At 62.3% G+C, this 89,238-nt stretch carries 94 protein-coding genes and 2 pseudogenes; 55 read left to right on the forward strand and 41 right to left on the reverse strand.

The window, feature by feature from the left end:
• Positions 1–103: 103 nt before the first annotated feature.
• Together GA566_RS27045 and GA566_RS27050 are read right to left on the reverse strand one after the other, a co-directional pair.
• Positions 104–1,105, reverse strand: coding sequence for a tripartite tricarboxylate transporter substrate binding protein (locus GA566_RS27045; RefSeq protein ID WP_137926383.1), 1,002 nt, complete (start codon positions 1,103–1,105; stop codon positions 104–106).
• A 13-nt stretch (positions 1,106–1,118) separates the two neighbouring features.
• A complete protein-coding gene (locus tag GA566_RS27050) occupies positions 1,119–2,216 on the reverse strand; it encodes a porin (protein ID WP_160474552.1) in 1,098 nt (365 codons plus the stop codon).
• Positions 2,217–2,721: 505 nt separating this feature from the next.
• Here GA566_RS27050 and GA566_RS27055 point away from each other — a divergent pair.
• The 14 genes from GA566_RS27055 (at position 2,722) to GA566_RS27120 (ending at position 16,651) form a co-directional block, all read left to right on the forward strand.
• Positions 2,722–3,615 (forward strand): alpha/beta fold hydrolase, encoded by an 894-nt coding sequence (locus GA566_RS27055; protein ID WP_160474553.1) that lies wholly within the window; start codon positions 2,722–2,724, stop codon positions 3,613–3,615.
• A 223-nt stretch (positions 3,616–3,838) separates the two neighbouring features.
• On the forward strand, positions 3,839–4,144 hold the full coding sequence (locus tag GA566_RS27060) for a recombinase-like helix-turn-helix domain-containing protein (RefSeq protein WP_370459359.1): 306 nt from the start codon (positions 3,839–3,841) through the stop codon (positions 4,142–4,144).
• Between the two features lie 42 nt (positions 4,145–4,186).
• A complete protein-coding gene (locus GA566_RS27065) occupies positions 4,187–5,242 on the forward strand; it encodes an aromatic ring-hydroxylating dioxygenase subunit alpha (RefSeq protein ID WP_160474554.1) in 1,056 nt (351 codons plus the stop codon).
• Positions 5,235–6,014: an SDR family oxidoreductase gene (locus tag GA566_RS27070; RefSeq protein WP_160474555.1), complete on the forward strand. Its 780-nt coding sequence runs from the start codon at positions 5,235–5,237 to the stop codon at positions 6,012–6,014. The genes GA566_RS27065 and GA566_RS27070 overlap by 8 nt, the downstream gene beginning before the upstream one ends.
• Before the next feature lie 24 nt (positions 6,015–6,038).
• Entirely contained in the window at positions 6,039–6,575 is a 537-nt protein-coding gene (locus GA566_RS27075) for a cupin domain-containing protein (RefSeq protein WP_137926389.1), read from the forward strand.
• A gap of 45 nt (positions 6,576–6,620) precedes the next feature.
• Positions 6,621–7,499, forward strand: coding sequence for an IclR family transcriptional regulator (locus GA566_RS27080; RefSeq protein ID WP_160474556.1), 879 nt, complete (start codon positions 6,621–6,623; stop codon positions 7,497–7,499).
• Positions 7,500–7,515: 16 nt separating this feature from the next.
• Entirely contained in the window at positions 7,516–8,319 is an 804-nt protein-coding gene (locus tag GA566_RS27085; RefSeq protein ID WP_160474557.1) for an SDR family oxidoreductase, read from the forward strand.
• On the forward strand, positions 8,312–10,006 hold the full coding sequence (locus GA566_RS27090; protein WP_160474558.1) for a thiamine pyrophosphate-binding protein: 1,695 nt from the start codon (positions 8,312–8,314) through the stop codon (positions 10,004–10,006). Before GA566_RS27085 ends, GA566_RS27090 begins: the two co-directional genes overlap by 8 nt.
• 12 nt (positions 10,007–10,018) lie before the next feature.
• Positions 10,019–10,822, forward strand: a complete 804-nt coding sequence (locus GA566_RS27095; protein ID WP_160474559.1) for an aspartate dehydrogenase — start codon at positions 10,019–10,021, stop codon at positions 10,820–10,822.
• Between the two features lie 30 nt (positions 10,823–10,852).
• Positions 10,853–12,331, forward strand: a complete 1,479-nt coding sequence (locus tag GA566_RS27100) for an aldehyde dehydrogenase (RefSeq protein WP_160474560.1) — start codon at positions 10,853–10,855, stop codon at positions 12,329–12,331.
• A 25-nt stretch (positions 12,332–12,356) separates the two neighbouring features.
• Positions 12,357–13,322, forward strand: coding sequence for a VOC family protein (locus GA566_RS27105; protein WP_160474561.1), 966 nt, complete (start codon positions 12,357–12,359; stop codon positions 13,320–13,322).
• 48 nt (positions 13,323–13,370) lie between these two features.
• Complete coding sequence (locus GA566_RS27110; RefSeq protein ID WP_160474562.1) at positions 13,371–14,327, forward strand: PDR/VanB family oxidoreductase; 957 nt, start codon at positions 13,371–13,373, stop codon at positions 14,325–14,327.
• A gap of 164 nt (positions 14,328–14,491) precedes the next feature.
• Positions 14,492–15,934, forward strand: a complete 1,443-nt coding sequence (locus GA566_RS27115) for an MFS transporter (protein ID WP_370459374.1) — start codon at positions 14,492–14,494, stop codon at positions 15,932–15,934.
• Between the two features lie 237 nt (positions 15,935–16,171).
• Positions 16,172–16,651, forward strand: a complete 480-nt coding sequence (locus tag GA566_RS27120; protein WP_160474564.1) for a hypothetical protein — start codon at positions 16,172–16,174, stop codon at positions 16,649–16,651.
• 13 nt (positions 16,652–16,664) lie between these two features.
• Here GA566_RS27120 and GA566_RS27125 read toward each other — a convergent pair whose 3' ends face one another.
• Complete coding sequence (locus tag GA566_RS27125) at positions 16,665–17,189, reverse strand: MarR family winged helix-turn-helix transcriptional regulator (protein ID WP_137926399.1); 525 nt, start codon at positions 17,187–17,189, stop codon at positions 16,665–16,667.
• Positions 17,190–17,536: 347 nt separating this feature from the next.
• Between GA566_RS27125 and GA566_RS27130 the strand changes: the two genes are divergently transcribed.
• The 4 genes from GA566_RS27130 (at position 17,537) to GA566_RS27145 (ending at position 22,162) form a co-directional block, all read left to right on the forward strand.
• Complete coding sequence (locus GA566_RS27130; protein WP_137926400.1) at positions 17,537–18,367, forward strand: IclR family transcriptional regulator; 831 nt, start codon at positions 17,537–17,539, stop codon at positions 18,365–18,367.
• A 34-nt stretch (positions 18,368–18,401) separates the two neighbouring features.
• Positions 18,402–19,427: a tripartite tricarboxylate transporter substrate binding protein gene (locus tag GA566_RS27135; RefSeq protein WP_160474565.1), complete on the forward strand. Its 1,026-nt coding sequence runs from the start codon at positions 18,402–18,404 to the stop codon at positions 19,425–19,427.
• 124 nt (positions 19,428–19,551) lie between these two features.
• Positions 19,552–19,992 (forward strand): (2Fe-2S)-binding protein, encoded by a 441-nt coding sequence (locus GA566_RS27140; protein ID WP_137926402.1) that lies wholly within the window; start codon positions 19,552–19,554, stop codon positions 19,990–19,992.
• A complete protein-coding gene (locus GA566_RS27145) occupies positions 19,976–22,162 on the forward strand; it encodes a molybdopterin cofactor-binding domain-containing protein (protein ID WP_160474566.1) in 2,187 nt (728 codons plus the stop codon). Before GA566_RS27140 ends, GA566_RS27145 begins: the two co-directional genes overlap by 17 nt.
• A 176-nt stretch (positions 22,163–22,338) precedes the next feature.
• Here GA566_RS27145 and GA566_RS27150 read toward each other — a convergent pair whose 3' ends face one another.
• On the reverse strand, positions 22,339–23,079 hold the full coding sequence (locus tag GA566_RS27150; RefSeq protein ID WP_160474567.1) for an SDR family oxidoreductase: 741 nt from the start codon (positions 23,077–23,079) through the stop codon (positions 22,339–22,341).
• Between the two features lie 123 nt (positions 23,080–23,202).
• Between GA566_RS27150 and GA566_RS27155 the strand changes: the two genes are divergently transcribed.
• The gene (locus tag GA566_RS27155) at positions 23,203–24,126 is read left to right on the forward strand and encodes a LysR family transcriptional regulator (RefSeq protein WP_160474568.1); all 924 of its coding nucleotides are present in this window, start codon (positions 23,203–23,205) and stop codon (positions 24,124–24,126) included.
• A 10-nt stretch (positions 24,127–24,136) separates the two neighbouring features.
• Here the strand turns inward: GA566_RS27155 and GA566_RS27160 are convergent, their stop codons facing one another.
• Positions 24,137–25,090, reverse strand: a complete 954-nt coding sequence (locus tag GA566_RS27160) for a LysR family transcriptional regulator (RefSeq protein ID WP_160474569.1) — start codon at positions 25,088–25,090, stop codon at positions 24,137–24,139.
• Positions 25,091–25,183: 93 nt separating this feature from the next.
• Here GA566_RS27160 and GA566_RS27165 point away from each other — a divergent pair, with 93 nt between their 5' ends.
• The 3 genes from GA566_RS27165 to GA566_RS27175 are packed head-to-tail and all read left to right on the forward strand — an operon-like array spanning position 25,184 to position 29,123.
• A complete protein-coding gene (locus tag GA566_RS27165; RefSeq protein ID WP_160474570.1) occupies positions 25,184–26,512 on the forward strand; it encodes a D-serine ammonia-lyase in 1,329 nt (442 codons plus the stop codon).
• Between the two features lie 60 nt (positions 26,513–26,572).
• Entirely contained in the window at positions 26,573–27,562 is a 990-nt protein-coding gene (locus GA566_RS27170; protein ID WP_137928342.1) for a tripartite tricarboxylate transporter substrate binding protein, read from the forward strand.
• A gap of 34 nt (positions 27,563–27,596) precedes the next feature.
• Positions 27,597–29,123, forward strand: coding sequence for an amidase (locus tag GA566_RS27175; protein WP_160474571.1), 1,527 nt, complete (start codon positions 27,597–27,599; stop codon positions 29,121–29,123).
• 168 nt (positions 29,124–29,291) lie between these two features.
• Here GA566_RS27175 and mdcH read toward each other — a convergent pair whose 3' ends face one another.
• The 12 genes from mdcH to GA566_RS27235 all read right to left on the reverse strand — a co-directional run bounded on the left by mdcH (position 29,292) and on the right by GA566_RS27235 (position 40,305).
• Positions 29,292–30,215, reverse strand: coding sequence for a malonate decarboxylase subunit epsilon (gene mdcH / locus GA566_RS27180; RefSeq protein WP_160474572.1), 924 nt, complete (start codon positions 30,213–30,215; stop codon positions 29,292–29,294).
• Positions 30,200–30,841 carry a malonate decarboxylase holo-ACP synthase gene (locus tag GA566_RS27185; RefSeq protein WP_160474573.1) on the reverse strand — a complete coding sequence of 214 codons (642 nt, stop codon included), beginning with the start codon at positions 30,839–30,841 and terminating at the stop codon, positions 30,200–30,202. The genes mdcH and GA566_RS27185 overlap by 16 nt, the downstream gene beginning before the upstream one ends.
• Before the next feature lie 18 nt (positions 30,842–30,859).
• On the reverse strand, positions 30,860–31,678 hold the full coding sequence (gene mdcE / locus GA566_RS27190) for a biotin-independent malonate decarboxylase subunit gamma (RefSeq protein ID WP_160474574.1): 819 nt from the start codon (positions 31,676–31,678) through the stop codon (positions 30,860–30,862).
• Positions 31,675–32,529, reverse strand: coding sequence for a biotin-independent malonate decarboxylase subunit beta (locus GA566_RS27195; RefSeq protein ID WP_160474575.1), 855 nt, complete (start codon positions 32,527–32,529; stop codon positions 31,675–31,677). The genes mdcE and GA566_RS27195 overlap by 4 nt, the downstream gene beginning before the upstream one ends.
• On the reverse strand, positions 32,526–32,843 hold the full coding sequence (locus GA566_RS27200) for a malonate decarboxylase subunit delta (protein WP_137928348.1): 318 nt from the start codon (positions 32,841–32,843) through the stop codon (positions 32,526–32,528). The genes GA566_RS27195 and GA566_RS27200 overlap by 4 nt, the downstream gene beginning before the upstream one ends.
• Positions 32,843–33,718 carry a triphosphoribosyl-dephospho-CoA synthase gene (locus tag GA566_RS27205; protein ID WP_137928349.1) on the reverse strand — a complete coding sequence of 292 codons (876 nt, stop codon included), beginning with the start codon at positions 33,716–33,718 and terminating at the stop codon, positions 32,843–32,845. The genes GA566_RS27200 and GA566_RS27205 overlap by 1 nt, the downstream gene beginning before the upstream one ends.
• Entirely contained in the window at positions 33,718–35,376 is a 1,659-nt protein-coding gene (mdcA, locus tag GA566_RS27210) for a malonate decarboxylase subunit alpha (protein ID WP_137928350.1), read from the reverse strand. Before mdcA ends, GA566_RS27205 begins: the two co-directional genes overlap by 1 nt.
• A gap of 166 nt (positions 35,377–35,542) precedes the next feature.
• Positions 35,543–36,442 carry an oxygenase MpaB family protein gene (locus tag GA566_RS27215; protein ID WP_160474576.1) on the reverse strand — a complete coding sequence of 300 codons (900 nt, stop codon included), beginning with the start codon at positions 36,440–36,442 and terminating at the stop codon, positions 35,543–35,545.
• A 275-nt stretch (positions 36,443–36,717) separates the two neighbouring features.
• Entirely contained in the window at positions 36,718–37,755 is a 1,038-nt protein-coding gene (locus GA566_RS27220) for a cytochrome d ubiquinol oxidase subunit II (protein ID WP_137927973.1), read from the reverse strand.
• Positions 37,752–39,131, reverse strand: a complete 1,380-nt coding sequence (locus GA566_RS27225) for a cytochrome ubiquinol oxidase subunit I (RefSeq protein WP_160474577.1) — start codon at positions 39,129–39,131, stop codon at positions 37,752–37,754. Before GA566_RS27225 ends, GA566_RS27220 begins: the two co-directional genes overlap by 4 nt.
• Positions 39,132–39,134: 3 nt before the next feature.
• A complete protein-coding gene (locus GA566_RS27230) occupies positions 39,135–39,800 on the reverse strand; it encodes a GbsR/MarR family transcriptional regulator (protein WP_160474578.1) in 666 nt (221 codons plus the stop codon).
• Between the two features lie 106 nt (positions 39,801–39,906).
• A complete protein-coding gene (locus GA566_RS27235; RefSeq protein WP_160474579.1) occupies positions 39,907–40,305 on the reverse strand; it encodes an aldolase/citrate lyase family protein in 399 nt (132 codons plus the stop codon).
• A 91-nt stretch (positions 40,306–40,396) separates the two neighbouring features.
• On the opposite strand from GA566_RS27235, the gene GA566_RS27240 reads away from it, so the two are divergent.
• The 3 genes from GA566_RS27240 (at position 40,397) to GA566_RS27250 (ending at position 42,673) form a co-directional block, all read left to right on the forward strand.
• A complete protein-coding gene (locus GA566_RS27240) occupies positions 40,397–41,059 on the forward strand; it encodes a LysR substrate-binding domain-containing protein (RefSeq protein ID WP_160474580.1) in 663 nt (220 codons plus the stop codon).
• The gene (locus GA566_RS33400) at positions 41,060–41,803 is read left to right on the forward strand and encodes an AraC family transcriptional regulator (RefSeq protein ID WP_160474581.1); all 744 of its coding nucleotides are present in this window, start codon (positions 41,060–41,062) and stop codon (positions 41,801–41,803) included.
• A 105-nt stretch (positions 41,804–41,908) separates the two neighbouring features.
• Positions 41,909–42,673 (forward strand): sulfite exporter TauE/SafE family protein, encoded by a 765-nt coding sequence (locus GA566_RS27250; protein ID WP_160474582.1) that lies wholly within the window; start codon positions 41,909–41,911, stop codon positions 42,671–42,673.
• Positions 42,674–42,724: 51 nt separating this feature from the next.
• Here GA566_RS27250 and GA566_RS27255 read toward each other — a convergent pair whose 3' ends face one another.
• Positions 42,725–43,666 (reverse strand): AraC family transcriptional regulator, encoded by a 942-nt coding sequence (locus GA566_RS27255; RefSeq protein ID WP_160474583.1) that lies wholly within the window; start codon positions 43,664–43,666, stop codon positions 42,725–42,727.
• Between the two features lie 102 nt (positions 43,667–43,768).
• Here GA566_RS27255 and GA566_RS27260 point away from each other — a divergent pair, with 102 nt between their 5' ends.
• Positions 43,769–44,848, forward strand: coding sequence for a zinc-binding dehydrogenase (locus GA566_RS27260; RefSeq protein ID WP_160474584.1), 1,080 nt, complete (start codon positions 43,769–43,771; stop codon positions 44,846–44,848).
• A 4-nt stretch (positions 44,849–44,852) separates the two neighbouring features.
• Complete coding sequence (locus GA566_RS27265) at positions 44,853–45,230, forward strand: VOC family protein (RefSeq protein ID WP_160474585.1); 378 nt, start codon at positions 44,853–44,855, stop codon at positions 45,228–45,230.
• A gap of 105 nt (positions 45,231–45,335) precedes the next feature.
• On the opposite strand, the gene GA566_RS27270 is transcribed toward GA566_RS27265, so the two are convergent.
• Complete coding sequence (locus GA566_RS27270) at positions 45,336–46,238, reverse strand: LysR family transcriptional regulator (RefSeq protein WP_137927983.1); 903 nt, start codon at positions 46,236–46,238, stop codon at positions 45,336–45,338.
• 101 nt (positions 46,239–46,339) lie between these two features.
• On the opposite strand from GA566_RS27270, the gene GA566_RS27275 reads away from it, so the two are divergent.
• The 3 genes from GA566_RS27275 to GA566_RS27285 are packed head-to-tail and all read left to right on the forward strand — an operon-like array spanning position 46,340 to position 48,147.
• Entirely contained in the window at positions 46,340–46,771 is a 432-nt protein-coding gene (locus GA566_RS27275; RefSeq protein ID WP_160474586.1) for a DoxX family protein, read from the forward strand.
• Positions 46,772–46,792: 21 nt separating this feature from the next.
• Positions 46,793–47,221: a nuclear transport factor 2 family protein gene (locus GA566_RS27280; RefSeq protein ID WP_160474587.1), complete on the forward strand. Its 429-nt coding sequence runs from the start codon at positions 46,793–46,795 to the stop codon at positions 47,219–47,221.
• Complete coding sequence (locus GA566_RS27285) at positions 47,221–48,147, forward strand: NADP-dependent oxidoreductase (RefSeq protein WP_160474588.1); 927 nt, start codon at positions 47,221–47,223, stop codon at positions 48,145–48,147. Before GA566_RS27280 ends, GA566_RS27285 begins: the two co-directional genes overlap by 1 nt.
• Positions 48,148–48,154: 7 nt before the next feature.
• Here GA566_RS27285 and GA566_RS27290 read toward each other — a convergent pair whose 3' ends face one another.
• Positions 48,155–49,048, reverse strand: coding sequence for an AraC family transcriptional regulator (locus tag GA566_RS27290; protein WP_137927996.1), 894 nt, complete (start codon positions 49,046–49,048; stop codon positions 48,155–48,157).
• 283 nt (positions 49,049–49,331) lie between these two features.
• On the opposite strand from GA566_RS27290, the gene GA566_RS27295 reads away from it, so the two are divergent.
• The 3 genes from GA566_RS27295 to GA566_RS27305 are packed head-to-tail and all read left to right on the forward strand — an operon-like array spanning position 49,332 to position 51,765.
• Entirely contained in the window at positions 49,332–50,072 is a 741-nt protein-coding gene (locus tag GA566_RS27295; RefSeq protein ID WP_137927987.1) for an SDR family oxidoreductase, read from the forward strand.
• A 41-nt stretch (positions 50,073–50,113) separates the two neighbouring features.
• Positions 50,114–50,875 (forward strand): SDR family NAD(P)-dependent oxidoreductase, encoded by a 762-nt coding sequence (locus GA566_RS27300; RefSeq protein ID WP_137927988.1) that lies wholly within the window; start codon positions 50,114–50,116, stop codon positions 50,873–50,875.
• A 41-nt stretch (positions 50,876–50,916) separates the two neighbouring features.
• Positions 50,917–51,765 (forward strand): SDR family oxidoreductase, encoded by an 849-nt coding sequence (locus GA566_RS27305; protein ID WP_160474589.1) that lies wholly within the window; start codon positions 50,917–50,919, stop codon positions 51,763–51,765.
• A gap of 729 nt (positions 51,766–52,494) precedes the next feature.
• Here the strand turns inward: GA566_RS27305 and GA566_RS27310 are convergent.
• Positions 52,495–53,013 carry a DUF1269 domain-containing protein gene (locus tag GA566_RS27310; RefSeq protein ID WP_137927990.1) on the reverse strand — a complete coding sequence of 173 codons (519 nt, stop codon included), beginning with the start codon at positions 53,011–53,013 and terminating at the stop codon, positions 52,495–52,497.
• 279 nt (positions 53,014–53,292) lie between these two features.
• On the opposite strand from GA566_RS27310, the pseudogene GA566_RS33405 reads away from it, so the two are divergent.
• A pseudogene (locus GA566_RS33405) lies at positions 53,293–53,394 on the forward strand (SDR family NAD(P)-dependent oxidoreductase); the annotation flags it as partial.
• Between the two features lie 86 nt (positions 53,395–53,480).
• The gene (locus GA566_RS27320) at positions 53,481–54,374 is read left to right on the forward strand and encodes an alpha/beta hydrolase (protein WP_137927992.1); all 894 of its coding nucleotides are present in this window, start codon (positions 53,481–53,483) and stop codon (positions 54,372–54,374) included.
• A 35-nt stretch (positions 54,375–54,409) separates the two neighbouring features.
• On the opposite strand, the gene GA566_RS27325 is transcribed toward GA566_RS27320, so the two are convergent.
• The 8 genes from GA566_RS27325 to GA566_RS27365 all read right to left on the reverse strand — a co-directional run bounded on the left by GA566_RS27325 (position 54,410) and on the right by GA566_RS27365 (position 61,096).
• Entirely contained in the window at positions 54,410–54,823 is a 414-nt protein-coding gene (locus GA566_RS27325; protein WP_160474590.1) for a putative quinol monooxygenase, read from the reverse strand.
• A gap of 19 nt (positions 54,824–54,842) precedes the next feature.
• The gene (locus tag GA566_RS33035; RefSeq protein WP_202126876.1) at positions 54,843–55,805 is read right to left on the reverse strand and encodes a VOC family protein; all 963 of its coding nucleotides are present in this window, start codon (positions 55,803–55,805) and stop codon (positions 54,843–54,845) included.
• Between the two features lie 497 nt (positions 55,806–56,302).
• Positions 56,303–57,097, reverse strand: a complete 795-nt coding sequence (locus GA566_RS27340; protein WP_137927994.1) for an anti-sigma factor — start codon at positions 57,095–57,097, stop codon at positions 56,303–56,305.
• Entirely contained in the window at positions 57,094–57,612 is a 519-nt protein-coding gene (locus tag GA566_RS27345) for an RNA polymerase sigma factor (RefSeq protein WP_237380860.1), read from the reverse strand. Before GA566_RS27345 ends, GA566_RS27340 begins: the two co-directional genes overlap by 4 nt.
• Positions 57,613–57,683: 71 nt before the next feature.
• Entirely contained in the window at positions 57,684–59,150 is a 1,467-nt protein-coding gene (locus tag GA566_RS27350) for a YncE family protein (protein WP_202126877.1), read from the reverse strand.
• 20 nt (positions 59,151–59,170) lie between these two features.
• On the reverse strand, positions 59,171–59,629 hold the full coding sequence (locus tag GA566_RS27355) for a DUF305 domain-containing protein (RefSeq protein WP_160474782.1): 459 nt from the start codon (positions 59,627–59,629) through the stop codon (positions 59,171–59,173).
• A 242-nt stretch (positions 59,630–59,871) separates the two neighbouring features.
• Positions 59,872–60,624: an SDR family NAD(P)-dependent oxidoreductase gene (locus tag GA566_RS27360; RefSeq protein WP_160474591.1), complete on the reverse strand. Its 753-nt coding sequence runs from the start codon at positions 60,622–60,624 to the stop codon at positions 59,872–59,874.
• Between the two features lie 208 nt (positions 60,625–60,832).
• Complete coding sequence (locus GA566_RS27365) at positions 60,833–61,096, reverse strand: DUF4148 domain-containing protein (RefSeq protein ID WP_160474592.1); 264 nt, start codon at positions 61,094–61,096, stop codon at positions 60,833–60,835.
• Between the two features lie 799 nt (positions 61,097–61,895).
• On the opposite strand from GA566_RS27365, the gene GA566_RS27370 reads away from it, so the two are divergent.
• The 4 genes from GA566_RS27370 (at position 61,896) to GA566_RS27385 (ending at position 66,297) form a co-directional block, all read left to right on the forward strand.
• Positions 61,896–62,285, forward strand: a complete 390-nt coding sequence (locus tag GA566_RS27370) for a response regulator transcription factor (protein WP_249359628.1) — start codon at positions 61,896–61,898, stop codon at positions 62,283–62,285.
• Positions 62,286–62,303: 18 nt separating this feature from the next.
• Positions 62,304–64,178 (forward strand): ATP-binding protein, encoded by a 1,875-nt coding sequence (locus GA566_RS27375; protein ID WP_160474593.1) that lies wholly within the window; start codon positions 62,304–62,306, stop codon positions 64,176–64,178.
• Positions 64,175–64,825 carry a response regulator transcription factor gene (locus tag GA566_RS27380; protein ID WP_137927400.1) on the forward strand — a complete coding sequence of 217 codons (651 nt, stop codon included), beginning with the start codon at positions 64,175–64,177 and terminating at the stop codon, positions 64,823–64,825. The genes GA566_RS27375 and GA566_RS27380 overlap by 4 nt, the downstream gene beginning before the upstream one ends.
• A gap of 275 nt (positions 64,826–65,100) precedes the next feature.
• Positions 65,101–66,297, forward strand: coding sequence for a sensor histidine kinase (locus GA566_RS27385; RefSeq protein WP_137927401.1), 1,197 nt, complete (start codon positions 65,101–65,103; stop codon positions 66,295–66,297).
• A gap of 60 nt (positions 66,298–66,357) precedes the next feature.
• Here GA566_RS27385 and GA566_RS27390 read toward each other — a convergent pair whose 3' ends face one another.
• Positions 66,358–67,101, reverse strand: coding sequence for an SDR family oxidoreductase (locus tag GA566_RS27390; protein ID WP_160474594.1), 744 nt, complete (start codon positions 67,099–67,101; stop codon positions 66,358–66,360).
• A 111-nt stretch (positions 67,102–67,212) separates the two neighbouring features.
• Between GA566_RS27390 and GA566_RS27395 the strand changes: the two genes are divergently transcribed.
• Positions 67,213–68,106, forward strand: a complete 894-nt coding sequence (locus GA566_RS27395) for a LysR family transcriptional regulator (protein WP_160474595.1) — start codon at positions 67,213–67,215, stop codon at positions 68,104–68,106.
• Between the two features lie 238 nt (positions 68,107–68,344).
• Here GA566_RS27395 and GA566_RS27400 read toward each other — a convergent pair whose 3' ends face one another.
• Positions 68,345–69,091, reverse strand: coding sequence for a hypothetical protein (locus GA566_RS27400; RefSeq protein WP_160474596.1), 747 nt, complete (start codon positions 69,089–69,091; stop codon positions 68,345–68,347).
• Positions 69,092–69,403: 312 nt separating this feature from the next.
• Here GA566_RS27400 and GA566_RS27405 point away from each other — a divergent pair, with 312 nt between their 5' ends.
• The gene (locus tag GA566_RS27405; RefSeq protein ID WP_137927431.1) at positions 69,404–70,444 is read left to right on the forward strand and encodes a DUF1254 domain-containing protein; all 1,041 of its coding nucleotides are present in this window, start codon (positions 69,404–69,406) and stop codon (positions 70,442–70,444) included.
• Positions 70,445–70,591: 147 nt separating this feature from the next.
• On the opposite strand, the pseudogene GA566_RS27410 reads toward GA566_RS27405, so the two are convergent.
• Positions 70,592–71,626: pseudogene (locus GA566_RS27410) on the reverse strand (thymidine phosphorylase); the annotation flags it as partial.
• 253 nt (positions 71,627–71,879) lie between these two features.
• Here GA566_RS27410 and GA566_RS27415 point away from each other — a divergent pair.
• Positions 71,880–73,238 (forward strand): MBL fold metallo-hydrolase RNA specificity domain-containing protein, encoded by a 1,359-nt coding sequence (locus GA566_RS27415; RefSeq protein WP_160474597.1) that lies wholly within the window; start codon positions 71,880–71,882, stop codon positions 73,236–73,238.
• Between the two features lie 238 nt (positions 73,239–73,476).
• On the opposite strand, the gene GA566_RS27420 is transcribed toward GA566_RS27415, so the two are convergent.
• Complete coding sequence (locus GA566_RS27420) at positions 73,477–74,241, reverse strand: helix-turn-helix domain-containing protein (protein ID WP_160474598.1); 765 nt, start codon at positions 74,239–74,241, stop codon at positions 73,477–73,479.
• 280 nt (positions 74,242–74,521) lie between these two features.
• Between GA566_RS27420 and GA566_RS27425 the strand changes: the two genes are divergently transcribed.
• Positions 74,522–75,178 (forward strand): BON domain-containing protein, encoded by a 657-nt coding sequence (locus tag GA566_RS27425; protein ID WP_160474599.1) that lies wholly within the window; start codon positions 74,522–74,524, stop codon positions 75,176–75,178.
• A 35-nt stretch (positions 75,179–75,213) separates the two neighbouring features.
• On the opposite strand, the gene GA566_RS27430 is transcribed toward GA566_RS27425, so the two are convergent.
• Positions 75,214–76,203 carry a zinc-dependent alcohol dehydrogenase family protein gene (locus GA566_RS27430; RefSeq protein ID WP_160474600.1) on the reverse strand — a complete coding sequence of 330 codons (990 nt, stop codon included), beginning with the start codon at positions 76,201–76,203 and terminating at the stop codon, positions 75,214–75,216.
• Positions 76,204–76,355: 152 nt separating this feature from the next.
• On the opposite strand from GA566_RS27430, the gene GA566_RS27435 reads away from it, so the two are divergent.
• Both GA566_RS27435 and GA566_RS27440 read left to right on the forward strand, forming a co-directional pair.
• Positions 76,356–77,180, forward strand: coding sequence for a universal stress protein (locus tag GA566_RS27435; protein WP_160474601.1), 825 nt, complete (start codon positions 76,356–76,358; stop codon positions 77,178–77,180).
• A 33-nt stretch (positions 77,181–77,213) separates the two neighbouring features.
• Positions 77,214–78,053: a universal stress protein gene (locus tag GA566_RS27440; protein ID WP_137927409.1), complete on the forward strand. Its 840-nt coding sequence runs from the start codon at positions 77,214–77,216 to the stop codon at positions 78,051–78,053.
• Positions 78,054–78,131: 78 nt separating this feature from the next.
• Here GA566_RS27440 and GA566_RS27445 read toward each other — a convergent pair whose 3' ends face one another.
• Positions 78,132–78,935 carry a universal stress protein gene (locus tag GA566_RS27445; RefSeq protein WP_137927410.1) on the reverse strand — a complete coding sequence of 268 codons (804 nt, stop codon included), beginning with the start codon at positions 78,933–78,935 and terminating at the stop codon, positions 78,132–78,134.
• A gap of 187 nt (positions 78,936–79,122) precedes the next feature.
• On the opposite strand from GA566_RS27445, the gene GA566_RS27450 reads away from it, so the two are divergent.
• Complete coding sequence (locus GA566_RS27450; protein ID WP_160474602.1) at positions 79,123–79,617, forward strand: universal stress protein; 495 nt, start codon at positions 79,123–79,125, stop codon at positions 79,615–79,617.
• Here the strand turns inward: GA566_RS27450 and GA566_RS27455 are convergent.
• Together GA566_RS27455 and GA566_RS27460 are read right to left on the reverse strand one after the other, a co-directional pair.
• Positions 79,614–80,258 carry a response regulator transcription factor gene (locus tag GA566_RS27455; protein ID WP_160474603.1) on the reverse strand — a complete coding sequence of 215 codons (645 nt, stop codon included), beginning with the start codon at positions 80,256–80,258 and terminating at the stop codon, positions 79,614–79,616. The genes GA566_RS27450 and GA566_RS27455 overlap by 4 nt on opposite strands.
• A 4-nt stretch (positions 80,259–80,262) precedes the next feature.
• Positions 80,263–81,387, reverse strand: a complete 1,125-nt coding sequence (locus GA566_RS27460) for a PAS domain-containing sensor histidine kinase (RefSeq protein WP_160474604.1) — start codon at positions 81,385–81,387, stop codon at positions 80,263–80,265.
• 407 nt (positions 81,388–81,794) lie between these two features.
• Here GA566_RS27460 and GA566_RS27465 point away from each other — a divergent pair, with 407 nt between their 5' ends.
• On the forward strand, positions 81,795–82,238 hold the full coding sequence (locus GA566_RS27465) for an Hsp20/alpha crystallin family protein (protein WP_160474605.1): 444 nt from the start codon (positions 81,795–81,797) through the stop codon (positions 82,236–82,238).
• A 107-nt stretch (positions 82,239–82,345) separates the two neighbouring features.
• Here the strand turns inward: GA566_RS27465 and GA566_RS27470 are convergent, their stop codons facing one another.
• The 4 genes from GA566_RS27470 to GA566_RS27485 all read right to left on the reverse strand — a co-directional run bounded on the left by GA566_RS27470 (position 82,346) and on the right by GA566_RS27485 (position 84,210).
• Positions 82,346–82,624, reverse strand: coding sequence for a hypothetical protein (locus GA566_RS27470; RefSeq protein ID WP_160474606.1), 279 nt, complete (start codon positions 82,622–82,624; stop codon positions 82,346–82,348).
• Complete coding sequence (locus GA566_RS27475; protein WP_160474607.1) at positions 82,621–83,127, reverse strand: lecithin retinol acyltransferase family protein; 507 nt, start codon at positions 83,125–83,127, stop codon at positions 82,621–82,623. The genes GA566_RS27470 and GA566_RS27475 overlap by 4 nt, the downstream gene beginning before the upstream one ends.
• Before the next feature lie 253 nt (positions 83,128–83,380).
• Positions 83,381–83,605 carry a hypothetical protein gene (locus GA566_RS27480; protein WP_160474608.1) on the reverse strand — a complete coding sequence of 75 codons (225 nt, stop codon included), beginning with the start codon at positions 83,603–83,605 and terminating at the stop codon, positions 83,381–83,383.
• A 110-nt stretch (positions 83,606–83,715) separates the two neighbouring features.
• Positions 83,716–84,210 (reverse strand): hypothetical protein, encoded by a 495-nt coding sequence (locus GA566_RS27485; RefSeq protein ID WP_160474609.1) that lies wholly within the window; start codon positions 84,208–84,210, stop codon positions 83,716–83,718.
• Positions 84,211–84,440: 230 nt separating this feature from the next.
• Here GA566_RS27485 and GA566_RS27490 point away from each other — a divergent pair, with 230 nt between their 5' ends.
• The 8 genes from GA566_RS27490 to GA566_RS27525 all read left to right on the forward strand — a co-directional run.
• Complete coding sequence (locus tag GA566_RS27490; protein WP_160474610.1) at positions 84,441–84,719, forward strand: DUF1488 domain-containing protein; 279 nt, start codon at positions 84,441–84,443, stop codon at positions 84,717–84,719.
• An 87-nt stretch (positions 84,720–84,806) separates the two neighbouring features.
• Complete coding sequence (locus tag GA566_RS27495) at positions 84,807–85,157, forward strand: hypothetical protein (protein ID WP_237380699.1); 351 nt, start codon at positions 84,807–84,809, stop codon at positions 85,155–85,157.
• A 251-nt stretch (positions 85,158–85,408) separates the two neighbouring features.
• Positions 85,409–85,852, forward strand: coding sequence for a universal stress protein (locus GA566_RS27500; RefSeq protein WP_160474611.1), 444 nt, complete (start codon positions 85,409–85,411; stop codon positions 85,850–85,852).
• Positions 85,853–86,044: 192 nt separating this feature from the next.
• Positions 86,045–86,479, forward strand: coding sequence for a YeeE/YedE family protein (locus GA566_RS27505; RefSeq protein ID WP_137927433.1), 435 nt, complete (start codon positions 86,045–86,047; stop codon positions 86,477–86,479).
• 1 nt (position 86,480) lies between these two features.
• Positions 86,481–86,912, forward strand: a complete 432-nt coding sequence (locus GA566_RS27510; protein ID WP_160474612.1) for a YeeE/YedE family protein — start codon at positions 86,481–86,483, stop codon at positions 86,910–86,912.
• A gap of 189 nt (positions 86,913–87,101) precedes the next feature.
• The gene (locus GA566_RS27515; RefSeq protein WP_160474613.1) at positions 87,102–88,010 is read left to right on the forward strand and encodes a sulfurtransferase; all 909 of its coding nucleotides are present in this window, start codon (positions 87,102–87,104) and stop codon (positions 88,008–88,010) included.
• Between the two features lie 8 nt (positions 88,011–88,018).
• A complete protein-coding gene (locus GA566_RS27520; RefSeq protein ID WP_137927423.1) occupies positions 88,019–88,567 on the forward strand; it encodes a Spy/CpxP family protein refolding chaperone in 549 nt (182 codons plus the stop codon).
• Between the two features lie 225 nt (positions 88,568–88,792).
• A partial coding sequence (locus tag GA566_RS27525; protein ID WP_160474614.1) for a universal stress protein occupies positions 88,793–89,238 on the forward strand: 446 nt, incomplete at its 3' end.

Genomic DNA, 89,238 nt, shown 5'->3' on the forward strand with positions numbered 1-89,238 from the left:
GGGTCAGGGCATGATTGCCCGCGAGGCAGCGCCATAAAAAAGCCCGGCAAAACGCCGGGCTGCAGTACTACCAGATGTGTTCAGGTCGAATGTTGAAATCGCATCAATCGGCCTGGATGCCAAACTCCTTCACCAGCTTTGCATAGCGCGCGTAGTCCGTGGCGATCAGCTTTTGCAGCACGGCGGGCTCACCACCGACTGGCGTCACGGCGATGGTTGCCATGCGGGCCACCACGTCGGGCTGCTTGAGAATCTCGTTCACGTGAGTGTTCAGCGTGCGAACGATGTCCTGCGGCAGATTCTTGGGGCCCAGCAGCGCCTGCCACGCGCCGATTTCCACATCCTTGTAGCCGAGTTCCGCCAGCGTAGGCACGTTCGGTGCGAACGGCGAGCGCTTGGTGTCCGCCACGGCCAGCGGCAGCAGCGTGCCGTTGCCGACGTATTGCGCCACGGCGCCGTATGTGACGTAGGTCATCGGCACCTGTCCGCCGAGCACGTCGACGATGGCGGGTGCGGTGCCTCGGTAGGGCACCTGCGACAGCTTGACGTTGGCGGACTTGTTGAACAGTTCACCCATGATGTGCATGGGTGATCCGTTGCCCGGCGTGGCGTAGGTTTCCACCTTGCCAGCCTTGGCGCGCGCCACGAGGTCGCTCATCTTGGCGATGCCGCTGTTCTTGTTCACCACGACGAACAGCGATTGCGTGCCGAGTTCGGCGATGGGCGTGAGGTCGTTCATCACGTCGTAGGTGGCGCCGGTGCCGGCCTTCAGCACGAGCGGTGCAATCGACACGGTGTTCGGTGCCAGCAGCAGCGTGTAGCCATCGGCGGCGGCGCGGGCCACGTAGGCGCTGCCGATGGTGCCGGCTGCGCCCGTGCGGTTTTCTACAACGACGGATTGCTTGAGACGGGACGAGAGTTTCTCGGCCATCAAGCGGGCCAGTACATCGGTATCGCCGCCGGCCGGGTAGGCCACGACGATGGTGATCGGCTTGTTCGGATAGCCGTTCTGCGCCATGGCGGGCGCAGTGCCGAGCAGGGCAGCGGTGCCGACGGCAGCGCCGATGGCGGCGATGACGATGCGGCGGAGCGTAAATCGGTTCATGTGGCTCTCCTGCTTAGAAAACGTGCTTGACGCCGACCATGGCGCCAAACTGCTGGCCGCCCGGCTTGGTGTTGGCACCGGCCGATGCACCGCTGACGGACAGCGTCAGGTTGCCATCGTTGTTGATGTAGCCAGCGGTGGCGTACACGGCGGTGCGCTTGCTGAAGTTGTACATGCCGCGGACGGCGTACAGCATCGATTTGTTGTCGCTGTTCTGGTAGTTCAGGTAATAGACCTGGCCGGACAGCGTGAAGGCGGGCGTGAGATCGTGGGCCACACCTACGTAGTAAAGCTCGGAGAGCGGCGTGGCGCTGGCCTGATTCTCGCGGCGGATCACGCCGGCACCGATCTTGGTCTTGTCGAGCAGCACATAACCGGACAGCGAGGCGCGATCGTCGCGCAGGCTGCTGCTGGTCAGGCCGCCGAATGCACCGGGGCCACCGCGTTGCGAGTCGTACGCGGCATAGACGCCCCACGTCTTGGTATCCCAGCCGACCATGGCGGACCACTCGCGGCACTGGCTCTTGTCTGCCGGGTTCTCGCCCGCGCAGTTGGTGCCCGCAGGACTCGGCCCCGCGTTGGCCACATCACGGCCAAAGCTGTACGTGGCACCCACCTGCAGGCCGCCGAAGCTGCCCTTGTACGCGATGGAGTTGTCGGCGCGCGTATTGGGAATGTAGCTGTCGAGCGAGCCGGAGCCAAAGGCGTTGGGCCCGAGGATGTCCGGATCGAGCACGGCCCAGAAGAGCATCGTGTACTGGCGGCCGAACGAGACCTGGCCGTACTTGTTCGATTGCAGGCCCACCAATGCCTGACGACCGAAGAGGCGACCGCCCTGGTTGGCCGTGCCGGAATCGGGAGCGAAGCCGCCTTCGAGCACGAAGATGCTCTTGAGACCGTTGCCGAGATCTTCGGACCCGCGCATGCCCCAGCGTGACGGCACCGTGCCGGTCAGCGTATTCATGCGCACCACGCTGTTTCCCGCGGTGCCAACGTTGTTGACGTACTCGACACCGGTGTCCACCACGCCATACATGGTGACGGACGATTGGGCAGTGGCCAGCACGGGCGCGGTGGCGAGCAGGGCTGCCGCGTATGTTGCGATCTTCATCTACCGTTTCCTTCTCTAGTCTTGTGGGCTCGTGGGACGTTTCCGGAGGCAACGGTATGGGGGCTGCCATGTCGTCCTGTGTCGCTTTACTGTTTCATTAGTAAAACAATGAACTACATAGGAAACGTTCGAACGAAATATAGACACGGTCGGCAAGGACGTAGATCAGGGCGAACCCTAGTGAGGCTTGGCGTGGACGCCGATGTGGATAGCGCAGGCCATCCTCTCGTGGGGACACGATCCGGATGGGGGTGGTGCATGCCGCACCGTCGCTGCGCAAGGGATGGACGCGTGGTTCGGTGCGATCGCCATCCGCGCCACTGGTGGTGGGGATCGGCGGCGAATCGGATGTTTTCCCTGTTGTGGGGCGTGGCCATGCGCTCGGAACCGGCTGCTAGGGGAGCCCCGGATTCGACGCTGCGATCTCCCTGTTTACCCTGATGCCGCGGACAGGAATTACGGGCCTATAGTCGAGAGGTTTTATTTGCGAATCTCTATTTCATATATGGAACAAAACGCGCCCAATACGACATATCGCGCCGATACCGGCCAGCAGCCTGATTTGCTGGCCGTGCTCGATACCCATTTCGCCGAGCGCGAAGTCTTGGTGGGCAATGACGCCACGCGCGTGGCGTGTCGGATCGGCGGCACACGGGGTCCGGTTGTCGTGCTGCTGCATGGCATCAGCTCCGGTGCGGCATCGTGGCTGCCGTGCGCGAGTCTGCTGGCTGCTGGCGCGCGAGTCATTGCGTGGGATGCTCCGGGCTACGGCCGGTCCACGCCGTTACCGATGCCGAATCCCACCGCCCGTGACTATGCGTTGCGACTCGAGCAACTGCTGGGCGCGCTGAAAGTCCGTCCCGACCTGATCGTCGGACATTCGCTTGGCGCATTGATGGCATCCGCCTACGCCGCGCATGCACCGAACGATATGCAGCCCGGACGTTTCCTGTTGCTGAGTCCGGCGTTGGGATACGGTGCGGCAGGCAATGAAGAAAAGTCTCAAGCGGTGGCGCAGCAGCGCATCGATGCACTGGAATCGCTCGGCGTGGAAGGTCTCGCGCAACGCGGTCCCACGCGCCTGCTGAGTCCGGCGGCCACCGCCGACGCGCAAGCATGGGTGCGATGGAACATGGCGCGGCTCAATCCCGATGGCTATCGCCAGGCCGTGGCGCTGCTGTGTGGCGATGATATCCATCGCTATCTCGATCAACGCCAGGTGCCGGTCGAGATTGGCTGCGGCAGCGAGGATGTGGTGACCACGCCGGTTGCATCGTCCGCACTTGCCGACCGCTTTGCATTGCCGTTCCACGCCATCGCCGATGCAGGTCACGCCTGCTATATCGAGCAACCTCAAGCCGTCGCACGGGTGGTGCGCGCAGCACTGCCTCCCCTCTGAGTTTCTTCGCCGTCACGAACGCTGGCCGACTATCGGTCGGCGTCTTCTTCGTCACGGGTTAACCCCAGTCTATTTTTAAAGCGTCGTTGTCTATAGTCGTACCTGTGTTCAATATTTAAACTCGTGTTTCATAGGTAAAACGCAGAGAGCGCGAAGACCTTCGAACGCGACAGCCGATTGAGCCAGCCGTCCCACACAAAGCAAAGCCATGGAGCAAAGCGCAATGGAAAGCCTCGCGTACAACCCGAACCTGGTGCCCTGGGAGCGTCCCGCACCCAACAACGTGGCCGGCAAGGGTCATATCGAGAAGCCCGGCCATGTTCAGAACATCGTCTGGCAAACGCGCGCCGCCGCACCCACCGCCTATGAGAACGCGCTGGGCGATGCGCTCGAAGCCGCCTTCGAAGGCGGTGCGAAATCTCCGGAAGACATCGTGCGTGCATTCAACCGTGCGAATTTTCTGAGTGCGGACGGCCAGCCATGGACCGAAGCCGCCTTCCTCTCCGAAATGCGCCGCCTGGGCGCCTGACCGGCCCAGCCAACGCAGCGACATACAAGCGAGAGCACAGACATGGAATCGAACAAGCAAGCACGCGCCGAAGCGCGACTGAACAGCGGCCTGCGCAACTACTGGTATCCGGTGGTGGCGTCGTGGCAAGTGGGCGCGGCACCCATCGGCATCACGCGCCTGAGCCAGAACATCGTGGTGTGGCGTGACAGCGAGGGCCGCGTCAGCGCACTGGAAGACCGTTGCCCGCACCGTGGCGCGCGTCTGTCGATGGGCTGGAACCTCGGCGACCGCGTGGCCTGCTGGTATCACGGCGTGGAAGTGGGTGGCGACGGCCAGGTCAAGAGCGTACCGGCCGTGGACAACTGCCCGCTCGAAGGCCGCACCTGCGTGCGCAGCTATCCGGTGCAAGAGCTGGCCGGTGCGATCTTCCTGTGGTTCGGCGACCGCGCACCGACGGATGCCGACGCCCTGCAACTGCCCGAGGAACTGGTCAGCGACGAACACAGCAACTTCCTGTGCGTGGCGCACTGGAATTGCAACTACCGCTACGCCATCGACAACGTGATGGACCCGATGCACGGCGCCTACCTGCATGCGGTGTCGCACTCGATGGCCAGCGGCGAGAAGTCGGCGGTGATGCAGGTCGTGGAAACGGATCACGGTCTGGTCTTCGAGAAGACCGGCCAGCGCGGCGTGAACTTCGACTGGGTCGAGTTTGGCGAGACCGGCACGATGTGGCTGCGTCTGTCGATTCCGTATCGCGACAAGGCTGGCCCCGGCGGTCCGTTCGGCATCGTTGGTATTGCCACGCCGGTCGATGAAGAACACTGCATGGTGTACTTCTGGCGTACCCGTCATGTGCAGGGCTGGGAGCGCGACGTGTGGCGCTTCCTGTATCGCAATCGTCTGGAAGGTCTGCACTGGGACGTGCTGGAGCAGGACCGCGTGGTACTCGAATCGATGGCCCCGCAGGCTCGCGATCACGAAATGCTCTATGCGCACGATGCCGGCATCACGCGCGTGCGCCGTTTGTTGAAGCGTCGCGCCGATGCCGAGGTGGCAGACGAACCGGTGGCGATGCTGCAACCGGTGTCCGGAGCCGCGACCCATGCCTGATTTCTCGAACGCGTCGAAGGTCAATCTGCTGGCCGGCCGTCGTGTGCTCGTCACCGGTGCCGCACGCGGACTGGGCCTGGCGTTTGCCACGGCGATTGCCGAAGCGGGCGGTCGCGTCGCGATGGCCGACATCCTTGCGGATCGCGTCAACGAATCGGCCGCCGCACTGAAAGCGCGCGGATTCGATGTGGTGGCATTGCAGTTGGACCTCAACGACCCCGCGTCGGTGCAAGCCTGTGCCGATGCCGCAGTCGAGGCGCTTGGCGGTCTCGATGGTCTCGTGAACAACGGGGCGGTCACCGATTCCGGTGGCCGTGACCTGACGGGTCTGGAGGTGGCCACGTGGGATCGCGTGATGAACGTGAATGTGCGCGGCACCTGGCTGATGACGGCGGCCTGCACGCCAGCGCTGCGCGCCAGCGGACGCGGTGCCGTGATCAATCTCGCATCGGACACGCCGCTGTGGGGCGCACCGAACCTGCTGGCCTATGTGGCAAGCAAGGGCGCGATCATCGCCATGACCCGCTCGCTGGCGCGTGAACTCGGCGACGGCAACGTCACGGTCAACGCCGTGGCGCCGGGCCTGACGCTGGTGGAAGCCACCGAGTACGTGCCGCAGCATCGCCACGACCTGTATCGCAACCAGCGCGCCATCCAGCGCGAACAAGTACCCGATGACGTCAGCGGCGCCGTGCTGTTCGCGCTGTCCGACCTCGCCCGTTTCGTGACCGGCCAGACGCTGGCGGTCAACGGCGGCTTTGTCATGCACTGAAACCAGAGAATCCGAGGAATCCAAATGAGCGATCTGTCGCAACAGCAAAACATCAAGCGCACGTGGGAACAACCCGAGGGCGCATCGTTCGACCAGTGGATGGAATCGCGCGTGGCGCGCTTCAGCACCCGCCGCTATGACTGGGACGCCCTGAAGTTCCAGGCCGACTACGACCCCAAGTATCGCCGTGCGCAGATGCGCTATCTCGGTACGGGCGGCACGGGCGTGTCTACCGACACCAACACGGTGCCGTCGGAGCACTTCACATTCTCGACCATGATCATCCCGGCCGGTCATGAAGGCCCGTCGCACCTGCACACCGACGTGGAAGAAGTGTTCTTCATCCTGCGCGGCAAGATCAAGCTGATTCTGGAAAAAGACGGCGAGCGCTTCGAGACGATCCTGACGGACCGCGATCTCGTGTCGGTGCCGCCGGGCGTGTATCGCGAAGAAATCAATATCGGCGAGGAAGACGCGCTGATGTGCGTGATGCTCGGCGCCAAGAAGCCCATCACGCCGACGTATCCGCCCGAGCACCCGCTGACCAAGGTCAAGCGTTAAGCCGCTCGATCACGCGATAGAGACAGAAGAAGCCGACCCCACATCATGAGCGCCAATCCATCCGCTGTTGCCGACATCGAGGTTGCAGCATCGACGCCAGAGGACAACCTGGAACGCTACATCGTTCCGGGCCTGGAACGCGGCCTGCGTCTGCTGGCCGAGTTCAGTGCGCGCGATCGTGTGCTGTCCGCAGCGGACCTGTCGCGCCGACTCGATGTGCCGCGCTCCACGGTGTTCCGCCTGCTGGCCACGCTGGAATCCACGGGCTATGTGGAGCGTGCCGATGGTGGCCGCGAATACCGGCTGGGGCTCGCGGTGCTGCGGCTCGGCTTCGACTATCTCGCTTCGCTGGAACTGACCGAACTGGGCGCGCCGCTGTTGAACCGTCTGCGCGACGACATCGAATACCCGTGCAACCTCGTGGTACGCGATGGCCGCTCGGTGGTGTACGTGGCCAAGGCTGCGGCATCGCGTCCGTTTGCGAGCAACGTCAACGTCGGCGCGCGCCTGCCCGCGCATGCCACGGTACTGGGTCACGTCTTGCTGGAAGACCTGAGCATCGCGCAATTGCGCGAGCTGTATCCGGAAGCGCAGTTGCAGGTCTATTCGGACAACACGCCACGCACCGTGGAAGCCCTGTTCGCACTGGTGCAACAAGTGCAGCAGCGCGGTTATGACCTGCAGGAAGGCTTCTTCGAAACCAGCATCTCCACGATTGCTGCGCCGGTGCGTGATCGCACGGGCAAGGTCGTGGCGGCGCTGGGCACGACTGTGCCTGCGTCGCGACTGCCCGCAGAAGAGTTGCAGGGCATGACAGACAAGGTGAGGGAATCGGCGGGCGAGCTGTCGCGCCTGCTGGGCTATCGGGCACATCGCCACGCAAAGGCGATGCAGACCCGGGTCGTATCGATGGTCCGAGACTAGAAAAGGGAAGGGGACGATGTCCATGATTGAACTCGATGGCAAGGTTGCCGTCGTCACCGGTGGGTCCTCCGGCATCGGACTCGCCACGGTCGAGTTGCTGCTGGAAGCGGGTGCTGCCGTTGCGATGTGTGGCCGCGATGAGGCACGCCTGCGCAGCGCAGAAGCCGCACTGCGCGAACGCTTCGCAGGCTGCAAGCTGTACGCGGCACCGTGCGACGTACTGAAGCCCGAACAGGTCAACGCATTCGCCGCCGACGTGGCGCGCGAGTTCGGACCCGTGGACATGCTCGTCAACAACGCCGGCCAGGGCCGCGTGTCGACGTTCGCCACCACAGAGGACACCGCATGGGTTGAAGAACTGCAACTCAAGTTCTTCTCGGTGATTCACCCGACGCGTGCTTTCCTGCCGCAGCTCGAACAGTCCAGGCAGGGTGCAGTGGTGTGCGTGAACTCGCTGCTCGCTACGCAGCCGGAGCCGCATATGGTGGCCACATCGGCGGCACGCGCTGGCGTACACAACCTGGTGCGCTCGCTCGCAACGGAGTTTGCGCCGAAGGGCGTGCGCGTGAACGGCATCCTGATCGGTCTGGTGGAATCGGGCCAGTGGCGCCGCCGCTTCGAAGCGCGTCCGCAGGAAGACCAACACCTGGACTGGGCCGCATGGACCGCGCGCCTCGCCAAACAGAAACACATTCAACTGGGCCGTCTTGGCCTGCCGCAGGAAGCCGCCCGCGCCATCCTGTTCCTTGCCTCGCCGTTGTCTTCGTACACCACGGGCAGCCATATCGATATTTCCGGAGGACTCTCCCGTCATGCGTAACGAGCAACAACAAGTCACCGTGGGCTGCGCCATTGCAGCCTTCCTGGAGCAGTGCGGCGTCAAGGTCGCCTTCGGCGTGATCTCGATCCACAACATGCCCATCCTCGATGCGATGGGCGAGCGCGGCAAGATCCGCTTCGTTCCCGCACGCGGCGAAGCAGGCGGCACGAACATGGCCGATGCGTACGCACGCACCACGGGCAGCCTCGGCGTATGCCTGACGAGTACGGGCACTGCCGCTGGCAATGCCGCCGGCGCGATGGTCGAAGCGCTGACCGCAGGCACGCCGATGCTGCACATCACGGGCCAGATCGAAACGCCGTACCTGGACCAGAGCCTCGCTTACATCCACGAAGCACCGGACCAGCTCACGATGCTGAAGGCCGTGTCTAAGGCTGCGTTCCGCATCCGCAGCGCCGACACCGCCATCTCCACGATCAAACTGGCCGTGCAGACCGCACTGACCGCGCCGACCGGCCCCGTCAGCGTGGAGATTCCCATCGACATCCAGGCCGCACTGATCCCGATGCCGAGCGACCTCAAGCCGTTGCCGGTGCCTGTGCACCAACCGTCGGCGCATGCACTCGACGCACTGGCCGAACGACTGATCAAAGCCAAGCGTCCGATGTTGTGGCTCGGTGGTGGCGCCCGTCATGCCAGCAAGCAGGTCAAGCGTCTGATGGACATGGGCTTTGGCGTGGTGACGTCCACGCAGGGTCGCGGCATCGTGGCGGAAGACGATCCCCGTTCGCTGGGTGCGTACAACCTGCACAAGCCCGTGGAGACGTTCTATCAGACGTGCGATGCGATGGTTGTGGTGGGTTCGCGTCTGCGTGGCAATGAAACGCTGAAGTACGAATTGAAGCTGCCGCGTCCGCTGCTGCGTATCGACGCAGATCCGGCATCGGAAGGCCGCTGCTACCAGAGCGATTACTTCGTCAGTGGCGATGCCGCGCTCGCACTCGACGGTCTGGCTGATCGCCTCGCAGGCCGCATGCAGATTGACGCCACGTTTGCCGATGATCTGCGCCGCGCGCATGACGTGGCCGTCGGTGCACTGGTCGATGGACTCGGTCCGTACAGCGCGCTGGTGCAGGCGCTGCAGCAATCCGTGGGCCGCAACTTCAACTGGGTGCGCGACGTCACGGTGTCGAACAGCACCTGGGGCAATCGTCATCTGCAGATCTTCGATTCGCGTGCAGGCGTGCATGCACTGGGCGGTGGTATCGGCCAGGGCCTGGCGATGGGTATCGGCGCGGCAGTGGGTGCTGCGGCCACGGTGTCGGGCAAGAAGACGTTCATGCTGGCTGGCGACGGTGGCTTCATCCTGAACCTCGGTGAACTGGCAACGGCTGTGCAGGAACGCGCCGACATGGTCATCGTGCTGATGAACGACAAAGGCTACGGCGTGATCAAGAACATCCAGGACGCGCAGTACGGCGGCCGCCGCCACTATGTCGATCTGCATACGCCCGACTATGCACAACTGTGCCAGTCGCTGGCGCTGCGCCATCGCCGCGTGAGCAGCCTGGCCGATGTGGGTGCCGCACTGGAAGAAGCCACGATCGAGCCGGGTCCGTTCATGCTGGAAATCGACATGCTGTCGATCGGCACGTTCAAGACCGTGTTTGCCGGCCCGCCGGTCAACAAGCAGGCCGAGATGGCGAACACCGCCGCGCTGGCCTGAGGAGAAACGTCCATGCTGCATGTGTCGATGGTGGGTTGCGGGGCGATTGGCCGCGGCGTGCTGGAGTTGCTGAAGGCTGACCGCGATGTCGTGTTCGATGTGGTGATCGTGCCCGAAGGCACGATGGACGAGGCGCGTGGTGCGCTGTCTGCCCTCGCGCCCAACGCGCGCGTGGCCACGCGGCTCGCCGATGGGGCGCGTCCGGATCTGCTCGTCGAATGCGCAGGACACCGCGCGCTGGAAGAGCACATCATCCCGGCGCTCGAACGCGGCATTCCGTGCATGGTGGTGTCGGTCGGCGCACTCTCCGAACCGGGCGTGGCCGAACGGCTGGAAGCGGCGGCACGGCGTGGCAACACGCAGGTGCAACTGCTGTCCGGTGCCATCGGTGCCATCGACGCATTGGCCGCTGCGCGAGTCGGCGGGCTGGACGAGGTGATCTACACGGGTCGCAAGCCGGCCCGCGCATGGCAAGGCACGCCGGCGGCGGACCTGTTCGATCTGGAAGGGCTGACGGAGCCGACCGTGATCTTCGAAGGCACGGCACGCGATGCGGCGCGCCTGTATCCGAAGAATGCGAACGTGGCGGCTACGGTATCGCTGGCCGGGCTGGGTCTGGATCGCACATCGGTGAAGCTGCTGGCAGACCCGTCCGCAGTGGAGAACGTGCACCACGTGGAAGCACGCGGCGCATTCGGTGGCTTCGAACTGACGATGCGCGGCAAGCCGCTGGCGGCGAACCCCAAGACGTCCGCACTGACCGTGTTCAGCGTGGTCCGCGCACTCGGCAACCGCGCGCACGCGGTGTCGATCTGATCCGATAACGAGATTTACCGAGACTTCCTCATGACGACGCAACAAGTCCTTCCAATCTGCATCGCCGGCGAATGGCGCCTGGGCACGGGAGACCGCTATGCCACGCGCTATCCCGCCACGGGCGAGGTCGTGGCCGAACTCAACGCGGCCAGCCTGGCCGATGTGGAGGAAGCCATCGAGGGTGCGTGGCGTGCCTTCCGTACCAGTGGCTGGGCACAGCGCAAGCCGCATGAGCGCGCCGCCGTGCTGTATCGCGTGGCCGACCTGATTCGCGCGAAGTCCGAGGCACTGGCCCAGCGACAGCGCCTGGATAACGGCAAGCCCATCAGCGAAACGCGCGCACTGGTAGCCAGCGCCGCCAGCACGTTCCAGTTCTTCGGTGCGGCACTCGAAACGTTGGAAGAGCAGATCACGCCGCAGCGTGGCGACTGCCTGACGATGAGCGTGTACGAACCGATGGGCGTGGTGGCCGCCATTACGCCATGGAACTCGCCGATTGCGAGCGAAGCACAGAAGATGGCGCCCGCGCTGGCGGCGGGCAACGCGGTGATCGTCAAGCCTGCGGAAGTCACGCCGCTGATGGCGCTGGAACTGGCACTGATCTGCGAGGAAGCTGGCGTGCCGAAGGGCCTGATCAGCGTGCTGCCGGGCAAGGGCTCGGTCATCGGCGATGCGATTACCAAGCATCCGCGCGTGAGCCGTGTGTCGTTCACGGGCGGCACCACCACGGGCAAGCACATCGCCCATATCGCCGCCGACAAGATGATGCCGGTGTCGCTGGAACTGGGTGGCAAGTCGCCGACCATGGTCTTCGACGATGCCGATCTCGATCATGCGGTGAATGGTGTGCTGTACGGCATCTTCAGTTCGTCGGGCGAATCGTGCATCGCGGGTTCGCGTCTGTTTGTGGCGCGTTCGCAGTACGAGGCGTTCATCGACCGTCTGGCCGCCGGTGCCGCAAAGCTGCGCGTGGGCGATCCCGCCGATGAACGCACGCAAATGGGGCCGCTGATTACCGATCGGCACCGCGACAGCATCGAATCGTATGTGGCAGCGGGCGTGGCCGAAGGCGGCCAGTTGCGTACGGGTGGCGTGCGTCCCGAAGTGGCGGGCTTGTCAAACGGTTACTTCTATCGCCCGACCATCATCGAAGGCCTCGATAACAATGCGCGTATCTGCCAGGAAGAGATTTTCGGGCCGGTGCTGGTGGCGATGCCGTTCGATGACGAAGACGATCTGATCGAACAGGCCAACGACAGTGTGTATGCGCTGGCGGCGGGCATCTGGACGCGCGACTACAAGCGCGCATGGCGCGTGGCACGATCCGTGCAAGCCGGTAACGTATGGATCAACACGTACAAGCAGTTCTCGATCTCGACCCCGTTCGGCGGCTGGCGGGACAGCGGCCTGGGTCGCGAGAAGGGACGGCTGGGCATCCTGCAGTACATGGAACAAAAGAGCGTGTACTGGGGCCTGAACGAACAACCGCTGCCGTGGGCCGGCAACTGAGCCGACGGCGCGACGGAGACTGGAAATGAAAGTATTGGGAATCGACGAGATCGTCTACGGTGCCGATGATTTCGATGCATGCCGTGGCTTCTTCAGCGACTGGGGCCTGACCATCAAGCGCGACGATGCCGACGGTCTGGACTTTGAAACGTTGAACGGCTGCCGCGTGCTGGTGCGCAAGATGGGTGACGCCGCACTGGCACCGGCCATCGAAGACGGCCCGACCCTGCGCGAAGTGGTGTGGGGCGTGGATAACGAGGCATCGCTGCGCGAACTGCGCGAAGCCATCGTGGGCGAGGCGACGTTCGTCTCGCAACAGGGTGGTGCACGCATTGGCTGCACCGATCCGAACGGCCTGGCCGTGCGCTTCCAGGTGTCGCGCAAGCATGACGTGCAGGTGGATTGCGCCCTGATGAATACGTGGAACGAGAAGCCGCGCATGAACCAGCGCAGCCCGATCTACGAACGTGCGGTGCCGATCGAAGTGGGCCACGTGGTGTTCTTCGTCAAGGATGTGAAGGCGACGGAACAGTTCTACATCGAGAAGTTCGGCTTCGTGCAATCGGACAACTACCCGGACCGCGGCGCGTTCCTGCGCTGCACGGCGGAGGGCGGTCACCATGACCTGTTCCTGCTGCAGTTGCCGCATGGCAAGGCCGGTCTCAATCACGTGGCGTTCACCGTGCGCGATATCCACGAGGTGTTCGGCGGTGGCATGCATATGTCGCGCACTGGATGGGATACGCAACTCGGCCCGGGCCGCCATCCGATTTCTTCGGCGTACTTCTGGTACTTCAAGAATCCGGCCGGCGGACTGATCGAGTACTACGCCGACGAAGACCAGCTCGATGCGCACTGGGAGCCGCGTGCATTCGAACCGGGCCCGACGATGTTTGCGGAGTGGGCCATCGAAGGCGGCCTCGATGGCAACACGCGCCGGCAGAAGAACGCCGGTGGTCCGGAAGGCAAGTTCCTGACGGAAAAGCGTTGAGTCGTGGAAGCGTCGAAGTGTTGAAGCTGTAGAAGGAAGGATCGAGTGATGAGTGCCAGCCAATCCCTGACCCTGCGCGTGCAGGCCATGCGTTTCGAAGCACGCAACGTCGTCAGCGTCGAACTGCGTGACCCCAACGGTGCGCAATTGCCCGAGTTCGCACCGGGTGCGCATATCGATTTGCATCTTGCCAACGGCCTGGTGCGCAGCTACTCGCTGTGCGGTGCGCCGGAGCAGCGTGACCGCTACACGGTGGGCGTGCTGCAGGACCGCAACAGCCGTGGTGGTTCGCGCTACGTGCATGAGCAACTGCGCGTGGGCGCCACGCTCACTGTGGCCGTGCCGCGCAATCACTTTGCGCTGGACGAGGATGCCGCGCATACGGTGCTGGTGGCCGGTGGTATCGGCGTGACGCCCATCGTCTGCATGGCGCGCCGTCTGGCGGAGCGCGGCAAGCCGTTCACGCTGCTCTACTGCGCACGCTCGCGCGAGGAAGCGGGTTTCGTCGAACAGTTGTCGGCCTACGGCGATGCCGTGCGTTTTCATTTCGACGACGAAGCCGGCGTGCCGCCCGATATGAAGGCGATGCTGGCCGGGCAGGACGCTGGCACGCATTTCTACTGCTGCGGTCCCGGACCGATGCTGAATGCCTTCGAGGCGGCGTGCGAAGCGCACGGCTATCCGAACGTCCATATCGAGCGCTTTGCCGCTGACCCGGCTACGCAAACGGTGCAGGAAGGCGAGTACAGCGTCATGCTGCAACGAACCGGCAAGCAGGTGAGCGTGCCGCCCGGCAAGTCGCTGCTCGATGCGCTGCTCGAGTCGGGCGTGCAGGTGGAGTACAGCTGCCGCGAAGGCGTGTGCGGCTCCTGCGAAACGGCCGTGATCGAAGGCTGCCCCGAACATCGCGACAGCGTGCTCAGCAACAGCGAGCGGGCGTCGAACAAGACGATGATGGTGTGCGTATCCGGCTGCAAGGGGCAACGCCTGGTGCTCGACCTGTGACGGATCTTTGATGTTCCCCTGATGTACGCGCCGCGACCTGCTTGCTCGCGGCTCTTCGAAGTTCGCCCCGCTCATTCGAGCCGCTCCAGCGGCCGCGCGCCGGGCAACCTGCCCCACACGATTCGGAAATGCATAACGTGTTGATCGATAGAGACGACGCCGCGATTTCAGCGGCAGGCGCGCACGCGTCCGCAGTGGCCGCCCCCGGCGCTGCAACCCCTTTCGCAGGTACGCACACCACGCATCATTCGCCAGGCAACGTCACGCGCGGCCAGATCGTCGCGCGCATCGAACGCATGCCGGGCAACATGATGCATGTGCGTGCGCGATTGCTCATTGGCCTTGCCACGTTCTTCGATGGGTTCGACGTGATTGCGATTGCCGCCACGCTGCCGCTGCTGATCGGGCACTGGTCGCTGACGCCCGCGCAGATCGGTATTCTGATTGCCGCGCCCTCGGTGGGACAACTCGTGGGTGCACTGCTGTTCCCCGCATTGGCCGAACGCTTTGGCCGCTTGCGCTCGATTGGTTGGAGTGCGGGCATCATCGGCCTGATGAGTTTGCTCTGCGGTTTCGCACCATCGTTCGAGATCTTTTTGCTGCTGCGCATCGTGCAGGGTCTGGGGCTCGGCGGCGAGTTGCCCGTGGCCGCGACCTACATCAACGAGGTCACGCGCGCGCATGGACGTGGCCGCTTTGTGCTGCTGTACGAAGTAGTGTTCCCCATCGGCCTGATGGTGTCGAACGGACTGGGCGCCGTGCTCGTGCCGCGCTATGGCTGGGAGGTGATGTACTTTCTCGGTGGCGTGCCGCTGGTGCTGTTCTTTGTGTTGCGGCGTCTGGTGCCCGAGTCGCCGCGCTGGCTGGCCGAGAAGGGCCGCATGGCCGAGGCCGATAGCGCGCTGCGCCAGTTCGAGGCGCGAGCGAAGACACCGCTGCCGCCGGTGGGTGATACCTCGCGCTACGACGCGATGACGAGCAAGCATCCAAAACGCCGTGTGCGGGATCTTGTGAGTCGCGCATATCTGGGTCGGACGATCGCCGTCTGGATGCTGTGGGCAACGTGCGGCTTCATCCAGTACGGGTTGTCGACGTGGTTGCCCACGGTCTACAAGACGGTCTATCACGCACCGTTGCAACTCGCGCTGAACCTCGCGGCGGGTGCTTCCGTGCTTGGTGTGGTGGGATCGCTGGTCTGCGCGATGATCGTCGATCGCGTAGGACGCAAGCCGGTGATCAACGTGTCGTTCGTGCTGTGCGCGGCATCGTTGCTGCTGGCGGGCGTGTTCCACGCCTCGTCGGTGTACGTGGTCGCTACGCTCTGCTCGCTGGCGATGGGCTTCCTCGCGTGCGGCTTTATTACGGCCTACGTCTACACGCCGGAGTTGTATCCCACAAGCATTCGCGCGATGGGCTGCGGCCTGGGCGGTGCATGGCTCAAGATCGCGGCGATCTTCGCACCGGGACTGATCGGCGCGACCATTGGCACAGGCAATCTCAGCGTGGCGTTCTACGGCCTGGCCGTGGTGCCGCTGCTGGCCGCCGCAACCGTGTTCTGGCTCGGTATCGAAACAAAAGGACAGGTGCTCGAAGAACTCGAGGTCTGATTCGCACAGTGGTTGTTGTCGCTGCGCCCCGCCACCGACTTTCCCGGTGGCGGGGCTTTTTTATGGGTTCGTGTTTTGTAATGAGACGAATCTGAAAGCGCGTTTGGCGCCTGAAATCCAATGGTATTTCGGAAGTTGATCCTTTAAGTTGTGGGGACGGTCAACGGTGTCTGGGTCTGGGCATGGGATGACCGCAGGTGACAACGGAAGCGTGTTCAACAACGCAAGGGTCAATCGATGACGACGATGAGTTTGACCGGTACGGGCGATGCAAAGTCAGCCGGAGGTCAATGTTTCGGGAAAGGGGTTTTAGAGATGGAACGTGAGAACGAAAGCAGCAGGCCGGGCGGCAATGCCGGTGATGTTGGATGGCGGCTGACAGCGAGCATGATTGGTGCAGGCGTCAGTTTTATTCTGTCCATGTTCATGTTCATCAACGGAAACATGAACGAGAAGGTGGCGCCTACCGCTCAGGCCATCGATGCTGGCAACGCGCGGATGGCCCGAATGGAGGCTACGTCGGAACGGACGGTCAAAGACCTCGCCCAGTTGCGCGGGACCGTTGAAGGGCTGACCCACCGTGTCGACGGCATCGACAAACGGCTCGACAAGATTGACCACAGGCTGGACAGGATGGACACACACATACGCAACGAGTTTGAGAGAGTGCACGACAAGCTCGACCGCGTCCTGGAGTCCCAATCGAGGCGACGCTAGCCACCCTGCGACATCACTCCTTCCCCGAGCCCGTGCAAATCCCATGCAGCTTGCGCAGTCCCGTATAGAGACCTTGCCGCTCTTCCGGCGACAGCAGCCGGATGACCGATGCCTGGCCGCGTCGGGCTAGGGGGATGACTTGCGCATGCAGCGCGGCGCCTTGCTCGCTGATCTTGCAGGCGAGACGTTTGCGCGGCGTGCTGCCTTCGGATTCAAGGATCACAAGTCCACGGTCTTCGAGCAGGCGAAGCGTGCGGCTGACCAGCGCCTTGTCCGAGGTGGATTGCTTGACGAGTTCGGCGAAGGACATCGCTTCGCCGTCGGCAGCCAGTAGCGCGAGGATGCGCCACTCGGGGACGGTGAGGTCGAATTGCGTGGCATAGGGTTCCGTCACGCTGTTACGCAGGGCCGTCACCAACTGGCTCAGCATCGTCGTGAGGAAGTCATTGACGGTCAGGCCGTTGCCGGCTTCGTCCAGGCTCGACCAGGGGTCGACCGGTTCGACGTCGATGGGGGCGATGTGGGGGGTGCTGGACATAAGGCGTGCGCAGAAACTGCGTGACAGAAAAGTTTGGGGGCTCACCCGAACGGGCTACGCGATTGTCTCATATGAATTGTTGTTCGCAACTTTGTGCTGCGAAAGGACATTTACCTACCGCGCAGCAACTGTCAATCCGGAGTTATCTTAAGTTGAGTCATCAACAACGCTAACCTACATTCAAATCGTTCCTGATGTGAATCTTGGTTTTATATATAAAACACATCTGCTAGTGTTCGAACTGCACCAGTGCGCCTTGGCGCGTGCGGTAACGGGGAAGCATGTTATATCGATCCGTTGCCGTGCATTGGCTGAATGGCTAACCGAACGTGAGGTAGAGAGAGACCATGAGCAAGGACACTCCCGCAGAGGAGACACAGGATTCGCAGGACAAGTACATCGTGCCGGGCCTGGAACGGGGGTTGCGGCTGCTGGGCGAATTCAGCAGTAAGGACCGGACGCTGTCGGCGGCGGAGCTGGCTCGCCGGTTGAAGGTGCCGCGCTCGACCGTGTTCCGATTGCTCGCGACGCTGGAAATGATGGGGTTTGTCGAGCGAACCGATGGCGGGCGCGAGTTCCGGCTTGGCATGGCGGTGTTGCGGTTGGGGTTCGACTATCTGGCATCGCTGGAGCTGACGGAGTTGGGTCGTCCATTGCTGGACCGGTTGCGGGACGAGATCCACTATCCCTGCAACCTGGTGGTCCGGGATGGGCGGTCGATCGTGTATGTGGCGAAGTCCGTGGCGGCGCGTCCGTTCACGAGCACGGTCAATGTGGGCACGCGCCTGCCAGCGCATGCCACCGTGCTGGGACGCATCCTGCTGGAGGACCTGACGCTGGGCGAGTTGCGGGAGTTGTATCCGGAGCCGCGTTTGGAAGTGTTTTCGGACAGCACGCCGCGCACGGTGGAAGAGTTGTACGAGATGGTGCAGCGCGACCGCGAGCGCGGTTACGTACTGCATGAAGGTTTTTTCGAGGCCAGCATCTCCACCATCGCCGCGCCGGTGCGTGATCGCACCACGCGAGTGGTGGCGGCTCTTGGTGCGACGATTCCGGCGGCACGGATTGAAACCACGCTGCTCGACCCGATGGTGGAGCAGGTGCGCGAAGCCGCCGCGGAGTTGTCGCGATTGCTGGATTACCGGCCAGGCCTGAGCGGCAGGGTGGCCGGCGCTTGATATCGCCGCACCCACAACAGGCAGGAAGAGAAACATGCAGGACGGCAGCCACATCCAGATTCGGCGCAGTGCGCTGCGACGGACGCGCACACTAGCGGGCGTCGCAGCCATCTTTGCGACATTGGCCGTAGCGTTGGGCGCAGGCACGGCGCATGCTGCCTGCACGACCGTACGGATTGTGGTGCCGTTTCCCGCTGGGGGACCGGCGGATCAACTGGCTCGCACGGTCTCGCAAGGGTTGCAACCGCGCAAGGGTGTGCCGATCGTCGTGGATAACAAGCCCGGCGCGAACGGCAACATCGGTATCGATGCGGTGCGTCGCGCGGCGGGTGATGGATGTACCTGGCTGGTGGTGCCGGCTGGCAACCTGACGATCAATCCCACGTTATTCCCCGCGCTGTCTTATCAGGTGGCGCGCGATTTCCGGCCAGTCTCGCTGCTGGCCAGTTCGCCCAATGTGCTGGCCGTGCATCCTTCGGTCAAGGCGCGCACCGTGCCTGAACTTGTTGCACTGGCGAAGGAAGCGGATCGCAACAAGTCGCCGCTCGGCTATGCCAGTCCCGGTGTAGGCAGTGGCCTCCATCTCGCTGGCGAACTATTCCGCAACAAGGCCGGCGTGAACATGCTGCACGTCCCGTACAAGGGCACCGCGCAGGCCATGACCGATGTCGCGGGCGGGCAGGTGCCCGTGCTGTTCGGTACGTGGCCGACGCTGGCGCCATTCATCCAGTCTGGCGCGTTGCGTGCGATTGCGGTCACGCAGTCGAAGCGTTCGCCGGCTGCGCCCGATGTGCCATCCATGGCGGAGCAGGGCATGCCCGGTATCGACGTCAGTTCCTGGTATGCGTTGCTCGTGCCGTCGGCCACGCCGAAGCCGATGGCCGATGCATTGTCCGTCGAGATCCAGACGCTGTTCGGTTCGGCAACCGTACGCAGTGATCTGCAGCGTCAGGGGCTGGAGCCCGTGGCGAGTACTCCCGAAGCGTTGGCCGCACGCATCCGCGAAGACACCGCGGCGTGGACCACGCTGATCCGCACGTACCACATCACGGCGGAATAGCCTCGGCGCCTGGTCAGGCGCACCCATCGCATTCATCTCTTACTCACCAGTGCTGTATCTGGTCGCACCCATGCCGTGCAGGGGGGGCGTGCGGCCGTTTTTTTCCTGCACATACGGGGCAACCATGGACTTTGTGTTGAACGGAAAGACGACCCGCTTCGACGGCGACGGCGATACGCCGCTGCTGTGGGTGATTCGAGACGATGCCGGGTTGACTGGCACCAAGTATGGATGCGGCATTGGCGCATGCGGCGCCTGTACCGTGCATGTGGATGGCAATGCGCAGCGGTCCTGTGTCACGCCGGTCTCGACCGTGGCGGGACGCAACGTGACGACGATTGAAGGGCTATCGCCCGATCGGTCGAGCAAGGTCCAGAAGGCGTGGATCGCCAAGGACGTGCCGCAGTGCGGCTACTGCCAGTCGGGCATGGTGATGGCGGTCACGGCATTGCTCAAGCAGAACCCGCATCCCACTGACCGCGACATCGATGCCGCGGTCAGCAACCTGTGCCGCTGCGCCACCTATCACCGCATCCGGGAGGCCGTCCATGCTGCAGCAAAGTGATCGCACCATCAACGCATCACGTCGCGGCTTCCTGAAAGGCAGCGCGGCGCTAGCCGGTGCACTGTGCATTCCGCTGCCGGTGCTGGCGTCGGGGCGAACCGTCGATAGCGGTCCGCATGGCACGAACGAAATCACGGACTGGATCTGGATCGAGCCGAACGGCAAGATCACGCTCGGTCTGTCGCAATGCGAATGCGGGCAGGGCGTCTACACGGGGATGCCGCAGATACTGGCCGACGAACTCGACGCGGACTGGGAGAACATCACCGTGATCTTCGTCACCGGGCGCGATGCGTATCGCACCGGCGCCGCCTACGAGGAACCGCAGCAGTTTGTTGGCGCATCGATGTCGGCCACGCTGTTCTATCAGCGGTTGCGTATCGCTGGCGCACAGGCGCGTGAAGTGCTGACGATCGCAGCGGCGAAGCAGTTGCATGTGCGACCCGGCCAGTGTTACACGGAGAAAGGCCGCGTGTTTCACGGCGCCACCGGGCGGTCGATCGGTTATGGCGAACTGGCCGAAGCGGCGGCGAAACTTCCGCTCAACCCCACGCCGCGCCTCAAGGCCGAAGCCGACCACAAGCTGATCGGAAAGAATCTGCTGCGGCTCGATACACCGGCCAAGGTCGATGGCTCGGCAGAGTTCGGCATCGATGTGCGCGTGCCCGGCATGCTCTACGGCGCATTGAAGATGCCGCCCACCGTGACCGGCAAGGTCACGGGCATTCGCAACGCCGATGTCGTGAAGGCCATGCCCGGTGTGCAGGCCGTGGTGCAGGCGCCGGATGCGGCCATCGTGGTGGCAACGAGCTACTGGCTGGCGAAGAAGGGTGCGGATGCACTGGAACTGGAAGTCGATCCCGGTGCGTCGCGCGATCTCGACAGCGACAAGATCATGGCCGCACGCGTGGCCGCGCTCGGTGCGCCCGAGGCCGTGGTCGCCACGACACTCGGCGAACCCGATGCCGTCCTGGCGGCGGGCGGCAAGCGCGTGGAAGCGGACTATCACACGCCATACATCGTGCATGCCACGATGGAATCGGTGAACGCCACCGTCCATGTGCGCGACGATGCCATCGAGGTATGGGGTCCGATCCAGGGGCAGGATTTTGTGCGTAATGCTCTGGGCAAGCTGTACCAGCGCAAGCCCGAAACGATCATCGTCCACACCACGTTTCTCGGCGGCAGCTTCGGTCGCAAGTTCCTGCCGGATTTTGTGGTGCATGCCGCGCGCGCATCGGCAGCGGTGGGCAAGCCGGTCAAGGTGATTCGCTCACGCGAAGACGATATCCGCCATGGCTTCTATCGTCCCGGTGTGTCGGGCGGCTTCCGCGCGGTGCTCGACGAGAAGGGCATGCCGAAGGCGATGCATGCGCGGCTGACCGGGCAATCGCTGTACGGCGTCATCAAGGCCGAGCGCATGGCGCAGCACGGCGGCTGGGACGAGACGATGCTGGAGGCGATCTACGATTGCGTCTATCGCGTGCCGAACCTCAAGGTCGATATGATCGACGTGAAGCAGCCGATTCCGGTCAGCTTCATGCGTAGTGTGGGATCGACGTCGAGCATTTTCATGCTGGAGAGTTTCGTCAACGAGATGGCCGACGCGGCGGGCATGGACCCGTATCGCTATCGCCGCGCGCTGCTCGTGCATAACCCGCTGGCCGTGCGCACGCTCGATGCGGCGGCCAAGGCGGCGAACTGGGATCGCAAGCCTGCACCGGGCGTGACGCGCGGCTTCACGTTCAATCTCTACACGGGACGCGGCGAGGCATTCCAGACCTACGTGGCGATGGCGCTGGAACTGGAGCGTGCTGGCAAGGCATTCAAGGTGCGGCGCGTGGTGTGCGCGGTGGAATGCGGACGCTCGATCAATCCGAATCTGATCCGCGCCAATATCGAGGGCGGCATCGGGTTTGCGCTGACCAACACGCTCAAGAGCGAAATCACGTTCAAGGGCGGCGTGGTGCAGCAGAGCAATTTCCACGACTACCCGCTGCTGCAGTTGTCGGAGATGCCAAAGATCGAGACGGTGATCGTGGAGAGTGATCGTCCGCCGCAAGGGTGTGGCGAGGTGTCGTTAGGGCCAACGGCGCCGGCTGTGGCGCATGCGTTGTATCAGGCGACGAAGAAGAGGCGGAGGTCGATGCCGATGGGGTTGGAGGGGTAAGCAGCTTTTGCTCGACCACTTGTTTGCTCCCCTCTCCCGCGAGCGGGAGAGGGGCGGGGGAGAGGGCCAGCCGCACAAATTGCGATGCGGTCGGCAAGCAGATCCTCCAGCCCTCTCCCCCAGCCCCTCTCCCATTTCATGGGAGAGGGGAGAAAACCGGGAGTGGCGGCACAAGCTCAAGCCGCAAAACCCCCATCAATATTCAAGCTCGCACCCGTCACGAACCCTGCGTCCGGACCCGCGAGGTAAGCCACCATCCCGGCAATTTCTTCGGGACGGCCATGGCGAGCGAGTGCCATCAGGCCGTGCAGCGACTTCGCGAAATCCGAGTCTTCCGGATTCATGTCGGTGTTGATCGGGCCGGGTTGCACGTTGTTCACCGTGATGCTCTTCGGTCCCAGGTCGCGAGCCATGCCTTGCACCAGGCCCTTCAGTGCGGACTTGCTCATCGCGTAGGCGGCGCCGCCGGCAAACGGCATGCGGTCGGCGTTGGTGCTGCCGATGTTGATGATGCGGCCGCCTTCGCCCATGTGGGCCAGCGCGGCCTTCGATGCCACGAAGATGGCGCGTACGTTGACGGCAAAAGTCTTGTCGAAGTCTTCCAGCGCGAATTCATCCACGGCACCGAGGAACAGCACGCCGGCGTTGTTCACGAGGATGTCGATCTTGCCGAAGTGCGCGGCGGCGTCGTTGATGGCGCGGGTCACGGCGGAGGCGTCGGCGGCGTCGGCCTGGTAAGCCTTGGCGCGGCCACCTTCGGCCTGGATCGATTCGACCAGTTCCTGCGCCACGGCGCCGGAGCTTTGATAGGTGAAGGCGACGGCTGCACCGTCACGGGCCAGGCGGCGCACAATGGCGGCGCCAATGCCGCGGGAGCCGCCGGTTACGAAAGCGATCTTGTTGGAGAGCGTGGTCATGATGGGTTCCTTTGAAAAGTTTGTTTCGCAAGAGAAGGTGAGCTGAGTATGGTTCACGCTATTCGCTACCGCTAGGCATAAATCCGGATCAACATCTTCAACCATCGGTATAAGATGCCGGGCATGGAAGCGTTGAATCTGCTCGAATCGTTTGTGCTGGCCGCGGAGAGCGGCAGTTTCTCGGCCGCCGCGCGCCGGCTGGGCCTGACGCCGGCCGCCGTCAGCAAGAATGTGGCGCGGCTGGAAGCGCACCTGGGATTGCGGCTGTTCCAGCGGAGTACGCGCCAACTCACGCTGACACTGGGCGGCGAGCGCTTCCTGCGTCAGGTGTCGGACCCCTACGCTGCATTGCGCGACGCGTTTGCCAATGCGTCCGAGGATGAGAGCCGGCCGGCGGGTGTACTCAAGGTGAGCATGGCCGTGGCGTTCGGGCGCGAATACCTGGTGCCATTGCTTGGCGAGTTTCTGGAGCGATACCCGGCCATCGTGCCGGACTGGCGTTTCGAGAATCGCACCGCCGACCTGATCGCCGATGGCATCGACGTGGCGATTGGTGGGGGCATCGAACTGACCGAAGGTGTGGTGGCGCGCGAACTGGCGCCCGTGCATATCGTGGCGACGGCATCGCCTGCATTCATGGCGGGCCGCAAGATGCCGCGTCATCCGTCGGAATTGTCCGAGATGGACGGCATCGTGCGACGTTCGGCGTCGAGCGGTCGGCTGCGCTACTGGACGCTGCGCAACCAGATTGGCGAGCAGGCGCTGGCCGAGCCACGCATGCGCGCGATCTTCGACGATCCCGAAGCGATGGCCCATGCCGCGATGCAGGGGCTAGGCGTGGCGCTCTTGCCGATGGCGCATGCCGCGCCGTTGTTGCAACGTGGTGCGTTGGTGCGATTGCTGCCGGGCTGGTGTGCCGACAGCGGGGCGCTCTCTCTTTACTATCCCAATCGCAAACTGCTGCCGTCCAGGACGCGTGTGTTTGTCGATTTCATCGTCGAGGCGTTCCGGCGTCCGGAGTTGCAGTCGCGCTTCGACGGACGCTAAACACCCATCGCTAACCGCGCCGCGTCAGCAGACGCCTGCGCGCGGTGTCGAACGCCGCGCCTTCGTGCGCGAGCCACGCCTCCACTTCCGCCACCTGTTCGGTCTGCCCGTGCGCGCAGACAAAGTGATACGACGCCTCGCTCGGCGCGTGTATGCCCCACAGATCGACGAGTCGGCCAGACTCGATTTCCTCCAGCACCAAAGCCGAGCGGCCCATCGCCACACCCTGGCCCGCCAGCGCGGCACTGATCGCCAGTTGCGAGAGATTGAAACGCTGGCCATCGGATTCGTCCGGCAGCGTCACGCGCGCATGCCGCAGCCAGCATTGCCATTCCTCGAATTCCCCTGCGCCGTCCCATGGGCTGACATCGTGCAGCAGCATGCTGGCGCGCAATCCATCGGGCGATGCAAGTTCCGGATGCGCAGCCACGTAGGCCGGACTGGCCACCGGAATCAACCACTCTTCCAGAAACACGCGCGCCTTCAGATCGGGATAACCGCCTGGATCGAAACGCACGGCGGCCTCGGTGCCATCGCGCATCATCCGCGACCGATCCAGCGCATGGAACTCGCCATAGACGCGCAGGCCGATGTCCGGATGCTGGCGGAAGAAATTTCCGAGTCGGGGCGTCAGCCAGACCATGGCGAACGACGGCGAGCACGACAGCGCGATGGGATGCTTGTCGCGCGGCTTGCGCAGTTGCGTGAGCGTGCTCTCGATGGCCTGGAACGATTCACGCAGCACAAAGCGAAGGCGCTCGCCCTCGGGCGTCAGCACCAGCGCACGGGGCGTGCGGAGAAACAAGGGGCGGTCGAGCCATTGTTCGAGTTGCTTCACCTGCTGGCTCACCGCACCTTGCGTCACGCAAAGCTCGGCGGCGGCCTGGGTGAAGTTGCAGTGTCGGGCCGCCGCCTCAAAACAGCGCAGCCAGCCCAACAATGATGCAGAAAGCGTGTTGGCCATTAGTCAGGCTAATAGGTGGATCAGTACAAATGGTTTGTCACATTGGCGCGGACGGACAAGAATGAATCCATCCCATCCCCGTGTTGCACGCTTATGACGATCGATACATCTACGCTTCCACAGGAACTGCTCGCCAACTTGCAGGCCGCCAGCCCTGCTTTCTGGGGCAATCCCCAATGGACAGACGACCCGACCGTACACACCGTGGTGGACGGACGTGGGATTAGTCTAGCTGATGTACGTGCAGCGCAGGCCCGTTTCGAGCGGTTCGCGCCGCTGCTGGCCCGGTTGTTCCCGGAATTGAAGGGCACCGATGGCCGCATCGAATCCGCACTGCTCGCCGCACCGGGCATGCAACGCGCCATCGGCCTGTCAACCGAGGCGGGTTCGCTGTGGATCAAGGCCGATCACAGCCTGCCGGTGGCGGGATCGATCAAGGCGCGCGGTGGGATTCACGAAGTCCTCGAATTCGCGGAATCGCTGGCGCTCGAACATGGATTGGTGATGCAGGATGCCGACTACACGGTACTGGCCGATGCGCCAGCGCGTGAACTGTTCGGTCGCTATCAGGTAGCGGTGGGTTCCACCGGCAACCTGGGCCTGAGCATCGGCGTGATGGCGTCGGCACTGGGGTTTCGTGCGGCCGTGCATATGTCGTCGGACGCCAAGGAATGGAAGAAGGCGCGGCTGCGCTCGCGTGGCGTGGACGTGGTGGAGCATGCGGGCGACTACGCGGCGGCGGTGGCTGCCGGACGGCGCGATGCCGATGCCGATCCGTATTGCTACTTCGTCGATGACGAGCGCTCGATGTCGCTGATGCTCGGCTACAGCGCAGCGGCTTTGCACCTTCACGATCAAATTGAAGCGGCCGGGCTGAAGGTGGATGCCGCGCATCCGCTGTTCGTCTACTTGCCGTGCGGCGTGGGCGGCGCGCCCGCTGGTATCGCGTTTGGCCTGCGGCAGTTGTATGGGCCGCATGTGTATCCGATCTTTGCCGAGCCTACGCAGTCGCCGTGCTTTCTCGTGGAGATGCTGGCACCGGGCGCGTCGGTCTACGACATTGGCCTGACCAATCGCACCGAGGCCGATGGCCTGGCCGTGCCGCAGGCGTCGGAACTGGCGGCGCAAGCCATGCGCCCGCTGCTGGGCGGCGTGTACACGGTGGCCGACGACACGTTGTTTGCGGACCTGCACCGCGTGCGTGAAACCGAGGACCTCAAGATCGAACCCTCGGCAGCAGCGGGATTCAGCGGCCCGCGCATGTTGACGCAAACCGATGCCGGGCGTGCCTGGCTGAAACAACAGAACCTGGACGCGCGCATGCAACACGCGACGCATCTTGTATGGACGACGGGTGGCCTGTTCGTGCCCGCCGAGGAATATGCGCGATTTGCCGAACGTGGCGCCGCGCTGGCCGGCTGATTGCACGTAACCAAATACGCGTCACCGAATCTTTCGATTGCATCGTTGCGGAGTCTCACCATGAACCGTTTGCCCCTCACCCCTTCCAAGCTTGTCCATGCGCTGCTGGCGTGCACACTCGCTGCCAGTGCCTCGGCAGTGTTTGCCGAAACCTATCCATCCAAGCCGATCCAGCTGGTGATTCCGTTCCCGCCGGGTGGCGCGACCGATGTGATCGGTCGCCTCGTCGGCAAGAAGCTTGGCGACAAGCTGGGCCAGCCCGTGGTGGTGGACAACCGACCCGGCGCGGGCACCATTGTCGGTGCGAGCTTCGTGGCCAAGGCCGCGCCGGATGGCTACACGCTGCTGGCAAGCTCGGGTACCACGTTCACCGTGAATCCGGCCATCCACGCCAAGCTGCCGTATGACCCGGTGAAAAGCTTCGAGCCGATCGGGTTTGCCGGGCGCACGGGCCTGATCCTGCTGGCCAACAAGGACGTGCCGGTGACCAACCTCAAGCAACTGGTGGCGGCGGCCAAGGCGCAACCGGGCAAGTATTCGTATGGTTCGTTCGGCACCGGCACCACGGCGCAATTCGCGGGCGAGATGCTGTTCAACATTGCAGGTGTGAAGCTGCTGCACGTGCCGTACAAGGGCAGCTCGCCGGCCATGACCGACCTGATCGGCGGACAGATTCCGTATAGCGTGGATACCGTGGCCGCAGCGATTCCGCAGGTGAAATCGGGCAAGGTGAAAGCGATTGCAGTGACCACGGCCAAGCGCTCGTCGCTGCTGCCCGATGTGCCAACTGCTGCCGAAGCAGGCTTCCCCGGCATCGATGCCGATACGTGGCTTGCCGTAGTGGCGCCGCGCGGCCTGCCCGCTGACGTGAAGCAGAAACTGGAAAAGGCGCTGACCGAAGTGATGGCCGATGCCGATACGCGCAAGCAGTTGCAGAACGCTGGCTTCGAACCTGTGGAAGGTAACGGCGCGGCGGTATCGGCACTGATCAACAAGGAACTGCCGTTGATGCGCGCTACCGCGCAGCGTGCGAACATCACGGCTGATTGATTGACGGCTTATGCCCCGCAAGGAGACAGGCAGTATGCAGGACACAACGACACTGGTCGCACGCTCGGCCACCGAACTGCGCCGCATGATCGGCAGCAAGGAAATCTCGCCGGTGGAATTGCTCGACGCGTGCATCGCGCAGATCGAGCGTGTGAATCCGTTCCTCAACGCCGTGACCGCCACATGCTTCGACCGTGCACGTGAAGAAGCGCGCGCCGCCGAGCGGGCGGTGCTGGAAGGCAAGCCGCTGGGTTTGCTGCACGGCTTGCCGCTCGGCGTGAAGGATCTGGAGGCGACCGCGGGCCTGCTGACCACGTATGGCTCGCCGCTGTATCGCGACAACGTACCCGCCGAGGACAACGTACTCGTGGCGCGACTGCGCGCGGCGGGTGCCATCGTGACGGGCAAGACCAACATTCCCGAGATGGGCGCGGGCGCGAACTCGCGTAACGATGTGTGGGGCGCCACGGGCAATCCGTTCAATCCCAACCTCAATGCGGGCGGATCGTCGGGTGGTTCGGCGGCGGCACTGGCTGCCGATCTCTTGCCGGTGTGCACCGGATCGGATACGGGTGGCTCGCTGCGGATTCCTGCGGCCAAATGCGGCGTGGTGGGCTTCCGTCCGTCACCGGGTGTGGTGCCGAGTTCGCGCAAGTTGCTGGGCTGGACGCCGATCTCGGTGGTCGGCCCGATGGGTCGCACCGTGGCCGATGCGTGTCTGCAGTTGGCGGCATCGGCAGGCGTATCGGCGGGCGATCCGCTGACGTATCCGCTCGATCCGCTGTCGTTCCTGACGCCGATGCCTGTAGACCTCGGCAGCCTGCGCGTGGCGTACACCGAAGACTTCGGCTGCTGCGATGTCGATGAAGGTATCCGCCGCACCTTCCGCGAAAAGATCGCCGCGATGCGTCATCTGTTCCGTAGCTGCGATGCCATCGATGTGGATCTCGGTGAAGCGCATCGCTGCTTCGACGTGCTACGTGCAGAGAGTTTCGTAGCAGGCATGCGCGAGGCCTACGAGCGCGATCCATCGAGCCTGGGTCCGAACACGCGCGCCAACTTTGAAATGGGCGCGAAGATGTCGCTGCTCGACAGCGCCTGGGCACAGGCCGAGCAGACGCGCGTGCTGCAGCGCTTTCAGCAGCTGTATCGCGACTATGACGTGATCCTGTCGCCGACTACGCCGGTGTCGCCGTTCCCGTGGACGTCGCTTTATGCGGAGTCGATCAATGGCGTGAAACAGGAAAACTACTACCGTTGGCTGTCGCTGACGTATGTGGTGACACTGACCACGCATCCCGCGCTGTCGCTGCCGTGCGGTCTGGATCATGCGGGCATGCCGTTTGGTTTGCAGATCGTGGGCGGCTTCCGCAAGGACCATGAAACGCTGGGGGTGTCGTATGCGATGGAGCAGGCGTTTGCGGCGGTGCCGTCGCTGCGCAGGCCGCTGCCCGATCTGAATGCATTGAAGGCTGCGGAGCCGTCGCTGACGTCGATCGTGACGGCACCGCCGGTGCTGGATGCGAAGGTGAAGCAGGGGAAGGAGGCGTCGGCGGTTTGACGCTTGCGCCCGCTCTCGGCTTTCGCTCCCCTCTCCCATGCAATGGGAGAGGGGCTGGGGGAGAGGGCAAGAGGTTCTGCTTGCCGACCACATCGCAATTTGCACCGCTGGCCCTCTCCCCCGCCCCTCTCCCGCATGGCGGGAGAGGGGAGAAAACCATCAGGAGAGTCAGCCGTCCTGCGCCCGCCCCATCAACACCCTCACACTATCCCCACGCATCTCCGCCAGCGCCACAGCCTGCGGAAACATTGGCTGGCATAATTTCGTCAGCACACTCCCCGGCGGCATTTCCACCGCCAAGTCAAAGTCCACTGCACGCGCCAGCAGCATCGTTTCGTGCCAGCGCACAGGCAGCGCCATATTGCGGGCGAGGTCTTCCGCAATGCGTACTGGATCGCGCAATTCCCGCGCCGCACTGGCACTGAAGTAACGCAGCGTCGGCCGTTTGACAGTCACCTCCGCAAACGCCGATTGCAGCCTCGCCGCTGCATCGTCCAGCAACGCGCAATGCGACGGCACCGCAATCGCCACCCGCTGTGCAGTGCGCGCACCCGCAGCCAATGCTAGCTCCGACACACGCGCCATCGCGTCATCCGAACCGGCGATCACAAGCTGCGTATCCGCGTTGTAGTTGGCGATGAACACCGGGGTTTGTACAGTATTCACCGATGCAACCAGCGGCGCCAACTGTCCCACATCGATACCCAGAATCGCTGTCATGCCATAGCCACGCGGATACGCCTCGGCCATCAACGTGCCACGTAACTTAACGAGTCGCACTGCATCGGCAAATGACAACGCCCCCGCAACCACCGCCGCTGCATACGCGCCAATCGACAACCCCGCCACGCCATGGGCAGGCGGGCCATCCTCCAGCAATGCGCGCGCACTGGCTACGCCGGCCACCAGCAAGCACAACTGCACCGACACCGTGGAAGCCAGATGCTCCGCATCGTCATGGCGCAGCACGTCTTCACCCAGCGCGTCGCTCGCTTGCTCCAGTGTGCGTGTCACCACCGCGTGATCGGGCAGCGCGTGCAGCATGCCTGTGCGTTGTGCGCCCTGGCCGGGGAAGGTCAGCAGTGTTGGCATGGGGTGAGCCAGGGATCGTCGCTGAGTACCGGGCCCGTATCGGTCTTCACGAGCACGCGGCCCTGTGTGCGCAAACGCTCGCGTAGCGCGAACGCGCCCAACGGTGTGGCGATCTGGATGTCGAGGCGCACGTCGTGTGCATCGATCAGTGATGCGAGCGCAGAAAGATCGCGCTCGGGGATGGGTACGGCTGCATGCATGACGAGGTCGATATCGCTGCCGGCATGCAATACGTCGATGCCCGACGCCAGCGCAAAACCCACCGCGCCGGTAATTCCCCATCGATAACCGAGCAATCCGAGCCGCGTTGCCACATGATCAAGCGCGCGCAGCGCGGGCAGGGTATCGCGGCGGGGATGCAGGCGCCAGAAGCCCGCATTCGCAATCTCGTCGGGCGACACCACACTCGCGCACTGCGCGGCATCGATCCATGCCGCATGACGTTGCGCACGTTCGCGGCCACGGATGCCGATGGGAATGCGCGCAGTGGCATCGCGGTCCCGCCGCACCACAACCGGTGCCTGCGCCAGCCACTCCGCGTCGGCCCAGTCGGGTACGTTACCTGCCGCGAGCAATGCGGCAGGGTCGCGAAGCCAGATCAGGTCGTGCGGTTGCAGTGCTTTCATGACGATGACCGATTGCGCTCAGTCCTGCCACTGCGCGCGCAACAACTCGCGCGCGCGGCGCGTGGCACTGCGGTTCTCGCCATTGAAGCGTCCGCTCAAGTCGCGATGCGGATCGGCGTCGATATCGGCCAGCGCTTCCTGCAGATGGCGCAGGATGGTGGCGCGATCTTCCGTCGTGGGCGCGGCGGCATCCTGCACCGCTAGCGTGCGCCACAGCAGCCCCAGCGACGCATAGTTGCCGAGGTCGTACGCCATGGGCGGTACGGTAGCGGCAAACGCTTCAAGATCCTCGACGCTGCGCAACGTGATGCGTGCAGCGGCTTCCTTGCCCATCGCGTGGACCTGTACGCCGGCATCGTCCAGCGCCAGGATGCGGTTGGCCTGATAGCCGTGCGCGAGAAACGCGCCCGACATCGCCTTGCCGACGAGCAGCGCAATCACGGGATGGCCTTGCAGCCGCGCCGTGGCATAGGCCGATGCCGCACCCGCCAGCGCCTGATGGATGCCGAAGGCTTCCTCGCGGCGTCCGTAAGCCTGGCTTGGCGTGTCGACGATGGCGATGATGACGCGCTTGACCGGTGCATCGCGGTCGGCGTCGATCACTTCATGCACGGCGCGTGCGAGTGCCCATCCTTCGAGCAATCCCACTTCGCCATGACGCGCGCGCGGCAGCGGACTCGCGGCGTCGGGCACCACGGCGATCAAACGTGCCGCACGGCCAGACCATTCGATATCGGCAATCTGGATCGAGGGCGGATAGCCGGGCAGGCGTGGTGCATTGCTGGCCAGTGCGGCGAGCCATGCATCGCCACGGCTTACAGGGTTCTGTTCGCTCATTCGCGTTCTCCCAGATAGCGGCGCACCATGGCGGGATCCGGTTGGTGCGAGGCGTCGTGCGCCACATACTCGGTGATGCATTGCAGGTAGTGCTCGTATTGTTCGCTGCGCGGGGTCTCGTCGACCAGTGCGGTGGCGAGTGCGGCCACCACGTCGCGCACCTGTGCGGTGTCGTCTTCGACAAAACGATCCGCCAGGCCGATGGCAAAGCGTTGCTCGCCGCCCGTCAGGCCCCAGATAAACGGACGATCACGTGAATCGTATTCGGCGATACCGGCTTCCTGTTCGATCACAGCAGGGCCGTTCAACCCGAGCCGCGCTTCGCGCGTGACGACCAATGCGCTGCACAGTGCGGCTGCAATCGACATCCCGCCGAAACATCCCACTTGCCCCGCGATCACGCCGATCACGGGTTGATAGCGGCGCAGATCGACAATGCCCGCATGAATCTCGGCAATCGATGCGAGACCGAGATTCGCTTCCTGCAAGCGCACACCGCCGGTTTCAAAAAGGATCACGGCGCGTGTGGGGATGCCTTTGCGATTGTCTTCGGCAGCAAGTTCGAGCGCGCCCGAGATCTTGGCGCCGCCCACTTCGCCCAGACTGCCGCCCTGGAACGCCCCTTCGATGGCCATGACCACGGCGGGTTGTCCGTCGATGCGTCCCTTGGCGACGATCACGCCATCGTCGCCTTGCGGCACCACGCCCTGACGCGCGAGCCACGGTGACGTCAGGCCATCGAACGGGCCGGCGAGTTCGCGGAAGGTGCCGGGGTCAAGCAGTGCCTGCGCACGGGCGCGTGCGCCGAGTTCGACAAAGCTCTCACGCGAAAGCAAGGTAGCGCGATTCATGTCGACTCCTTGCCATCGGCTTCTGCCAGCGCTTCGAACGCTTCGGCCAGGCGCATGCCTACTACACCGGGCGTGGCGCCGAAATCGTGAATGCGGATGTTCATCGCGGCGCGTGGCTCGGCACTGAACACGCGCGTGAGTTGTGCATCCCAGACGCGGCCATAGCCGTTGACGGATGTGGTGACGTCGATCGATGTCTTGCCCTTGGCGCCGGGCTCGATGATGACTTCGAGGTCGCCGGAGCCGACCACGCCCACCAGCACGCGGCGCGATGCCGGCTCTCCGGCGGCGTATTCGAATTGGAGTTGTTCCATCAGTGGTCTCCCACGGCATGCAGCCGGTCGAGGAAAAGAGTGGCGGCCAGCAGATCTGCCGCGCCGCCCGGCGATGCACGCTGCGCAAGCATCGTCGCTTCGAGTTCATGCAGACGGCGACGCCCCGTCAATGTGCCGATACCGCCTGCGTCGAGCACGGATTCGGCACCGGCCTGCACATCATCGAGCCCTGACTGCCCCGCGCGTGCGAGCACGCAGGTATCGTCGAGTCGCGCCATGATGGCGAGCAGCGCGTTGACCTGCGCGGTGGGCTCCGCGTCGCCGCGTGCGCGACCATCGCGCAATGCGGGCAGGCCGATGGCGGTAACGTGCGGGAACGCGGCTTCGGCCTGCTCCTGCGCACCGCCTACGCCGTAAGCCGCGCGTGTCAGTGCACCCTTGTTGCCGGTGTGCGCAGGCCGATGCCGGTCAGGCAAGCGCGCGATCACGGCGGCCATCTGTGTCACGGCGCCGATGCTGCGTGCCTTGCCAAGCCATCCCGATGCACCAACCAGCAGGCCGAGTGCCCAGATGGCACCGCGATGTGTGTTGATGCCGCCTGTGGCCTGCAGCATCGCCGTTTCCGCTTCACGCCCCAGTGCGCCAAGACGTTCGCGCAGCGCCACGTCGATACGGCGTGCCTGTTGTCCGGCACGCGCCATCGCGACGAAGGCATCGCGCAGGCTGTGCGCGGAATCGATCATCGTGCGCAGCGTCATGTCACCGTGGGCGCCGCTACCGCGCGTATCCACGAGACCGGGCTTGGGAGCGAGCGTGGCTTCATCGATCAGCACGGCAACAGCCAGATCGCCAAGACGTGCAGGCAGATCGATGGGGCTGTATTCGCGTGAAGGGAGCGTTGCAGCGTAGGCCATTACCAGCTCCGGAAGCGTGCGGGCGGGTTGTAGAGGCCGCCTGACCATTCGACGATATCGGCCATGCTCTTTGCGGCGAGCAGCGAGCGCGTGGCTTGCGAGCGTTGCACGCCAAGATCTTCGGGCAGGGCGATCAATCCGTCGCTGCGCATCTGGCGCGTGGTGGCAGGGTCGTGCTTCATGCCGATCGGCGTGACACCCGCCACGGCAGCAATCATGCGACGGCGTTCTTCCAGCGAGCGCGCCTTGTAGAGATAGGCGATGCCTTCCTCGGTCAGCACGTGCGTGACGTCGTCGCCGTAGATCATCACCGGCGCCAGCGGCATGCCGCTGTCCTTTGCCACCTGCACGGCATCCATCGATTCGACGAAGGTCGGCTTGCCGCCCGCCTGGAACGTCTCCACCATCTGCACGACTAGCTTGCGTCCGCGTGCGAGTGGGTCCTCTGTTTCGATCAGGTCGAGCCATGCGGGCGTGGCATGCCGACGTCCGCCCGGGTTGTGGCCCATGTTCGGCGCTCCGCCAAAACCGGAGAGACGTCCACGCGTGACCGTCGATGAGTGACCGTCGCCATCGATCTGCAACGTGGAGCCGATGAACAGGTCCACCGCATATTGCCCGGCCAACTGGCAGAAGGCGCGATTGGAACGCATGCTGCCATCGGAGCCGGTGAAGAACACATCGGGCCGCGCGGCCACGTAGTCTTCCATGCCCAGTTCACTGCCGAAGCTGTGCACGCTCTCGACCCAGCCGGATTCGATGGCGGGAATCAGCGTGGGATGCGGGTTCAGCGTCCAGTACTTGCAGATCTTGCCCTTGAGGCCGAGCTGCTCGCCATAGGTGGGCAGGATCAGTTCGATGGCTGCTGTGTTGAAGCCGATGCCGTGGTTCAGCGACTGCACGTTGTGGCGCTCGTAGATGCCACGGATGGCCATCATCGCCATCAGGATGTGTACCGGCTTGATGAGACGCGGATCGCGCGTGAACAGCGGTTCGCAGAAGAACGGCTTGTCCGACTGCACCACGTAATCGATCCAGGAACCGGGAATGTCCACGCGCGGCAGGTCGGCGGGGTCATCGACAATCTCATTGACCTGCGCGATCACGATGCCGTCGCGGAATGCCGCGGCCTCCACCAGCGCGGGCGAATCCTCGGTGCTGGGACCGGTGTAGAGATTACCCTGGCGGTCGGCCTTGTAGCCTGCCGTCAGCACGATTTGCGGCGTCAGGTCGACATACAGGCGCGAGTACAGCTCGATATAGGTGTGGATGGCGCCCACTTCGAGCAGGCCATCCTCCAGGAACTGCGAGATGCGCACGCTCTGCGCGCCGGCATACGCAAAGTCGAGCTTGCGTGCGATGCGCCGCTCGAAAAGATCCAGATGCTCTACCCGGCTCACGCTCGGGATGATCATGTGCAGGTCGTGCAGGCGCGAGGGATCGGCCTCGGCCAGGGCGCGCGACAGGAAATCGGCCTGTTTCTGGTTGTTGCCTTCCAGCACCACGCGGTCGCCGGGGGCGACCATGGTCTCAAGAAAGGCCACGATGTCGTCGGTGGGCACGACCTTGCCCGTGGCGATTTTTTCGCCGAGGGCCTGGCGACGGCGCTTTTCGGCGCGGCGCGTATCCCACTGTCGTTCCGGTATCGGGTTCAGCATGACATCTCCGGTGTGCTGCGATGGTTACCGGAACGATAGGACACGCTGGCCCCGTCGAACAATCAAGCTGCGAGTGCGAACGTTACGCTGGGAGTAAGGAAAGGGAGGTTTGCGCCGCAATTTTGCGGAATCGCACGGCAATCCATGCCGATTCCGCCTGGCAGTGTCATGCGCCGGTGCCGGCGGCGACGCGTCGCCGCGCACGGGCCGCCAGCCCCGGACCGAGTGCCCAGCGCAAAGTCGGCGCCAGCGCGCGCATGCCGGTCAGGGCCAGCGAGCGCCGCAGCGACGGCCGGTGCAGGCCGAGCATCTCCCGCGCCCAGTCGGGCAGCAGCGCCACGCCAGCATCGGCCATCGTACGCACGGCGGGCACGAGCAGCGGATTGGCAACCGGCATTGCCATCACCAGACGTACCACTTCACGGGTGCGGTCGCTGTTGACCAGAAACTGACGCTGCGCGTCGAGATAGGCATCGATCGCCGCACGGGAGCGCGGCACGTCCGGCGCGCCAAGTAACGCGGCAACCTTCGCTTCTTCCTCGAAATACCGGTCCTGTTCCGCAATCGACAGCGGCCCCACATAGCGCAGGTAGCCCGCCATGAAACTCGATACCTCGGCCACATGGACCCACGTCAGCAGCGCCGGGTCATCGGCCGCATAGGGTTGACCATCGGGCGCCTGACCTTTGATGGACGCATGGATGCGCCGCACACGCTCGATCAGTTGCATTGCATCATCGCGACTGCCATAGGTAGTGCCCGCGATGAACTGCGCGGTACGACCGAGCCGACCCTGCATGTCGGTGCGGAACGACGAGTGATCCCACACACCCGCCAGCGCCAGCGGATGCAAGGCCTGCAGCAACAATGCGCTGACACCGCCAGCCAGCATCGCGGGGAAATCGGCATGTACGCGCCAGCAAACCGCATCGGGACCAAACAGTCCGGGATCGCCGGGTGGATTGTCGTAATCGAGCGTCAGGCCGGAGTTGCTACGCGTGAGCGCGCGGACTTGGGCTCCGGCGTGGGTGCGCAGGCGTTGGAGGGGGGAGGGGGTGGTGGACACGTATGGGGGCGTTGCGGTGTCGGGTAATGCCGAGGATACACCTGTGGTAGGTCTCCTCGCTTCAGCCCCATATTTCTTGCCACTCCCGCTGGTTTGCTCCCCTCTCCCGCAAGGCGGGAGAGGGGCTGGGGGTGAGGGCGGGGGCATCAAATCCAGACAGATCGCAATTTGAACCGCCGGGCCCTCACCCCCGACCCCTCTCCCACTTCGCGGGAGAGGGGAGGAAGATAAAGCGGGAGAGGGGAGCAAACAAGCTGGATTAGCCAGGCATCCAATCAGTCGTACCGCAAATCCGTAGCCTTCCCCCAGAACACCCGATACGCATACGCCGTATATCCAAGAATTGTCGGCAGCACCACCGCCGCGCCGATCAGGATCACCATCAACGATTCCGGCGCACTTGCCGCCTGCCAGATGTCGATGCGATCCACCACAAGGTACGGGAACAAGCTGTAGGCGAGGCCATTGAACGCCATCAGGAAGATCACGGCGGTGCCTGCAAACGGCACCCAGCACCAGCGGTCGTTGCCGCGTGCATGGAAGTCGCGCAGCTTGCGCAGGAATCGTTCGATGACGAGGAACAGCGCCATCGTCAGCAGTGGGATCGGCGCAAGCAGGATGATGTTCGGCAGCGTGAACCATTTCTCGAAGATGCGCGCGCTGACCATCGGCGTGACGATGGAAATCGCAGCAACACCGGCCGCCGTGATCCACAGGCTGCGGCGCGCCCAGTAGATCGCGCGCAGTTGGAGCGCACCCGTGGTCTTCATGATCAACCACGAAGCACCCAACTGGCAGTAGCCCGCAACCAGGCACAGACCGACGGCCACGGCGAACAACAGGTTCGGCAAGTCGTAGCGGAAGCCAGTGATGTAGAGACCCAGCATCAATCCTTGCGAGAAGCTCGCCAGCAGCGATCCCGCATAGAACGCGAAGTTCCACCATGGCTTGTGCGGATCGCGCGCCTTGACGCGGAAATCGAATGCCACGCCGCGAATGATCAGCCCGGCCAGCATCAGCGCGACGGGCAGGTAGAGCTGCGTCAGGATCACGCCATGCGCGAGCGGGAAGGCCGTGAGCAACAGGCCCACGCCAAGGACGAGCCACGTTTCATTGGCGTCCCAGAACGGACCAATCGACGCGATCATCGTGTCCTTGTCCGCATCGTCGGCGCGGCGCAGCAGCACGCCTACGCCCAAGTCATAGCCGTCGAGGATCACGTAGATCAGCATCGACAGGCCCATCAGTGCGAGGAACACCAGCGGCAGCCAGCCGGCCGGCTGGCTCAGGTCAGGAATGGTGGCCGGATTCATGATGCGCTCCTGGGTTGGCCGGGAATGACGGGTTGCGGGGCTTCGATGACTGGCGCGGAGGGGTCACCGTTCTTGCCCGCCTTGCGTGCCAGATGGAACACCACGGAGATGTACGCAACGATCAGCAGCAGATAGAGCGAGAGGTACATCGCCAGCGTGCTGCCGATCATCGTGGCAGGCACCTTCGAAGCGGCCTGCGCGGTGGTCAGTACGCCATAGACGAGATAAGGCTGTCGGCCGATTTCGGTGACATACCAGCCCGCTACCAAAGCGATCCAGCCGGAGAACGTCATTGCTACCAGCACGCGCGCCAGCCATTTCGACGGCGCGCCGTTCCGCCGCAACTGCCAGGCACCGAGCCACGACACGGCCAGCATCAGCAGACCCACACCCACCATGATGCGGAAGGCAAAGAACAACGGGGCCACTGGAGGATGTCGATCCGGGAAGGCGTCGATGCCGAGGATCTCGCCATCCACCTTGTGCGTGAGGTAGATCGATGCCAGCTTCGGAATCGCGATCTCGAAATCGTTCGATTGCGTACGGGCATTGGGCAGGCCGAACAGCACGGCGGGCGCGCCTTTCTCGGTCTTCCAGATCCCTTCCATCGCGGCGATCTTGGCCGGTTGATGATGCAGCGTATTGAGCCCGTGCAAATCACCGGCCACGATCTGCAGCGGAATCAGGATCGCAGCGAGCGTCACGCCGGTGCGCAGGCCGTGCATCACATCGCGGCTGCGGTCGTTACGCAACCAGCGCCACGCCGAGATACCCGCGACGAGGAAGGCCACGGTCAGGCCCGACGCCAGCAGCATATGCACGAGCCGGTACGGGAACGACGGATTGAAAATCACCTCAAGCCAACTCGTCACATGGGCGCGGCCATCGATCATCTCGAAGCCGGCGGGGGTCTGCATCCACGAGTTCAGCGCGAGAATCCAGAACGCGGAGAGCGTGGTGCCGCCTGCCACCAACAGCGTGGCGATGGTGTGCACGCGGTTGCTCACGCGTCGCATGCCGAACAGCATGATGCCGAGGAAGGTGGCTTCGAGGAAGAACGCAGTCAGCACCTCGTAGGCCAGCAGCGGCCCGGCGATGTTGCCGACGGTTTCCATATAGCCAGGCCAGTTGGTGCCGAACTGGAAACTCATGGTGATGCCGCTGACCACGCCCAGCGCAAAGGTCAGCGCAAAAATCTTGACCCAGACGCGATACGCGTTCATCCAGCTTTCATCGCCGGTCTTGTTGTAGCGCAGCTTGAAGAACAGCAGGACCCAGGCCAGAGAGATGCTGATGGTCGGGAACAGGATGTGGAATGTGATATTCGCGGCGAACTGGATGCGCGCCAGTATCACCGGGTCGACACTTGCAAACACGGACTACTCCTTGCGGGATCGGGCAGGTTTTGCGGGGGTGGTCTTGCTGGCCGGACGCGTGGTTTTTGCGGTGGACTCGGTCGCCTTGGTCTTGATGCCTGCGGGGGTCTTTGCAGAGCCCATGCCAATAGCGGAAGTCAGCCGGTCCTTGACGTCCAGCAGCTTGGTGACGCGCGAGCCCAGGCGCATCAGTTTTTCCAGCGTGGCCGTGTCGAGTTTCTGCGTGTCACCAAACCATGTGGTGACGAGCAGGATCAGCCCGTACATCTCTTTCATGCGGGCCTGCGCGTGACGGTCATCGTCGGAAAGCGGGGTTTCGAGCTGCACCTCGCGCAGCATCGACAACGTGGGATCAATCTCGCGCCGGCGGCGCTCCTCGGCCAGCGTCCGGAAAATCGCCCAGACATCATCGGGCGCGGAGAAATACTCGCGACGGTCACCGGGCTGGTGCGATAGCCGCACAAGATTCCACGACTCCAGTTCCTTGAGTCCGATGCTGACGTTCGAGCGGGAAAACCCAAGCGCTTCGGCAATTTCGTCGGCGTTGAGGGGGCGCGCCGCAGTGAAGAGCAAGGCGTAAATCTGACCAACCGTCCGGTTGATCCCCCAGCGGCTGCCCATCTCACCGAAGTGGAGGACAAAGCGCTGGATCAGGGGCGAGAGCTGCATTGTATGTTTTGAATTTTCAGAAAGTTGTGAAAGTTTAAAACAAAAACGATGCAAGCGTGCGGGGGGCAGGGGTGGGTGTGGCGGTTTGTCGCTGGGACTGGAATTGTCACGTCTCACAGTTATTGAGTTTTGTCATCGCCGCGATGAGACGACGGCCGACACGGAGCGTTTCGTAGACCGCCTCGATGCCACATGCACTCTCGATCAGAGCCACGATCATGGTATGGGCCCCGGCTTCATGGAGCAGACCATCCACGATCTCGATGTGCGTGGGAGATTCCACCTTCGGAATCAGAAGTGCGTCAGGGAACGGGCCGCGCTCGAGCAACGCAGTCAGGTCGGCGAGGGCGGCACGAGAACCCAGGCTGTTGATCCGTACGACGGTTGGCAGTCCGCATGCACGGGACTGCAACGTATCCACGACGATGGCTCGCGCGCGATCCTTGTCACCTGGCGCAACGGCGTCCTCTAAATCGACAATCAATCTGTCCGTGGCCACTTTCACGGCATTGCTGAAACGCCACCGGATACCTCAAGGCGTGGAACTGACGGCTGCCCGACTTGCGTTTCGAGAGGTCGTCCGACGGATGCCAGCCATGGCGGAAGAAGCGGGGCATGCGGCACGTCGCGCTGCGCGTGGAGAGCTCGGCGTCCTCAGGGTGGGGTTTACGGCGTCGTCGGGATTCAGCCCCGTTGTGACCGCCGCGATTCGTGCATACCGGCGCGCCTATCCCGATGTTGAAGTGCAGATGGACGAAGCGAATACGGCATCGTTGATAGCAGATCTGGAGAATCATCGTCTCGACGCGGCGTTTCTGAGACCTGGCGAATCACTGGCTCGGGATATCCAGTTCCGCTTGCTGTCGGAGGAGCCGCTTGTCGCGGTACTGCCGTCGGCTCATGCAAATGCGCGTGGTAGACGATTGAAATTGGCCGATCTGGCCGTCGATGAGTTCATCACGTTTCCTCGCCAGTACGGGTCGGCGATGTACGATACGATCATTGCCGCCTGCCGGGCCGCGGGATTCGAGCCGCGACTCGGCCAGATTGCGCCGCAGATCGCATCGATCATTCATTTTGTCGCGGCGGGGCTTGGCGTGGCATTGGTCCCGGCATGCATGCGCGAACTCAAGAATACAGGTGTGGTGTTCCGGGAATTGAGCGATGTGGCCGCTTCTGTGGAACTCTCGTTAGCCTGGCGACGCGGTGATCGTTCGCTGTTCGTGAGGAATTTTGTAGAAGGTGCGCTGAGGACATAGATGGCAACCGGAGAATCACATACCAAGGCAGAGCGACGCCGTCAGGCTGGATGGCGCTACCGGCAGATGGATATCGGGTCGGCGATAGAGACCGCGCTGTGGCCCGGCTCGACGCCGCCGGCGTTGCGATCTCACTTCCATGATGAGGACCAGTTAGTCTTCGTTTCGCGTGGCTGCCGGCAGTTTCTGATCGGCGAAGAGCAGGTGAGTGTGCGGGAGGGGCTGGTTCTATATATAGCGGCGGGTGTGGTGCACAAGTCCGTAAGGGTGCCTGATGTTGAAGTTGAATGCCTCAACGTCTATCTTCGCCCGCTGTCGATGGGATGCGACTACTGCACGTTCGATGCCGTTCCTGGCTTGATCGATGGAGGGACGTTTGACGCCAGGCTGCTTGCAACGCTCATCGGCGAAATGCCAAAGCGAGTGTCGTCCAGGGCGACGTGTGGCAATGGTCACGAGCCACTGCGTGATTACCTGATCGACGCGAAGGGCACCATTGGCGGCCTCGCCGAGGATCTTGGCTGGAGCCGGGAAGGTTTCAGTCGCCGTGTCTCGCGAGAGCTTGGCGTCAGCCCGCACGCATTCCGACTTCTCGCAAGGCTGAACCGCGCGCGGAACCTGCTGCGGGATGGCATGCCCCCCGCGAGTGTTGCAGCCGAGACCGGCTTCGCCGATCAGAGCCATCTAACCCGCTGCTTTCGCGGCGTATTTGGCACAACGCCGGGACAATACCGAGCTACCTGAGTCGCCGATTTCTCTCTCCCAGCCTGTTGCCGGTCACATCCGTTCCAGACACGCTCCCGTAGGGCTGCCATTCTTCGAGATCGTTTCTACATCGAGGAGGCAGGCATGCAAGTCACCACGGCCACTCTGCTGTTTGCTGCTGGCGTCGCTGGCGGATTGGTCAATGCGCTGGCGGGCGGCGCCACGTTGATCACATTTCCGGCGATGCTGGCGGCAGGCCTGCCCGCCATCATCGCCAATGCGTCCAATGCCGTCGCCATCTCGCCGGGGCATTTGATTGCGGCATTGGCAGATAGGGAGAAGCTGCCGGCGATGACCGGGCGTGCGATGACGTGTATCGCTGTCGCGGTGCTCGGTGGACTGATCGGTGCGATTGTGTTGACGCAGTTGCCAGAGCGGCTTTTTACGATACCCATCCCGGCACTGATTGCGGCAGCCACACTACTGTTTGCGCTGTCACCAGGCATTAATCGATGGGTGGCGAACCGCCCCGACGCCGGGAGAATGCTGGCCGGCGGTCCCGGCGCTGTCCTTCTCGGCGTCGTCTGTGTCTACGGCGGCTTCTTTGGAGCAGGCCTTGGCGTCATCCTCACGGCGATACTGACGGTCACGGAGCCAGGCGATCTGCGGGCTGTCAAAGCGCTGAAGAACCTGATGGCAACCTGCGTGTCGCTGAGCGCAACGTTGATATTTATCGCGCAGGGCGCAGTGCGATGGCCAGAGACACTGACGATGCTGGCCGGTGCACTCGCTGGCGGTTACGGCGGTGGCATGCTAGTGCGGGTCTTGCCGTCGCATCGTGTCCGACAGTTCGTGATCGTGGCGGGAGCACTGATGAGCTTGATCTACGCGCGTCGATACTGGTGGTGACTGGGGCACGGCGGCACTGTACAAAAATGGATATGCGTCGGCTTCGCGCCATCATCCGGCTGATGCCGAAGTGCGCGAGTCCGCTCGGAAGCGACCAGGGCTCAGCCCGGTGTGGCGCTTGAAGGCGATACTGAATGCTGTGTCGGACAGGTAGCCAATGCGCTCCGCTATGTCGGTCAATGGTTCGTCGGAATGTCGGAGTGCGGAACGCGCAATTGTCATGCGCCATTGGGCGAGGTAGTCGAGCGGTGGTTTGCCCACGTGTCCCCGGAACCGAGATGCAAATGCCGTCCGCGACATGGCTACTGCCTGTGCGAGGCCCTCGACGGTCCATCGTTCGCCCGGCTGCGCATGCATCAGCGATAGCGCAGCACCGATTTTTGGATCGGCCAATGCACCCAGCCATCCCTCGGGCCGGTGACTCGATGCGAGGTACATGCGCAGCACGTGCACAAGTACGAGTGCCGCCAGGCTGCTGCGGGCGATATCTCCGCCAACGTGGCGGGCACTGGTCTCCCACTTCAGCAGTTCCAGAACGCTGGATAGCGAGTGCGTGCCAAGGTCGGAGGCGCGCAGATGGACGAGCGGCGGAAGATGCGTCAGAAGGAGATCTGTCACGTCGCTCTCGAAGGTAAAACGTCCGCTGGCAAGGCTGACGGGAGCGGCCTCGTCGCCAATCCCCTGATATCGCACAACACCGTCGGCACCGCGAATCGTCCGATAGGTGGCTGGGCCATCCTGCGGCGGCAGCCGTGGATCACTCGCCGAACAGAACGGCTGCCCGTCCGTGAGCATATAGAAGTCTCCCTTCTCGAGCGCGAGCGGCTCCTTGCTGCCTTCAACCCACAGGAAGAAGCGGCCTTCCAGCACCCCACCGAACTTGATGTGACGGTAGGCAGGAAACCGGAACGCCCACGCCCCGGTGCCCTCGAAGCGGGACGACAACGCGGAGCTCACCCGCAACATTGAGAGCACGTCCGATAATGCGTCCATATTTGTACGATCGAGAATGAAATCGGTATTTTTTATTATAGCGACGCACTCCAGTCGGCACGATCATTCATGTGTTCCGTCCAATGAATGAGGTCGAATCCGATGAAAGCATGGCAACTCGAGCGCCTCGGTGGTGCGCTGAGCCTGACCGATCTACCCATCCCTGAAGCGCGCCCCGGCGGGGTAGTGGTGAGGATCGAGGCATCGTCGCTGATGTCCTATATGAAGGACTACGTGGCAGGCAATCTGCCGATCTACCACACGCCAGACCGCCCATTCATTCCGGGCGGCAATGGCGCTGGCATCGTGCATAGCGTCGGCTCCGGGGTCTGGCATTTGCAACCCGGGCAACGCGTCGTGCTGTCGTCGCACTTTGTCGCGCAGGAGAACGTACAGAATCCGGCCGAGATACTGCTGGGGGTCACGGCCAACGGCCCCACGGCGCACCGGATGCAAGCGGATTGGCCGGATGGCACGCTGGCGGAGTACGCGTCGTTCCCGGCGAGCGCGGTAACTCCTGCCGGAGAGATGTCGAAGCTCGATGCGTTCGATATCGCGCTGACGATGCGGTGCATCGTGCCGTTTGGTGGCCTCTTGCGCGGGAGGCTCGCAGCAGGCGACACCGTCGTCGTTTCAGGCGCGGCGGGGGCATATGGCACCGGAGCCGTGATGGTCGCGCTTGCAATGGGGGCGGGGCGGGTAATCGCTGTTGGGAGACGAGCGGAATCGCTCGACGCCATATGTCAACTGGCGCCGGGCCGTGTCGTACGTGTGGTGGCGACGGGAGATGTGGCGAGCGATGCCGATGCCATCCGTCACGCATGTGGTGGCGGCGCCCACCTTGCGTTCGACATGGTCGGTAACGCCGGCGACCCGAACATCACGATGGCTGCGCTGCGCAGCCTCAGAAAGGGCGGTCGGCTCGTGTTGATGGGCAGCATGACAGTGCCATTGCCCGTTCCCTATACAGAATTGATGCTGAACGGCTGGGAAATTCTCGGCCAGTTCATGTATCCGAGGGACGCATACGGACGCCTGTTTGACCTCGTGCGCGCCGGGCTCCTCGACATGAGCCCGATTCGGCCGATTGTGTTTCCCCTCACCGCGCTCCCCGAGGCAATGGATGCTGCTGCGACCTCCAGCAATTTCGAATGCGTGGTGATGGATCACCACGCGGAGTGAACTCATGAAGATCCTGAAGAGAATGCAGCGACTCTATGTTGCACCCGACGCACTCGATGCCACCGTATCTTTCTACGAGACCATCCAGCATGCCGAGTGCGAGATGCGCCTGCGGCTTGATGCTATTGGCATCGAAGTGGCCGTAGTCGATGGCGTGATCTTGCTGGCCGGCAACGAGACAGCGTTAGCACCAGTGCGAGATGCTCAGGTCGCATTCGTCGTCGACTCGCTCGATAGTGCTTTTCGTGAGGTGCACGGGGCAGGGGCCGAGATCTTGCACGAGCCGTGTGACGCGATTGGAGGCAGGAACTTCACCGCGCGCCACCCGGATGGACTCGTAGTCGAATACTACGAGCCGGAGCTCAAGTTATCGGCTGAATGAACAACTCCTCCCTGATAGCGGCTCCTCTCGGTCCGTCATGTCGTTACTGCGTCTGGCCAAAAAAGCGGATGACTAGGAGACATAGCCTCCCCCGGTTGACGCTCGTTAGTGGGTGTCGCCTGCGCCTCTGAGGCGCTTGAGAAACCACCTTCCAGCAGGCCCGGGCGGTGTGTCCTTCCTAAAAACTGCAAACATGGCGATGGGCGGCGTATGTGGCTGGAACGCTTCGAGCCGCAAGGCCACGAGCTTCCCAGAATCCAGGTCATCTTGAACCATTGCTAGCGGCATATGGCCCCATCCAAAGCCAGCGCGCAAGAATGCGTGCTTGGCGCCCAGATCGGCAAGGCGCCATATCTGGGGAGAGAAAACACCGAAAGTGGTGCCTTCTGTGAGGGTCGTGCGGTCCGTCAGCACGAGTTGGACGTGCTCCTTGAGATCCACCGGCCGGAGGATCCGATTCTTTGACGCCAGGGGATGGGACGAGGCAGTGACCGTAATCATTGGCACATCCAGCAATTTCTCGGCATCGAGAATTTCTGGGACCGATGGCATCGAGCCGCTGATTCCGAGCCGGCATGTCTGGGCGAGTACCGGCTGCATGACAGCGCCCAGCGCTTCGACGTAAAGGCGTAATGGTGTGTGCGGAAACTCGCTTCGGAATGCGCCGACCGCGTCTGTCAGTGATGTCATTGGATACATGACGTCCACCACGACGGAAAGCTCTGGCTCGAGTCCGTCGGAAATTGTCCGCGCCTTGGCCTTGAACCCGTCCATCCCACCCACCACCAGTCGCGCCTGTGCAAGTAAGGCCGATCCTTCGTCCGTCAGCCTCGGATAACGTCCGGTGCGATCGAAAAGCTGCACGCCGATCTGGCCCTCCAGGTTGGCCAGCGTATGGCTGACCACGGATTGCGCTCGCCGGAGTTTGCGGCCGGCGGCGGAGAAACTGCCTTCGTCGGCGGCCGCGATGAAGGTACGAAGCTGGTCCAGCGAGACGGCATCGAGCATATATCTAAGTAGTAGATGGATTGCATCTAGAAATATAGGCTATCTTGATGGGTGTCAAGTCTCTACTCTTCGTTCATCCACTCTTTGAAAGGATGAACACGATGAACTCGAACCTGAACACCTCGCTGAACGAACACTCCGCAATCCCCGCCGTTGGCCGCACCCTCATCGCTGTCATTTTCTTCATCAGCGGCTTCGGCAAGCTGATGGCCCCTGGCGCGACGATGGCCTATATCGGATCGTTGGGTCTGCCCGCGCCAGCGCTCGGACTGATGGGCGCACTTGTGCTGGAACTGGCGGGTGCCGCGCTCCTGGTCATTGGCTACAAGGCGCGCGTGGTTGCTCTCCTCCTTGCTGCCTACGCTGTCGTGACCGCGCTGATCTTTCACCACGCGCTCGCTGACCAGAACCAGATGTTCCATTTCCTGAAGAACCTGGCAATGGCCGGTGGTCTCTTGCAGGTGGTCGCGTTCGGCCCCGGGGCCTTCAGCGTGGACAACCGTCGCGCGCCGGCCAAGCGCGTTGCCGCCTGATACATCGCAGGAGAAGACATCATGAGCATTGCCACAACGCTTCTGGAGCAACACCTCCAGTTCCTGGTAGACAAGCCGGAGCAATGGCAGGAACTGATCGCCGACAGCATCGTCTGGGATCTGCCGTACGCACCCAGCCTGGGTCATCCGCTGAAACTCGAAGGACGTGAATCTGTGCTGCGGCATGCGAACTGGTTCGGGGGGGCGGTCAGGAACTTTCGCTTCTCCGATGCCATCGTGACTGCGACGGACGATCCGCAGCAGGCAATTGCTCGGGTGCGGGGGGAGGGCCTGATCGCGGCGACCGGCCGCACCTACCGCCAGGAGTATGTCGTGTTTCTGACAGCCTGCGACGGTCGCATCGTGCACCTACGCGAGTATTTCGATCCGGTTCAGGCAGCCCTTGCCCTTGACGCTCCTGTAGTGGGCGTCGCTTCCAGGAGCATCTGATGAAAGCCGTCCAAGTAACTGCCTACGGCAGCCGCAGCGGCATGACGCTGGTCGAGGCGGACGACCCCGTACCGGGCGACAACGAAGTCTTGATCGACGTTGCCGCGGCATCGGTGAATCCCATTGACTGGAAGATCGTCAGCGGCGCCATGCGGGCGTTTATTCCACTGCCGTTGCCTTTCACCCCTGGGGTAGATGCTGCAGGGACCGTCATCGCCGTGGGGCGCAACGTCACAACACTGAAGCCGGGCGATGAAGTGATGGGGTTCATCGGCATTGTCGGGGCTTTCGCCACGCGCGCCATCGTGGAGTCCACCCGCCTGGCGCGCAAGCCTGCGTCCTTGACTTTCGCGGAAGCCGCGGCGATTCCCGCTGCAACGCTGACGGCATGGCAGGCACTCCACGAGCATGGGGGCTTGCAAGCCGGGCAGTCGGTCCTGATTCACGGTGCCGCAGGCGGCGTAGGCACGGCGGCCGCGCAGCTTGCCAAGTTGGCCGGCGCCCACGTCATCGGCACCGGCTCAGCCCAGAGCCGCGAATATGTGGCAAGCCTCGGCGCCGATGCCTTTGTTGACTACCGCACCGAGGATTTCGCCGCGCGTGTCTCGGGATTGGACCTCGTGCTCGACCTGATTGGCGGTGAAACTCAGGAGCGTTCATGGTCGGTGCTGAAGCCGGGCGGCACACTGGTGTCGACGGTGGCGAGGCCCGACGCAGGTCGAGCCAAAGGGACGCAGGCGACCGGCAGACATTTCGCTACGCGTAGCGACGCGCCCCAGCTCGAGAAACTGGCTACGCTCCATGCATCGGGCGATCTGCGTACCCATATCGATTCGGTTTTTGCGCTCACAGACGTTAGCCAGGCGCTCGACCACAGCAAGGGCGGCCACGTGAAAGGCAAGGTCGTTGTGGCCGTGGCCCAGTAGAGTGCGCCTAGGCGCCAAAGCGAACCGCCGGTGACAGGGTGAAAGACTCGCGCATGTCGCGTGCCTCCTCAACCGGCGTTCGCCCAAACAGACGCTTGAACTCCCTGCTGAACTGCGAGGTGCTTTCGTACCCGACGCGTCCCGCTGCGGCCGCCGCAGTGACGCCGTCCCGAATCATCATCAGGCGCGCCTGGTGAAGGCGGGTGGACTTGATGTACTGGATTGGCGACGTCTGGGTCACCGTGCGGAAGTTGGCGTGAAACGCTGGCACGCTCATGCCGGCCTCTTGAGCCAGGCGTGACACGTTCAGGGGCGCCGCATAATCTGCATGGATGCGCTTCAGCGCTCTCGCGACGCGGCCGAAGCGCCCGTGGTGAGCGAGAGCGGCACGCATCGCGCCTCCCTGTGCCCCCGTCAACACGCGGTAGCAGATTTCCCGCACCAGGCCCGGACCCAGAATCCGGGCATCCATCTGCACGGTCAATGCCTCCAGCAACCTGACGGTTGCACCGGCCAGATTCTCGTCCAGCTTCGTAGACACCATGCCGTTGGGTGGCTCTTCAGGCAGATCTCCTGCTGCACCGATTTGCGTGATCAGTTCGCTGAGTTCGAGGAGGTCCAGACGGATGGACACCGCCAGCATGGGTTCCTCTGGCGAAGCCTGGGTTTCCGTGGAAAACGGCAGCGGTACCGACAGTACAAGATAGTGCTGCGCGTCGTAGACATAGACCTCATTGCCCAGAAAGCCAAGCTTGCGGCCCTGGCACACGATCACGATGCTTGGCTCGTACAGCACCGGTGTGCGCCCGAGGGGCCGGTCGGAACGCATCAGCCGCACGCTGTCGAGCGTCGACTGCGTGTAGCCCTCGTTGGGCGCCAGTTTCTCGATCAACCGAACCATCTTGACGGAAGCGGGGGAGCGGACCTTGGACACAAAGCCTCCTGTTGTTTGCCTGCAGCCGCCATTCTAGCCGCGTCTTGCACACCGTACCAGTCGGATCAATAGGAATAGGCAACAACGGCATCGGTCCGTGTATTCGCCTGCAGACAGGTCATCCCTATCATTCATTCACCGGCCGACGAACCATACCGCTTCATTGAAGGCCGAAACGTGACTGCAGAGCGCGCCAAATCAAGCGCCGACCTCCGCGGCCAGATCCGAACCAACGATAGGAGTATGCAACATGGCAAACGCAATCAACAAATCGAAAGTCATTCTGATCACCGGCGCCAGCAGCGGCATCGGCGAGGGCGCCGCTCGCCTGCTCGCCGCGCAAGGACACCGGCTCGTGATCGGTGCACGCCGGGCCGACCGGCTCGCCGAGTTGGCGGCATCGATCGAAGCCTCCGGCGGCGTGGTTCGTTACCGCGAGCTCGACGTGACCTCGGCCGACGACGTGGCGGCATTCGCCCGGTTCGCGCTCGATGCCTTCGGTCGCATCGACGTCCTGGTCAACAACGCGGGCGTGATGCCGCTTTCGCCGCTCAACGCGCTGAAGGTCGGCGAATGGAACCGGATGATTGACGTGAACATTCGTGGCGTGCTGCATGGCATTGCCGCCGTGCTGCCGACGATGGAAGCGCAAGCGCTGGGCCAGATCATCAATATTTCCTCAATTGGCGGACTTTCCGTGTCGCCCACTGCCGCGGTGTACTGCGCTACCAAGTTCGCCGTGCGTGCCATCTCTGATGGGCTGCGCCAGGAGACCGACAAGATTCGCGTGACAGTGATCTGCCCCGGCGTCGTGGAGTCCGAACTGGCCGATTCGATCTCTGACGACACCGCGCGTAGTGCGATGCAGGAGTTCCGCCGTATCGCTATCACCCCTGACGCGATCGCTCGTGCCATCGCCTATGCGGTGGAGCAGCCCGCCGAAGTCGACGTCAGCGAGATCGTCGTACGGCCCACCGCCAGCCCGTTCTGATCCATCCAGCACGCGGGACCCAAACCAACCAGGAGAACATCATGACATCACGAAACACCGCAAGCGGCGCCTTCGCAGGCAAGGTCGCCATCGTCACCGGTGCAGCCAGTGGCATCGGCCTGGCCACCACCGAACTGCTTCACGCCGAAGGGGCGAATGTGATTGCCGTTGGGCGCAGCAGCAACGTTGAAGCGCTGGCGCGACCTGGCATCGTTCCTGTCGTTGCCGATGTGGCGCGAGAGGAAAGCGCCGTGCAGGCCGTTACAACGGCAATCGACCGCTTTGGCAAGCTCGACATCCTTGTCAACAACGCGGCGGTCATCATCAACAAGCCGCTGGTGGATATGTCGCTGGAAGACTGGAATGGCATCCAAGCCGTTAATGCCACGGGCGCTTTCCTGTTCTCGCGGGAAGCCATGCGCGCCATGCTGCCGGCAAAGACGGGGGCCATCGTCAACGTGGGGTCTTACGCCTGCTATCAGGCCTTTCCGCTCATCGCAGCGTATGCGGCGTCCAAGGGCGCACTTGCTCAGTTGACGCGGGCGCTCTCGCTGGAAGCCATCGAACACGGCATTCGCGTGAATGCGGTGGGGTCCGGCGATGTCATCACCAACATTACCAACCACATCCATGCGGACGGCCAGGCCTTCCTTGCCGAGCATGGCAAGAAGGCACCGATCCGCCGCGCGGCACAGCCAAAGGAAATCGCCGAGGTGATCGCCTTCCTCGCATCGGAAAAGGCCAGCTTTATCGTCGGCGCCGTGGTCATGGCCGACGGTGGCATGAGCGTGGCCCTGCCTTGATCAACGTCTTAGCCGCACATCTATCTGAAGGAATCTGCATCATGAAACAAGCATCTCGTACATGGTTCATCACAGGCGCGTCGAAGGGCGTCGGTCAGAAACTCGTTGCCCACTTGCTAGAGCAAGGCCACCGGGTAGCGGCAACGTCCCGCACAGCCGCATCGCTGACGAAGACGTTTGGTGGGGCATCCGACCGCTTTCTACCTTTGGAAGTTGACCTGACCAGCGACCGTAGTGTCCAGGCGGCTGTTGAAAAGACCGTGCAATGGTTCGGCGTGATCGATGTGGTCGTCAACAATGCCGGCTATGCCCAGCAGGGCACGGTCGAGGCGCTGTCGGACGACGAGTTGCGCCGCAATTTCGAGGTCAACTTCTTCGCGCCGATGGCTGTGCTACGGCATGCGCTGCCGCACCTTCGCCGCCAGCGCAGCGGTCACATCATCAACATCTCGTCCATCGTAGGCTACCAAGGCGGATATGCTGGCTGGGGCAGCTACGTCGCCAGCAAGTTCGCGCTGTCAGGGTTGACGGAATCCCTGGCGGCGGAAGTCGCGGAGCTGGGCATCCGAGCAACGGTGGTCTATCCGGGGCCTGTGCGCACGGACTTTCTGTCGAACGGTGCGCTCGCAGTGGCCAGGCGACAGATCGACGACTACTCGGAGGCCAAGGCTTCGCTGGACCTGCATCTCGACACTCTGCATGGCCATCAGGCCGGCGATCCTGACAAGCTCGCCCTCCTGATCATTCAGGCCGCTTCGGTCGAATCGGCGCCGTTGCATCTGTTCGCCGGCAAGATCGCCAATGAACTTGCGGCTGCGAAAGCTAATGCTGTTGCAAAGAATCTCGACACCTGGAAGGGCTCGTCCGAGGCTACCGACTTTGCAGACTGATCGATAGTGAATGGGTCCCGGCTTTGCCGGGACTCTTTTCCTATAAAGCCCAAAGCTCAACGAGGGTTATGAGAGTGACATCAGGCCCACTGTTGGGCCTTTTTTCATGGCGATTTCACGTGAATGCCCGCCGGTAGTGTGTCCACTCAGGCCCGTAATGGCAGCTTCGGTCAAGATGGGACATTCGAAGAACGTTGGGATATGTCTCAAACTGGCCGGGAGGAGCCCCTCTATTCACCACGCCGCCCCGCCTCGGAGCGTGCCCAATCGGAACCTGTCGTTTGGCTTCGACGATAAGCCCGGACCACTTCTGCGGCTGGAACGACTTCCGGCCTGCCGTCCGCTAGCCGTCCCATTGTACCCACATACTGTGAGACGGACCGCCCCTTTTACCCACTAACTGTGAGATTTCGACCCAGGTAGTTTGCGACGGCGCTCAGCAACTCCTTGATTTATCTAGGTCGGGCTTCCCATTAACTTTGAGATGGGACAGGAATAACTGTCACGTCTCACAGTATCCGGCCATGGTCGGAAAAAAAAGAGGCGAGCTGCGCACCGCGCAGCTCGCCTCCTGACACTGTAGCGGGAGTTCGTGGAGCGAAGTAGGAAGACCGGCCTTCTCCTTGTCGCACTTGAACGAGCTCAAACACGCGTGGGAGCTTGCTTGGTCTATGTGCCGTTGCCCTCGCAAGAGCAGGTCCCTGGCATATGGCTGGGGGAGTACCGGTGTCAGGCGGCTGCCGGTGTGGCGGCGGGCGCCGCGGCCAGCCCATCGAGAAGTGCACGAACGCGTGTGCGCTCGTCGTCGGTGCCTTGTACAAGCAGCACGAATTCATTGGCTCTGATGGCCGTTTCGTACTTGACCACATCGTCCTTGGGCACGCCGAACTCTGCCAGCGCCGCACCGAGCGCGCTGATGCCGCCACCGATCACCACGCCTTCGAGCGCCGAGACCAGTGCCGCAACCACGGGACCGGCCAGCGCGACCGTGCCAACGCCCGGAATAACGAACAGGGCAGGCGCCAACAGCAGGCCCCAGATGCCGCCCCAGAATGCACCTGTGGTACCCCAGGAACGGATGCGATCTCCCACGCTGTAGAAGCCGATGGCGTGTTCTTCCGAATGGTAGCCTTGGCCGATGATCGATAGCGTCTTCAAGTCAACGCCGTGTTTGCCGAGCACCTTGATAGCATCGTCGGCGGCTGCATGGGTGGGGAATACTGCGACGACGGGGTCTTGCTGAGTCATGATGGGCCTCCGGTGGGCGTGATCCCCGCATCAGGATGATGTCGAGGCGAGCATCCAGTGTGGGAGATCGCTCGAGACGAGGCTTTCCCATTTGCACGGTGACAGGACGGCGTGCACTGCGGACCCAACCTCGCCGCCTGCGCGCATATTCGCGCCATCGTGCGAGCTATGTGGGAGAGATGCCGGCGGAGCGCTGGGGAGGAACTGCTCGAGCAACTAATTTGACCGATAGATGTTACGCTTCCTCAATTGAAATAGCTCACGCCCTAGGCATCGAACATGACAAAGCAACTCGAGGGAAAAATCGCGCTGATCACAGGTGGTACAACGGGCATTGGCCTCGCTGCCGCCAAGCAGCTTGCTGCGCAGGGGGCGCAGGTTGCATCCGATGCGGCAAGTTTTGTGAACGGCATCGAGCGGTTTGTCGATGGCGTCATGGCACAAATTTAAGCGGCCGTCGCCAGGGTATGGAAATCATCGAGAAACATCAGGATGTCTTGCTGGCCGGCTCGGAAGTTTGGTTGGTCCGGCCACGAGGCATCGATGACATATTGCGCGTATGCGTGACGCCGAACCGGATACCGTCGGCAGATGAGCGCGCTGGGTTAGTGATAGCGACGGATGCGGAGTTGAGCGCAGGCACACTCATCAGCACGCTCAGGAGCTGTGCCGTCGGACTGGACTTACCTCTGCTCTATGGCGTGAGCGTGGGCTATCCGCTCGATGCGAATCCCCCTTTCATGCTCAGGCGGAACCGGGAACTGACAACGTCATGGCCCGCGTTCGAGCCGGTGACGCCAGCACTTCTCGGGATGCCGGGAGTCGCCAGGACGGGCGGAGCTGATGCGTTCCTCGCGTTCCTGGCAGACGAACTCAGACCCGCACTGGCCGAAGCGTTCCCCATCGATACCGATGATGCGACGCTGACCGGGCAGTCATTTGGCGGCCTGTTTGTCCTTTATGCACTGTTGCATCGTCCTGATGCCTTTCGCCGATATCTCGCAGTCAGCCCGTCGCTGTGGTGGAACGGGCGTGCGTTGCTCGATGCCGCCGCGCGGATCGTCGAGTCGCGTCCGGCGCCCGTGGCCCGCCTCTACATGTGCGTCGGCGAACTCGAGCATCGCGCCCGCTTCAGTCAGCAATTCAGCGCGCCCGTGCCTGAGGACGTCCGGGAAGTGCTGCGCGCCATATTGGGGAACATCGACTTCCCCGGCGACATGTTCACGATGGAGCAGATCCTGCGGCGCTGGCAGAGCGACCAGTTCTCTGTCGAGTCGCATGTCTATCCGGAAGAGAGTCACGAAACGATCATGGGAGCAGCCCTCAGCCGCGGGCTGCGGCGTCTGTACGGCACGCTGTAGCGGGCCTCAGCCCGCATCCGGATCCTGTCGTGACGTCAAGCCACCTTTTCCCGAGGGTCATCGATGTGCTGTTTCGCAACGTCGTAGCGCACGCCCTGCCGATCGAGAATGCGGACATTCTGGACCACTGTCGCCAGTGCGGCCAGAAAGGTCGCCGCCTGCTCGTGACGCTCGTAGGCGGCTTCGTTTTCCCAGCCTTCCACCAGATGAAAAGTGTTGGGGTCGGTCAGATCCGGTGAGAAGGCGTAGTAGATGCATCCCGGCATCTTGCGAGCAGCCACCATGTCCGGGATAACCGCATCGATGAAAGTTTGCCGATCGTCCGGGTGGACTCGGTAGTACGCACTGACGACGATGCCGGTAGCCAGATTCTTGTCGTGATCTGCGGGCGATTGGCCGTGATCCGGGAATTGGTCGCTATAGCTGGGAGTGTCGATAGGGGTGGTCATCGTTGAATCCTGTGTCAGATTACTTCTTGTCAAGGAACACACGCGCGCTGGAAACCTTGCCGTCTTCGATCGTGAAGATGTCCTCTCCACGGACCGCGTCAGGATGGCTTCGCGGCCCATAGCCCCACGTTACGCGTCCCAGCCCATGATTCCACGTCACCGGATCGGGCGTGAACACGAACCCTGCGTGACTGGACTGCACCTTTCGGATCAGCTTGGCCACCTCTTCGTAGCCGACGGCTTTCCCGCCCTCGTCGGCAACGAAGACATCGGCGGTGTAGATCTGGGCGAACTTGGTGATGGTCTCCGCCGACACCGGCGCGTTCCAGATTTCGAAATGCTGGTCGATGAGGCGTTGCACAGCGCTCAGGTCGACGGATGCGGAAGATGAGAGAGAAGTGTTCATGGTCGATGCCCCCGTTGCTTGGTGCGGTGATGTCGCGGTGTATTGGTCGCTAAAGGACACGAGCTCGATTTGCGAGCCCCATGGCGTGAGGAAGTAGAACCACTGCACGCCATCGGCATTCGTGATCGGTTCATTGAGTACTTTCAGCCCGCGCGCTTTCACGATTGCAAGACTGCGCGCGATGTCCTTCGTCCTGAGGGCTACATGGGTCGCGCCAATGTCGTCCTCATGTGGTTGTGTGGAATTGATCTCGTGCCCCGCGTACTGGAACAGCTCCACCTTCGGACCACCGGTCAACTGAAGCATGATGAAGCGCTTCAACTCGCTGGACTGGTGCCAGCGAAACTGCGTCTTCCATTCTGCGGGAATGCCTTCGGGTCGCGCGTCGGCAATCACCCGCGCACCGATCAGGTCGGAGAAGAATTGCACGGCCGCGTCAATGTCCGGAACGTTCATGCCCACGTGGTCGATTGCCGATACCTGCAACGCGTCGATAACCGGAGCCGGCACATGCTGTGGCGTGGCAAGCGTCTGGGCGGAGGCGTCGAGGGAGACGGCGGCGGCGATCATCGCCATTTTCATTGCTTTCATAACGTTGTGTATAAGAAAAGTCATGCTGCTGTCGGGTTGCTGCCGGGCCGACATGCAGTCGCGTTGTGTTGGCAGCATACCGAGCGATCAGACACCACCGAAACATGCATTCCTGAAATGCAGCTTTGCGGAATAACTCCGATCACTCCCGCAAGACGACTGGCAGTATTCAAGCGGCAGTGATGAATGGTTGCGTCAAGCGTGCTGAATTTGAACTGTTCGATGGCATGGACAATCCATGCGCACGCATGAACGTCGCACTTCAGGAATGATCTGTTTGCAGGTTCCATGGCTCAAAGACGAACTTGCTTTACCTGGCGACGACAAGGCCACGGGTAGCGATAACGTTGCGCAGGGTGTGGTTCGTCTTCATGATTCGACTCCAATAATGGTTTGAGATCGCGGCACATCGGATTCGATGGACTTGTCAGATAGACGCCGATTTCTGTCGATTTATTCCGAAGATTTAACGGAATTGCGCTTTAAAGGACAGGACCATGCTCGGCACGGACCTGCCTGCGCATTTCGTCGGCAAGCGGATGCAAGCCCGTGGTGGAAGCAGATGCGACCACTGAATAACCCAGTCCTTTGTCGGCCCAGGAATATCCGGACACGCCGTCTTCCTGATGCGGACGCATCGGAGTGTCGCGATCGATCGCCATTGTGCGCACCAGCATTGCCAGACGTCCGCCATGCGCGTCGTCATAGATGAACAGACCCGCAGGCCCGTGTTCGGTGGCCACAAGCCGACCACCCATGTACCGGTATCCCGCGTTTCTCAGATCGGGGATCTGCACGGTTCGATTCAGTCTCGAAGAGACCCACCGCGTCAGTTCAGGGCCGCTTGCCGCATCGAATTCGACGGGCCGATCGGGGTCCTGCGCATACACCTGGAAACTGGCGGTAGCTTCCCGCGCCAGTGACGCAATGCCGCTTGCGTAGGGGTCATTGCGGCTTTCGTTGCCGTACCAGCCGCCTGCGCCGCCGATGCAAAGCGCGACCAGGACGGCGGCAGCCATGCGCCACGGCTTGTCGACGCGTCTGCGCCGCGCCGCGAGCATGTGTCCAAGATTCAACGAAAGCGGGATGGGTTCCTGCAACACGGGATCGTATGCATCGCGCAATGCCTGCCGATGCGCGAGATACTTGTCGACGCGCGCTGCCACCGGAGGATTGGCGACGAGATACGCGTCGATCTCCTTGCGCCGCTCGGCATCGAGCGCATTGTCAACGTATGCGAGAAGCTCTTCTTCCTGGATCGGACGAATCTCGTTCATTTCACCCTCCGTAGCGTGGCAGCCGGCCCGGCATGCTGCCGCGCGCCGCCGAGCAGCCGTACCAACCTGTCCCGTGCGCGGGACAGCCGAGACATCACCGTGCCAACCGGAATGTCGAGCGTCTTTGCCACCTCGGCATATGACATATCCTCCAGCGAGACAAGCAGTAGCACGCTGCGTTGCTCAGGGGGGATGGTGTCCACAGCATCGAGCAGATCCTGATAGATCAGGCCGTCCTCCTGCGTGGCGCGGGTCGAGAGGGATTCCGCAACATCCTCGATGGCAACCTGCCGGATACCGGCAGTGGTGTTTTTTCGCAAGGCGCTCATGGCCAGGTTGTGGAGGATGGCGAATACCCAACTCCGGGTGTCGCCCGACGAGCGGCGGTCGTCCCAGTGCGTGATCACTCGTTCAAGGCAGTCTTGTACGAGGTCGTCCGCCGCGTCGCGCTCTTTCATCAGCGCACGGGCATATCGGCGCAATGCGGGAATCATTGGCTCGACTTGTTGGAACATCTCGTTCACGGCGAATCCGGAATGATCTGCGTCTCAGATGCGGCCGCCCCAACTGGAGCGGCCGCAATGCCTTACATACGCTGCACCTGGACGGGTGCAGTGGCCTTGCCGTCAACAGACGGGGCAATGACGAGGAATCGCCGGGTACCCGGTGCACTATCGGTCTGCACCACCTGTCGGATGGGGCCGATGGCGTTGACGATTGCCGATCCGGCGGGGTTCGTCATGAACGTGGCAATTGGCTCCAGTGTCCCGCTGCCATCGGGTTGGTTCGCCAAGGCCAGCACATAGGGATGCTTCGGCTCAAGACCGGTCGCGGAAGCCTGTACCACTTGCAGCAGGCCCTGATCGAACAGCGTCACGCTGGTCGGTGGGTTATCGCTGGGAGTCGGTCGTCCATTGGCAACGGAGAGCAGGGTCAGTTGCGTGGTATTGCCGGCAACGCCAAGCTTCTGCAGCCCTTGCGTGCCATCGCCTTCGGGTACGGCGTTGGGCACGTAAGCGATGGCCTGCGGTGCCTGCCCGATCGGCACATTGGCGACGACGCGGTTCGTCGCGGTATCGATCGCAGCCAACTGGTCGGCGTTCTCCAGACCTACGTAGATGCGGGTGCCGTCGCCCGACGGCCAGACACCGTGCGGCAGTTTCCCGACGGGAATTGTGGCAACTTGCGAAAAATCATCGGTACGGAAGACCTTGACCTGGTTGAGGCCACCCACGGTGATATACGCAAACGTGCCATTCGCGATCTGGGCGAAATTCACGTGATTGGTGATAGGTCCGGTATCGATGGTTTTCAGGAGGGTGAAGGGCGGTCGCGCGTCGAACACCTGCGTCTTGCCAATATCCTTCAGCGTGAACCACACCTGCTTGCCGTCGGCCGTCGCTGCAATGTTCGGACAGAACGGACTCTCCTGCTTCACCTTGCCGACGATCTTGTGATCGGCCACGCTGATCACCGCCGTTTCAGGATTGAACGACGAGCAGACGTAGCCGTACTTGCCGTCGGGGGAAAAGATCTGCATGCCCGGGCCGTCAGCCACGGTGATGCGTTGCTTTTCCTGGAACGTCTTGGCATCGATGACCGAGACATAGTTCTCGCCGCGAACCGTCACCCACACTTCCTTGCCGTCCGGCGTGAAGAATGCCTCATGCGGTGACCGGCCGACGTACGTCACATGCTTGACCGCATTCGTTGCCGTGTCGATGAACGTCACGGAGTTCGAGCCGATCGAGACCACGGCGAGCGTGCGATGGTCAGGCGAGAAGCCCATGCCGTGCACCAGAACCTGCCCACGGTAAAGCGGACTGAAGTTGCCCGGTGCTGGGTCGCCGAGACGGATAACGCCGAGCAGCCTGTTGTCCACAGGGTCCGTCACGGAGACCGTGTTCGAGAATTGTTCCGCGGCGTAGATCCTGTCCCGATGGCTGATGGGAATGTCTCGCTCGGCGCTGGCGCCTGGTGCCTGCCCGGCGAGCGCGCTACCCATGGCGCATGCCAGGTACGCCACAACGAGGGCATGTCGTTTGATTTTCATTCTTGTTTTCTCCGCCTTGTTCAGTGCATGTGTGAGTGGTTGTGGATGGCAGTACCCGATACCGCCGATGGGGCTCCGGGTTGGGTGGGTGCCGGTGCCGATGGCGGCACCGGCTGCCCCAGGGCGATGCGCATGGCCGCGATCTCCTGCAGTTGATCGACGATGATTTCCTGTGCAATGCGCCGAAGCTGTTCGTTCTTGCCATATCGCAGTTCGGACATGGCCATCTCGATCGCGCCTTGATGATGGGGAGTCATCATTGCGACAAAATCGCGATCGACATCGCCAGTAGGTGCTGCCGACATTCCATCCATCATCTTGGTCATGGCCGCTTCGTTCTCGGCAACGAATTTTTCGGAGTCCGTTTGTCCTGCAGATCCTGCAGCGGTGGCAGCCATCGAGGCGCCAATGAGGGCTGCGGCGAGGGCGATGCGCGTTACCGATCGCTTGAATGGAGCACTACGAGGAGGTGTGAACATGTGAATACCTGCTTGGAGATGTCCGAGGTAGACGCTGGAGCCCGTCCGAATATTCCCGACCCCGCAATCAATTTTGCGAAAGTCGGAATGGAGGGCGAAGGAGGGAGGGGAGTTGCCGCGTTGGCCGTCCGCCAGATCCAATCCATGGCGCGAGCGGAGTGTTGCCAACGCAACATCAGCGAGATGGAAAACCGGAAGGCAAGCGACCATCGGCAGTTGCCTCGGTCGCTTGCCGGCTGGCTTCAGACTTGGGCCTGGCCGCCGTCCACGAACAGTTCGGCGCCGTTCACAAAGCTTGCATCGTCCGAAGCCAGGAAGAGGGCGGCTCCGGCGATTTCCGAGGGTTCTCCCACGCGGCCCATCGGGATGCGCGATGCGAGGTAGTCCAGCAGACCCTGCTGTTGCGCGGCATCCGGGCCGGCCAGCTCCACGAGGCCAGGCGTGCGCGTCGCCCCCGGGCTGATCGTGTTGACGCGAATGCCGCGATCCTTCAGGTCCAGAATCCAGCTACGCGCGAAGGCCCGGATGGCGGCCTTCGATGCGGAATAGACGCTGAACGCAGCCGTGCCTTCGATGGTGGTGGTCGATCCCGTCAGGATCACCGATGCGCCCTTGGACAGCAGCGGCAGCGCCTTCTGCACGGTGAACAGCGTGCCCTTGACGTTGCGGTCGAAGGTGTCGTGGTAGTGCGCTTCGGTGATGTCGCCCAGCGGCACCATCGTGCCGCCGCCGGCGTTGGCGAACAGTACGTCGAGGCGTCCTTTCTCTGCGCGGATTTGCTTGTACAGCGCATCCAGTTCCTCAGGCTTCGACGAGTCCACGCGGACACCGGTGGCGTTGCCGATCGCGGCAACGGCAGCATCGAGTTCCGCCTGGCGGCGGCCCGTGACATAGACGTAAGCCCCCTCGGCAGCAAAACGCTTGGCCGTGGCCAGGCCGATACCGCTCGTGCCGCCGGTGACGAGTGCAATCTTGTTTGCGAGCTTGCCGGTCATGATGTTTCTCCTTGGTTTGGTTTCGGAGGTTTCTGAAAGGGTGATGCGATGGGAGAAGAATATCGACGCGCACATCATTTCGAAATAGAATCGATCGCAAATCATCGTTGCATAAATGAAATGACGAGGGTTCCGGATTTCGAAGGGCTGGCGATGCCTGCCAACGGCGGACGAAGGGCCGTTCGCCGCGGCGGTGCGCGCTATCGCGCTATCGGGGTGTCGGTGGCGATGGTGTGGTCGTGCTGGACGTTTGCTGCTGGTGTTGGGCAGCAACTTTCGCTTCGGCAGCCTGAAGATCTGCCGGGAATGTGGCGTCGTCTACCCTATGCGGATCGTATCCCGCCTTCTCCAATTCGATAAGTTCGGCACGAACCTTCTGTCGAGTCACCCCATTTTGATTCTCTTGTGCAATCGACAGCGCGGGCATTGCACAAGCGATTGCAAGCAGAATTCCTACCTTCGGTGCTTTCATCGTGATTTCCTTGGTGCGATTTTCAATGGACGCACTGATTCACTACTGTCGGAATGATGGCTAGTTAATCCATGCATTTCTCAGTGCATTTCGTTGCCATCGGTACCAGATTTGTAGGCAGTCATATTCGACATGAAACCGGTTCGGTACCGTGAAGGAACGTTGTAGACGACATGTATATTCTTGCAACAAGATTCGCATGAAGGTGCTATACCGAGGTATGGTCCGGTTTATCCTTCGCTTATAGGGTGTGTGCAACGTACTGATTAATAAAGTTTTTTTTGGGGCGATATTTAAAGGATAAACGGCGCTATACCAAAGATAGTTGCAGAGGCCATGCCAGAAAGGACCAAAAATACCGGGAGATATCCGAGGGAAGGAAAGGGCGATTTCCCTTTCGTTGAAACGTCGCAAAGCCGTCCAAAGACTAGTCAAGAGCTATTCTCAAAACGTCATCTGGATTGGAGGTGGAGGTGAGGTTGCCGCCGACATCGATCTCGACCTGTTGACAATCTCGCAAGAACGCAGCCATCCCGGGAAGAGTAGTCATCGGGCCAGGTGCGCCGCAACTCAAGTCGGGGACTTATTGGCAATCATACTGATCGAGAAGACAACGATTCGGGCTTCAGAGTAAGGGTTCTGGCCGACTCTGCCAGCACGCCGGAGGTGCCACGGAAGTTGATCTTGAGAGTGCAATGCCGTTTCTCTAAAGCACAGCCCATTTATACTTTCGCATAGTATTTTTGCCGTCGGCTGCCGCGTAGCATGGGCGCCGTCCACCCCGATGGGAGGTTTCTGCGTGGAGAAAGGCCTGACTGTGGCGGTTATCGATGATGACGAGTCATTGAGAAATGCCCTAACGTTGTTCGCGCGTTCCATAGGATGGAACGCCAAGGTTTTTGAGTCCGCACCTTCATTCTTGGACAGCGGTGAGGAAGCCAACGTCGCATGCATCATCACCGATGTGCAGATGCCGGAGATGACCGGCATAGAGTTGATGAAGGAGCTGAATGCACGCAACTGCTCGGCGCCAGTAATCTGCATCTCTGCGTTCTGTACCGACGACATTCGGACCGAAGCACTGGAGCTTGGAGCGGTGGCTTTTCTTTGCAAGCCGGTGAAAGGTGCTGACTTTCGCTCCCATCTGCAGGAGGTGGCGGCAATTGCTTCCTCCAGTAACTCGCTGTGATTACGATCGGGCTCGCGTATGTCAGAAATCCATCGCTTTGAGTTGCCGTTCAGTCCGTATGGTCTGCATCTCCGCGTTGGAGGGCCGGGCAAGCCTGCGTCGACTATTTGGCGCTCTCGAGCATATTCGTTGGCCGCGGTTGTGCTGGCTCTCAACGTATTCGCGTTCGACGCATTCACTGACTATCACGTCGCGATCGCGGTTCTATATGTGCTGGTGGTGCAACTCGTTGCCGCGACAGGCTCATTTCATGCTACGAGCTTTGCGGCCGGCGCTTGCGGATTATTGACTCTCATCGCACTACTCCTTTCTCATGAGCCGCATTTTACCGGCAGCGCATTGGCCCGATGTGCGGTCAGCCTGTTCGCGCTCGCAACAGCGACGGCCTTATCCATCAGACATATCTGCACAAGCGATGCGCTTCGAGAGTACGTGCAATTGCTGGATCTTACACACGACGCGATTGTTGTCCACGATTTGAACGGAATCGTGAGGTTTTGGAACAAAGGCGCGGAAGCGCTATACGGTTGGAATGCTGACGAGGCGATTGGAAAAGATTTCCACGTTCTTACCGAGACTCAATTTCCGCTGTCACGTGGATCCCTGTACACCGAATTGATGCGCGATGGCAGATGGGAGGGAGAGGTGGGTCGCAAGCATCGCGATGGATCAAGTCTCGTCGTCGAAACGCGTATCGGTCTTTGGAAGGACGCCAAGGGACGGCCCGTTGCTGTCATGGCCACGAACAATAACGTTACTGCAAGGCGTCGTTCAGAGTCCGAGCTGGAGCGGAATCATGCGTATGCAGCCGAAGCCGAGCGTCTAAGCAAGACCGGTAGTGTCATGCGCTACGCAAATTCACGCGTCATGCATTGGTCTCAAGAGTGCTTTCGAATCCTTGGCGTCAGTCCTGGCACGCAACCCAGTGTTGATGTTGTCCTGGAACGTACTCATCCTGACGATGTTGAATTGGTCAAAGGTCTGGACCAGGCTATTCGCGACGGTAAGCCTGTGGTGGACGGCATCTACAGACTGGTCATGCCCAACGGTGAAATCAAGCATGTAAGGTTTGTTGCCCGGCTTAACGCCCTTGGCGCCACACCCGACCTCGAGTACGTAGGGGCTTTGATGGACATTACGGCTGTGGTCACCGGCCAGGAGGCACTTCAAAAGTCGATGACCGAGCTTGCACATGTGATGCGCTTGACTACGCTCGGTGGCTTGGCTACAACTATTGCGCACGAAGTGACTCAGCCGCTTGCTGCGATCATGACTTGCGGAGATACAGCGCTTTGCTGGCTGGATCGTCCGGTCCCAGAAGTTGGGGAAGCGAAGGTCGCAATAGAGCAGATTCTTCTTGATGCCGAACGCTCGGCGGAGATTGTCAAACAGATTCGGGCTATGGCGCAGAAGCGCGAACCGCAGCGCATGCCCTTGCAGGTCGATGCACTGATCAATGATGCGGTTCGGTTGGTGGCACGGGAGTGCCGCGCTGCACTAGTGGAACTTCAGGTCAACGCTCCCCCGACGGATGTCGCAGTAGACGGCGACCCAATTCAGCTCCAGCAGGTTATTGTCAACCTGCTTCTTAATGCCGTGCAAGCCATGGCGGAGGCGAAGTCTCCAAGAAGGCGGCTGGAAATTCGTGCATTTATACGGGGAAATGCTGTGCAGATCGATGTGTCCGACAGCGGTCCAGGATTCCGTGACGGTGACATCGATCGTATCTTCGCCGCCTTTTTTACAACGAAGGAGAGCGGGCTTGGGATGGGCCTCTCGATCTGTCGCTCGATTGTTGAGGCGCACGGGGGTCGCATCTGGGCTGAGCGAGGCGATCCGCAGGGCGCTGTTTTCCATTTGGAACTGCGTCGGCGAAAGGAAACGACGTTATGAAGAATCTCGTGTTCGAGAAGCAGACCAATGCCCATGTCTACGTCATAGAAGATGACGAGTCCATGCGCAGAGCCTTGTCCATGTTGCTGCGCGCGAACGGGTACAAGGTCGAATCATTCGAGTCTGCCCCGGCGTTTTTCAAGTTTCTCAAACCGGAAGGCCCGAGTTGTGTGATCCTGGACGTCCGGCTTAAAGGGCACAGCGGATTGGCTGTCCAAGAGCAATTTCTAGACGCGAAACTGGACATTCCTATCATCTTTATGACCGCGCACGGCGATATCGCTATGTCGGTGCAAGCGATGAAAGCGGGAGCCGTCGATTTCCTGGCGAAGCCCTTCAGGGATCAGGACATGCTCGATGCGGTCGCCAACGCCTTGAATAACCATGCCAGGCGGATCGAGACGGCGCGCGCCGAAGAGTCGCTGCACACGAACTACACCGCCCTGTCATCGCGCGAAAAAGAGGTCATGGCGTACGTCGTGAAGGGGCTACTGAACAAGCAAATTGCTGGGAAACTTGATCTTAACGAAGTCACGATCAAGTTTCACCGGGCGCAGGCCATGAAGAAAATGGGCGCCAAGTCGCTCGCGGAGTTCGTTCTCCAAGCACGCATGTTGGGCATTGTTGCCGATCCGGCAGCACCCTAGCCATCAGGTCGGCAGCCCCATCCACAACGGGCCGGCACAGCAACAACAGAGTCAACGCCATCGAAGGCAGCAGCACAATTGAGGCCGATGGCCTAACCCCTGCGGGGTAGGCTGTACGAGGATACGCCGAGAGCAATCGGCCAACGCACAATGCCGTTCGACATGGAGCCGCTACGCGGCCGTCTCCGTATTGAAGACGAGTTGTCTGATCGCTGTAAAGAGATAGATGGAGTTCCGATTCATCTTAGGCGCTCCCTGCGCATCATCAAGCAACCATGGTCTCTTCGGAAGAGTCGTTTCGCTTCGCACCCATCCCCATTCTGATTGAGGACTGGTATCCACTAAAGCAGTGGGTCGATGGCATCAAGGCCGCTGGCGTCACGGATCTTGCTGCCTTTTTGGATGAGCATCCAGACGTCATTGAGCAGCTTCGTCTTCGGCATTCGTTCGTCGACGCGAACGACGCGACGATCGAACTGTTCGGTGCAAGTTCCCGAGACGAGTTCTTCGATGCGGCTCGGTCGTTACTGCCGGCAAGTCGACCCAGCAACGCGCAGGTATTGCAGGCAATCTTCGACGGTGCCAAAAGCTGTCAGGGCGAGCGAGTTCTGAAGACCTTCGACGGAAGAACGGTACCCATTGTGTGGCGATGCTCGTTGCCGGAGGAAGACGACAAGTACCGACGGCTACATTTTTACGCTTTTGATGTCACCGAGTACAAGCAGAACTCCGATCGGCTTCAGGCGCTACGAGCTGAAATGGCTCATACCGCGCGGATCTCGCTTGTAGGTCAGCTAGCGGCGTCCGTACTGCATGAGGTAAGCCAGCCGCTGTCGTCGACCCTGCTCTCCATCGATGCCGCAATCAGCTGGATCGACCGATCCGAGCCGAATATTGCGGAAGCTTCGTCGGCGCTTCAAGCCGCAGCGCGATGGGCGACCAAGACCAGCGAGGTGTCACAGAAGCTTCGGACGTTCATCATGAGAGCGCCAGTGCGTCCTGCAATGAATAGTGCGAACGAGATCGTTGAGGCGGTACTATTTTTCCTTGGCCCTGAATTGGCCGCCAAAGGCATACGGATCATGAAGACAATCGATCCGCATCTCGAGGTTTTCGCAGACAGAATTCAGATTCAACAAGTTCTTGGGAATCTTTTGGCAAATGGCCTTCATGCCATAGAAGGCTCGCCATCTGATATGAGGCGCGAGCTGTCCGTCGCGGTCCATGCGACCGATCCAGATTTTGTTCAGTTCGAAGTAGGTGATACGGGAGCTGGAATCAGCAGCAGCATTTCAACATCACTCTTCGATGCATTTTGCTCTTCCAAGTCAGAAGGAATGGGCTTAGGACTAACCATCTCGAAAGCAATCGTCGAGGCGCATGGAGGGCGCATCTGGGTTACAGACAGCAATCCCAGTGGTACGACTTTCTGTTTCACGATCCCCGTGGAGAACAGCCGGCGAAGTCTCTGAACCATCGTGTGGCTGGCGGTGGCTGCGCGTCGCCGCAGGCCACCCGCCAGCCACGTTTGCTTAGAACTCCTGCTGGGTCGGCCGCAGGACGATCTCGTTGATATCCACGTCTGCCGGTTGCTCGATGGCGTAAGTGATCGCGCGAGCGACGGCGTCGGCAGGAATGGCCATCTTGTAGAAGTCCTTCACAAACGCGGCGCTTTCCTCGTGGCTGCTGCCTTGCTTCAGTTCCGAGTCCACCGCACCGGGTGCGATCGTTGTGGTGCGGATCGCACCGCCCACTTCGTGGCGCAAGCCTTCGGAGATGGCTCGCACCGCAAACTTGGTGCCGCTGTAGACCGTTCCGCCAGGGCTGAACACCTTGATGCCGGCCACCGATGCAATGTTGATGAAGTGGCCGCTGCCTTGTTTCTGGAAGACGGGAAGTGCGGCGGCGATGCCGTAGAGAACGCCCTTGATGTTGATGTCGATCATTCGATCCCACTCATCAACCTTGGTCTCGCTGAGCGGGGCGATCGACATCAGGCCGGCGTTGTTGACGAGCACGTCGACTTTCCCGAAGGCGCTTACGGCGCTGTCGATCAGCTTGCGCATGTCGTCCTGCCTGGTCACGTCGGTCTCCACAACTTCGGCCCTCCCGCCGGCCGCACGCAATTCCGCTGCAATGGCAATCAGGCGATCCACCCGGCGCGCAGCCAGGACGACTGCCGCACCCCGCGCTGCCAGGTGCCGGGCGGTGGCTTCCCCCAGACCACTGCTTGCGCCGGTGATTACAACGACCTTACCTTCGATGTTCGCGCTCATGTCATCTCCTTTGCGTAAGAACTGAAGCGATGAGGGCAGTATCGGCGACCCGACGATTTCAGAAAATGGAAATGATATGCTTTCAGAATTCCATAAATAGGAAGCATTGGGATGCTGAACCGATTGGAGATGTTGCGGATATTTGTGGCGGCCGCCGAAGCCGGCAGCTTCAAGGATGGCGCCATCCGTCTGGGCATTTCGCCTCAGGCCGTGACGCGTGCAGTCCAGGAGCTCGAACGATTGCAGGGAGAACTGCTGTTTCACCGGAATACGCGCCATATCCGCATCACGGCGTTCGGTGAGGCACTCGCCCAGACTGCGCGGGAGCGCCTGGCGTTGATCGATGCGATGTTCTCCCCAAGCGAAGCCAGCAAGGACGAGAACTACGCTGGCATTGTTCGCATTACCGCGCCGAAAGCGCTGGGTCGGATCGGATTGCTCCCACCGCTCTCAACCTTGGCCATTGCACATCCCGGTCTGCGCATTGACCTCAGTCTGAGCGACACGCCCGCTGATGTCGTGGACGAACGTATCGACATTGGCGTGCGGTTCGGGCCCGTGCGAGACAACCGGTTCGTTGCGCGCAAGGTCAATGCGCATGGGTTTTATGTAGTTGCCGCGCCCGCCCTGATCGATCGAAGGGGGACACCGATGCACATCCACGATCTCGAAACACTGCCGACGACGGTTATGAACGACTTGTCGACAGGCCGCCCGTGGCCATGGATGTTCTCGCAGGGACGCAAGTACACGCCATCAGCGCCAACGTTCGCCAGCAATGATTCAGAAGCGGAACTGGATGCGGTGCTGTCCGGCCTGGCATTTGGCCAGATTGCGGGGTTCATGGCCGATGAACACATCGCTGCGGGACGCCTGGTGCGCGTGATGCAACCTCTCGAGCCAAGTCCGTGGGACCTCTATGTCTACCGGCCCCAACGTGGTCCTGTAGCGCCTCGCGTGCGACTGGTGTTCGACGAACTGGTCAAATCACTGGCGGGCGCTTGAACAACAGGATTCATGAGTGGAGCCACCGGACGGCCGTGGCGACGCGTGAGGCGCAAACTGTGCGGGCGCCATGCAGGCAGACTGAACAGTCTCTGATCGACCCTTCTGAGTCATCGGCCATTCAAATGTGAATGGCCGATCTTTGTCCGGGAGCGGTCGGCGGGCTTTGGTTCGAACTGACTTAGTACATGGTCAGAGAGGAGTGCCCGGCGGTCGCCAGGCACTGTTTGCTATTGCCTCAGGGCTCGTCGTACACCCAGGTCGATCCATTCGGCATCCGGACAATGAGACGCACCTTGCCGTTGGCGTCGACAGCGGCGGCGAAGTCGGTGGGGACGCTGCTTCCAGCGGGGCCTGCGAGAGGCTTCGTCGAGCTCACCACCGTCGTGCCAGGATTGAGCCGGTAGATCGTGAACCGCCCGGCTCCGTCGACTTCCACGAAGCTGGCGGCGTCGGCCTTTCGGGCAAATGCAACCCCGCCCATGTAAATGTTTTGGACGCTGCTGTCGGCGACGTATCGGGTGATGGCAGTCGAAGCGTCCCATGCGACCGAGATGGCGCTATTGGCGGTCATGGCGGGCAGGATGATTCCGGAGTTCACCCCGCCAAAACCCGCGGCGCCCGCCTGCGTCAACCACGGCCAGGCCCATACCCCTTGGTAACGAAAACCGTCGGTGCCGATGGCCAGCGACGAACCGTCCGGCATCATGGCCAGGCTGATCAATGGCGTACCCGCCGAGCCCCCCAGTATGGTGCCGCCGGCATAGCCCGACTGGACAAGGCCGCCTCCGCAGTCATACCCATAAAACAAGCCGCCGCCGGACATGACTACCATATCGAACAACGGGGTCACGGCGCCGCAACCTTGCAGGGAATAGGCCTGCACGGGCTGGGTGGCATCCACCGGATACGCGTTGACGCTGAACATTCCTATGTCCGGGCTGGTCTGCAGCACGATCTGGTCCTGGGCCGGGTCAGTCGACATGGCGCGCCAGAGCCGGCTCGACGCGGCGGGCAGCGAGCCGGCGGGCTCAACTGGCGCGGAGCCGGGTTGGCCAAACCGCTCCAGCCGGGCGGGCTGGACGCCATCGGCGCGTCACCGATCCGTTGCCGAACTTCTTCGAGCCGGGCCAGAACGGCACCTCTCCGCTGCAAACCGGTTATTGGCTCGAGGTCGCCTGCGGTGTCGAGATCGCCGCCGAAGATGGTACGGTCGGATCGAGTGTCCACGACTTGCTTATTGATGCATTTGTCTGCCACTATCGGACTGTCTTCACCCATCCGTCTCATTCGTCCCATGCCATTCGACTTTATTCGAACCGTACTTGCGACGGTTGCCGCAGGCGCTCTGACTTCCGTTCTGTCCGGCGCCGCACTGGCGCAGGGCAGCGTTCCGGTGACGGTCGACAACTTCACCCGCGCGGAGACGGACAATTACCTGGCAAGCAATGCCAAGGTGGCCGGTGGACTCGGCAAGTTCCATCATTCGCGGGAACCTGCCTCAGTCGAGAACCAGACCGTCATCCGGATGAACCGCGACACGCTCTATTCGTTCGCGGTTCTGGACTTGGCGGCCGGTCCCGCCACAGTCACCCTGCCCAACGCGGGCAAGCGCTTCATGTCGCTGATGGTGCTCAATGAAGACCATTACGTGCAGTTCGTCGCGTACGACAACAAGCCACGCGCGATCACGCAGAAGAACATGGGAACGCGGTATGCCTTCGTGGCCGTCCGCACCCTGGTGGATCCCGCGGACCCCAAGGACCTTGAGGCGGTCCACAAACTGCAGGACGCGATCAAGCTTGACCAAAAGAACACCGGCAAGCTCGAGTTGCCCAACTGGGATGAATCCAGCTTGAAGGAGGTTCGCAACATCCTGCTCGCCCTGGCCAAGCACTCGGGCTTCGACCGCTCCTTCGGCAGGAAGGATCAGGTCGACCCCATCCACCACCTGATCGGCACGGCCGCCGGCTGGGGCGGCAATCCGGACAAGGACGCGAGCTACGCCAGCTTCACGCCAGAAAAGAACGATGGCAAGACCATCTACAAACTGACGGTGCCACGCAACGTTCCGGTGGATGCGTTCTGGTCGGTCAGCCTGTACAACGCCAAGGGCTTCTTCGAGAAGAACAACTACAACGCCTACTCGGTCAATGACGTCACGGCCAAGAAGAACGCGGATGGTTCGGTGACTGTCCAGTTCGGCGGATGCGACGGCAAGATCCCGAACTGCCTGCCCATCGTCGAGGGCTGGAACTACACCGCACGGATGTACCGACCGCGCCAGGAAATCCTGAAAGGAAGCTGGCAGTTCCCCAAAGCTCAAGTGGTCCGATAGCAGCAAGAAGCAGCGCCATGTTGCTTTCTGCTTCAACGTCCGCACGGGACACGAAGCCGCCGGATCGGATGTCCTGCAACGGCGGGCCAGGGACTGACAGCAGCCGAACAGAAGCCTATTGCCGAAGGGCCGCTCGTGGCCGTTCTGGGCCTCCAGCGCCGGACCGATGCCACGACCAACTGGCTGGGCTCCGTCGGTATGCACCATCACCACTTGCAGTCCGAACGCCCCCGCCACGCGTTGCATTAAGGATTCCAGGCGCAACAGGTCGGCTTCGGAACGCACCTTGGCCGTCGGGCCTACGGGGACATCGATTAGCACGTGCGTGGCCCCGGCAGCCACCTTCTTCGACAGGATCGACGCAACCAACTGGGCGTCGCTGTCGATATCCAGGGCGCGTTCGACACGAATCATCACGTCGTCGGACGGACTGAGGTTCAGTGCGCCGCCCCACGCGAGCGCGGCACCCGTGCGTTCCACGACGCGCCGCAGTTCGTGCACGTCCAGTGTCACTCGTGTCAGGGTCTCCATGGTGTCCGCCGTGCCCGCTGGAGATGTGATCGCGCGTGAGGAGGTCTTGGGAATTGTCAGCCCGGCGGCGGCCACAATTGCCACGATGATTGGCGTTGTGCGATTGCCCGGCAGCCCGCCCACGCAATGCTTGTCGGCCACCACCTCGCGGTCCCAGCGCAATTGCTCTCCTGTGCCGATCATCGCGCGGGTCAAGCCGATAACTTCCTGCTCGTTCATTCTGCCGCCCGCGCAGGCCGCAAGGAAGGCCGCGATCTGCATTTCCGTGTAACGCTCACCAGCAATGTCCGTGATGATGCCGGCCAGTTGTGTGTCGTCGATGACCAAGCCATGGATCTTTGCGCGGACTGCGCGCATTGATTCCAGGGCTGGCGCGTGCGTGATCTCGACCGCATCGCCTTCACGGGCGCCCAGTTCCCCTGCAGCGCTTGCCGAGAGGCTGGCTTGGTGAGTATGCAGCAGCGGGGAGCCCACCAGGTTCAGCGTGGCGATCAGTGTGCGCGCACCAATTCGCACCTGCACCCGCGCCTGCGCCGAAAAGCCTTCTGCTCCGCATACCGGACAGTCGGGATGGAGGTAGATCACGTGCTCCTGCCACGTGTCGATTCCGAGAGGCTTGAATGCCAGCATGGCGGGAAAGTAGGGCAGCATCAACGGTGATCCCAGTATGGACGCCGCGCGCCGACAAGGAAATCAGAATGTGCTGAGCGGTGTGCAGGACATGGATCACAGCCATCGCCGCTGCGAGTGTGCGGCGCAGGCATTTCTGGATGCGAAGTGCCCGGACGTTGATGGAAATCAAGCTACCGCCCTGCGTGCGATCCATGCTGAAAATACTGCTGCGCGCTGTGCGCACCGCAAGGCATCCGGTTGGCGATGGCGCGGCATGGACAGGGAGATATCGATGAAAGTGCAATGTCTGGGCGCCACCGATACGGTGACTGGCTCCAAGTACGTCGTGGATACGGGACGCCTCCGCGTGATGGTGGATTGCGGCCTGTTTCAGGGATTCAAAGCCCTGCGCCTGCGTAACTGGGATGCGCTGCCGGTGGATCCCGCCAGCTTGCACGCGGTGGTGCTGACCCACGCGCACATCGATCACAGTGGCTACCTGCCTCTGCTGATCCGCAACGGATTCCGCGGGCGCGTGTACTGCACGCTGGGTACAGCGCAATTGTGCGGCGTATTGCTTCCCGACTGCGCGGCGCTGGCCGAGGAGGACGCGGCGTATGCAAACCGAAGAGGGTTCTCGCGTCACGATCCGGCAATGCCGCTGTACACGCGCGCCGATGCCGAGCGCGCGGTGCATCGCCTGGAGGCAGTGCGATTCGACACACGCGTACCGGTGGGCTCGGACATCTATGCCGAGTTCAGTCACGCCGGCCACATCATCGGCGCGTCCAGTGTTACCTTGCACGTCGACGGGCAGCGCCTGGTGTTCTCCGGCGATCTTGGGCGATTGAATGACTCGGTGATGCGCGCACCCGCCTTCCTGAAACGTGCCGACTGGCTGTTCGTGGAATCCACATACGGCGACCGGTGTCATCCCGACGTGGATCCCATCGACGCACTGGGCGACATCGTCAGCCGCACGATCGACAGGGGCGGCACGCTCGTGATCCCGACGTTTGCAGTAGGCCGTGCGCAGTCGTTGCTGTACTGCCTGTACCGGCTCAGGCAGTTGCGCCGGCTGCCGGACGTGCCCGTTTATCTGAACAGCCCCATGGCTATCGCGGCGACGACGATCTTTGCCCGCCATGTCTCGGAACTACGCATTGACGAGGCAAGCTGCGCGGGCGCTTGCAACATGGCCAATGCCGTGACCAGCACTGAGGAATCCATACGCCTGAATTCGGACCACAGTCCGAAGATCATCCTGGCAGGCAGCGGTATGGCTACTGGGGGGCGCGTGGTGCACCACCTGGAAGCGTTCGGCCCGGACCCGCGAAACACCATCCTGCTGTCCGGATTCCAGGCTCCCGGCACGCGCGGCGCTCGCCTGTGCAGTGGCGCCAAGCAAATCCGGCTGCATGGCAAGGACATCGACATCCGCGCCGAAGTGGCTCAAATCGAGAATCTGTCGGCCCATGCCGATAGCGACGAGTTGATGACCTGGCTGAAGGGGTTCGAGTGTCCGCCGCGTCAGACGTTCGTCGTGCATGGCGAGCCAGCGGCCAGCGACGCGTTACGCCAGCGCATCGAACACGAGCTGAAGTGGCGAGTGACGATGCCCGAGTACCGGCAGAAGTATTTGCTGGAGTAGGGGAGAAACAAGTAAATGCCACCCGATAAAGTTGCGAAACGAAAATCGCGGCATTTACTTGGAATGCCACATCTGGAGTGGGTGCCACGGCACTAGCGCGTAGCGCGCATAATTCTTCGAGCTTGGCCAGCACGAGACCAAGAGCCACGGCGCTGTGCGGCTGTGGCACGTTAGTGGGCGAGTTCGATCACGCCGGGCCGGCGGCGTGCCGGCGTGGGTCGTGCGCGCTGCGTGACGCTCAGACCTGCGCCAGCGCATCCAGATCGAAGATCTCGATTTTCTTGCCGTCCACGCGGATCAGCCCCTCGCGCTGGAAGCGCGAGAACGTACGGCTGACCGTTTCCAGCTTGATGCCCAGGTAGCTGCCAATTTCCTCGCGCGTCATCCGGAGTGTGAAAGCATGTGCCGAGTAGCCCCTGGCGCGCAGGCGCCGCGAAACGTTGAGCAAGAAGGCCGCGACCCGACGCTCCGATGGCATGCCCGACAGCAGCGTGGTCTGGCGGGATTCGCGCACGATCTCTTGGCTCAGCAGTTTGTGCAATTGATGCTGTACGCCGCGCATGTCGCGGCAAAGCTGTTCCAGCGGTAAGAACGGGATCACGCACACGGTGCTGTCTTCCAGTGCAATGGCATCGCAATCGTATTGGTCACTGGAGATGGCACTTAGCCCGAGCATGTCGCCCGGCAACAGATAGCCCGTGACGTGCTCGACACCTTCCTCGTGGCCTGCTACGACCTTGAACGATCCTGAGCGCAGCGTATAGAGGCACTGGAATTTGTCGCCCACGCGGAATAGGTAGTCTCCACGATGCACCGTGCGCCACCGTCCGATGATCGACTCGAGTCGGGGTATGTCATCGGTGTCGAGTTCCGCCGCCAGGCAGAGCGGCCGCAGGCTGCAATGGACACATCTGGGTGTCTGGGCCATGAACTGCGCTGGCGCGTAGGGTTCAGGGTAGGGCGGAGGCACGGCCGTGCGAAATTCTACTGCTTGGTGCTGCATGTCATCCCCTTTTGCTGTTCGATTCGCTGGCTGCACGCCGGCGTCCGTACTCGGTGTCTCCCGATTTGCCTGAAGTATTGATCACGGCCGGTTCGGCCGAAATCAGCCGTGGCTGAGAGGCGGGTCAGATTGTGCTGGGTGCGTGTCAGGAAAACCTGACACGCACTTGCCCGCAGAATGTGCGGTCGCCCGGCAGGGCCTTGCGCCAACGCAAAGCCGCCCGTCGAGTTACGCCTAGAGTCACTGAGAGGCAGGACGCGGATAGGCAAAGGAGGGAATGATGAAAAGCGATATTCAACTAAAGCAGGACGTCCTGGACGAACTGGCGTGGGACCCGGAAGTCGATGAGCGAGAGGTGGGAGTGCAGGTAAGGGATGGCATCGTCACGCTCACCGGGAATCCGCGTTCATTCCATGCCAAACGCTGTGTCGAGCGGGCTGCGCGACGCGTGGCGGGTGTACGCGCACTTGCCGTGGAATTGGAGGTGGTGCTGCCGGGTGATGGGGTGCGAACCGACGCCGATATCGCGTGGGCCGTCGAAAACGCTTTGTCCTGGAATTCAGTCGTGGCTGCTGGCCAACTCGGCGTGGTAGTGGAGCGTGGCATGGTGACGCTTTCGGGCGAGGTCGACTGGGACTATCAACGTCGTGCCGCCGCCGATGCGGTGCGCCTGCTCAATGGTGTGCGAGGCATCGTGAATCAGATTGTGCTGCGGCCCCGAACCAGCGCGCCCGACGTGCAGCGGCGCATCGAGGACGCCTTGCACCGTCAGGCAGCGCAAGATGCGCGACATGTGAAGGTCGTCGTCAAGGATGGCGTGGTTACCCTGTCGGGGCATGTCACGTCGCTGGCCGAACGTCAGGCGGCGTTCAACGCCGCGTGGAGCGCTCCCGGCGCGACGAAGGTCGTAGACGACATCCGGGTGCTGCCGCAGTAGCGTTGCGTTGGTACGAAGCCCGCGCCATCGGCCAGTCAGATGCGCAGGACTGCGGCGCCAACAAGCCGTCCTGCGCGCATATCTCCCAGCGCCTTGTCCGCATCGCGCAGCGGATAAACCGTGGTGTGCACCTGAATTGGAAGGCTTGCGGCCACGTTCATGAGCCCCACACCATCTTCGCGCGTGAGGTTGGCAACGGATACGATGCGCCGCTCTTCCCAAAGGTGCCGATACGGAAACGACGGAATATCGCTCATGTGGATGCCGCCGCATACGACCACGCCTCCCTTGTCCGTGGCTCCCAGTGCAGCGGGTACCAGCGAGCCGTCCGGTGCAAAGATCAGGGCGGCGTCCAGCAAGGCTGGTGGCGGGTCCAGGCTGCTGCCTGCCCACACCGCGCCGACTTGAGTGGCCAGCGCCTGCGCCGAAGTATCGCCGGGTCTTGTCATGGCATAGACCGTGCGGCCCTGCGCCACGGCGATCTGCGTGACAATGTGCGCGGCCGCGCCAAAGCCGTAGATGCCAAGGCGCTGCGCGTCTCCAGCCATGCGCAGCGTGCGGTAGCCGATCAGGCCGGCGCACAGCAATGGCGCGGCCTGCGTGTCATCGTAGGTGTCTGGAATCGGGAAGCAATAACGCGCGTCTGCCAGCACGTATTCCGCGTAGCCGCCGTCGCAGGTGTAGCCGTGGAACAGCGGCGCGTCGCACAGGTTCTCGCGCCCGCTGGCGCAGAAGCGACAGACGCCGCAGGTATGGCCCAGCCACGGCACGCCCACCCGGTCGCCGAGGGCCACCCCGGCCGCGCCTTCGCCCAGCTTTTCGACGCGACCCACGATCTCGTGGCCTGGGATCAGCGCCGGCTTTGGATGAGAAAGATCTCCGTCGATCACATGCAGGTCCGTGCGGCATACCCCGCAGGCCAGCACGCGGATGCGCACCTGGCCGGCACCTGGCGTGGGCACAGGCACGCGCTGCGCGTCGAGCGTGTGCCCGTCGAAGATCATGGCCTGCATGCTGGCATCCATGTAGCGTTCCTTGTCGTGCTTACCCGCGCAACGGCGGGTTAGATCGATCGTCGCATCCGCTACGCGCTATGACTTGATCTGGCGCAAGTGTCGCAATCCTGCACTGATTACCTTTGACTGTAGTCGGTGCAACAGCGTACGAGGGCATGGCGATGGCTTACAAGACAGTACTGGTGGATCTGGCTGACGATGGGGCGACTCAGGCGCGGCTGGATGCGGCATTTGCCCTGGCGTCTAACGCCAATGGGCGCGTGATCGGACTCAGCGCCACCGGACCGATGCTGGATCCGTATCGCAGCGCGGGCTCGGAGGCAATGCGCTATCAGGCCATGCGTGCCGACATGTTGCGCGGTGTGGAGCAGGCCGGTACGCAGGCGCTCTCCGATGCCTGCGCGCGCCACGGTACGCCGACTGATTACATGCACCTTCTGGTGGAGCAGGATGCCGGCTGGACGCTTGCCGCGCATGGCATGGCCAGCGACATCATCCTGCCCGGCCTGCCGGGCGCGCCCAGCGACCTGCCCGTTTTGATGGCGTCGGCCGCCGAGTATGCGCTGGTGAACGCGGGGAGGCCTTTGCTAGTGGTACCGGCCCAGGCGCGGCTGTCGACGATCAATACCGCCGTGGTGGCGTGGAACGGCAGGCGCGAGGCAGCTCGCGCGCTCAGCGATGCGCTACCGCTGCTAAAACGCGCCAATCGCGTGATCCTCGTGGTGGTGATGGGTAGCAAGGGGCTCTGGCAGCACGGCGACGGAGAACTGCTGCGCTGGCTGGGCACGCACGGTGTCCGTGCGACGCTGGCGGTGGAAGAATCGTCATCGGTCGCCGGTTGCCTGCTGCAGAAGGTGCTGCGGGAATCGGCCGACCTGCTGGTGGCTGGCGGCTACGGACATTCAAGGCTTGGTGAGCTGATGATCGGCGGCACGACCCGCACGTTGCTGAACAACACGCCAGTGCCACTGCTCATTTCCCACTAGGCGGCCGCGCCGCAGAGGCCAGAAGATCAAGCCATGCTCGCCTATCCCAGCATCTTCGTGCATATAGACGCCAGCTCGCGCGCGATGCTCCGCGCGAAGTTGGCCGTGCAAATCGCCATCGCCCAGCGTTGCCGCCTGATAGGCGTTTGTGCCACGTTTGCCGCCGATCCACAGTGGTTCTATCACGTGGGGCACGCCGCCACCGTTCTGCAGGAGGATCGGGCCCGGCGTGAGCGCCAGCACGAAACGCTGCAGCAACGATTCGAGTCGACGGTATGGCGCGAGTCGGCATCTGCGGAATGGCGCAGCCTGCATGGCGACCCGGTGCGTCAGACGCTCAGGGAAGTCAAGGAGGCCGGACTCCTGGTGGTTGGGCAAATCGATGCCAGTGAACCCGAGACCGTGGTGGCGCCACAGTTTCTCGAATCGATCATTCTGGAGTCCGGTCGGCCCGTCCTGGTGGTGCCCTACGCTGGGCCGGCGCTGACCGTGGGCCGCCGCGCGCTGGTGGCGTGGGATGGCGGCAAGGAATGCGCCCGTGCCCTGCACGATGCATTGCCGCTGCTGGCAGGTGGCACGGTGCACCTGCTCCATGCCAATCCGACCCAGCACGTCACACGCGCCGATGCGGCGCCACTTGAAGTCGCGTGCCGTGTGCTGCGCGATGTGGGCGCCGACGTCAGCACCGAGTGCGAACCCGGTACGAGCGATGCTGCCATAGGCGACCTGATATTGTCGCGCGCCGCCGATGTGCAAGCCGACCTGCTGGTCATGGGCGCGTACGGGCACGGACGCTTCCGCGAACTCGTGCTTGGCGGCGTGACCAAGACCATCCTTACTTCGATGACAATCCCCGTGCTGCTGGCACACTGAGACGAGCCACGCTACGTTTGCGAATCTGCTGGCTCCTCGGGGTTCCAAAGGACGCGGGCAGCGTCGGCACGCGCATCGCTAGCGTGCGAACAGAGCCGGGATTGTGGATTGCTCGAGCAGGGTGCTGGCGATGCCTCCCAGCTTGCCGACTGCTTTGTCGCTTGCCGGCGCGCCGCAAACCAGCAAGTCGGTGCGGGCCGTCCGCGCGGTGGCCAGCAAGGCGTTGCCTGGTGACGCATGTGCATCGCCCCTAAGTCCGATCAGACAGGCGCGAACGCCCCGCCGCGCCAGCCACGTCAGCGCGTAGCTGGCCGGCGCCAGATTGGTGTGGCGGTGTCGGGAGACGGGGATGCAGCAAACAAGCGCGACATGCTGCGCGCGGCGCAGGAGCGGCAGCGCGTCGCGCATCGCACGCGCCGATTCGCGCGTGCCACTCCACGCCACCATCACGCGCGGATAGGGCCACGCCTGCGTGGGGGCGGCGTCGTGCGTCCGTGGAATAACAAGAACCGGTGGTCCGGCCTCCAGGATCGTGCCTTCGGCAAAAGGGGGTGTGTCAACCAGGCGATGGGCCTCGCCAGCGCACGGCTGGCTGACGATGATCAAGTCAGCCAGGCGGCCTTCGCATTGCATGGCTTCCAGTGACGTGCCTTCTCCCACGCGCCAGTCCACGGCAATGGGGGCGCCTGCCGTCGCGGTTTCGAAGGCCACGCGGCTAGATTCGCAATCGGCAAAAAACGCCGCGTCGGGCGTCAGGCCGCGCTGTGGCAACAGGCCCACAAGCGTTGCAGGCAATGCACAGGCCAGGGCGACGGCGTGGGAGAGCCGGGCCGTGGCGTGCGTTGACGCATCCACGTGGACCACGATAGCTGAGATCTCCATCCGCACCCTCGCCAGTGCCTCGACATTGGGCACGCGTCAAATCTATGTCATGACGTGGGAGAACCGTTGCGAAAAGTCAAACGAGAGCGGACTGAGTCGATCGATCAAAGCCGTTGCGGCAGATCAAGTGCGATGGGTTTAGGCGTCCTAATCTCGAAAGCACGATGACCCAAGCGGAGTCCCGATCATGTACGAAAGAATCCTGGTGGCGGTGGATGGTGGCGATTCGGCGGACTTGGCAATGTCGCAGGCCATCGGCATGGCGCGCGTATGCCAGGCTGCGATCAAACTGCTGTACGTGGTTGACGATAGCGAATTGTTCGATGCCGCGGGTACGACTGATACCGCCAAGGTGCTGAGCCAGCTTGTGCGGGGTGGCGAACGGGCCTTGGACCTGGCCGCCGAGCGATGCTCTCACGCCGACGTTACCTGTATCAAGGAACTCGTGGAGCGTCCCCTTGGCCGCGGCAACATCTCGGAGACCATTGTCGAGCGTGCAAACTCCTGGCCAGCCGACCTGATCGTTATGGGTACGCATGGGCATCGCGGCTTGCGGCGGGCCATCATGGGTAGCGTGTCCGAAGGCGTGCTGGCGCAGACCAACAAGCCCGTGCTGCTGATTCGCGCGCCGGCCAGCACACAGCCGCCACACCTCGCAGGTAAGTCGAATGACAGGTACTAGGGCGGTGATTCTCCGGGAAACAGGTTCGCCTCGATGGCGTAGCGCACCAGCGCGGCGTCGCTGCGAAGCTGGAGTTTATCCAGCAGTCGCATCTTGTAGGTGCTGATGGTTTTCGCGCTCACGCACAGGGCCTCGGCGATTTCCGTCAGCGATTCGCCATTGACGATGCGCCGGTACACCTCCAGCTCGCGGTCGGACAGGCTGGCATGCGGTGCATCGGTTTGCTCCTGCACGCCGAGCGCCAGCTTTTCCGCCATCTCGGGGCTGACATAGGTGCCGCCCGTGGCCACCTTGCGCAACGCCGCGATCAGGTCATTGGCGGCGCTGTCCTTGGTCAGGTATCCGGCCGCGCCAGCCCGGAATGCGCGTACCACATACTGCTCCTCGGCATGCATGGTCAACACCAGCACCCGGCTGGCCGGATACTCGGTGCGGACATGCCGCACCAACTCAAGTCCGCTACGTCCGGGCATCGACAGGTCCAGCAGAATCACGTCGGGCGTGGTCTCGCGTAACACCTGCGGCACTTCGGAACCTTTGGCGGCCTCGCCCACGACTTCGACGTCGTCCTCGCGCTCGAGAATATGGCGCAAGCCGTTGCGTACCACGGCATGATCGTCGGCAATGACTACCCGTATCATCGTCTTACTCCGCTTCCGTGACGTGCACGGGAAAGCGCAGACAGAGCTCGAATCCCTGTCCCGGCGCGTGCGTCAGTACCAGCGAGCCACCCAGCAGGCGGGTTCGTTCGCGGATGCCGAGCAGTCCGAAGGAGCGGCGCGTGCTGTCGCGCGGCGCGCCGTCCCAGCCATTGCCGTTGTCCCGCACCCGCAGCACGAGCTCTTTGGGGTGCTGGTCCAGCGCGATCCACACGCGGTTGGCCTGCGCGTGGAGCACGACGTTGTTCAGAGCCTCCTGCACGATGCGGAAAACGGCTGTCGCCTCATGTTCGCTCACGTCAAGATGATCGGGTGTAGCCAGGTCGATGGTCAGGCCGTAGCGCCGCGCGAAATCCTTCGATAGCCAGTCCAGAGCCGCCGCCAGGCCCAGTTCGTCGAGCAGGGCCGGACGAAGGTCGGAAGAGATCTGCCGAACTGCCGCGATGGCGGCGTCGATACCGCTATGCATGGCCGCCGCGCGACTGAGGTAAGGCGACGCCGTGTCGACTTCGCGCAGTTCGCTCTCCAGCATCGCAAGGTCCATCTTCAGCGCGCTCAGGCGTTGCCCGATGTCGTCATGAAGTTCGCGGGCAACGCGGCGCTTTTCCTCTTCGCGGCTGACCAGGATGCTGGCCGAGAGCGCTTGCAACTCCTCGCGGGAGTGCCGCAGCGCGGCTTCCGCGCGGACGCGTTCGGTGATGTCGCGAAGCATGACGGTGAAGAGTTTGCGATCCTCGCCGTCGCTCGTTTGGGAGATGGACGCCTCGATGGGGAATTCGGTGCCGTCGCGGCGCAGCGCATAGAGCGTGCGCTGCAGCCCCATTTGCCGATCTGAGACTCCCGTCACCGCGAATCGGCGTACGTGCTGGGTATGCGTGGAGCGAAAGCGCTCAGGCAGCAGAAAATTGAGGGGTTTTCCAATAGCCTCGAGGGCAGGGATGCCGAACAGTGCTTCGGCCATGGGATTGAACAGTACGATCTGGTGCTGCTCATCGATTGAGATGATGGCCTCCATGGAGGTCCGCACGATCGCTGCCAAACACGCCTCATTGCCCGAGATCTGGGCGGGCAGGTGCGTCGCATCGTTGCGAAGGGGCGTGTCTTGGGTCATGTCGTGCCACTCTTAAGGGACGCTTAATGTAGAAGGCGGGATTTTTCTTTTCCTAAGACGGCAGCGGGCTGCTGATCACAGTCTACTGATCGGAATATAGAAGATGCGCAACACCTGCGCGACCGGAGCATGTGATGCGGCGCTCATCCGCCCATATACATCGCTCACATCCACTGCACAGGACTGATGTGCGTATGCGTCATGGTGCACTCGGCGTCCGCGCCGTGGCCTGGCTGCAATCGGCACCGAACGTTTCTCGCCGACACGACGCGGCTGTGTGTTGTTTCATCAAGCGCTGATCTGGAAAACCGGCCCCGCAACCGTTGACGCAACGCAAGGGCCGGTCGTCGTGGGCTGCCATCCTGAAAACAGCCGGATTTACCGGCGATCGGATGAAGGAGTCCACGATGACCAGCCTCAGACATTACGACCCACTTTCCATTGAGCCGATCAGCGACATGATGCAGGGTATGCTGCGCGCGTTCCGCGGGACGGCCGATACCGGCATGGTGTTCAAGGTCGATGTGACCGAGTCAGACAGCAGCTACACGGTGACCGCCGAGTTGCCCGGCGTGAAACCCCAGGACATCGATGTCAACGTCGATCGCGGCACGGTCATGATTGCCGCCAAGCTCGACCGCATGACCGAGCAGCGAGACGGCGAACGCGTGATCCGCCACGAGCGCTACAGCGGTGCCATGCGTCGCGCTTTCACGCTGGACGCCGACATCGACGAATCAAAGGTGGATGCTACCTACGCGGACGGTGTGCTGCGGCTGGTGCTGCCAAAGAAGGAAGCCACGCCGCAGAAGCGAATCCAGATCCGTTCGGCAGAAGAAGCCACACGATGAGAGTGTTTTTGGACGCTGACCGTCGCTGACCGGGCACGCTGAATGCGGGACGCCGCGCGACGCCGGCCGCGCGGCTGCGTCGAAGCGGCGTCAGACCACCGCGCGCTTCAGGCTGGCGCCACGCAATGGCTTCGTTCTTGCGTGGGCTGAGCCTCGCGCTGGAGCAGGATGCCGAAGCCTCCGGCCAGTTCGCAGTCGATCAGGCCAGCCGCATAGCCTTGCAACCACTGCTCGGCTTCGGCGGCCACCGGCGCCAATGCCCCCCAGCGCGGGGCAAAGCACACGCCCATATCGTCGTCACGCGACAGGATACGAACCTCCGGATGCACGGGGTCGGTACGAAGGGTGACATGAAAGCCCCGATAGTTGTAAGTGACAGTGCTCATGATGCTTGCTCTCCAGGAAGGCCAGGAAGGGCGTTGCCGCCGCGTCCGGTGTACGCGCGCGCCCACAGCCACGCGTGCAGTAAGCACACGGCAGCGAGTAACGCGCGAAGCGGGTCGTATGCCAGTCGTTCCACTTGCGAACTGGTGGGCGTGCCATGTACGCACCAGTTGCAGAAATGCTCGCAGTTGTTGCGTAGCAGGTGATAGGTGTCCTCGCCCAGCCGCGACGTAGCACGACGCACCACGTCGGCGCCGCTGTAGCGCGCATGCTGCGCGGTGGCAACCTCGATACCGTGGCCGTCTGCAAAGGCGTCGAGCGTGGCGCATTCCACGGGGCCTCGACGCAGCAGTGACTTGAATCCCGCGTAGTGGACTACCTGTCCGTTGCCGATGTAGATGCCATGATGCCGATACCAGCGGCGTGGCGTGACAAGGTGCGTGCCTTCGCGCAGCGTCTGCGGCGCGCGGTTGGTTGTCGCTGGCGCCATCTCCAGTTCGTCCATTTCCCTCTCCCGCCAGTTGGCACCGAAGGCATGGGCGCGCGGCCTGTTGCTTTACTGATTTCGCGCGGCGTTGCCGGGGGTGTGGCTGGAGTATTGGTCATGGGGCGCTTCGGCACCTATCAGCGCATGCCGGCAAACGCGTCACCCGATTGCCATGCGCCATGTGGGAAAGGGGCTGGGTGGCGCGTCAGGATTCTTGGCGCGGCTGTCAGGATTTCCTGACTCGCGCCAGCATTCGCCAATCCCGCAAGGGCTAGGCGTTGCGCTGTGTCGACCGCACCGGCAAGGCGCGATGAACGGCGCCCAGCACCTTGTAGCCGGCCGGGGTAAGGCGCACCGCGGGAGGCGCGGCCGGAGCGTTGGCCACGTCGATCAAGCGGCGGGTGGCAAGTGCGGTCAGATCATGCGGATCGATACCGCGGCACGACCCCCGCGATCCCAGCACCATCAACGCGGCGATTTCATGGGCACTCAACATGGCATGTCTCCCTTCGGCAGCGGCAACTGCGCGTCTCTCATCTTTTGCCTTGTGAAGATAGCCGCTTGGAAATCGTTATTGCGCTGAAACCTATAGCTGTTTGATAGCGATCAATTGTGGGAGCCCCATCGCTTGCAGTACTGCCAGGTGCCTTCCTCGCTATTCATCGTGAACGAGATGGTCAGGTCTATTGGCTTGCGTCCAACGATCAGCGCGACTTCCTGGATGATGCCCTGGTACACAGCCGCCAGATAGTACTGGCCGGGTGGCAGGCGCATATATAGTAGTGGCCCCTCGCTTACCACGCGCAGGATGCGTTCGTGTCGTGCATTGAGCAGCAGCACCTTGACGTCCGCAAGCGACGTGCCATCCGACCGATCCTGGAATCGCAGATGCACGTTGAACTGCGGCGCAAGCGAGCGCATGCGGGCCACATCGTCGGCGCCGATGCCGCCCGACAGGTACGGAATGCCGGCGGCGATCTGCTGCGGGGCGGCCTTGGGCGCGCTTGTGGCGGCTTGGGCGCCGGCCGGGCTGACCGACGCTGTGAAGGCAGCGAGGATCATGACCTGGATCCACGAGCGGGGATTGTCGAGGAAGCGCATGATCGATTCCGCTTTGTGATTACGTTGCCGCGTTGAATTTCACTTTATGTCCGCACGGGCGGTGGCCGTTGATACAGCGCAAGGCGATTGCCGTCCAATGATCAGTGGAGCACGATGACCGGTCGCCAACGGTGATGCGTCGTTGCGGTGAATCAAATCACCGGTCGCGCCAATGCCTAGTCTTGGGAAGGTGACGTCTCCAAGTACGGCCGCGCATAGCCGAACACATCATGAGCGCAATAGAGTTTTCAGGAATGTTGCCGACTTATTGCTCGGCAGGGCCCAGCCTCCAGTGCCAAGCGCGGGTCGATGGTGCGCAGGCGTGCTATGGCATTACCGCAGAAGCCCTGGAAGACCACTTCGGCGCGCGATCGTGTCGACCGGAAGACCTGTTCGTGGCCTATCAGAACCACAGAGGTGCCATCGAGACGATGGCCCGCGGCCTGTTCGAGATGACCGGGGCGCATAGCATTCTGCTGCACAGCGGGCATTTTCGATTTGGTATGTAGTCGCAGGTGGCGACGGGACTTTGAACTTCACGAGAACTGCGGCGAGACCGCACAGTGTGTCGTGCCGGGCGTCTTGAAGAGAGATGAATGATGACGAAAACGATCAAGGCAAGCCGCCGTGCCATTGTCATCCTGTTGGGGCTCCTAGCCGCTTGCGCGAGCTACCCGAGAGGGGATCCACAGCTTCTGACGTTCCTGCAGGACGGTGTCACGACTCGGGAGGACGTGTACCTGAAACTGGCTGAGCCCAGCGCGGTGTGGGAAGGTGGCCGCATCTTGACCTATCAGCTCGACCACAACAATCAGGGTTATGTCCCGATGCGGCGCAGGGAAGCCGCATGGACCGCCAAGTACAGCCTCGTTTTGTCCTTCGACCAGCAAGGCATCCTTCGCCGGCATTCGTTGGTCAGGATAAAAGACGATCCCGCTGTCCCTTGAAATTAGCCTCGGGTGCACCCGCCCGGACGTGCCGATGATCCGGTGATCGCAACCACGCTGTCCCACCGGGCTCTGCGAAGGACACAGGCGTTTTCATTGATCCAGCCCAAATCACTGGAAGATTGGTCGCCTACCTTGTCAATATAGGGGCCGATACACCGGCTAAGGAATCACCGTGTTGCGTTAGAGGCCTTCCCAGCACCGTGCGGCCCATATGCGTTTGTTGACGTCCTCGATTCAAGGAGCCTGTGATGCAATCCATCGTACTTGCCGCTGATGGGTCAACGTATAGCGATGCGGCCGCACACTTTGTGGCTGCCGGAAAATTGCTGAAAGGGCCGCTGCTCGTCCATCTCGTGCATTGCATGCCGGACGTGTCGGGTGAGGTGAAGTCATACATTAGCGCCACCGAGCTGGCCGCATGGCACGCGGACGAAAGCAGCCGGACTTTGCGCTCGGCCGCCGATATCCTCAACCTCGGCGGCGTATCGTTCGAGCAGCACGCGCTGACCGGCTTCGCGCCCGACCGCATCGTCGAGCTAGCACGTTCCGTCGATGCGTCAGCCATTGTGATGGGCACCCACGGCCGGGGAGCATTTTTCGATGCCATCGTCGGCTCCGTGGCGGGCCGTGTCATCGCCCATGCACCGTGCCCCGTCATTCTGGTGAAGGGCGAATCCGCGCACGGCCGGTGACATATGCCTGGGTCTCGGCTGTAAAGCCAATTCGCGGTCCTGCCGGACGCATCTGGCAGCGGTAATCGACGCTGCTGTATATTCTTGGCGCCTGGGAGGTCGCACCTCGACACGAGCCGATTGCGCCTGCGGTAACCGCTCGTGCTTCTTGATATGCCGCAGCGCAGGGGCGAATTACCGATTCGGGAAATCATGACGCTGGATCTTGATCATTTCACTCCGTTACTGTCGTTCGGCGGCGGCCTGCTTATCGGCTTGGCGGCCACGGTGCTGATTCTCTTCAACGGCCGCATTGCCGGCATTAGCGGTATCCTGGGCGGATTGCTGGGCGTGACGCGCCGTGACATGGGGTGGCGTATTGCTTTCCTTGCTGGGCTGCTGAGCGCACCCGTACTGGGCCGTTTTGCGGGCCATTCTCCCGTTGCCGACATCGAGGCTGGCTGGCCCCAAGTTCTGGTGGCCGGCTTTCTCGTAGGCATCGGCACACGATACGCAAGCGGATGTACAAGCGGGCATGGCGTGTGCGGCATCTCGCGCGGTTCGGCGCGATCAATTGTCGGCACGCTCACCTTCATGGCAGCGGGCTTCCTGACCGTTTTCGTAAAACGTCATCTACTGGGAGCCTGAGATGGGCATGATCACTGCGTGGATAGCCGGACTGGTATTCGGACTCGGCCTGATGATGTCGGGCATGGCGAACCCTGCCAAGGTCCTGGCGTTTCTGGACCTTGCCGGCGTGTGGGACCCTTCGCTCGCTTTTGTCATGCTCGGCGCGATCGTGCTGGCCTCGCTGGGGTTTTTTATCGCCCGGCGCCGCACACGTTCTTGGCTCGGGCTGCCGATGCAGTGGCCCTCCAACACGTCGATCACATGGCGCCTGATCCTCGGCAGTGCCACCTTCGGAATCGGCTGGGGAGTGGCGGGCTTCTGCCCGGGGCCCGCATTGGTGGCGTTGGGTGCGGGATATCCGAAGGCCGCTGGTTTCGTCCTTGCCATGCTCGCAGGCATGATGGTGTTCGAGCTGATCGAACAGGCGAAATCGCGTGTGGCGAGCGTTTGAGCGTGGGCTGATCATAGGTCGAGCTTGGGTTGACACAAATCAACCACAGGTCTGCCTGCTATCCCAGAATCGGAACTGACAGGTCGCTACGCAAAGCCTTGGCCGTCAAGCCAGTCCTACACGGTACGGGTCCCCGCCGATGCCGGCCGTACGGACGTCGCGTCCCCAAACCGAAGAAGGGATCCCACCATGCGTGACAGCGTACTCATTTCTCCTGCCGAACTCGACGAAGCACTTCGATCGGAGGCGGTTGTGCTAATCGATACCCGAGATGCGGCCCATTTTGCGGAGGCACATTTGCCGGGCGCGGTGAGCATCCACGAAATATTCACCTATCTTGCAACCACCACACCCGAAGGCCTCAGGGCGCTGCGCGCTACCTTTGCGGCGGCCTTCGGCAAAGCGGGCTTGTCAGGCAATGAAACAGCAGTCGTCTACGAGCAAGCGATGGCCACGGGGTTCGGCCAATCGTGCCGCGGATACATCCTGCTCAGATATCTGGGTTATCCGCGCGACAAGATCAAGGTACTGCATGGTGGCTACCAGGCGTGGAGTGCGGGAGGCCTGCCGAGCACGACCGAGGTTTTCACACCTGTCAGGGCGACCTTTCCCATCACGGACGACGACACCGGTCTGCTCGTGGATTTGGCGGAAATGAAGCGCATCGTCGACGACCCGCGCATCGTGAAGCTCGACGTGCGTGATGTCGACGAGTGGATCGGCGCGAGTTCCTCGCCGTACGGCAAAGACTTCTGTCCCCGCAAAGGTCGCATCCCGCATTCCGTCTGGATCGAGTGGTATCGCATGATGAAGCCGTCTGCCACGGGGCCGCGGTTCAAGTCGGCCGAGGAAATCCTGGCCGAATGCGCCACGGTGGGAATTCGCCGCGATACGCCCGTTGTTGTGTTCTGCTTCAAAGGCGCTCGTGCGTCGAACACGTTCGTGGCACTGGAAGAGGCCGGCATACAGGACGTACGCCTCTACCTCGGATCGTGGAACGAGTGGTCGAGGGACATGACCTTGCCCATCGAAGCGGGGTTGCCTTATGCGGGCGCCAACGCCGGGCGGCCAGTCGGTGACCGCAATTGCCAACGCTAGGAGACGTCATGTCCAAGCATTACACATCGAAGTCCGCTATCCGGCAGGCCGTTGGCCTTTGTCTCACGTCGATTGCCATCGTGGCGATGGCGGCGCCGCCCGCTCCGGCAGCGCGCGGCACGAACGACTGCACGCGTGGGCCCGGCTATGGGATGTATGGCCGTTACGGCATGGGCCCCGACATGATAGGGGGAGGTATGGGTCCCGGCATGATGGGGGGCTATGGTGAGGGCCACGGGATGGGCATGGGTGCGCAGCACTGGACGCGCATTCCGGGCATGAACCTGTCTGACGAACAGCGCGCGAAGATCAATCGCATCGCCGACGACACGCGTAAGGCGCATTGGACTACCGTAGGCGCCATGATGGACCAGCAGGCGCGGCTGCGCGACCTTTACGGCGCACAAAAGCCGGACGAGGCCGCCATCGACGACGCCTACAAGACCATCGGCAAGCTGCGCAGCCAAATGTATGACTCGACAGTCGATGCACACAAGCGCATGGAGGCGGTGCTGACGAAGGAGCAGCAAGACGTGCTCCACAGGTATTGGCGCTGAGTGTCACCGAGGACGTGGCCCGCCAACATCCGGGCCTTACGGAGGACAGCTTTACAACCCCGTGGTCTGCCGGGCATGCGCCGCTATTGCACGCAGACCTCAGCGGAATTCGACGCAAACCTTCATCACCTTCGTTGATGCCGTTGCCAGCGATGGTGCGGCGCCACCGGAGACACGCTGCATCTGATGGAAAGCTTGTCGGGCGAATGGATCAGGAGACGGTTGATGTATCACCATGTTCTTGTCGCTGTTGACGGTGGCGCCTGCGCCTTGCGTGCGCTGACTGAGGCGATCCGGCTCGCGGCGGCATGCCGCGCGCAACTGGAAGTCGTGCACGTAATTGACTACTCGTTCTTGCAGTACGACAGCGGTTACGGTGTCCGAGCGGATATCATTCCGGAACTGTTGGAGTACGGTAAGAATCTCTTGCGCGACGCTTCAGGCGCGGCCGAACAGGCCGGCGTAAAGTGCACGACGACATTAGTCGATAACATCATCGGTCTGGGTGATGTCGCCGGGCAGATCCTGGAGCGCATCAACACCTCCCATGCCGACGTGGTCGTGGTGGGCACCCACGGGCGTCACGGACTGAAGCGCGTATTTCTAGGAAGCGTTGCCGAATCATTGGCGCGAGCCTCCGCCGTGCCGGTGCTTCTGGTCAGGGAGGAGCC

The sequence above is a fragment of the Cupriavidus sp. SW-Y-13 genome (assembly GCF_009793345.1).
GTDB lineage: Bacteria > Pseudomonadota > Gammaproteobacteria > Burkholderiales > Burkholderiaceae > Cupriavidus.

Bases quoted from the DNA above. Each gene is read 5' to 3' on its own strand.
- GA566_RS27275 (WP_160474586.1), top strand. From the start codon at position 46,340: ATGAACTCGAACCTGAACACCTCGCTGAACGAACACTCCGCAATCCCC.
- GA566_RS27430 (WP_160474600.1), bottom strand. From the start codon at position 76,203: ATGGATGCCAGCATGCAGGCCATGATCTTCGACGGGCACACGCTCGAC.
- GA566_RS27480 (WP_160474608.1), bottom strand. From the start codon at position 83,605: ATGTTGAGTGCCCATGAAATCGCCGCGTTGATGGTGCTGGGATCGCGG.
- GA566_RS27385 (WP_137927401.1), top strand. From the start codon at position 65,101: ATGGTCTCTTCGGAAGAGTCGTTTCGCTTCGCACCCATCCCCATTCTG.
- GA566_RS27290 (WP_137927996.1), bottom strand. From the start codon at position 49,048: ATGGTTCGGTTGATCGAGAAACTGGCGCCCAACGAGGGCTACACGCAG.
- GA566_RS27230 (WP_160474578.1), bottom strand. From the start codon at position 39,800: ATGCAGCTCTCGCCCCTGATCCAGCGCTTTGTCCTCCACTTCGGTGAG.
- GA566_RS27435 (WP_160474601.1), top strand. From the start codon at position 76,356: ATGGCTTACAAGACAGTACTGGTGGATCTGGCTGACGATGGGGCGACT.
- GA566_RS27050 (WP_160474552.1), bottom strand. From the start codon at position 2,216: ATGAAGATCGCAACATACGCGGCAGCCCTGCTCGCCACCGCGCCCGTG.
- GA566_RS27280 (WP_160474587.1), top strand. From the start codon at position 46,793: ATGAGCATTGCCACAACGCTTCTGGAGCAACACCTCCAGTTCCTGGTA.
- GA566_RS27055 (WP_160474553.1), top strand. From the start codon at position 2,722: ATGGAACAAAACGCGCCCAATACGACATATCGCGCCGATACCGGCCAG.
- GA566_RS27240 (WP_160474580.1), top strand. From the start codon at position 40,397: ATGGCGGAAGAAGCGGGGCATGCGGCACGTCGCGCTGCGCGTGGAGAG.
- GA566_RS27320 (WP_137927992.1), top strand. From the start codon at position 53,481: ATGGAAATCATCGAGAAACATCAGGATGTCTTGCTGGCCGGCTCGGAA.
- GA566_RS27090 (WP_160474558.1), top strand. From the start codon at position 8,312: ATGCGTAACGAGCAACAACAAGTCACCGTGGGCTGCGCCATTGCAGCC.
- GA566_RS27160 (WP_160474569.1), bottom strand. From the start codon at position 25,090: ATGGCCAACACGCTTTCTGCATCATTGTTGGGCTGGCTGCGCTGTTTT.
- GA566_RS27125 (WP_137926399.1), bottom strand. From the start codon at position 17,189: ATGTCCAGCACCCCCCACATCGCCCCCATCGACGTCGAACCGGTCGAC.
- GA566_RS27140 (WP_137926402.1), top strand. From the start codon at position 19,552: ATGGACTTTGTGTTGAACGGAAAGACGACCCGCTTCGACGGCGACGGC.
- GA566_RS27455 (WP_160474603.1), bottom strand. From the start codon at position 80,258: ATGATACGGGTAGTCATTGCCGACGATCATGCCGTGGTACGCAACGGC.
- GA566_RS27395 (WP_160474595.1), top strand. From the start codon at position 67,213: ATGCTGAACCGATTGGAGATGTTGCGGATATTTGTGGCGGCCGCCGAA.
- GA566_RS27150 (WP_160474567.1), bottom strand. From the start codon at position 23,079: ATGACCACGCTCTCCAACAAGATCGCTTTCGTAACCGGCGGCTCCCGC.
- GA566_RS27360 (WP_160474591.1), bottom strand. From the start codon at position 60,624: ATGACCGGCAAGCTCGCAAACAAGATTGCACTCGTCACCGGCGGCACG.
- GA566_RS27295 (WP_137927987.1), top strand. From the start codon at position 49,332: ATGGCAAACGCAATCAACAAATCGAAAGTCATTCTGATCACCGGCGCC.
- GA566_RS27415 (WP_160474597.1), top strand. From the start codon at position 71,880: ATGAAAGTGCAATGTCTGGGCGCCACCGATACGGTGACTGGCTCCAAG.
- GA566_RS27495 (WP_237380699.1), top strand. From the start codon at position 84,807: ATGATGACGAAAACGATCAAGGCAAGCCGCCGTGCCATTGTCATCCTG.
- GA566_RS27510 (WP_160474612.1), top strand. From the start codon at position 86,481: ATGGGCATGATCACTGCGTGGATAGCCGGACTGGTATTCGGACTCGGC.
- GA566_RS27120 (WP_160474564.1), top strand. From the start codon at position 16,172: ATGACGACGATGAGTTTGACCGGTACGGGCGATGCAAAGTCAGCCGGA.
- GA566_RS27490 (WP_160474610.1), top strand. From the start codon at position 84,441: ATGAGCGCAATAGAGTTTTCAGGAATGTTGCCGACTTATTGCTCGGCA.
- GA566_RS27355 (WP_160474782.1), bottom strand. From the start codon at position 59,629: ATGTTCACACCTCCTCGTAGTGCTCCATTCAAGCGATCGGTAACGCGC.
- GA566_RS27450 (WP_160474602.1), top strand. From the start codon at position 79,123: ATGTACGAAAGAATCCTGGTGGCGGTGGATGGTGGCGATTCGGCGGAC.
- GA566_RS27300 (WP_137927988.1), top strand. From the start codon at position 50,114: ATGACATCACGAAACACCGCAAGCGGCGCCTTCGCAGGCAAGGTCGCC.
- GA566_RS27195 (WP_160474575.1), bottom strand. From the start codon at position 32,529: ATGAATCGCGCTACCTTGCTTTCGCGTGAGAGCTTTGTCGAACTCGGC.
- GA566_RS27285 (WP_160474588.1), top strand. From the start codon at position 47,221: ATGAAAGCCGTCCAAGTAACTGCCTACGGCAGCCGCAGCGGCATGACG.
- GA566_RS27390 (WP_160474594.1), bottom strand. From the start codon at position 67,101: ATGAGCGCGAACATCGAAGGTAAGGTCGTTGTAATCACCGGCGCAAGC.
- GA566_RS27475 (WP_160474607.1), bottom strand. From the start codon at position 83,127: ATGGACGAACTGGAGATGGCGCCAGCGACAACCAACCGCGCGCCGCAG.
- GA566_RS27405 (WP_137927431.1), top strand. From the start codon at position 69,404: ATGCCATTCGACTTTATTCGAACCGTACTTGCGACGGTTGCCGCAGGC.
- GA566_RS27075 (WP_137926389.1), top strand. From the start codon at position 6,039: ATGAGCGATCTGTCGCAACAGCAAAACATCAAGCGCACGTGGGAACAA.
- GA566_RS27340 (WP_137927994.1), bottom strand. From the start codon at position 57,097: ATGAACGAGATTCGTCCGATCCAGGAAGAAGAGCTTCTCGCATACGTT.
- GA566_RS27365 (WP_160474592.1), bottom strand. From the start codon at position 61,096: ATGAAAGCACCGAAGGTAGGAATTCTGCTTGCAATCGCTTGTGCAATG.
- GA566_RS27470 (WP_160474606.1), bottom strand. From the start codon at position 82,624: ATGAGCACTGTCACTTACAACTATCGGGGCTTTCATGTCACCCTTCGT.
- GA566_RS27270 (WP_137927983.1), bottom strand. From the start codon at position 46,238: ATGCTCGATGCCGTCTCGCTGGACCAGCTTCGTACCTTCATCGCGGCC.
- GA566_RS27105 (WP_160474561.1), top strand. From the start codon at position 12,357: ATGAAAGTATTGGGAATCGACGAGATCGTCTACGGTGCCGATGATTTC.
- mdcE (WP_160474574.1), bottom strand. From the start codon at position 31,678: ATGAGCGAACAGAACCCTGTAAGCCGTGGCGATGCATGGCTCGCCGCA.
- GA566_RS27420 (WP_160474598.1), bottom strand. From the start codon at position 74,241: ATGCAGCACCAAGCAGTAGAATTTCGCACGGCCGTGCCTCCGCCCTAC.
- GA566_RS27070 (WP_160474555.1), top strand. From the start codon at position 5,235: ATGCCTGATTTCTCGAACGCGTCGAAGGTCAATCTGCTGGCCGGCCGT.
- GA566_RS27220 (WP_137927973.1), bottom strand. From the start codon at position 37,755: ATGAATCCGGCCACCATTCCTGACCTGAGCCAGCCGGCCGGCTGGCTG.
- GA566_RS27260 (WP_160474584.1), top strand. From the start codon at position 43,769: ATGAAAGCATGGCAACTCGAGCGCCTCGGTGGTGCGCTGAGCCTGACC.
- GA566_RS27135 (WP_160474565.1), top strand. From the start codon at position 18,402: ATGCAGGACGGCAGCCACATCCAGATTCGGCGCAGTGCGCTGCGACGG.
- GA566_RS27485 (WP_160474609.1), bottom strand. From the start codon at position 84,210: ATGCGCTTCCTCGACAATCCCCGCTCGTGGATCCAGGTCATGATCCTC.
- GA566_RS27465 (WP_160474605.1), top strand. From the start codon at position 81,795: ATGACCAGCCTCAGACATTACGACCCACTTTCCATTGAGCCGATCAGC.
- GA566_RS27505 (WP_137927433.1), top strand. From the start codon at position 86,045: ATGACGCTGGATCTTGATCATTTCACTCCGTTACTGTCGTTCGGCGGC.
- GA566_RS27255 (WP_160474583.1), bottom strand. From the start codon at position 43,666: ATGGACGCATTATCGGACGTGCTCTCAATGTTGCGGGTGAGCTCCGCG.
- GA566_RS33035 (WP_202126876.1), bottom strand. From the start codon at position 55,805: ATGGCGATGATCGCCGCCGCCGTCTCCCTCGACGCCTCCGCCCAGACG.
- GA566_RS27095 (WP_160474559.1), top strand. From the start codon at position 10,019: ATGCTGCATGTGTCGATGGTGGGTTGCGGGGCGATTGGCCGCGGCGTG.
- GA566_RS27145 (WP_160474566.1), top strand. From the start codon at position 19,976: ATGCTGCAGCAAAGTGATCGCACCATCAACGCATCACGTCGCGGCTTC.
- GA566_RS27265 (WP_160474585.1), top strand. From the start codon at position 44,853: ATGAAGATCCTGAAGAGAATGCAGCGACTCTATGTTGCACCCGACGCA.
- GA566_RS27045 (WP_137926383.1), bottom strand. From the start codon at position 1,105: ATGAACCGATTTACGCTCCGCCGCATCGTCATCGCCGCCATCGGCGCT.
- GA566_RS27250 (WP_160474582.1), top strand. From the start codon at position 41,909: ATGCAAGTCACCACGGCCACTCTGCTGTTTGCTGCTGGCGTCGCTGGC.
- GA566_RS27310 (WP_137927990.1), bottom strand. From the start codon at position 53,013: ATGACTCAGCAAGACCCCGTCGTCGCAGTATTCCCCACCCATGCAGCC.
- GA566_RS27205 (WP_137928349.1), bottom strand. From the start codon at position 33,718: ATGGCCTACGCTGCAACGCTCCCTTCACGCGAATACAGCCCCATCGAT.
- GA566_RS27460 (WP_160474604.1), bottom strand. From the start codon at position 81,387: ATGACCCAAGACACGCCCCTTCGCAACGATGCGACGCACCTGCCCGCC.
- GA566_RS27440 (WP_137927409.1), top strand. From the start codon at position 77,214: ATGCTCGCCTATCCCAGCATCTTCGTGCATATAGACGCCAGCTCGCGC.
- GA566_RS33400 (WP_160474581.1), top strand. From the start codon at position 41,060: ATGGCAACCGGAGAATCACATACCAAGGCAGAGCGACGCCGTCAGGCT.
- mdcH (WP_160474572.1), bottom strand. From the start codon at position 30,215: ATGCCAACACTGCTGACCTTCCCCGGCCAGGGCGCACAACGCACAGGC.
- GA566_RS27345 (WP_237380860.1), bottom strand. From the start codon at position 57,612: ATGTTCCAACAAGTCGAGCCAATGATTCCCGCATTGCGCCGATATGCC.
- GA566_RS27200 (WP_137928348.1), bottom strand. From the start codon at position 32,843: ATGGAACAACTCCAATTCGAATACGCCGCCGGAGAGCCGGCATCGCGC.
- GA566_RS27520 (WP_137927423.1), top strand. From the start codon at position 88,019: ATGTCCAAGCATTACACATCGAAGTCCGCTATCCGGCAGGCCGTTGGC.
- GA566_RS27325 (WP_160474590.1), bottom strand. From the start codon at position 54,823: ATGACCACCCCTATCGACACTCCCAGCTATAGCGACCAATTCCCGGAT.
- GA566_RS27170 (WP_137928342.1), top strand. From the start codon at position 26,573: ATGAACCGTTTGCCCCTCACCCCTTCCAAGCTTGTCCATGCGCTGCTG.
- GA566_RS27155 (WP_160474568.1), top strand. From the start codon at position 23,203: ATGGAAGCGTTGAATCTGCTCGAATCGTTTGTGCTGGCCGCGGAGAGC.
- GA566_RS27165 (WP_160474570.1), top strand. From the start codon at position 25,184: ATGACGATCGATACATCTACGCTTCCACAGGAACTGCTCGCCAACTTG.
- GA566_RS27400 (WP_160474596.1), bottom strand. From the start codon at position 69,091: ATGTCGACTGACCCGGCCCAGGACCAGATCGTGCTGCAGACCAGCCCG.
- GA566_RS27185 (WP_160474573.1), bottom strand. From the start codon at position 30,841: ATGAAAGCACTGCAACCGCACGACCTGATCTGGCTTCGCGACCCTGCC.
- GA566_RS27375 (WP_160474593.1), top strand. From the start codon at position 62,304: ATGTCAGAAATCCATCGCTTTGAGTTGCCGTTCAGTCCGTATGGTCTG.
- GA566_RS27100 (WP_160474560.1), top strand. From the start codon at position 10,853: ATGACGACGCAACAAGTCCTTCCAATCTGCATCGCCGGCGAATGGCGC.
- GA566_RS27445 (WP_137927410.1), bottom strand. From the start codon at position 78,935: ATGGAGATCTCAGCTATCGTGGTCCACGTGGATGCGTCAACGCACGCC.
- GA566_RS27080 (WP_160474556.1), top strand. From the start codon at position 6,621: ATGAGCGCCAATCCATCCGCTGTTGCCGACATCGAGGTTGCAGCATCG.
- GA566_RS27515 (WP_160474613.1), top strand. From the start codon at position 87,102: ATGCGTGACAGCGTACTCATTTCTCCTGCCGAACTCGACGAAGCACTT.
- GA566_RS27060 (WP_370459359.1), top strand. From the start codon at position 3,839: ATGGAAAGCCTCGCGTACAACCCGAACCTGGTGCCCTGGGAGCGTCCC.
- GA566_RS27065 (WP_160474554.1), top strand. From the start codon at position 4,187: ATGGAATCGAACAAGCAAGCACGCGCCGAAGCGCGACTGAACAGCGGC.
- GA566_RS27085 (WP_160474557.1), top strand. From the start codon at position 7,516: ATGTCCATGATTGAACTCGATGGCAAGGTTGCCGTCGTCACCGGTGGG.
- GA566_RS27500 (WP_160474611.1), top strand. From the start codon at position 85,409: ATGCAATCCATCGTACTTGCCGCTGATGGGTCAACGTATAGCGATGCG.
- GA566_RS27305 (WP_160474589.1), top strand. From the start codon at position 50,917: ATGAAACAAGCATCTCGTACATGGTTCATCACAGGCGCGTCGAAGGGC.
- GA566_RS27130 (WP_137926400.1), top strand. From the start codon at position 17,537: ATGAGCAAGGACACTCCCGCAGAGGAGACACAGGATTCGCAGGACAAG.
- GA566_RS27110 (WP_160474562.1), top strand. From the start codon at position 13,371: ATGAGTGCCAGCCAATCCCTGACCCTGCGCGTGCAGGCCATGCGTTTC.
- GA566_RS27175 (WP_160474571.1), top strand. From the start codon at position 27,597: ATGCAGGACACAACGACACTGGTCGCACGCTCGGCCACCGAACTGCGC.
- GA566_RS27350 (WP_202126877.1), bottom strand. From the start codon at position 59,150: ATGAAAATCAAACGACATGCCCTCGTTGTGGCGTACCTGGCATGCGCC.
- GA566_RS27380 (WP_137927400.1), top strand. From the start codon at position 64,175: ATGAAGAATCTCGTGTTCGAGAAGCAGACCAATGCCCATGTCTACGTC.
- mdcA (WP_137928350.1), bottom strand. From the start codon at position 35,376: ATGCTGAACCCGATACCGGAACGACAGTGGGATACGCGCCGCGCCGAA.
- GA566_RS27425 (WP_160474599.1), top strand. From the start codon at position 74,522: ATGAAAAGCGATATTCAACTAAAGCAGGACGTCCTGGACGAACTGGCG.